The organism is Bacteroides sp. OF03-11BH (assembly GCF_003604005.1).
In the GTDB taxonomy this organism is placed as follows: domain Bacteria; phylum Bacteroidota; class Bacteroidia; order Bacteroidales; family Bacteroidaceae; genus Bacteroides; species Bacteroides ovatus.
In genome coordinates this window covers 1-115,343 of sequence record NZ_QTMW01000009.1, presented here as the reverse complement: position 1 = coordinate 115,343, position 115,343 = coordinate 1, and the positions used below count along the sequence as shown (strand labels likewise).

The window sequence follows — 115,343 nt, the reverse complement described above, 5'->3', positions numbered from 1 at the left end:
TTACCAGTCTGTGCCCAAGCAATAGCTCCGGCACACATTACGCAAGGTTCAACTGTGACATACAGGGTACATTCGTTCAAGTACTTGCCACCAAGCACATTGGCAGCAGCTGTAATAGCCTGCATCTCGGCATGAGCCGTTACATCATTCAATGTTTCTGTGAGATTATGGGCACGTGCGATAATCCGCTCCTTACAAACCACGACAGCTCCAACGGGAACTTCCCCCCGCTCGGCAGCCTTTCCTGCCTCTATCAAAGCTTGTTTCATGAAGTAAATATCGTCCAGCATTCCACCCTTTAATTTTGAATCTATTATTTTTATTATCCCCCTATCGTCTCATGTCGTGTTCACCAAAAAGGGTTGGATAATCTTCTTCCATATTCTTATGAATAAACATGAGAATCGTTTCACGAAGCCAACGTGACTTGTTCGTTATCTTATATTTCTCAAGATAACGATCTACAATCAGCTGTTCTTCGTCGCTCAATAAAATGCTCATCCGTCGTTCCCTTTTGGTACACTCGACATGCATTTTCAGGCACTTCTTACTCCTTTTTCTCATATCTTCTGCAAAATTACTTTTACTTCTGTAAATACAAAGAATAAAAGCAGTAAATTTGCAAAAAAAGATGGCTAAACATAATGATTTAGGAAAAGCCGGAGAAAATGCCGCCGTAGCTTATCTTGAACAGAAGGGGTATCTCATCCGTGACCGGAACTGGAGAAAAGGACATTTCGAACTGGACATTGTAGCAGCAAAGGATAATGAACTGATTGTAGTAGAAGTGAAAACTCGCAGTAATACCCTATTTGCAGAGCCGGAAGATGCTGTTGATTTACCTAAAATAAGACGTACGGTACGCGCAGCGGATACCTATATCAGATTGTTTCAGATTGACTCTCCTGTACGCTTTGATATCATTACTGTAGTAGGCAACGACGGGCATTTCAAGGTTGAACACATAGAGGAAGCGTTTTATCCTCCTTTATATTAAAGAATGCTTTGGCTTTACATATTCATCATTATAAGAGCCGTGAAATGCGTGCAATCTGCGCTTAAAATTATGATATAACCAATTATGAAAACATACTATAATTATTAATTCATTATGAATGTAGAAACTATCAGAGAATACTGCTTAAGCAAGAGAGGAGTCACCGAATCTTTCCCTTTCGATGATGTATCACTGGTTATAAAGGTAATGAACAAGATGTTTGCTCTCATTGACCTGGAAGAAGCTAATCACATCGCGCTAAAATGTGACCCGGAGAAAGCAATCGAACTGCGTGAACATTATTCGGGAATTGAAGGGGCTTATCATTTTAATAAAAAGTACTGGAATAGTGTCCGCTTTGATAGTGACATAGACGATAAATTGATGAAAGAGCTTATCGATCACTCTTATAATGAGGTAATCAAAAAATTTACTAAAAAGTTACGTGCAGAATATGATGCCCTTCCCTGATATATTCCCGGTTCCATTGATTCATATCAACGAGACTAATTCTACCAACAATTATCTGCAATCTCTCTGTTCTAAACAGAAAATGGAAGAACTAACTGTCGTTGTCGCCGATTTTCAAACTTCCGGTCGGGGACAACGTGGCAATTCTTGGGAATCAGATCCTGGCAAGAATCTTCTTTTCAGCACCGTTATCTTCCCTGAGTTTTTGGAAGCACGACGTCAGTTTCTCATTTCACAGGTCATCTCTTTAGCCATTAAAGAAGAATTAGATACTTATACCACCGATATCTCTATCAAATGGCCGAACGATATTTATTGGAAAGAAAAGAAAATATGCGGGATGTTGATAGAAAACGATCTGATGGGGCGGAACATCAGTCAAAGTATTGCAGGCATCGGAATTAATATTAATCAGGAGATATTTCACAGTTCTGCTCCTAACCCCGTTTCACTAGTACAAATCACAGGAAAAGAGCATGATCTATTCGAAATACTGAAAAATATCATGCTACGTATCCAATCTTATTATAGCTTGCTCAAAAAAGGCGATACGACATCAATAGCCTGTCAATATGAAAAGTCTCTTTTCAGAAGGGAAGGAATTCATCGATATAAAGATGCCAATGGAGAATTTCTTGCACGAATCGTTTGTGTAGAACCTGAAGGAAGATTAATTTTAGAAGACGAGATGCTGATGAAAAGAGACTATATGTTTAAGGAAGTAGAATATTTACTGAAATAAGCTATCCTATTCCAGATCAAAACATTATCTTTGGAACGTGCGTTTTTATATAAAACTCTTTCATTTATGAAAACAAAACTAATTTTCCTCCTTTCATTATTATGGATATTAATAGGATGCGATGATTCAGATTCTGCAACATTGAATATATCAGAATCGAAGTTTGATAACATCAGCGCAAGCGGTGAATCATTAACGATAGATATTACATGCAGTTCTTCATGGACTGTAACAAGTAATAAACAATGGTGTATTCCTAATACACAAAAAGGAGAGAACGATGGAAAGTTAATCTTATCTATTAATGCAAATCTGGAATCCAATTCCAGAACAGCAACTGTCACTATTATAAGTCATAAGGTTAACAAAACTGTTCAAATCATCCAAAATGGCTCTATCAATACAGCTGAAGAATATCATTATAAAATCCCTGTAATCTTTCATGTATTGTATAAAGAAGATAGAAATTCTCTACAGAAAGTAAATTCAAGCCGTTTATCCCATATACTAGACAAAGTGAACAGTCTGTATAAAAGCAAGAATAACAGTGTAGATATGAATCTCACTTTTACATTGGCAACAACAGATAAAAATGGAGAAACATTACCCAATCCTGGTGTAGAATATATCCAATGGCCAGAATCATACCCTATCGACTGTGAAGCTTTCATGGAGGATAATTCGGGAGAATATGTAAAATACTTATGGGATCCAAACTCATATATCAATATTATGGTTTATAATTTTGCAACCGAACCTAATTCAAATTCAGTAACATTAGGTATCTCCCATATTCCTTTTTCTACTAAAGGCAAGCATTATTTAGAAGGGCTTGGTGAAACAGACTACTCTCATCTAACATTAGCAAATTTACAATTCCCACTATGTGTCTCTATTAATAGCCTATATATTAATGAAGAATCTACTTCAACAAAATATAACACAGCAGACGTTACTGTCACGCTAGCTCATGAATTAGGACATTACCTGGGACTGCATCATGTCTTTGCCGAAACAAATAATGGTACGTGTGAAGATACAGATTATTGCAAAGATACTAAAAGCTATAATAAACAAGAGTATGATAGTAATTGTGATTACATATATGAAAATGAGAGAGCAAAATACACATTTGAAAATTTGGTAAAACGAACAGGATGTGATGGTATAGAGTTTATCTCTTATAATATCATGGATTATGCTATTAGCCACTCAAATCAATTCACTCAAAATCAACGTGAACGTATCAGACATGTCTTATCCTATAGTCCACTGATACCTGGACCGAAGAAAGGAGACATTGATACCCGAGCACTTAATGAAGGTCCCTTGGATTTACCAATACGAACTATAAAATAACAAATTGAATATAATAGAAAAAGAGGTGAACCACCTAGCGATTCACCTCTTTTTCTATTCTCAATATCTTATCCAATGTCTTTTGAGCTTCTGTCGATGGAAAACGTAGAACAACTTTCTGTAAAGAGTTACGCGCTTTCTCATACCGGGTAGTAAACAACTTCGATAATCCATCCCGATAGCGGGCATACTGCATTTTAGTGGGAGAAGGAAGTTTTTTGTAATCCGTTTCTAACTTTTTCTTCTCCTGCTCTGCCATCAAATAATAATAGTTTCCTAAAAAGATATTAGCAGCCAGATTATCCGCATCGAGTTGCAATATTTTTTCGTACATACGCAAAGCGTCTTTTTCTTGTCCGCGGCACACTTGCATTTCCGCACATGTTTCCAAACAATCTACATTATTTGGGTCCTTTTGCAGCAACTCTTTGTAGAACAAATAAGCTTTGTCGTAATTCCGTTTCTTTTTATAGGCGAGAGCTAATTCAGTAGCCAGTTTGGAGCTAATTTCACTATTCTTGTCCACATTCGTCCAATAATACATTTCCGTACGGTCTATATTCAGAGGAATAGTCTGTCGGAAATAGCTCACAGCCTGTCCATTCTGCCCAGCCTCAATGGCGGCAGATACTTTCTGCAACATCTCATCAACCGACTGTGCATTCAGCGCCAGCGGCAGTGAGAATAAAGAGATAAGAAAAATAGTTAAGGTCCTCATAATCCATCCGATTGCTATTTAGTTCGTGATTCACAAAGATACAACAAAAAAATAAAAAATGTACCTTTGTGGACGAAAAGAACAATCAATTTGATAAAAGTGTTTCTATAAAATGATAGATAAAAAACAATCCTCCGAAAACAGACGAATATTACGGATAGCCATACCATCGATTATATCAAATATTACCGTCCCGCTACTGGGACTTATCGATGTTACCATCGTAGGACACCTCGGTTCTCCGGCCTACATTGGAGCCATCGCTGTAGGGGGAATGTTGTTTAATATTATCTATTGGATTTTCGGATTCCTACGCATGGGGACGAGTGGCATGACCTCACAAGCGTATGGGCAGCATAATCTAAATGAAATCACCCGGTTACTGTTACGTTCCGTTGGCGTAGGATTGTTTATAGCTCTTTGCCTGTTGATACTCCAATACCCCATCCTGAAATTGGCATTCACTCTGATACAAACCACACCGGAAGTCGAGCAACTGGCAACTACTTATTTCTATATCTGTATCTGGGGAGCTCCCGCCACATTAGGACTTTATGGATTCGCCGGTTGGTTTATCGGAATGCAGAATTCACGCTTTCCCATGTATATCGCTATTACTCAAAACATTGTCAATATTGTAGCCAGCCTATCCTTTGTCTACTTGCTGGATATGAAAGTGGCAGGAGTGGCAACAGGAACTTTAATAGCCCAATATGCAGGTTTCTTCATGGCCATATTGCTATATATGCGCTATTATAGTGCACTAAGAAAGCGGATCGTATGGAAAGAAATTATACAGAAACAAGCCATGTACCGTTTCTTCCAAGTCAACCGGGACATCTTCTTCCGTACCCTTTGCCTGGTTGTAGTCACCATGTTTTTCACCTCTGCAGGAGCCGCCCAAGGAGAAATTGTATTAGCCGTAAACACCTTGCTCATGCAACTATTCACTCTGTTTTCTTACATCATGGACGGATTTGCTTATGCCGGTGAAGCACTGGCCGGCCGTTACATAGGTGCCAAGAATCAAACAGCCTTACGCAACACAGTACATCACCTTTTCTATTGGGGATTGGGTCTTTCATTGATATTCACCATCCTTTATGCAATCGGTGGAAAAGAATTTCTTGGCCTACTAACCAATGACACTTCAGTAATCAACGCTTCAGACACTTATTTTTACTGGGCACTTATCATTCCGCTAGCTGGCTTTTCTGCTTTCCTGTGGGATGGAGTATTTATTGGTGCCACCGCTACCCGTCAGATGCTTTACTCCATGTTAGTCGCTTCCGCCAGCTTCTTCGGAGTATATTACGCTTTCCATCCTCTCCTGGGAAATCACGCCCTGTGGCTGGCTTTTCTCATTTATCTTTCCCTGCGAGGAGTTGTACAAACCTTTTTGGGAAGGCAAATAATGAAAAAAGTAATCGCATCCCAGTGAGGCTATCCGATAAATTATCTCTATATTTGCGGCAAACAATAAAAAGCAAAAGGTATGGCAAAGTATAAAAGAATCTTACTAAAGCTCAGTGGAGAGAGCTTGATGGGCGAAAAGCAATACGGCATTGACGAAAAAAGACTGGCAGAATATGCTCAACAAATCAAAGAAATCCACGAACAAGGGGTACAGATTGGTATCGTCATCGGAGGAGGTAATATATTCCGCGGATTAAGCGGAGCCAATAAAGGTTTTGACCGTGTGAAAGGTGACCAAATGGGAATGTTGGCTACCGTTATCAATAGCCTCGCTCTAAGTTCTGCTCTTGTGGCTACCGGTGTAAAAGCACGTGTATTGACAGCAGTACGGATGGAACCTATCGGTGAATTCTACAGTAAATGGAAAGCCATCGAATGTATGGAAAACGGTGAAGTGGTCATCATGTCTGCAGGAACAGGAAATCCTTTCTTTACTACAGATACCGGTTCTTCACTTAGAGGAATAGAAATCGAAGCAGACGTTATGCTGAAAGGTACTCGCGTAGATGGCATTTACACAGCTGATCCTGAAAAAGATCCTACCGCAACCAAATTCGATGATATTACGTATGATGAAGTGTTGAAACGTGGTCTGAAAGTTATGGATTTAACTGCGACTTGTATGTGCAAAGAAAATAACCTGCCTATCGTCGTATTTGATATGGACACAGTAGGTAACTTAAAGAAAGTAATCAGCGGAGAAGAGATAGGTACGTTAGTACACAACTAATCAGAAAATAAAAAGTGCGAATTTTGCAATAGTAGTTTTTATCAAAGCTATACAGCGAAATTCGCACTTTGTCTTTCTTTTCAAATATTATATCGAAACGAATACCTATTTATCAAAATACTGGATCAAATCATACGCATTAAAATTCAATTCGCGGGCAAAGAAAGATAAATAAGGAAACAACTGATAAGAGTTATCATAAAGACCCTTATTGGCAGGTTTCGACGAATTATCCGTACCATCATCATCCTGATATTTAAACCAATGCCATCCGATACAATTCTTAGCCTCAAGCAATCCTAATGTAAAATGCTGATAAGCATAAGCCCTCTCATTTTGTGTAGGAACAGAATACCCGGCTCCCGACTGGTTATTCAGATCGGAATCCTCCACCCCTTTCGTATAAAACTCACTTACAAGAAACGGCTTATCCGCCCAACTTGCCCAGTCTGCAATCGCTGTTGTCAGTTCGGGACTCCAACGGCTATAATAGTTGATAGAAATGACATCACAATATTTTCCGGCAGCTCTCATCACTCCCTCCATATATTTAGGAGTTCCATGCAATCGAGTCCCCAGATAAAGCAGCTTATCATCTACTTTCATCACTGCCTCTTTCACTGCTTTATAATATTTCTCTGCTACGATACCTGCAAACTCATTATTCAAGGCATCCGTCACACTTTGCACGCCCTTGGAATCCATAAAGCCTTTTGCCGCAACATAAGCCGGATCATTCGAACTGTTGATAGCCAGGAAACGATCCAAAATCCGGGAACTGTTTGAAGAGAAGTTTATCTCATTATCCGAAAAGAACCCCAAGACATTAGGATCACGCAAATAATCTGCGAAAGCACTACCTGCCAAATATGAATCACACCATTCGGCCCATCCATTATAAAACACAAGACCTGCAGCATTATCATCGCTTCCTCCGGGATAATTATAAGACTTCGCACTCTTGAACTGGCTTAGAAAAGCAAATGAAGGTGCCAAAGTCAACGGACTGCTTGGATTGGAAGCATTATGAGTCTGAATCAACGAGTACGTTCCCGTACAGAATGCACCTGTACCATGAAAACCGATCTCACTCAATTCACGTTGAGTAGTGGACAGCCACTTCTCATCAGTTCCAAACCTATTATTCCAGGCTGTTTTATTACGACTGGAAGTTCCTTTGCGCAAAGAAGTTGCACTACGTTCAAGATGCAGGCAGCCTTCCGGATCAACCAACCACCAACGTCCATCTATCTTCTTCGTATAAAACCTGCCCGTAGCTGCTTGTTTCGGAAGCGTTGTCGAACTTCCATATTTATTCACCGACTCCTGATACGCTTTCAATGTCTTAATAGCCGGTTTATATCCATCCATATAAGCAATAATACGTGTATTCCCCGTTGTCCAACTGGATATGGGAGGATAAGCACTGGAATACTTGACACTGATAGGGCGATACATATTGGCATTTAATGACGGAGCATATACCACAGAGGCTCCAGGAACGGGTAAATCTTCCGGGTATTCCGACTCCACATCTTCCCCACCCATCACTATATCAGGAGGCATAAAATTAGGGTCCTTATCATCATCATCCGTACAAGAAACCATAGGAATAGAAGTTATAAACAGTAAAGCTCCCAGTATAAATATTTTTTTCATGGTGTGTATTTTATTGATTGTTATTTGATTGTTGATCGAACCAGTCGGCTAAACGATAGGCATTGATATTCAATTCTTTCATAGCATCGGCCAACGGTTTATAAAGATTGTATTCATTATCTATCAGTCCCTTGTTAGAGTCCAAATTCGAAGGATCTGCTCCTTTTGCCGTCGGGTCATTATCCTGATAACGGAACCAGTGCCATCCGACACAATTTCCACTTTCCAATAATCCTAAAACAAAATGCTGATAGGCATATCCACGTTCCTGTTGAGTTTGAACGGTAAAACCTGCTCCTGTCGTATTCGCCAGTCCGGAATCCATTCCTTTCGTATAAAATTCCGTAATGATGAAAGGTTTTTGAGCCCATTCTCCCCAATGTTTCATGGTCTTCTCACTCGGCGTCCACGCTCCATAGTAGTTAATTGCAACGACATCACAATACCTGCCTGCCGCTTCCACAATCTGGCGGATAAACTTCGGTTTTCCATGTAAACGACTACCCAGATAGAGATGATTGGGATCATACTTCCGAATCGCTTCCGATACCACTTTATAATATCGTTCAGCTACCACCCCTGCAAACTCCTCCCGGTGCTCATCGGTTATTTGTTGCGAAGTAATTCCCTGCTTTTTCAACCAGGATTCCGCATACACTCTTCCCGGATCACCAGGGTTCTGTAAAGTCAGATAGCCTTCCAGATTCTTGGGTCCGAACGGAAGTTCATTATCCGAGAAATAACCAATGATGTTTTTATCCATTTTATTCGCAACCAGTTTTTGTGCCATCTCATCGCAATAAGTTTCGAATTCCGGATCAAAAACGAAAATACACTGATTAGGGTATCCCGTGTTACCAGGCAACTGATAAGTTCCTCCCCGTTTCTTTCCGTATCCGCTCATCAGGTTAAGAATGATTGAGCGGGTCAAGACCTCCTTGTGGGATGCATTGTAAGAAGCAATCGCCTCTTCGTTACTCCAAGAGCCCGTACCGGAAAAGCCCAGTGAATGAATCATCTGTGCTGTTCTTTCGATCCATTTTTCTTCCGTACCAAATTTGTCCAGCATCGCTTGTTTATTGCGTTCGGAAGTCCCCAAACGTACTCCAACCACCACTTTCTGCAAATGCCGATATCCGTCGGGATCAATCATCCACCAACGATTTCCAATACGTTCTACTCTAAAAAATCCAGTAGCCCGGTGTTTCGGAGCATCCCAATCACTTCCATACTCATTTACATGCACTTTATCAGTAGCTTTAAAACCATCCAATTGAGCAATGGTACGGGTATCATACTCCTTCCATGGAAGATCTTTCTGTCCTTTCACCCACGGACGGGCAGTGACCTTAAATGTACGTCCCTGCCCATAACCCAACTGGGATAACAGCAGTAAAAACAATATAACTATACTATTTTTCATCTTCTAATATTCTTTTACGATTCGTATTGCATTTAAAATAGGCACAGACTCTACCGCTCCAAAACGAACGACAAGCCCTTTTCCCTGTGAAACCGGAACAATATACTTTTTAATGACCGCACGTTCGGAACCGTATTCTTCTGCAATATTCATTTGCCCGGCAACAGATACCCCATTTATATCCACAGAAAATACCCGGTTTGCATACTCCTCTTTCACCACATCATTTCCTAAATTATACACCAAAGCCTCTCTCTTATTTTCAGAAGTAAGTTCCGTCCAATACAAATATACAGCATAGACACCATCCGGCACATCCGCTTTAAAGGCCTCAATACCTACCCGTTGCGTCTGAAAGATAGGATCCTGATCCGTTCCCAGTATATCAGTGTCGCTGGCAGGCAAAGAACCGTAACGAGTCTTGTTCGGAGCCACTTCTCCGCCAATATATCCCCATGAGCCTTTTTCATAAGCCTGTTCCGGTATCCAACACAGTTCTGCTGTCCGATCCTCGAAATAACGTTGAGCACCCAGTAATACATTGACTTCCGTAAAGCCGTTCTTCACATTGACACATTGGAAATTGCAAACATACTGGTCACGATATTCGCGTCCCTCTTTTTCAATTACAGCATCTACCACATTTTCTCCGTTGACAAAAGGAATATCCACAGAAACGACCTTATCCGATACCGGATATACTCCCAAACTCTTTCCATTTAAAAAGACTTCCACCTTATCTGCATTGGTATACACCTTCAAAGGTTGCGTACAGCTCTTTCCATCCCGACTGGCTCCTGCCCTGTTCTTCCACGATTTAGAAGCAATGTGCAGGACAGGTGCCTCTTTCAGATAAGCCTGATAAAGATAATATCCATCTTTACGTTCTCTATCCATACTTACCAACCCTTTATTGTTCACATGAGGCATAGCGTTTCTTCTGGCTTCGGAATAAAAATCATTCAAGTTCCAAACCATAGCTCCCACGATATAATCCCTCTTTAGAATTTCAGGCAAGTAATGTTCGTGGTAGATGGAACCAAATTCACAACTAAAATCAAACCGCATCGGCGAAAAAGAGTGAATACGAGTATCCACATCCGCCCCATATTCGGTAATGAGCAACGGTTTGTGAGGAAACTCCCTGTGAAGTTCTTCCAGTTTCTCTTCAAATCCACTCAAGCTACCACCATACCATCCATTATAAAGATTAAAACCCAATAGCATCGGTAATTCTGCAATTCCTGCTTCCTGATAGATTTGAGAAGTAGAATGACAAGGCAACATGGTATAGCGTTCCGAATCCAGACTTCTGATCTGCGCCTCAATCGCCGAAGCTATTTGATGAAGGAATGTCATGTAGTCCGCCCGTTCCGTCCTATTTTCCGGATTAAAAGGAGGACGCAAAAGCACTTCATTCATATAAGCCCAAATAATAACAGATGGATAATTATAGTTCTGACAAACCATCTCTGTCACCTGTTCCACGCAATTATCCATAAATGCCTTACTTTGAGTGATGGCATTCACTACTGGAATTTCAACCGAAGTCAATAGTCCTAACTTATCACACATCTGCATCACAACCGGATCTTGCGGATAATGAGCCACTCGCAGGAAATTACTTCCCATATCCTTACTCAACTGTACATCCCGGATATGCATTTCATCCCGCAAAGCATTTCCCATTCCTTTGTAATCCTGATGCCGACTGGTACCAATCAATTTCCGATATTTCCCATTCAAGAAAAAACCTTTCTCCGCATCAAAACGATATTCACGAATTCCCAGCGGATTGACAACACAATCGAGCACCTCCTCTTTTTTATTCTTCAGACGGCTATATACCTTATACATATAAGGAGAGTCTACATCCCAACGTTTAGGCTGCGTAATAGCCATGAGCGATTCAAAAGCTACATTCTTTTCTTCTGCCTTCACATTTACTTTCTTTTGTGAAAGTGCTACTCTATTACCATCTGCATCCAAAATCTCCGTTTCAAGAATCAATGATTGATTACTCTTCAAAGCATTAGACAAGAATGTCTTTACTGAAATATCTGCTTGCAAATCCGTAATCTTCGATGCTTTGAGATACACCCCACTAGAAGCGTAATGAGTAGTAGACAGTTGCACAGGAGAAGTATACACCAGATAAACATCCCGATAGATTCCCCCGAAGAAAGTAAAGTCCGCTGAAAGAGGAGCAATATCCGGATTATGCGAGTTGTCAACGCTCACAGCTATCAGATTGCGTCCGGCATGAACATAATCAGTCACGTCAAACGTAAAAGCGGAATAACCACCTTTATGATTTCCAACAAACGTTCCATTCACAAACACATTCGTTTCCTGATTGGCTCCCTCAAAACTAAGATAGACTCTTTGTTCGGGGATCAGTTCCTCCACAGCCACCACTTTCCTGTACCAGCCTTTTCCCCGGAAATAACCGGGAATTTCATCATCTGCATCTTTTGCATTCCACGTATGAGGAATGGAAACGTCAGTCCAACCGGAAATATCAAAGTCAGCAGTAGAGGCATCTCCCTCAAAGAGGGAGAACTTCCAACCGTCATTAATCGTTTGCGTCACACGCTGACTATAAACCGTGCCGGTCATAACCAGTAACAAACAGGCTAAAATTATTTTTGGATATACCTTATACATACTTAATACCATTATTTCGAGATTGAACGGACTGCACGAACAAATCTTTTACCGTCTTTTTTAGCATTCGATTTATCCCAGGCAAGCGGTTTTCCAAAACGTACATAAAATGCGCTTGTACCGCTCGATGTTTCACGACTAGCCCAATAGGAATCTCCGGTAGCAGATGCTGCTGCCGTATTCATGATAGTTCCTCCCGCACCAGTAATCACTTGATCCCAAGCTGTACGGTTTGCTTTCTCAAAATCGGTAATCGCATCCGGGTTATTCTCCGTTGCATCTGCCACTGCAGTCCCATTATAAGTTTCAAACATCTGTTCCAAATCCGTTCTCGTAGGCCAATACCATCCGGAACCTTTATCCATACAATATTTAAGAGCGGGCATTTCTGCTGCATTCGGCAATGCTGCCAACGCAGTAGTATTTGCCAGGCCATTGTCATTGGATAAAGTTAAACCGGTAGAAGCCGGAGAGCTTGCCGTAGACCATGCCAGATTCTCTCTGTCCAACGACATAATCTTAGCCTTACCACGATTAGTGCCATCTACCCAGAACACAATGCCTCCTTTTAACGAACCATTATCCGCAATCACCTGTCCCACCGCAAACTCGGAACTTAAAAGCCCTCTTTGTGTAATAGTAACTTCCTGTTTAGGTGCATTCGCTCCGCTTCCGGCTATTACTGTAGCAGTCGTTACCCGGTTAGAACTATTCAAATTAGGCGATAATGTCCAGAAATAAAGAGTTTTACTTGTTATATCAACATACGCTTTCACCCAAGACTCATCAGTTATATTTACTGTAAATTCTGTTTCATCAGAAATCATCGTTATTCCTTCTGATTTCGTCACAGCATCAGGAGTAATAGTCACGGCATTTGTGCTTAACTCGAGAGAAGCGCCTCCTTCAGCCGCAACATTCTGATTCACCGTTACTTCCACCGACTTAGCGGCTGTGCCAGTACCGGCTGTAACCGTAGCAACAGTCGTACGAACATCGCCAGTGGTATTTTTAGATTTTGCTTTGAACGTAACTGTTGTGCCCGAAATAGTATACGAAAGCCAGGAATCATTTGCCAAAGCCACACTAAATACCGTTTTATTGGATGTCAATGTCACATTTGCTTCCGCTTCATTAGCTCCTTCCAATGTCACAGGATTTGGATTAACCGTCAATGTTGCCGGTTCTTCAGGATAAGTATAATCACCGATTGTACGCATACATCTTACAAAACGGTTGGTAGCTGTTTTATTTCCTGCATCAGCTCCCGATTTACCGAAACGTACCCAATAAGCCTGATTACCTGCTGCGTTTTCCGTACTCGACCAATAGCTTTCGCCATTACCTGAACCGGCAGCCTCGTTCATCACATCACCTTGTAAATCAGTCAACATCTTATCAAATGCAGCACGTGCCGCCTTCTCTACTTCCGTCAGTTTATCAGGTACGACTGAAACAAAATCCGGATCAGTATGTCCAACACCATTATAGGTATCAAACAATTCCCATAATTCATCGCGGGCAGGCAGATACCACCCGTCACCCAACGACTGGCAATATGCTACCGCATCATTTGCCGACGGAGAAGTGAACAAGGCAGAATTAGCATATCCGTTGACGGTGGAAAGTGCACTATGAGGCATCACAGAAGCCTCAAAAGGATTCCCCCCCTGACGTTTCACTGAAACCGCTTTTCCTACCATATTATCCGAAGGATCCACCCAGAAAATCATACCGATACCCTCATCCACACTTTGTCCTATCTTCAAAGAAAGATCCGGTTCTTTAGAATCCTGGGTAACCGTCACTTCTACTGTATATGAGCCGCAAGTCAGTTTCACGACAGCCGTTCTTGCATCTTCACCATCATTTTGTGTCAAGGCCGTGTAGACAACACTTTTTGAACTTACATCTACAGAAAGCCATTCTGCTTCGTACTGTGCAACAACCTGACCGACATTGGTATATAACAGCGACGTAACAGAAGAACCCGCCGCTTTCGCCAAATTTACTTTTGTATCTTTACAATTAAATTCAGGCATCACGCGTACCGATGCATCATCGACACAAGAAAGTAACCCCAGATTTAAAATCAATAAGAAGTATATTATTTTTTTCATATTCATTCATGTTTTACAGATAATCAATCGCTTAATACCAGTTCTCATTCTGTGGGAAATTCTCTTTCCCCATCAAGTCAATCTGTTCCTGTGGAATAGGCCAACATTCGTGCTTTCCAACCACAAAACTGGTACGGCATTCCGCATAATCTTTATCCAGATAAGGGTTTTCAGCCTTCGTCTCGCCATAATGCGCTTTCACTCTTTCGCCCAAGAGTCCCAAACGTTTCAACAAAGGCCAGCGAACGCCTTCAAAATTCAACTCACGGGCATATTCATCCAAAAGTATATCCTGCGTCAGAGGACCTGCAAATTTATCATTTCCCGCACGTTCCCATGTTTTATTGTAACAGCGCAAAGCATCCGTACTCATACCTCCGTCACGACGCATATATGCCTCTGCCGCCATTAAGTAAGTTTCTGCCAGTCGATAGACAATCAGATCCTTGAAACCCGTTGTCCGGTCCGGATTATCAGCCATCGTCCATTGGTCAAAGTATTTTTTCGACATAAAATGCAGTGTTTCACAATAGCTGGAACTCTGTGTAAGAGGAATCAATTCTCCATATTTAGGAGAAGTAGGGTCATTGTATTTGAAACGGTGAACAAACAACTCATTATATCGCGTATCTTTTGCCTGATCGTACAGACTCAACAGATAGGTATTCGGATAAATACGTCCCCAACCATATCCACCCTGATCGGCCGTATTGATACAACCTGAAATTTTATTGATTCGGGTAGTGGTTTGAATAGAGACACGATGTCCGGCAACCGGAGTTCCGGAACCACCTCCACCCAAGTTTTGTGAATATTGGAAACTCCATAACACTTCCGGAGATTTCAAATCTGCCCCATTAAATACATTCTCGGCTTTCTTTTCCATCGAGTAGATGCCTTCCTGCTTAAAGATATCCTCACATTCCTCAATGGCTGTATCCCAATCTGACTCCCACATGGCAACCTGTGCACGAACATGCTTGGCAGTAGCTTTTGTTACCCGTCCATACAATACATTTCCATTATTTTGAGGAAGCGACCAGTCCAGCCCTTTCATGGCATCGTCCAAGTCAGTTGTAATCAGCGTCATCAGTTCTTCATGAGAAGCAGGTTTGTATTCCCGTTTCAGATTGTCGACGGTGGTCGGGGTGATATTCAGATAAAGACGGTCAAAGCGTTTCCAGAGTTCAAAATAGCTCCGTCCTCTGAAGAATTTCGCTTCACTCCATGCATGGAGCACATCGCTGTCATCCAGTCCCAGGGCTTCTGCGGCTACAATAATTTCATTTGCTTTTCCAATAATACCATAGTGATGTTTCCAGAACTTATTGACATCCCCAGTACTTGGAGTAAAGCTCGTATTCAAACGTCCGATTGAAGTAGAAACACCTGCTCTAAGTATCGCAATATCCGTATTAAAGTCACACATAGTAACGATGTACAGATTGGATTCATTATTATCCGCTCCACCCGGCAATTCACGAGCCAGGGAGTACAGACCTGTAACAGCTGTATTCAACCCTTCGGGAGTAGTGAACAGGTAATTGTTCGTCACATCTGTCTTTGATTCCAGATTTAATAAATCCGAGCAGGAAGCGGTCAACATTCCGCAGATGACAAAGGCTGTATATATTAACTTTTTCATAAGGATTCTTTATTTTAGAATGAAACATTGACACCAAATACATATTGTCTGGACTCCGGATAAGACCCGGGAGTCAGTTCGGGACTATAAGACTTAAATTCCGTAAATGTCAGCAAGTTAGTAGCAGTTGCATACAGACGTAATTTATGAATCGGAGTATTCTTCAATAGTCTGGCCGGGAAAGTATATCCCAATTGTAAGGTGCGTAAACGGATATAAGATGCATCCTGAATAGCGATGGCACTCAAATAAGCAGGGTCTGCGCTATAAGAAGGACGCGGGAATTCGTTCGACGGATTGAACGGAGTCCAATAATCCACCTTCACTCCATTCAGTTTTCCACGCAAAGAACCTCCGGAATTATAGTCATACAAATAACTATTCTTTATCTTTCTGCCGGAAACTCCATACCAATCCATGAACAAGTCAAATCCTTTCCAGTTCCATGTGGAAGAAAGAGAGACGGTAAATTTCGGATCTTTCCGGATAGGCACTCTGTCATCTGCCGTGATCCTTCCATCTCCATTGTTATCACGCACCTTGACCATTCCCGGTTCAATAGCGCCACCGTAATCAATCGGGCTGTCGGCTACACCGTCACTGTTACTGTCGTAGGTATTTTTCAGCGTATATACCAGATTCCCTGTACCGTCACGAGTGATATCAAAATCATCATACTGAAAAATTCCGTCTACCAGATAATCATAATATACATTGATCGGTTCTCCGATAATCCATCCCTGTGCTACCTGACTGGCGGGTTTACCATTTTCATCGAGCGTATCGTCAATACGGACAATTTCATTCTTATACATACTGAAATTAGTTCCAAGCGACCAGGTAAACTCTTTCGTACGTATCACATCACCATTTAAAGAAAGATCGATACCACTGGATTTTGTCTTTCCCAGATTATCCAGCATAGTGGTATATCCAAGTGATGCATTCAAAGAGCGTTCCACCAATAAATCTTTCGTATGCGTATTGTAATATTCCACCGTACCATTCAGGCGACCATTGAAGAAACTAAAATCAACACCTAAATTAGCCGTTGCAGACTGTTCCCATTTCAGGTTCGGGTTAGAAAGCTCCTTACCCGGCAAATATCCCATCTGGAAAGTATCTCCAAACTCATATCCTTTATTATCTGCCAGCCCCAAAGTAGTGTAATTGCCGATACCGTTCTGATTACCAACAATACCATAACTGACACGTAGTTTCAGGTTATCAATCCACGACACATCTTTCAGGAAATTCTCCTGATTGACACGCCAGGCAAAAGCAGCTGACGGGAATGTACCCCATTTATTTTCTTTTCCGAAACGGCTGGAACCGTCGCGACGAACAGCCACATTCAACAGATAACGGTCTAAAAGCGAATACTGTGCACGAGCCATGAACGACACCAGATTATTTTCATTAAACTGACGACGGGGCTTGCCTGTAAACTCACCTTGAGAAATGAAATTCCAGTCTTTATCTACCGGAAGATTCTCTACTGAATAGCCGATAGACTTCGAGCCATTATGGTCGACAGACTGCACACCGGTCAACGTCAACTGATGTTTCTTATTGCGGATAGGCACTTTATAAGTCACAATATTCTCAACCAGCCAGTTCTGCGTGCGTGATTCGTCGAGCACAGCTGTTCCTCCGCCTCCCGGATATTGGGAATCTTTATAGGAACCGTCTTCAGATGTCTGATTATAAACGGAAGTATTCAGACGATAATTGAATCCCTTGAAAGGCTTCACATCCATAAAAAAGTTCAGGCGGTAATTATCACGGGATACTTCACGTCCGTAATGTTGAGCACGGTACAAAGGATTATAATTTCCTTCCGAGTTGATATACTTTGTATACTTACCATCCGCATCATATATTTCCGCCAATGGGGAACTGGTAATAAAATCATTAAAGTTACCATCCTCACGATCTTGTTTAGTCATCGCATAAGAAGAATTGATGCCAAAACTAATCCACTTTGATATTTCAAAGTCCAGATTCAACCTTAAAGAAAGCTTCTGGTATCCCGATCCGGTAACTACCATTCCCTGTTGGTCAAAATAGTTGGCACCTGCCGATACTTTGATTTTCTCTGTTCCTCCACGCACACTGACATCATGGTTATGGTAAATTGCATTTCTGAACATTTCTTTTTCCCAGTCGATAAACTTTCCGCTGGCCCATACCCGCTGCATAACCTCGTCTTCCAATGCCTCGGCTATCGAAATCTCACGTGCATCAACAATTCCCTTATCATGTGCTTTCGCTTCACGGCGAAGCTGCATATATTCTTCGGGAGAATAGAAATCAAAATTTCTCCAGAGAGACTGGATACCCAGATAACCATTATAACTGACTTCCACCTTTCCGGCTTTACCGCGCTTGGTAGTTACCAATACCACACCGTCACTGGCACGTGCCCCATAAATAGCCTGCGACGCAGCATCCTTCAGAATTTCAACCGACTCAATATCGTCCGCACTCAACGTGCTAAACTCCGTTGCACTGGAAGGAGAACCATCTATGATATATAAAGGAGCATTGTCCGCACTGATAGAACGGGAACCGCGAATAGTGATCGAAGGAGTCGATCCCGGACGTCCGGAACTACTCGTTACATTCACACCTGCGGCACGTCCACGCAGCATATCAGCCACATTGCCGGCAGGAAAGGTTTTCATTTCATCCGCTTTGACCGAGGCTACCGAAGTTGCCACGTCACTTTTACGCTGAACGCCATAGCCGACAACGACTAATTCATCGAGCATTTTCGACTCTTCTACCATATCCACATTCAGTACCGTTTTCGTACCGACACGTATCTTCTGTTCCTTATATCCTATACAAGAGAAAACAAGGGTAGATTTTGCAGATACACTGATTGAATATTTTCCATTTACATCCGTCACTGTACCGTTAGTAGTCCCCTCCTCCATAATATTAGCTCCGGGGATTGGTCCAAGTGCGTCTGTCACAACTCCAGAAACTCTGACGTTTTGAGCACTAACCTCTAAAGAGATAAGAAAGGCTGTCAGGAACACAGCCCATTTAATTACGATGTTTTTCATACTATGTAATAATTTGAATGATTACAGCGCAAAAATCCAAATAATTAGTGATTTCGAATAATAGAATCGTCCGTATAAAAGTTCAAATAGTACAATTCTCACCAGGAGACAAATACATAAGACGCTATATCTTAAGCGTTTGTGTATTTCCTCCGGTAAGCAGCCGGAGTAATATCATAAGCATTCTTAAAACATCGGATAAAATAACTTGGATTAGAAAAACCGTAATCAAATGCTATATCAGCAATCAGGGCATTGGGATCATTGATTAATTTTTCTGTTGCCTTTTTCAGTCTCAAAGATAAAATAAAGTCATTCGGGGTCTGTCCGGTCAATGCTTTCAGTTTGGTGAAAAGCAAAGTTCTGCTCATGCACATCTCACGTGCAAAAGTGGCTACGTCAAAGTCTGCGTTATCAATATAAGATTCCACAATCGCCGTAGCATCCATCAGCATCTTTTTATCGATCGGATTAAACGGAAGGTCTTCCACTTTAGGTTCATCATTCCGGGCAAACCGCTGCTGGAGCAGTTTACGAGTCTGGATGATATTGTTGCAACGGGCCACCAATATCTTGATATTGAAAGGTTTGGAGATATAATCATCCGCTCCCGTCTGCAAGCCCTCTAAGGTATGTTCTTCCCGGTTGCGGGCAGTCAGCAATACCACAGGAATATGGCTGGTCTGCAAATTGCTTTTCAACTTCTCGCACATCTCCAGGCCGGACATAACGGGCATCATAATATCACTCACAATCATCTGTGGTTGTAGTGAAGAAGCCTGCTCCAATCCTTCCTGCCCGTCGGCAGCCGTATATACATCATATATTTGTTCAAAAATCTGTGCCAACACCTTACGCATCTCCGGGTTATCCTCCACAATCAGTATTTTCACCGTTTTATCCGGCTTCACCATTTCCGAGATTTCTTGAGGCTCTATTACATAATGTCCGGCAACGCGTTCATCTGCAGAGGAAGATGCTTCCACATTCACATTTGCATCTCGGTGAAGAGTAACGATAAAAGACGTTATTCCATTCGGCTCACTTTCCACTCCGATAGTTCCCTGATGCAATTCCACAATTCCTTTCGCCATTGCCAACCCGATACCCGATCCTTTGACTGTCTGTGTAGTTGTTGCCGAGTCATCCTGCCAAAACCGTTCAAATACATGTTTGATCTTGGACTTTTCGATACCGACACCTAGATTATTGACTGAAATCACAATGTCATTCTCTCCTTCCGCTACCAATTCTACAGAAATCCAGTCACCGGGCTTCGTATATTTAAAAGCATTGGACAATAGATTATAGAATACTTTCTCTATCTGCGTCTTGTCAATATACAAATCCGCTTCTTTCAAAGTGGAAGAAAAGCGGAGATCGATCTTATTCAGCTGCGCATAACTATAGAAAGAACAACAAATCTCCTCTATCACCGCAACAATATTCTCTTTGGAAATTTTCAATTTCAGATATCCCTGATCCTGCTTACGGATATCAATCACTTCATCCACCAGATTATTCATCCGGCGGGAGTTCTTATAAATCTCCAAAATTTTATTATACACCTCGGGGAGCATGTCTTTATGCATCAGGAGCATCTCAAGCTGACTGGATATAAGCGTTAACGGAGTACGGAACTCATGCGATACATTGGTAAAGAAACGTAGTTTGGACTGATTCACATTTTCGATATACTCTTTTTCCCGTTTCTCGGCCAATAGAGAATGTTGCAAGGTTTTCCGTATCCAGAACATACGGATAATATAACCTGCAATAAGGATACCTGCCAATATCATCAGCAAAATAAACCATGCTCGTTGATAAACGGGAGCCTCCACTATCAGCTCAAAACTGGCAGAAGGTGCTTCCTGGTCGTGAATGCGCAACTGGTCGCCACGAACATGAAAAGTATAACGCCCCGGATGAAGATTGGTATAAGTAACCATCGTATTATCTCCCGCCTTCATATATTCGTTATCAAATCCTTCAAGTTTATATTCCAGACCGATATTGGAAATATTATTCAGGGTATTGCTCGCTATCTCAAAAGTGACGGAAGAATACCTGGGCGGCAATACTAATTGATGTTCATACAATACCGTTTCCTTGATAAGTCCCAACGAATCAAGTGGTTGTATTTCCGTATTATCCACAAGCACTCGTTTTACGAACACATTATAATCCACAGACTGCTTGTTCAGTTTCTCCTGGGCTATGGAAACGATACCTGCCAGTCCACAGACATAAATATCGTGGTCGGACGTAATGTACAGCCCTCCGTCATTCACGTTATTCAAGGGAAAATCACTCTGCCTGTTATAGTTCTCGAATGTGGTAGTGGCTAGATTGAATTTAGAGAAACCGCCATTCGTTGCCACATAAATGGAACCGTCCAGCGGACTCTCTACCAATCCGGTGATAAATCCATTCTCCAATCCCTGCTTCGCTCCGTATCCTACAAAGGTGTCTTTCTTCTTATCGAATAGATAAATTCCCGATCCCGTCGATCCCAGCCATATACGTCCTTTTCTATCACATAGAATATGATTAATGTGGTGCTGTGCCGTGCTCTGCGCTATTTGGGAGAAAGGATAACTACGGGAAGTACCCGCTTTCAAATTGACCCGTATCAAATCAAAAGAAGTGGTCAGCCATAAATCCCCTTCTTTATCAAACGTCATATCCCAAACCTGCGACAAATGTCTGGAAGCTAAAGAAGGATGTTCGAAATGATGTAACCGGAGATGTTTTTTATCCAATACAAGCAGCCCACCCTTGGCTGCTATCAATAAGGAATCATGACCGGCAAACTCTATCATTTTTACCAGATTATAGGCCCTGTCGACTGTTTTTCCTTCCGGAGTATCGATATTTTCCGTAATAGATTCTATATGTCCGGTCGACAGGTTAATCCGATTGATGCCCTGATAAAGCGAAGCTACCCAAAGATAATCCGGTTCTTTCTCATAATACAAAGACTTCACAATCTTAAAAGACAGCTCTTGAGCATATAAATGTTTAAGCGGAAAAAAGCGTTTGGCATATTTATCATAGTAGTTCAATCCACTTCCTTCACTTGCAAACCAGATCCGCCCGGAACAGTCTTCGGCAATGGAACTGATGATATAGGAATTCAAATGCCCGCCAACAGCCGTAGACGAACGGTAAAAGTGATAAGCATCATTCGCTACATTATAATATTGTATTCCCTGATAGAAAGTGCCCAGCCATAAAGTTCCCGAAGTGTCGTAATGCATCGAAATGATGGAACGTATATCGGCTGCCTCCACATTCAAGTCATATTCATAATCCGTAAACTCTCCGGTAGAGAGATTTAAAGTCTGCAAACCGGCGTAAGTTCCGATATACAGAAGACTATCATTGGCTTGTGTCACATGACGCACATTATCATGGTTGATTGTATTATCAGCCACTTTATTATATCTGTAATGAGTAAGCTCCCCATTTGCCTCCAACCGGGTAAGTCCCCGATTTCTGGTAGCTATCCAGATGCTCCCGTCTCTGTCTTCCGTAATCGAATTAACAGCCCCCACATCAATATGACGGGTGATATGAGCAGCCTGATCGATACAGTAAATACCCTTGGAAGAAGTACCCACCACCACGGTTTGATTCTGACGAACCATTAGACTGTTCATCAATATATCCTCTCCGTCCGAAGGGAATGAAAAGAATAACTCGGGCACTTGGTTGAGATCACGATAACGGTAGATTTCTTTTCCGGTAGCTATCCACAATGCGTCGTGCGCATAGCAGATTCCTGCAACTTCTCCTTCACGCAACACCTTAAAGCGGTTCAAACGCATGTCATAAAGAGTCACACTCTGCAAACTACGGATAAAAAGCAATCCTTCCTTGTTTCCGCAAACCTGCCGGATATTATTTATATTGATTGAATAGGGATTGGCGTTATCCGGTTTGAAGACTTCAAATTTACGACCGTCAAAGCGGTTCAGTCCGTCTTGAGTACCAATCCATAAAAATCCGAATTCATCCTGATAGAAACAATTGACCGTTTGATGCGAAAGTCCTTGCCTCACGTCTTTAAAACGCATATTGATATCCTTTGTCACATTTGCCATGCAACAAAGTCCCGATATAAACAGGCAATAAATAACAAGAAAGTTAGCTTTGGTCATCTGTGTTTTTCGATAATTCGGATACAATATTCGGGAAAATCCAAGATATATGCAAGTGTTTATGCAAAAACCTGATTGACTATTGCCTGTTAATTATTCCTCAGACTGCGTATAACTAATCTCCCGATCGAATAAAATTAGTCGTCTGACAGTTGATTCTTTTTCGTCTGACAGTTGTCAGACGAAAGTTCAACAGTAGTCAGACGCAAGTTTAACAACTGTCAGACGATTAATTTTATGCATAAACAAGATTAGTATCCTCTTCACTAAGAAATAGTTTTTAGCATACGAAAGATTAAATTATACTACCAACCGCCTAAACGCTTGTTTATCATTGGTGAACTGCGTACTTTTGCACGCCATTAAAAAAAGCAAAACAATGACTAACAAAACCAAAGGTTTTATCTATGGAGCGATTGCCGCTGCGAGCTACGGTATGAATCCTCTTTTTGCACTTCCGCTCTATGCAGCCGGAATGAGTGTCGATACCGTTTTATTCTACCGGTACTTCTTTGCGACAATCGTATTGGGTATTCTGATGAAAATGCAGCATCAGTCTTTTGCACTTCATAAGGCAGACGTTTTGCCCTTAGTCATTATGGGATTGTTATTCTCTTTTTCATCACTGCTTTTGTTTATGAGCTATAATTATATGGATGCCGGAATTGCTTCAACGATTCTGTTTGTTTATCCGGTGATGGTAGCTGTCATTATGGGAATATTCTTCAAGGAAAAGATTTCCGCCATTACCGTTTTCTCCATCCTGCTGGCACTTTCAGGCATTGCCTTGCTTTATCAGGGAGACGGCAACAAACCGCTATCGACTTTGGGAATTATCTTTGTTCTGTTGTCTTCTCTCTCTTATGCTATATATATAGTAGGTGTAAACCGTTCGACATTGAAAAACCTGCCGACCACGAAACTTACCTTCTATGCCATTTTGTTCGGACTATCGGTTTATATCGTCCGTTTAAATTTCTGTACGGAACTGCAAGTAATACCGTCTGCCTGGCTCTGGGCCGATGTATTATCACTCGCCATCCTGCCAACTGCCGTATCACTGGTCTGTACCGCACTGGCCATCCATTATATAGGCTCTACACCAACGGCAATATTGGGTGCTTTGGAACCGGTGACAGCTTTATTCTTCGGTGTTCTCCTGTTTCACGAAAAACTGACTCCCCGCTTAATGATGGGTATTTTAATGATTATCACCGCCGTTACCCTGATTATCATTGGCAAGTCACTCATAAAAAAGATGGGTATGCTGTTGCAGATGAACAAAAAATAATATACTTTTGCTACTTAATCAATCAAAATGCAATTTTAAATCTCAAAAAATATGGTAGACGTAAAGACTTGCCTTGACAATGCACAAGAAAAGATGGATATGGCCATCATGTATCTGGAAGAAGCACTGGCACATATCCGCGCCGGAAAAGCGAGTGCACGCTTATTAGATGGTATCCGCGTAGATTCTTACGGAAGTATGGTACCTATCAGCAATGTAGCAGCAATTACTACTCCGGACGCCCGCAGTATCGTAATCAAGCCTTGGGATAAAAGCATGTTCCGTGTCATCGAAAAAGCAATCATCGACTCTGACCTCGGTATCATGCCCGAAAACAATGGAGAAATGATCCGTATCGGCATCCCTCCCCTGACGGAAGAACGTCGTAAACAACTGGCAAAACAGTGTAAAGGAGAAGGCGAAACGGCTAAAGTAAGCGTACGCAACGCGCGTCGTGACGGCATCGACGCACTGAAAAAGGCCGTAAAAGACGGATTGGCAGAAGACGAGCAGAAGAATGCGGAAGCCAAACTGCAAAAAATCCATGATAAGTATATCAAACAAATCGATGATATGCTGGCTGAAAAGGATAAAGAAATTATGACCGTCTAAAAAATAATGAAGAATTAAGAATGAAGAATGAGGAATTATAATGCTGTATTATTCAGTTGAAACACAGCCTGAATTCTTCATTCTTCATTTTTAATTTATAATTTATATGAAAGGATTAGTAATCAAAAACACGGGTAGTTGGTATCAGGTGAAAACCGATGACGGACAATCTATTGAATGTAAAATCAAAGGGAATTTCCGGTTGAAGGGGATTCGCAGTACTAATCCTGTTGCAGTGGGTGATCGTGTCCGGATTATACTTAATCAGGAAGGCACTGCTTTTATCAGTGAAATAGAAGATAGAAAGAACTACATCATCCGCCGCTCGTCCAATCTTTCCAAACAATCTCATATCCTTGCTGCCAATCTCGACCAGTGTATGCTGGTGGTAACCATCAATTATCCGGAAACTTCCACTATTTTTATTGATCGCTTTCTTGCATCCGCAGAGGCCTATCGCGTCCCTGTAAAACTGGTATTTAATAAGGTAGATGCTTACGACGAAGATGAACTCCGCTATCTGGACGCACTTATCAACTTATACACACAAATCGGCTACCCTTGCTTCAAAGTTTCCGCAAAGAACGGCACTGGAGTGGCTGAAATCAAAAAAGCACTGGAAGGCAAGATTACTTTATTTTCCGGACATTCGGGAGTCGGCAAATCGACTCTTATCAATTCCATACTGCCGGGCATAGCAGCCAAGACCGGCGAAATTTCTTCTTACCACAACAAAGGAATGCATACTACTACTTTCTCCGAAATGTTCCCTGTGGAAGGAGATGGCTATATCATCGATACTCCGGGTATCAAGGGCTTCGGCACATTCGATATGGAAGAAGAAGAGATCGGACATTATTTTCCCGAAATATTCAAAACCTCCGCCGACTGCAAATATGGCAACTGTACACATCGTCATGAACCGGGATGTGCCGTACGCAAAGCAGTGGAAGAGCACCTCATCAGCGAATCCCGTTATACCTCTTATCTCAATATGTTGGAAGATAAAGAGGAAGGAAAATATCGGGCTGCTTATTAGAAAAAATGCGAGCAGCGTGCTTATAAAACCAATGCTGTTCACACTTATAGTTATAATAGTACACACAAAAAAACAATATGAAAAAAATCTTAGTTTTATTATGTTTCATTTTATACATAATTTCCGCACATGCACAATATTGCAGTATTAAAAAAGGAAGAACTGCTTACTATGTAACAACCGAAGTAAAGGAAGGAAAAACACTGAAAGATACTATGTGCATCGCAGACGTGGTTGATAAAGGTGATCGCTTAATCATAAGAGAAGATGCTTTCGGAGAGCACTATGATTCTCTAAGTATAAAAAGTGGTATCAACAGGTTATTCTATATTTATCATAAGAGTCAAGATATGACCGAAGTTATCCTTTTGGATGGTAAATCAGAATATGAATATCAGAAATATTCTAAGAACATATATGCAGAAGGACGAATTAGCATACCTTTAAAGGATCATGTTCAGAATGGAGATGATATACCACAGTGTAATTTCTTGCAAAAATCAGGACCAATGACTATGAAAGCTTCTCTAAAAGGAAAATATAAAGGACGTGAAACCATACATACTCCTGCGGGAGATTTTGATTGCATTAAAATCTACACGGAACAAAAAGGAAAAGTCATGTTCATTTCAGAAACCGAATATTCAATAGATTGGTATGCCAAAAATATTGGGCTGGTAAAATCAGAAACTATCACTAAAAAAGGGAAAGTCATATCAACCACCCTTCTATATGCCATAAAAGAATAGTTCCCTTAAGTGTATGAGCTTATTAAATTGAAAAAGATGCATTAACTTTTTTTCTATCATTTACAGATTAAACCTTTCCAGTCAGGGAAAGTCTAATCTTCAAAGATTATATTATAATTGCCATATACAATACTAAACCATGAATAAGAAGACTAAATGGGGCATCATTATTCTTGTTGGTGCCGGGATTATCGGTGGAGGAATCTACTCACAATTACCGAAAAAAAACGACGAACTAGCAGCCGCCGACAAAGTGATGGGCGGTAATAAAAAAAGAGGGAAACAAGTTTTAAATGTAAATGCCAAGGTCATAAAACCGCAATCTCTGACAGATGAATTCACCACTACCGGTGTACTTCTGCCCGATGAAGAAGTGGATTTGTCTTTCGAAACGTCGGGAAAGATTGTAGAAATCAACTTTGAAGAAGGAACAGCCGTAAAGAAAGGCCAATTACTAGCCAAAGTGAATGACAGACAGTTGCAGGCACAATTGCAAAGGTTGATTTCGCAATTGAAACTGGCAGAAGACCGTGTATTCCGCCAGGATGCTTTATTGAAACGGGATGCTGTCAGTAAAGAAGCCTACGAACAGGTGAAAACGGATTTAGCAACTCTGAATGCCGATATAGAAATAATCAAAGCTAATATTGAACTGACAGAGCTACGTGCTCCGTTTGACGGAGTGATCGGACTTCGCCAAGTCAGTATCGGAACGTATGCGTCTCCGACCACAGTCGTTGCCAAGCTGACAAAAATCGCTCCACTGAAGGTTGAATTTTCCGTTCCGGAACGCTATGCCAAGCAAATCAAAAAGGGAACCAATCTCAATTTCAGCGTTGAAGGAACATTGGATGCTTTCGGCGCACAGGTATACGCTGTAGAATCTGCCATCGATCCGAATCTGCATCAATTTACCGCCCGTGCATTATACCCGAATGTCAATCGCACCCTGCTTCCCGGCCGTTATGCCAGTGTACTGTTGAAAAAGGATGAAATACCTAATGCAATAGCCATCCCAACGGAAGCAATTGTGCCGGAAATGGGTAAAGATAAAGTCTATCTGTATAAATCAGGAAAGGCCGAACCGGTGGATATCATTACCGGTATCCGCACCGCATCTGAAGTGCAAGTGATTAGAGGATTGCACGTAGGAGACACAATCATCACTTCAGGAACATTGCAACTCCGTACCGGACTCGCCGTAACACTTGACAATATTGAAGAATGAGAATTTATGATTTATGAATTCTGATTTATGATTTATAAGCCAAATAATTTATGATTTATAAGTCAGCAGAATACAGCAAACATTCAGAAACCAGAAATCAGAATTCAACAATCAGAAATCTTCAATCCATAACTCAGAAATCATAATTCAGAAATCAGAAATCAGAAATCAGAAATCATAAATCATAAATCAATGAACATCTCCGAATTAAGTATACGTCGCCCGGTATTAGCCACAGTATTAACGATTATTATCCTCCTTTTCGGATTCATCGGATACAACTATTTGGGTGTCCGCGAATATCCGTCGGTAGATAATCCGATTATTTCTGTCAGCTGCTCTTATCCGGGAGCTAATGCCGACGTTATCGAAAACCAGATAACTGAACCGTTGGAACAGAATATCAACGGTATTCCCGGTATCCGTTCTTTGTCCAGTGTGAGCCAGCAGGGGCAAAGCCGTATCACAGTAGAATTTGAATTGTCCGTCGATCTGGAAACAGCGGCCAACGACGTACGTGATAAGGTTTCACGTGCCCAACGTTATCTGCCTCGCGACTGTGACCCACCAACAGTTTCAAAAGCAGATGCTGATGCCATGCCTATCTTGATGGTTGCCCTTCAAAGTGACAAACGTTCTTTGTTGGAGTTAAGTGAAATAGCGGATCTGACTGTGAAAGAACAATTACAGACTATTTCCGATGTAAGTAGTGTATCTATCTGGGGAGAAAAGCGTTACTCCATGCGCCTTTGGCTCGACCCGGTAAAGATGGCAGGTTACGGTATCACTCCCGTCGATGTTAAAAACGCTGTAGATAACGAAAATGTGGAACTTCCTTCAGGTAGTATCGAAGGAAATACCACCGAGTTGACGATCCGTACACTAGGATTGATGCATACCGCAGATGAATTCAATGACTTGATTGTCAAAGAAGAGAATAACCGTATTGTACGATTCAGTGATATCGGACGTGCTGAACTGGGGCCGGCTGATATTAAGAGTTATATGAAAATGAACGGCGTTCCTATGGTGGGTGTCGTAGTCATTCCACAGCCGGGAGCCAACCACATTGAGATTGCGGATGCTGTATACCAACGTATGGAGCAAATGAAAAAAGACTTGCCGGAAGATGTACACTATAATTATGGTTTTGATAATACCAAGTTTATCCGTGCGTCTATCAATGAGGTTAAGTCCACTGTATATGAAGCTTTTGTACTTGTAATCATCATTATCTTCCTCTTCCTGCGTGACTGGCGCGTCACGTTGGTGCCTTGTATCGTAATCCCCGTTTCCCTTATCGGCGCTTTCTTCGTTATGTATCTGGCAGGATTCTCCATCAATGTGCTTTCCATGCTCGCCATCGTACTATCGGTGGGACTGGTGGTAGATGACGCCATCGTTATGACAGAGAATATCTACATCCGTATTGAGAAAGGAATGGCCCCGAAAGAAGCGGGAATAGAAGGAGCCAAAGAAATTTTCTTTGCCGTTATTTCCACCACTATTACGCTGGTAGCGGTATTCTTCCCTATCGTCTTTATGGATGGAATGACGGGACGATTATTCCGTGAGTTCAGTATCGTTATTTCGGGTTCGGTGATTATATCCTCATTTGCCGCATTGACTTTCACTCCGATGTTGGCAACGAAGTTACTCATTAAACGAGAAAAACAAAGTTGGTTCTATGCAAAAACTGAACCGTTCTTTGAAGGAATGAACCGGCTATACAGCCGTTCGCTTGCCGCTTTTCTTTGCAAACGCTGGATCGCTCTTCCGTTTACTTTCATCACCATTTGCCTGATTGGCATTCTGTGGAATGCAGTTCCTGCGGAAATGGCCCCACTTGAAGACCGTTCGCAAATCAGTATCAATACACGAGGAGCGGAAGGCGTCACCTATGAATATATCAGGGATTACACAGAAGACATCAATCAACTGGTAGACTCCATTCTGCCTGATGCAGAGGCTGTAACTGCCCGTGTATCCAGCGGTAGCGGAAACGTGCGCATCACGCTGAAGGATATGAATGAACGTAATTATACCCAGATGGATGTGGCAGAGAAAATATCAAAAGCGGTACAGAAGAAAACAATGGCGCGTTCATTCGTACAGCAGCAGTCTTCTTTCGGCGGACGTCGCGGGAGTATGCCTGTACAATATGTACTTCAGGCTACCAATTTGGAAAAGCTGGAAGAAGTGTTGCCCAAGTTTATGGCTAAAGTATATGAGAATCCTGTTTTCCAGATGGCGGACGTTGATTTGAAGTTCAGTAAACCGGAAGCTCGTATTCAGATCAACCGTGACAAGGCCAGTATTATGGGGGTAAGTACCAAAAACATTGCTCAAACGCTGCAATATGGATTAAGTGGACAGCGTATGGGATATTTCTATATGAACGGTAAACAATACGAAATTCTTGGTGAAATCAACCGCCAGCAACGAAATAAACCGGCCGACCTGAAAGCTATTTACGTCCGTAGCAGTAGCGGGGATATGATTCAGCTGGACAACTTGATTGAATTGGAAAGCGGTATTGCACCTCCAAAGTTGTATCGTTATAATCGTTTTGTGTCAGCTACCATCTCTGCGGGATTGGCAGACGGCAAAACAATCGGGCAAGGCTTGGATGAAATGGATAAGATTGCCAAAGAAACATTGGATGACACTTTCCGTACTGCCCTGTCGGGAGACTCGAAGGAATATCGTGAAAGTTCTTCCAGTCTGATGTTCGCCTTTATCCTGGCTATCCTTTTGATTTACCTGATTCTGGCAGCCCAGTTTGAAAGTTTCAAAGATCCGTTGATTATCATGTTGACAGTGCCGCTGGCTATTGCCGGAGCTTTGGTCTTCATGTATTTCGGAGATATTACGATGAATATTTTCAGTCAGATCGGTATTATCATGCTGATCGGTCTGGTGGCGAAGAACGGTATTCTTATTGTAGAATTTGCCAATCAGAAACAGGAAGCCGGAGAGGATAAAATGAGTGCCATCAAAGATGCTGCCCTTCAACGCCTCCGTCCGATTCTGATGACAAGTGCCTCTACGGTTTTGGGACTTATCCCGCTGGCATTTGCCACCGGAGAAGGTTGTAACCAGCGTATTGCCATGGGTACGGCGGTAGTGGGTGGTATGGTCGTATCCACTCTGCTTACGATGTACATTGTACCGGCTATTTACAGTTACATTTCGACTAACCGAATCAAAAAACTACAAGAATGAAACAGAAAGGAATTTGCATGAAACGCATCATTTATATCACCATTGCATGTGCCTTCTTATCAGTCTCTTTTGCAAAGGCACAAGTTCTCACTCTCAAGGAGTGTCTGGAAGAAGGATTGCAAAACAATTACTCTTTACGTATCATCCATAACGAAGAGCAGATCAGCAAAAACAACGCAACGTTGGGAAATGCAGGTTACCTGCCTACACTGGACTTCTCTGCCGGATATACTGGAAACCTGAACAATATTGAGACCAAGGCGCGTGCTACCGGGGAAATAACAAAAAATAACGGAGTCTACGATCAGACGGTTAATGTCGGTCTTAACCTCAACTGGACTATTTTCGACGGATTCAATATCAGTACCACCTACAAACAGTTGAAAGAGCTGGAACGTCAGGGGGAAACCAACACGCGTATTGCCATTGAAGATTTTATTGCTGCCCTGACTTCCGAGTACTATAATTTTATCCAGCAGAAGATTCGTCTGAAAAACTTTCATTATGCAATGTCACTTTCCAAAGAGCGCTTGCGCATAGCCGAGGCTAGTCATCTGGTCGGTAAGTTTTCAGGGCTGGATTATCAGCAGGCAAAGGTGGATTTCAACGCAGACAGTGCCCAATACATCAAACAACAGGAATTGCTACATTCTTCACGTATCCAGTTGAATGAACTGATGGCTAACAACAATGTCAATCAAAACATTATTATCAAAGACTCCACCATCGACGTACACAGCGACTTGCAATTTGATGATTTGTGGAATTCTACGTTAGCAACCAATGCTTCTTTGCTCAAGGCCGATCAAAACACGGTACTTGCCCAATTGGACTACAAGAAAATAAACTCACGCAACTATCCATATCTCAAATTAAATACCGGATATGGATATACGTTCAACAAGTATGACATCAATGCAAACAGCAGAAGAGGTGAACTGGGCTTCAATGCCGGAATAACTGTCGGTTTTAATATATTCGACGGTAATCGCCGCCGCGAAAAGAGAAATGCAAGTCTGGCTTTCAAGAATCGTCGCCTGGAACGACAGGACTTGGAATTAGCACTTCGCTCTGATCTCAGTAACCTATGGCAAGCCTATCGCAACAATCTCCAACTGCTGAACCTGGAACGTCAAAACCTGATAACCGCCAAAGACAATCACGATATAGCCATGGACCGTTATATACAGGGGGACCTCTCCGGTTTTGAAGTGCGTGAAGCACAAAAAAGTTTGTTAGATGCAGAGGAACGCATCCTCTCTGCTGAATATAATACGAAACTTTGCGAAATATCCCTGTTGCAAATCAGCGGAAAGATTACGAAATATCTGGAATAAGGAAGTAGTTTCCATTTATTTTTTGATTGGGTTAATCTTCTTATCGGGAGGGTTAACCCAATTTTTACTGTATAAAAAACAGTTATTACATATCGATGTTTTTCTTTCTTCCTACATTTGCATACTATAAAAACATTAAATAATAAAAGCCATGAGAAAACTAAGTCTTTTCTTACTGCTACTTTTTATCCTGACAAACGCCTCAGCCCAAAAAGCAACAGATTACAGAAAACAACAGAACTACAAAGAATGGGTACACATCGCCCCAAAATTTGACGATGATTTCTTCAAGACGGAAGAAGCCCAACGCATCGGTGACAACGTGTTACTCTATCAACAAACGACCGGAGGCTGGCCCAAGAATATCTATATGCCGGCAGAACTGACGGAACAAGAATATAATGCAGCACTAAAAGCTAAAGAAGATACCAACCAAAGCACCATTGACAACAATGCCACCACGACAGAAATAGAATATTTGTCACGACTTTATCTAGCTACGCAAAAAGAGAAATATAAAGAAGGAGTGCTGAACGGTATTCAATATCTGCTCAAATCGCAGTATGAAAACGGTGGATGGCCTCAATTTTATCCGCGTCCCAAAGGTTATTACGTACAAATCACCTACAATGACAATGCAATGGTGAGAGTCATGAACCAACTTCGGAGCATATACGAAAAGAAAGCTCCCTACACTTTCCTTCCTGACAATATCTGTGAACAAGCACGTATTGCATTTAATAAAGGGATAGAGTGTATACTCAAAACGCAGGTGCGCCAAAATGGAGAGTTAACAGTGTGGTGCGCCCAACACGACCGTGTCACTTTGGAACCCTGCAAAGCACGTGCCTATGAACTCCCGTCACTAAGCGGACAAGAGTCTGACAACATTGTATTACTGTTGATGTCACTTCCCCATCCATCTGCAGACGTTGTAAAATCCATAGAAGGTGCTATCAAATGGTTCCAAAAGTCTGAAATAAAAGGAATACAGAAGGAATATTTCACTAACAGTGATGGCAAAAAAGACTATCGCATGGTTCCCTGTGAAGACTGTCCTACTCTTTGGGCACGTTTTTATGATCTGGAAACAAACCGGCCTTTTTTCTGCGACCGTGATGCCATTAAAAAATATGATATATCGGAAATCGGACACGAACGCCGAAATGGTTATAGTTGGTATAACAAAGATGGAAGCAAGGTGTTGAAGAGATATGAAAAATGGAAAAAAGAACAGAATAAGTAATCATAACTGATGAAAGGCTGATATTTACACTGAAAAAGTAAATATCCGGAAAGTCTTTAAGTCCTTAAAATAAGAAGAGGGGCTGTCTAACAATAAAATAGTCAAACAGCCCCTTTATTAATTCAAGGCATTTACAGCCTCTTCTTACAGTTTTATCCCAACAGGCATCAACCGGTTATTTTTTGCAATTCCACGGTTTCAACTGTTTGAAGAAGTCGTTACCCTTATCATCTACCAAGATAAATGCAGGGAAGTTTTCTACTTCAATCTTCCAGATAGCTTCCATACCCAATTCCGGATATTCCACACATTCGATGCTCTTGATATTGTTCTGTGCAAGGATAGCTGCCGGACCTCCGATAGAACCAAGATAGAAACCACCATATTTCTGACAAGCATCTGTCACCTGCTGGCTACGGTTACCTTTTGCCAACATCACCATGCTGCCGCCATGACTTTGGAACAGTTCTACATAAGAATCCATACGTCCTGCCGTAGTAGGACCCATAGAGCCACACGCCATGCCTTCCGGAGTTTTTGCCGGACCTGCATAATAAATAGGATGATCCTTAATATATTGTGGCAAGTCTTCACCGCGGTCCAAACGTTCTTTTAGTTTAGCATGAGCGATGTCACGACCTACGATAATCGTTCCGTTCAATGACAAACGGGTAGCAACCGGATATTTAGTCAGTTCTTTCAGGATTTCAGGCATCGGACGGTTCAGGTCGATCTTCACAACATCACCTTCACCTGCCTGACGCAGTTCAGCCGGAATCAGTTCACCCGGATTTGAATCCAGTTTCTCAATCCAGATACCTTCCTTATTGATTTTACATTTGATGTTTCGGTCGGCAGAGCAAGATACGCCCAAACCTACCGGGCAAGAAGCACCATGACGAGGCAGACGGATGATACGTACATCGTGAGCAAGATATTTACCTCCGAATTGTGCACCTAACCCAATCTTGTGAGCTTCTGCCAATACTTCTTTTTCCAGTTCGACATCGCGGAATGCACGACCATATTCGTTTCCGGTAGTCGGCAGGTTATCATAGAAATGAGTAGAAGCTAATTTCACTGTCAACAGGTTCTTTTCAGCAGAAGTACCACCGATTACGAAAGCGATATGATAAGGAGGACAAGCGGCTGTTCCCAATGTTTTCATCTTTTCAACCAGGAACGGAACCAATGTACCGGGATTCAGGATCGCTTTTGTTTCCTGATACAAATATGTCTTGTTGGCAGAGCCACCACCTTTTGTTACACAAAGGAATTCATATTCCATACCTTCGGTAGCTTCGATGTCAATCTGTGCAGGGAGGTTACATTTGGTATTTACCTCATCATACATATTCAGAGGCGCATTCTGTGAATAACGCAGGTTTTCTTCAGTGTATGTTTTATATACGCCCAGTGAAAGCGCTTCTTCATCAGAATATCCAGTCCATACCTGCTGTCCCTTTTCACCATGGATAATAGCAGTACCGGTGTCCTGGCAGAATGGAAGTACGCCTTTTGAAGCAACTTCTGCATTGCGCAAGAAAGTCAGCGCCACATACTTATCGTTTTCGCTTGCTTCCGGATCACTCAGAATCTTAGCAACTTGTTCGTTGTGCGAACGACGAAGCATGAATGATACATCACGAAAAGCTGCATTAGCCATCGCAGTCAAACCTTCTTTCTCAATTTTCAGGATAGGATTTCCTTCAAACTCGCTTACTGATACATAGTCTTTTGTAAGCAGATAATACTCAGTTGTATCTTTTCCCTTTTCAAACATGGGCTGATACTTAAACGGAGGTGTTGCCATAAGTTTCTTATTTTATTACGTAATGTTAGTTAGTGTGGCAAAGGTAGTAATTAAGAATGAAGAATGGCGAATGATGAATGAAGAATTAAGAATGAATAACGGAGAAAAGCAGGAACAGCAAAAGACAATCATAAACTATAAACAACGAGCGGTAAACAAGCTATGCCATTCATTGACATCTGCCGTTCACCGCTCACTATTTTATTTACAGTTTGCTATTTATCATATCCTGTTTATCATCCACAGTTCGCCATCTGCCACTCCTATTATGATCCGATTGCTTCAATCCGTTTGATTAACTCGTTTCCAAGAGCTGTTTTATCTTCAATATGTTTCAATACTGCTGTCACAAAGGTATTGCTTTCGAAATCACCGCGTACCTGCTCAAAATCCAGCTTCATTTCATCGTGAGAACCATCAGCACCGAATCCAGTCATGGAAGACAATGAGAATTCTTTCTTAGCGTCCTCATACACCATCTTATCCAATCCGACAACAGCTTGCTGCCATGCTTTCACAATACCGATGATATCTTGTGCCGTAATCGTTTCCGGATCTAAGCCATAGAATTCCTGAATCTTATGATAAGCCCATGTCCATTCATAGGTATAATAATTCTCGTGCATTTCCGCGAAACTTGCATTGATGGATTTCAAACGATTGACTGTTCCATTCTCAATACCATCCAACAATCGGTCGATTTCACTCTTGGGAGCAATCAGTCCGGAAACATCCACCCATTCGCCAAGTCCGATTTCCGTGTCAGGTTTCAGTCGCTGACGGATTTCTTCATTGGTCTGGAAATTAATACCCTCCAATCGTTTTATGATGGAGTTTCCCAAGAACTTGTGAATGGCGATTTCATAAAAACGGATTCCGTTATTCAGAGAAGAGTTCTTGATTTTAGCACTCTGGTAGGAGTAGATCTCTGAAGTTTCACCGGATACACGTTTCAATTCTTTCAAAATGGAACGTCCTTTAAACATCTTCTGAATGGTATAAGGACTCAGCAGGTTATAATTGATATAATCCAGCCGGTTCGGATCTTTTCGCTTATCACGCTTTGGCCATTTCTGTGCGTCACGGATAGTACCCACACTTCTCAAGTTAACTCCCGGAACTAGATAAGTGGTATTCCGCTGCTCTATCAGGTAAGAGAAAGGAAGATTGGAAGTATCGGCATGATTAACATGACGTCCCATTACCAAAGAGAAGGCCCCGACACGTGCCGGCCATAAGATATATGAATCGGAAGTAGTCTTCGCTCCTCTTTCCATCGTTCCCTGATGGATAGGACCTAACTTATACATGTGATTACTCTGGTTGGACCCCGAACCCGCATTCATAAACGAGAACATACCGGCAATCAATAAAGTAGATTTATGGTGTGTCACAGTGAAAGGACCTGCAAAAATAGCACATGCCTCACCGTTCTCTCCCTGACAATTACTGAAGAATAAAGAATCGGAAGCGGAATAATTGTGTCCCAGTTTACAGGATTGTCCGACGAAACAACGAGTCAGCATCGTACCGTCATCCACTTTAGAGCCGGAAGAAATAATAAAGTCATCACAGATTACACCATGTCCGATATGTACAGGTGCCGTCACATTACTATTGACGCTGCCATTGGATAAGCGGCAGGTCCCACAGATATGGCAGTAATCACCAATCCGGACATTCTTGATCGAGCCCGTATTGAGAATCATCACATGATTGCCAATACTGCCGACAGCAGAAGCATGTTTATTGGAATAATAATCCGCAATAGATTTCATACGGTTTATCAGCTCGGGACGATGGCGGTACAGTGCAAGAATATATGCCTGGTGCGCAGACAATTTATCGTTCATCAACACCTCACGGCCTCCTGTTTCATTCAAGACAGCCACTTCTACCCCATTACCAAAAGTGCTTAACCTATCCACTAAAATAATATCTACATTCTCAATGAAGGTGTCACTGCCAATCTCATAATTAGCAATATAGTTCTGTATATTCTCAATACAGCAGTTATCGCCCACCGACACATTGTGCAACGTCACATGACGTAATCCCGAATGTTTCTTGATTCCCCCCGGCAATGTAAATTCAGCTTCGAATACCCCCAGTTTTACTTCACCCGAGAAACGGGTATGATGGACGTACTCACAATTAAAACCCTCTGCCACTGATACATTTCCCCAATCATCGGCCAGACATGACTGGCTCTTCAACTGAAGTATCTCATCTTCAGTCAATCTACGATAGTCTTTCATCTTAATAATGTGTTAATGTGCCCATATGCCAATGTGCCAATTCTGATGCAGTACGCGCAACCAATTGGCACATCAGCATATTAGCATATTGATTATTCTTCCTCTTCTTCTTCGTAGGTCTGATAAAGAAAATCGTTATAGGGATATTTCTGAACGTGTAATTCTTTCACTCGCTGATAAACTACATTTTTCAGTTCGTCTATATTGATTCGTTCGCGGGCGGAAATAAAGAGGCAGTTATCCTCCATTTTTGCCATCCACGTCTTCATCAGTTCTTCGAGTGTTAAGTTTTCCTTTGTTCGGGGGGTAAGGTCGTCCGGCGCTTTCTCCACGTAGGTGTAAGCGTCTATTTTATTAAATACAAGTATCATAGGTTTGCCACTGCCTCCAATCTCTGCCAGGGTCTTGTTCACCACCTCAATCTGTTCCTCAAATCCGGGGTGGGAAATATCGACTACGTGCACAAGCAAATCTGCTTCACGTACCTCATCCAGGGTAGATTTAAAAGATTCTACCAAGTCGGTAGGTAACTTGCGAATAAACCCTACTGTATCTGACAACAGGAACGGTAGATTATCGATAATCACTTTGCGCACAGTAGTGTCTAAAGTAGCGAACAGTTTGTTTTCCGCAAACACTTCACTCTTGGAGAGAAGATTCATCATGGTTGATTTTCCCACATTGGTATAACCAACCAGTGCAACACGTATCATGCGTCCGCGATTCTTGCGTTGGGTAGCTTTCTGCTTGTCAATCTCCGCTAGACGTTCTTTCAGCAATGACATACGGTTCAGGATGATACGGCGGTCCATCTCAAGCTGTGTTTCACCCGGACCACGAAGTCCCACGGAACCTTTGCCACCACCGGCACCGGAACCTCCTCCCTGGCGTTCCAAGTGAGTCCAAAGCCGCTGCAAACGCGGCAACATATATTTATACTGTGCCAGTTCTACCTGTGTCTTCGCATTGGCTGTCTGCGCACGCATGGCAAATATATCAAGAATCAGTGAAGTACGGTCCAGTATCTTCACTTTCAGTTCAGCTTCAATATTACGAATCTGTTTCGCAGAAAGCTCATCATCAAAGATGACCATTCCTACTTCACGTTCTGCTTCCTCTTCGTCATGGATATATTGTCTGATTTCTTCCAACTTTCCTTTTCCAACATAAGTTACAGAGTTAGCCGTCGGCAACTTCTGTGTAAATCGTTTCACAACTTCCGCCCCAGCCGTCTCGGCAAGGAAAGCCAGTTCATCCAGATACTCGTTTGTTTTACGCTCATCCTGCGTCTGTGTGATGAGTCCTACAAGCACTGCTGTTTCTACTTTGGCTTCGGATATTACAAATTCTTTCATTCTTTACTTCTATTATATATAATAATGTGGGCGCAAATATAACAAAAAAAAAGAGGACAATGTTTTATTGTCCTCTTTTTCGTATCATTTATGGTAATTCAATTATAAATCAAACCATAGTTTTTCCCAGATTTTCGGAGATTCTTTCGGTGCATTAATATTAGCTGTCATTTCTTCAGGACTATATTCCCATCTTCTGATCAATTCTTTTGAAGTTGCATCTTCCGGGACTTGCAATGTCGGAACCTCGTTTCCGGCAGTACCAGATCGCCTCCATTGTACAAACTCCTCAAACGGACGATCCATCAAATCAATCCATTGCTGCATATGAATCTCATACAGAGCTTTTTCCTGGGTCATCGTTGTCAATTCCGGTAAACCTGTAACATATGTATCAATATCGGATTCCGCAACTCCATAAAAAGCACATGCTTCACGAATTCCTTTCAGGTACAGTTCATTAGCTTTCGACAGATTTTGAGCAACTCCTAATCCGCGCGCATAAGCTTCTGCTTCCAAAAGTAGCTGTTCTTGACAAGAATAAATCAATTCCGGAGCGTCTCTTCTGAAAAGGTAGTTGCTTACAACAGATGACAGTAGATTTTCTTCATCATCCGTCTTTGCAGCCTCTCTATTACCCAACCCCCGGTATACACCATCCGCACCCGGTTCAAAATAACAGGGAATACGGGGATCATCACGTTCTTGCATCGGTTTCAACATATAATTGCTAGCAAAGAACAATATTTGTGTCCCCCCAACCAATTCTATAAGTTCATATTTAGGGTTCTGGTTACCCGGATCTGTAGAGTAAGGAAATACCAAATTGTCCGCTGCTGATGCAACCATTCCTCCAGCCTGCAGCAACGTACCAATAGCAGCAGCCTTAGAAGGGTCTTTATCTACCATAACCATCAATGTTCTAAACTTTAAAGACTTTGCCAAAGTCATCCATTTGTTCATATCACCTTTGTAATAGATATCGTACTCATCAATTGCATTAGCATCATTCAGATCTATAAGCTGTAATGCCTCATCAAGTAATGACAAAACACCATTCAATACACTTTCCTGAGAATCAAATTTCGGATATTTAATTGTTCCGTTCCAGGATTCTGTGAAAGGAATATCTCCCCACAACATCGTTGCCTCATACATATGCTCAGCCAAAAGAATCTTACACTGCGCAATAGCATTGTGATTCACCGGTTCTGACTCTTCTGCATTTTTAATAGCTAACATCAAATTATTGCCACCTACAGAATAATAATGTTTCCAGACATTCCCTGTACTATAAGGAGAAATAGTATATACAGATTCATCCCAGCCACCGTAATCAAGTCCACCATCAACTTGACACTGCGAACTCATAGATAAAGGAATATAAAAGTCACCACCAGTGCGTGTTCCAGCCCAGTTTACAGCTACATAGTTAAACAAATACCCGGGATCAACTTTCTCGGCAGTATTGGGATCATGGTTAATATCGAGCCAATCGCTACATGAAGTTAAACATGCCAAAGCGCTCAATGCGTATGTTAATATTTTCTTTTTCATTATCATATTCGTTTAAATCTTACAATGTTAATCTGACATTAAATCCAAAACTTCTGGTAGAAGGTATGCTGTTAAACTCTACACCACCCCCAATCTGAGAAGGACCGAAGAAGTTAGCTTCCGGATCAATATGTGGCACATGATCTTTAATAATCCATAAGTTACGTGCCTCAAAACCTAAATCCAATGATTTAACAAAAAAGCTCTTGAACCATTTGCGCGGGAAGCTATAAGACAACTGTACCTCTCTGAGTTTTACAAATGATGCATTATAGATATTCCCTTCATTATTACTAGAATTGGATATATGCTGCCAATAATCCTGCATACTTTTCACAGGAACATCATTAGGTCTATATGTTCCATCATCCTGAAGGATTACACCCGGCTCAATAAAGGAAGCATCTTCACGGTGAGCTATTGTTTCAGCAGCCAAACCGCTACTTCTTAAATTAGCTACAGTCTCTGAATACAAAGAACCTCCATGACGGATATCAATCAAGAAACTCAAGGTAACTCCCTTATAAGTAAATGTATTGTTGATTCCCATCGTAAAATCAGGATATACATCTCCTAAACGCACGTTATTAACAGTTTCTCTCAAACCTGTTTTAGAATTAATCACATAATTTCCTTGGTCATCACGTTTCCAACCCGTGCCATACAAGCCAAACGAATCTCCTTTAGCAGCCTTAATTTGTAAACCGCTCAGTCCACTCGTTAACGTATATTCATCAAGTCCTTCAGCTAACTCCTCCACTGTCTGCTTATTTGAAGCAAATGTTGCATCCAGGTCCCATTTAAAATCACGTGTTTCCACAGGAGTCAACCCCAAAGTTACTTCAACACCTTTATTGGCAATCTTCCCGGCATTAATATTATTGGCAAAGTAGCCTGTTGACAATGGGACATCAATACTTACAATCTGATTCTTTGTAATATTGCTATAATAAGTCATATCTAACCTAATTTTTCCACCGAAGAAACGCAAATCAGCTCCAACTTCAAAAGAACTTTGATTTTGCGGCTTCAAATTCTCATTTGGTAAGACACGAGGTCCCGTAAAGCCAACTAATCCCATATGGGGGAAAGTGTTAACATCACCCAGATATTGCAAAAAGTAAGTACTAGCGGGAGTATATTTAAATGCCAAATTGTACGGATCTTCATCACTACCCACATTAGCATAACTCAAACGAACCTTACCAAAATTCAGAATATCTTTGTTTTCCATCAACTCCGTAAAAATAAAACTACCACTTATGGAAGGATAGAAATAGGAACGATTATTGATCGGTAGAGTAGACGACCAGTCATTACGTCCTGTTACATTTACGAAAAGCATATCTTTGTATCCCAAACTAATATCTCCATATAAACCAACAAGACGTTTCTTTTCATAATAATTTACCGGAGTAGTAGACTTCGCATTAGTATATGTGTATAGCCCATCAACAACCAGATTCTGCGCCTGCACATTTTCATTTTTCCATTCCTCCTGATAGAGATTATGCCCCATCATTACCTTAAAATGATAGTCATTTGCAAAAGTCTTCTCGTAAGAAACCATTAAGTCATTATTCATAATTCTTTTATACAAATTCCAAGTCTGGAACTTTCCGTTCAAGGCTCCTACAGTCCCCTTTGCATACACCTTACGCCTTCCTTCTGTGTAAAAATCTGTTCCGGCATTATTGGTGATAGTCAATCCTTCAATCGGTTTATAAGTCAATGTAATATTACCAATCATACGATCTAAATTATTGGTAAACTTATTCTTATTAATAATCCAATATGGATTATTACTTTTACCTTCCGGATCTAATGTTATCTGCTTTCCATTCTCATCAATCCAATTCTTTTGAATATCATGTATATCAATAGTTCTAGGCAATCCGTTGATCAATGGAATCAGTAGGTTGCTATCATTTGCACCTTGTGCCGGACGACCTTCAGAATCGGAACGTATATATTGAGCAGAAATACGACCAGTGAAGTTCTTAGTAAAATTCATACCCGCATTGACAGAAAAAGCGTATTTATTGTAGTCAGACCCAGGTACAACACCAGTCTGATTAGTAGAAGTAAAGCTCAAGCGGAAGTCGGCCTTTTCACCACCACCCGCAACTGATACATTATTAATATAACTCATTCCAGTTTCATAGAAATCCTTTACATTATCAGGATTTGCTTTCAAAGTCACTTTGTCACCTTTGTAATCTGTAAACTGTTGATCTTGTACCGATGAAATCTTCGGTCCCCAACCATTCAACATTTTCACATTATATACGCCATAACTACCTTGTGCATATTCATTTTGAAAATCAGGTAACTTCAGTACATTTTCAAATCGTGTAGAAGAGTTTACTGTTACAAATACCGGAGAGTTCTTTTTTCCCTTCTTTGTAGTAATAACAATAGCACCATCCTTTGCACGCGCTCCATACAATGCAGTTGCAGCTGCTCCTTTCAATACATTGATAGATTCAATATCGTCTGAATTGATATCCCCTGCACGGTTACCAACATCGACTATACCATTAGTTCTGTCAGGATTATAAGAACCATTGTCAATTGGAAGCCCGTCAATAATAAATAAAGGAGAAGAAACGGAACCAATAGAAGAGGCACCACGAATCTGTATACTTGAACTACCACCTACCGTACCAGATGATTGGGCTATTTGCAGTCCCGCAATCTTACCAGACAAAGAGTTAAGTACATTACTTTCACGTGCTTTAGTTATTTCATCTCCCTTCACACTAGATACGGCATAACCTAGGGATTTTTCCGATCGCTTAATCCCCATAGCTGTCACTACAACCTCATCTAGATTTTGGGAATCAGACTTTAGCACAACTTTTAAAGTTGGTTTGATCACCACTTCTTGTGTCTGCATACCAATATACGAAATCTGCAAAGTCTTTGCAGAACTTGGTACATTTGACAAATTAAAATTACCATTTACATCTGTGATTGTACCTTGAGTGGTACCTTTTACCAACACAGAAGCACCAACAACTGGTTGCCCGTCTTCTTCAGAAATCACAACGCCTGTGACCTTTTGAGTCTGGGCAGTTACTAGGCCTATGCCCACAAAAAGGCATGCCAATAACAGCATTAATTTTCTTTTCATAAATTCTCTCTTAAAGTTTAACTTTACATTATTTGTATCTTTACTCTAACAATTTGCAAATATATTAATAAAACTGAAACTAGCAATTATATTAATAAAAAAAGGTTGCAAATATAACATTTTGTTATTTTATAAGCTGTATTTATGCCGATAAGCATATTTTTTTCAACCAAAAGCTTTGATTGCTAAAACAGCAATTGACACTTTGCATAAGCAAAATGCCTCTTTTAATATTTCTTTTACTCGTTTTTAGTCATAAAACACCTTTGAAAGCCATTCTTTTTGCTTTTTTCGTGAAAAAGCGAATAAAAAAGTGGCATTTAATTTAAAGTTTTGTGAATACCAAGTGATTTGAAGATTTATTTTTTAGAGATATTAATGCTTATTCGCCTCTGATATAGCACAGAATTACGTCTAATTTGTTCTATTATTAATTAAAAAATGAAAGTATGGAAAAGATCAGTTACAACCTTGTGTTTAACAGAAAGAAGAGATTGAATAAAAGAGGAATGGCATTAGTTCAGGTAGAAGCCTATCTGAACAGGAAAAAGATGTATTTCTCCACCAAAATATATCTCAAACCGGAACAGTGGGATACCAAACGAAAAATGGTGAAGAATCATCCTAATGCGAATGTTTTGAATCGTATGTTATATGAAAATATAGCAGCTATTGAGCAAACAGAACTTGGACTATGGCAACAGGGAAAGTCCATATCGTTAGATTTATTAAAAAATTCGATTGATAAACCTCTAAGCAATGGAAGGTCGTTTTTGACTTTTTTTAAAGAGGAGATAGCCAATTCTTCTTTGAAAGAAAGTACCCGTCAAAATCACCTTTCCACGCTTGAATTACTTCAGGAATTCAAGAAAGAGGTATTATTTACCGATTTGACATTTGAGTTTGTGTCTTCATTTGATAATTACCTGCAATCTAAAGGTTATCACCTTAATACTATTGCCAAGCACATGAAGCATCTGAAACGATATATTAATGTTGCAATAAATAAGGAGTATATGGATATACAGAAGTATGCCTTTAGAAAATATAAAATTAAAAGTATAGAAGGAAGCCATACACACTTAGCTCCGGAAGAGTTACACAAATTTGAGAATTTGCAGCTGACTGGAAGATATACGAGACTGCAAAAAACAAAAGATGCTTTTTTATTTTGCTGTTATGCTGGATTACGATATTCTGATTTCACTAATCTGACCTCTGCAAATATTGTTGAGTTCCATCAGGAGACTTGGATAATATACAAATCTGTCAAAACAGGTATGGAGGTACGCCTTCCTTTATATTTATTATTTGAGGGTAAAGGAATCCAGATATTGCAACGCTATAAAGATGACCTCAATAGTTTTTTCAAGTTGAAAGACAATTCTAATATTAATAAGGAATTAAACATATTGGCAGGCTTGGCTAAAATTGATAAACGTGTATCGTTTCACACCGCCCGTCATACAAATGCTACCTTATTATTATATAATGGTGCCAATATAACTACTGTACAAAAACTGTTAGGACATAAAAGTGTAAAGACTACGCAGGTATATGCGAATATTATGGATATTACAGTGGTGCGTGATCTTGAGAAAACTGCCTCATCAAAAAAATAATAATAAGCACAAAAACTAAACGAAAGTGTTCTGTTTTTAAGATTTGGTTATAGAAATGGAAGGTATAATTTTCTCTAATAGAAGAAAGTGTGTATAATTAAATGAAAGAATATGCAATATAAGTTCCGAAAACGCATATATATAATCTAAAGATACATCATAATTACGAATATTATCACTCGTCCCATTTAAAGGAATAAAGCGTTCCTTTAAAAGGAACGAGTCATTGGTCGTAGAGAAGCCCTTGCTTTCTTTAAAAGGAAAGGATTAAAAGCTAATTTATAAACTTGACAGCCTCTAATAGCTATTAAAATCCGGTATTTGGGATTCTTTCATTTTAGCATCAGATAAATGATAAATACCTCTTTTTGCATAATTAGATGTAATTACACAATCTCTTTGATACAGAAAAAGCATATAACCATCCAATATAAATATTCATCAATCATATTCTCTGCGATTTTGGAGGATATTTGAATCCACCCCTGCATATTTTAAAATATACAGTAATAAAATATGCATTTTTTCATCTGGAGTTTTTCTTTTTCTTAGATTACCGTTTGCTAATGAATATATTATTATAGTCAATAATTATTGGATATAATTTAGAACAAGAAAACCATCTTCAACAGTTAAGATGGAAATAAGTTTTAGCTTATATCATATAAGATAAGAACTTAAATAATTAACTAATAGATGGTTATGCCCTATTTTTGATAGAAATCTGGTATCATAAATCAGTAAATTAATATGTTTGGTAGGTGCTTAATATATTGATAATCTGCATAATAACTACAACAAAAATTTATTTTCGAAGGAAAGCAAACATCATATATATTGTTAGTAATCAACATATTATAGTTGTATTTAGTTCTGCAAAGACTTTGCAGATTTCGTACATCGGTATGCAGACGCAGGAAGTGGCGATAAAGCCCAATTTGCGAGTGGTTCTCAAATCTGATGCACAGCTAATAGATGAGGTTGTGGTAACCGGATATGGGGTAACTAAAAAAGCGGCATTTACGGGATCTGCCCAAACGGTGGATAACAAGGACTTGATGAAAAAAACAGATGCAAACTTTATGAAGTCTTTGGAAGGATCAGTAGCTGGTTTACAAGTAAATAGCTTGACTGGACAACCTGGTGCATATGCTTCTACTACTATTCGTGGGGTTGGTTCAATGAACTCTGGAACTGAACCTTTATACGTAATTGATGGTATTGCCATTTACACAGACAAAATGGGGGCTTATAACAAAGCCGGAACAGGGGATATGGCGGCAAGTCCGATGGCTAATATCAATCCTAACGACATTGAGTCCATCACAGTTTTGAAAGATGCTACAGCTACAGCTATTTATGGAGCTCGTGCAGCGAATGGAGTAATTGTAGTTACTACTAAAAAAGGTAGTCTGGGAAAAGCGCGTTTTAATGTGAATGCAAAAGTCGGAACTAGTTTTGTAGGTAAGATAGATCATAATTATCGTACGACAAATCTGGATAAATACAAAGAGATCTGGACCGAAGGACTAACAAATGCAGGATATGACGGTGAGGATGGCATGACTTCTGCTGAATGGCTGAATGCCTATGTTATGGATTGGTATAATGTGGACTTGACGCAAAATATCAAGAGTGTGGATTGGCTGAAGGAGATTCTGCAAAATGGTTTTTCACAAGAATATGATATCAGTGCTCAAGGTGGGAATGAAAATTTGCGCTATTATATTAGTGGAGGATATTTTCAGAATACAGGTATCGTCATCGGAACTGGAATGAAACGCTATAGCGGACGTATTAGTTTAGATGGAAAAAGCGGGCGGATAGGATATGGACTTTCTGTGAATGGAGCACTCTCCGATATAAACAACACTATGACTGAAAGCCAATATACTAATCCTATTGTAGCAGTATATGACATCCGTCCGTTTGAACAGGTGCGCAATGAAGACGGAACATATAATACAAATGTTAATTATAATCCTGTAGCTATTAACGATAAAGAAAAAGGTGATAAACGCAATCAAAAGCAGATTACATTGGTTGTGAATCCATATTTTACTTATAATATTATTGATGGCTTAACATGGAAGACAAATGCAGGATTGAGCTTGATTGACTTGGACGAGTTCTTTTACAGTTCAATTTATAATCCTCAATATTCCGGTAGTGGTATGCTTGGTCAAAGAAACCAGGAAAGAGCAACAACCTTGACCATTACCAATACCGTAAACTTCAACCGCACTTTCAAAGACATGCATCATTTGAATGTGTTGTTGGGACAAGAAGCACAGAAAATATCTTATAGAACAATTTATGCAGCTGCCAGTGGATATCCTAGTGATGCTGTTTTTGAATTGGACAATGCTTCCAAGCCAACAGGGGCGGGATCTTCAACCAAAGCAAGCACTCTTTCTTCATTCTTTATGAATGCAGAATATAACTTGAATGATAAATATTATCTGTCAGGCAGTTTCCGTTATGACGGCTCGTCAAGATTTGGTGTAAACAACAAATGGGCTCCTTTTTGGTCTATAGGAGCAAAATACCGAATCTCTAACGAAAGCTTTATGGAAAATACCAAAAATTGGTTGACAGATTTGACTATCAGAGGTAGTTATGGAACTGTAGGTAACCAGGATATTGGTTATTATGCAGCAATGGGATTGTATAATTATGGATATTCTTATAATGGCAAACCTGGAGCTATTCCTTACCAAATAGCCAATCCGGATCTTAAATGGGAGACTGTTGCGAAAGCCGATATCGGTATCCATGCTGTTTTCTTCGAAAGACTGACACTCGAAGTGGACTATTATAACCAACGGACAAAAGATATGATATTTGATGTACCACTTTCTTACACAACTGGATTCGGATCTATCCTGAAAAATGTAGGTGAGATGGAAAACAAAGGTATAGAATTCTTAATTAACGCTAACGTACTTAGAAATAAAGATTTCAGTTGGGATGTTCGTTTCACTGGTACGGCAAATAAAAATAAAATCATAAAACTTGCCACGGAAAAACCAATTGAGAATACTCTAACTATCAGAAAAGTTGGTGAAGCGTATAATACGTTCTATATGCCGGAATATGCAGGAGTGGATCTTGAAACAGGAGAAGCAATGTGGTATAAAGGACAAGAAGGGGATGAGAAAACAAAAAATGTAAATGAGGCCGGTCAGCGAATTGTAGGTTCTGCCGATCCTAAATTTTATGGTGGCTTTGGAATGAATTTCAAATACAAAGGTTTTGACTTCTCTTTTGATACCAGTTTCACCTTGGGAAATAAAGTATATAACTCCGGATTTGCATTTGATATGCAGGTTGGACATTATTTCTTAGGCCCGGTATCTAACTACGTTTATGACAACCGCTGGCAAAAGCCGGGAGATATAACCGACGTACCCAAATTTGTAGCTGGAGACAACTCGGGAGCAGAAACTAATTCCAGCCGTTTCTTAATGAATGGTTCTTATTTAAGAATGAAATCCATGGTTTTAGGATATACTCTTCCGAAGAACCTTATGAATAAGGTGGCTATTGACAATTTAAGAGTTTATATCTCTGCTGACAATTTGTTCACTATCACTGCTAAAGATTTTATAGGATTTGATCCACAAACCAGATCTACCGGTATGCAGTCTTGGGCATATCCTGTACCTAGAAATATCATGTTCGGTCTTAATCTTAGCTTCTAAAAAAATAACTTTAGAAATTTATGACAATGAAGAAAATATTATTTGCTTTATTAACCGGTTGGATGGCAATTTCATTCACCGCATGCGATGACTTCTTGACAGAAACGCCATCAACTTCTGTTCCGACAGAAGAAGCCTTGGTTACTACCCAAGATTTTCAGAATGCTTTAAATGGTGTATATTACACATTAGGTTCATATCGTTTTCTGGGACGTGATGTATTAGCAATTGGAGATGCGCCAACGGATATCACTTCACATTCTGTTGCAACGTCTCATTTCTATGACATCTTCCGCTATCAGATACTGGATACTAATTCATACATAGAAGAAATATGGGCATACGGATATTGGGCTATCGACCGTTGTGCACGTATCATTAAAGAAGGTACTTCATTTAAAGAAGTAACAAAGGGGGATCTGGCAGAAGTGGAAGGATGCATCGCTCAAGCCTATGCTATTAAAGCCCTCTGCTCTTTCTATTTGACTAACATGTTTGGTTTGCCATATTCGGAAGCCAACAAAACGACATTAGGTATCGTAAACATTACTGAACCCGTCCCTGCCTATTCACAGGTGTCAAGAGTCAGTGTAGAACAAAATTATAGCCTGATTCTTGATGATATAACGAAAGCTAAAGAATATTATGCTAAAGAAGGTGTTGAAAATGTAGGTAAACAGTATATGAATACGGCTGCAGTTGCTGCACTTGAAGCTCGCGTAAAACTCTATATGAAAAATTACGAAGGGGCTATTACAGCGGCTCAAGAGGCAATAACCCTAAGTGGTGGTACAATTGTATCAACCAAAGAAGACTATAAGAATATGTACACGACATTGGCTGTTTCGACAGAAGACATTTTCTTTATAGCAAAAGCCGAAGATGATTATTTGTCCGCTAATGCTCTGAATACTTTATGGAATAAATACGGTTTGTCTATTAACAGCGCAACAGTAGCAGAATATTCACCTAATGATATTCGGCTGGCGCTTCTTGGCGGTACGTGGACTGGTGGAAAAATGCGTGGTATCACAACCAATAATCAGATTTCTAATTTACCAGTTTTCAGACTGCCTGAAATGTATTTAATACAGGCAGAAGCATATGCAAAACAGTCAACTCCTAATTATGGAAAAGCTAAAGAAAAGCTATTGGAAGTAGCTTCCAAAAGAAATCCGGATTTGGATGACAATGAAATAGCAGAGGATCAAACGGTTATTGATGCCATTGATAAAGAAAGAAAATTAGAACTGGTTCAAGAAGGACATCGCTTCTTTGATGCAAGAAGATTAGGTAAAATTATTAGTGTAGCAGATGGATCGTACACTAATTTCAACATCGCAAAATTTGTGTACCCAATACCTTCTTTTGAAGTCAATTCAGGTTTTGGAGTTATACAAACAGAGGGATGGAGTAATAATTTACCTCGATAAAACATTTTTTAATATTGCCTCCATATAAGGATAAGTTTTAAATAAATAGATGAGACCTGCAATTTCGATTAATTCTAAAATTGCAGGTCTTATTATTTATAAATATATACATAAGTAGTTTTACGTAAGAAACAATAATTCGCTTGCAAAATTTCAATGAATGTCATATTTACCTTGACTAATAATCAACATTTGAATATTAGTCAGAATTAGTTTGTTGCAATTTTCTTCATATAGTATTCCCTTACTAAACAAATATCACACTTATTATCAGATAATTACGTCCATTTTGGGTAGAGATTAAGTATTACATATATAGACTGGCAATAATAACGAATTTATTTAATTAGCTAATAATTAAGCATATATGTATCATTAATTAAGAAAAGAAAAAGCTCTCCACGCCTAAACATTAGATATTACATCATTGATAATCAATAATATACAAAACATTTAGTTCTGCAAAGACTTTGCAGATTTCGTATATCGGAATGCAAACACAAGAAGTCGTTATTAAGCCAAATTTGAGAGTTGTATTAAAGGCTGACGCCCAAAAGCTAGACGAAGTAGTAGTTACCGCTATGGGTATTTCACGTGAGAAGAAAGCATTGGGATATGCCGTACAAGACGTCAAATCGGATGCGTTGACACGTGCTGCTAATACAGATTTAGCGGGAGCCTTACAAGGAAAAGTATCAGGTATTGACATCACCCCATCATCAGGTATGCCGGGTGCTTCTTCAAAGATTACGATTCGCGGTTCTCGTTCTTTCACTGGAGACAATACTCCATTGTATGTAATCGATGGTATGCCTATCGCATCTACCGCAGACGTGAGTACTTCTCTTACCGATGGAGCGTATGGAACGGACTATGCTAACCGTGCTGTCGACATTGACCCTAATGATATAGAAAGTATCAATATATTAAAGGGACAAGCCGCTTCTGCTTTGTATGGTATGAGAGCTTCCAATGGCGTTATCGTTATCACCACCAAAAGTGGTAAAGGAGCAGATAAAGGAAAACCGACTATCACTTTCAGTACCAACCTTTCCTTTGATAAGATTTCAACTCTTCCGAAACTGCAACAAGAATATGCACAAGGTTCCAGTGGTACTTTCGATCCATCTTCTCCTTTCGCATGGGGTCCTAAGATTTCTGAATTAGCTAACGATCCTACCTACGGAGGAAACACAGACAACAGTTACACCAGTCAATATGGCAAACAGTCCGGAAAATATTATGTTCCCCAACTTGCAGCTGCAGGCATGAATCCGTGGGCTACCCCACAGGCATATAATAACATGAAGGACTTTTTTGATACAGGCGTATCATGGAGCAATAATGTCAATGTAGCTCAAAGATTCGATAAAGGTAACTACTCTTTTTCTTTGGGTAACACCACCAGTAATGGTATCGTTCCATCAACCGGTATGGATAGATATAACGTAAAAATGTCAGCCGAAGCACAACTACATCCTAACTGGACTACCGGATTTAATGGAAACTTCGTAACTTCAAAAATCTCCAAACAGTCTACAGCCAATACCAGTGTGGTTGCTACGATCTACAATGCCCCCGTCAGCTATAATATGGCCGGCATTCCTTCTCACATAGAAGGCGATCCTTACACACAAAATACCTATCGTGACAATTGGATTGACGATGCATATTGGGCAGTTGACAATAACCAGTTCTCTGAACGTTCACAACGTTTCTTCGGAAATGCTTTCGTGAAATACACCACTAAATTTGGAACTGACAACCACAAACTGGATATTAAATACCAGATTGGTGATGACGCTTATACTACCAATTATTCTGAAATCTACGGATATGGAAGTACTTGGGCGCCTACAGGTGAAGATTCAGAATACCATTACACTGTTAATGAGCTAAATTCACTGTTAACTGCTGCCTATACATGGAACATTAACGAAGAATGGACGTTGGACGCTTTGATTGGTAATGAGTTTGTTGATAAAAAGACAAAATATGAATATGCATATAGCATGAACTTCAATTTCCCGGGCTGGAATCATCTGAATAATGCTTCTGTATTCTCTAATGAGAGCCTATACAACAAGAAACGAACTGTTGGTAATTTCGCAAACTTGTCAGTAGCATGGAAAAACATGCTTTATCTAAGCGGAAGTATACGTAATGATATCGTTTCAAGTATGCCACGTGACAATCGTTCTTTCACTTATCCTTCGGTGTCATTGGGATTCATTTTCACAGAACTGGCTCCCCTGAAGAATAACATATTAACCTTCGGTAAGATACGTGCTTCTTATGCGGAAGTTGGTATGGCTGGTGATTACACTCAAAGCTATTACTATACTCCATCTTATGGTGGTGGTTTTTATATGGGAAATCCGATTGTTTATCCAATTAATGGAGCAATGGCTTATATTCCATATTATAAGGTGTATGACCCTAACTTAAAACCACAAAATACAAAATCTTACGAGTTGGGAGCTGATCTTACTTTCTTAAACGGACTGGTTACTTTGAATTACACCTATTCACGTCAGAATGTAAAAGATCAGATATTCGAAGTTCCTTTGGCAGGTTCGACTGGTGCCTCAAGTATGATTATGAACGGAGGTAAGATTCATACAAACACTCATGAATTGACATTGGGCATATCTCCGGTAGATACCAAAAACTTCAAGCTTGACTTTGCTTTCAACTTCTCCAAAATCGACAATTACGTAGACGAATTGGCTCCAGGAGTAGAAAGTATTATGCTAGGAGGATTTGTAACTCCACAGGTACGTGCCGGGATTGGTGACAAATTCCCTGTAATTTATGGAAAAAGCTACATGCGTAATGACGAAGGAAAGATTGTAGTAGACCAGAACGGACTTCCTATGCAGGGAGAAGATGCGGTGATTGGAACTGTATCTCCTGATTTCCGTTTAGGTTTCAATACAAACATTGAATTATACAAGTTCCGCATTTCCGCAGTATTCGACTGGAAACAAGGTGGACAAATGTATAGTGGTACCGCAGGTGAAATGAACTATTACGGTGTAAGCAAGCTATCAGGTGATATGCGTAAAAACGAATTCATTGTAGAAAACGCTGTTAAAGAAACAGGAAAAGATGCGGATGGTAATTCAATCTATGCCCCCAATGATATAAAAGTAACAGATGCTCAAGCATATTTCACCAGAAGAAGATCAATTGACGAATCTTACATTTATGATAATTCTTATATCAAATTGCGTGAATTATCTGTAAGTTATCCGGTTTTCTCAAAGAAATGGCTGAATGTGAACGTTAATGTTTTTGCCCGCAACATTTTGGTTTGGTCTGAAATGAAAGGTTTCGATCCGGAAGCTTCACAAGGTAATGACAACATGGGAGGTGCATTCGAACGTTTCTCTCTTCCGGGAACAGCCAGCTATGGTTTTGGATTTAATGTAAAATTCTAATTAGCTAAAAAGAAAGATGAAAACATATAATATAATTAAAGGTATTTTTGCCGCTACTGTTTTATCAGTTGTCTTTTCCGGATGTTCGGAAGATGCAATGGATAGAATCAATAAGGATCACGGACATACGCAAAGCGTGGCCGGAAGATTCATTCTGACAGATGTAATAACCTCTACCGCCTTCTCTAACGCAGGAGGTGATTTCAATACTTATCTATCTGCTTACATTGAATATGAAGTAGGTGTTGACAACCAGTTGTATTATGCAGAAACCAGAGAAAGCGAACCGACCTCATCTTCCACTTTCAATAATACATGGAATGGTCTGTATTCCACATTGAAATCCGCCCGTATCATTATCAATCAATGCAGTGAGGGAGGAATAGATTATGGAAATTTTGCAACCAAAGGTATGGCAGAGGTGTTGGCTGCTTATAATTGTGCATTGATAGCCGATATGTTCGGAGATGCTCCATGCAGCCAGGCAGCCTTAGTTGACGAAAATGGTTCTCCTGTTTACCTGACTCCTAAAATGGATAAACAAGAAGAGATCTATACACAAGCAATGCAATACCTGGACGATGCTATTGCAGACTTGCAGAAAGAGGATCTGATAGACCCGGGAGCTCAAGATTTGTTATATCAGGGCGATGCTGAAAAATGGCTAAAGTTGGCGTATGGTCTGAAAGCGCGTTACACAATGCACCTTCTTAAAAGATCTGCCAACAAAGACGCTGACATGGAGAAGGTGTTGGAATATGTGGATAACTCTTTCGAAAGTGCAGAAGAGCAAGCAGCATTCGACGTATATGACGCCAACAATATAAATCCGCTTTACGGTTTCTTTGTGGCACGTGCCGGATTAGGTGCAAGCGAAAGCATGAGAAGCAAACTGGCAGAATACAACGACCCACGCCTGTCCAGAGCTTTCATCACTAAACAAGGTGCATCTGGAAAAGAACAAGCCCCGGGAACTGCTGACAATGCCGTATATGCGCCTAACGGTTCTCCGGAACAAGGCACTTCCAAGTATGGGACTTCTTTATTTATGTATTCTATATCAGCACCCACACTGTTATTGAGCTATCATGAATTAAAGTTCCTGGAAGCAGAAGCTCTATGCAGATTGGGACGTGATGCAAAAAGTGCATTAAAAGACGCTGTAGTAGCCGGATTGTTAAATGCAGAAAATAGCTTTAGCGTTTCAAGAAAGGAATTGGGCAAAACGCTCATCAACCCGGCAAGTAGTATTACAGATACTGAAGCCGAAAGTTACTTTGACAATACAATAGAAGCCAAATATACAGCCGAACCGTTGAAAACAACAATGATTCAAAAATACTTCGCATTATGGGGAGCCTCAGGAGAAGCGACAGAATCTTACAATGATGTTCGCAGAATGAAAGGACTAGGCGAAAACTTTATTGAGCTAAAAAATCCAAACTCTTTCCCATTACGTTGTCCTTATGGCAATAGCGACACCACAACAAATGCCGAAGTGAAAGCAGCTTACGGAAATGGACAATATGTGTATAGTGAAAATGTTTGGTGGGCAGGCGGAAGCAGATAATCCATTGACTTGAATCATATAAATGAGACTGAATTCTCCAGGGGAAAGGTGGGAATTCAGTCTCATTTCTTTATATTATAATAATAAAAGCCTTTATTATTTATACAAAAATCCCACTCTCCCCCTTTCTTATTTCATGTAATTTCATAGAGCATACTCTTTTCATTCATCCTGCCGACCAACACATTTTCTCTATAAAAGTAATTCAAAATAAAAAATGTTCCTTATATTTGCCAATGGTTTACGGGTTTATTTACATATACTTTTTAAATATAAAGAGTATTTATTTTCGTCTATAAACAAAGTAGCTTTTGAATGATAACTCTTTAAACTTCCTCTGAAAAGGATTGAAGACACTAAATATATGGATCATTTTTTAGAGAAAATAGACACACACACTTTATCACTCCTACAACAAGGTGACGAAAAGGCTTTCGACACTATTTTCTGGAAATATAATCCCCGTGTATTTCATTTTATTCATTCCCTTCTATATGATAAAATACTAGCAGAGGACCTCACTCAAAATGTATTTCTGAAGATCTGGGAAAGACATCAGGATATCAAACCGGAAGAAGGCTTTGAAGCGTATCTTTTCACAATAGCACGCAACATGGTATATAAGGAAACAGAAAAACGGCTACTTTCGGAACGTTTTCTGGATTCAATCAAACAAACTGATGCCGACAAGCACTTTGAAATAGATGTTGACACCGACTCCCTACAAGAATATATAGACGAGCTGGTAGAACAGCTACCCTCTTCCCGGAAGAAAATCTACCTCATGAGCAAGAAACAACATCTGACAAATAAAGAAATAGCCGCCCAACTATCTTTGTCAGAAAAAACAGTTGAAACGCAATTATATCGTGCCCTTCATTTCTTACGTTCTAAATTAGCCAATGAAATTGTAGCTTTGGCTCTATTTTTTCTTTCTTCTAATTTTAAATAGTGTTAAATATAGAGTAAAATCTTTGCACCCTGTAAGGATTCTTGGCTCCATGGAGATATACATAATAAAAGCCCATGGAGAAGAATACGAATATATTATTATTAGAATGTTTTATGCGGGGAGAAACCTCTCCGGATGAAGAACAAATACTATCTGACTGGCTCCACAGTCAGGAAGCAAAAGAGCAGTTATCCAACTATTATCAGGAAACCTGGAAAGGCTCTAATAACAAGCTCATTGCCGAAGTACAAGGACGTATGTTTGAACGGGTCAAAAGTCAAATGCATAATGCCGTACAAGAGTTGAATAGACGAAAGCAGAAACGGACAATGCGAATCAGGCGTTTATTTCAGTATGCAGCAGTCATTCTTTTAATCATAACAGCAGGAATAGGAGGTCATTTATATACAGTTTCTCAAACAGAACCCACAGTAACGGATAAGAGCTATCTTGTCCAAACAGGAAAAGGACAACGGGCAAATATTACCTTACCGGACGGTACAGTCGTTTGGCTAAATTCATATACTCAACTGCATTACAATGCGAATTACGGAGCCACTCAACGAGTGGTGTCATTGACAGGCGAAGCATATTTCGAAGTAGCTAAGGATAAGGAGAAACCATTTATTGTAGAAACGGCAGGAATGAATGTAGAAGCTTTGGGAACTACTTTTAATGTAAAAGCCTACCGGGAAGATTCTCAAATCATCGCAACACTTTTCTCCGGTTCGGTCCGTGTTTCTTCCGATAGAGATAATGTTATTCTTTCTCCTGACGAAAATGCCACATTCGAACGAAGATCGGGCAAACTGGCAATACATAAACCGGACAATTCATCGTATGCCAAAATGTGGCGAAATAACGATCTTGTATTTAATGGAGAAACACTGGAAGAAATTGCCGTACTGCTTAACAGAATGTATAATGTGCAAATAGCATTTAAATCCGAACGTATCAAGCAATATTGCTTCTCGGGAGTGATCCGCAACAATAGCCTTGATAATGTAATCGAACTGATTAGCCTAACCTCTCCCATCACTTATGATACTCGTGGAGATACCATAATACTAGGCAATAGGTAACCCAATATATTCCTAATTATTAACCTTTAAAATTCAATGCGTATGAAATAGTTCCAGTAGAACATAAAAAAGATAGCCTGACAAGGTCAGGACTATCTCCTTTAAGCTTAAATCGGACCTTGGAAACTCACTCTGATACTGACAACTGGCGGAAGGCAGTGTCAGAGGGTATATACACCCGATTTTCAGCTTGTAAAGTTACATCTTTTTTATTGTTTAATGATTAATTTCCTATAAAATGAGTAACATCAAGCATCTCTTTTCTCGAATATTATATATTATTATATTTTTATCAAGTAGTCTAAGTGTCATGGGGCAGATCACTCTCACCATGAAAGACAAACCTCTGAAGAAGGTGATAAAACAGATAGAAAAAGTAAGTGAATATCGTTTCTTCTATAATGAAGAGTTGGCTAATCTCAATAAGCCAGTCTCTCTCGAAGCACAGAATAGCAGTATAGAAAAGGTTTTAAAGGACCTTTCTTCGCAGGCTCCATTCAGTTATCTGATTAAGCCTAATTTCCAGATTGTATTATCTGACGACCTGCCTTCACAACAGACAAAATTACAGAGCATAACAGGGCGTGTAGTAGACACTGCGGACAATCCTATAATTGGTGCAAACGTGTTAGTGAAAGGAACTACCAATGGGGGCATCACTGATATTGACGGTAACTTCTCCTTAGAAAAAGTTCCGGTACAATCACAACTGCAAGTATCTTATATCGGATATGAGACTAAGGAACTGGCCGTAGTTTCCGGAAAGACAAATGTCAAAATCATAATGGCAGAAAACACTAAATTATTAAATGAAGTCGTAGTGACTGGCTTTGGCCTTGCTCAAAAGAAGGCTACCCTGACAGGAGCTATTGCCTCCGTAGGAGCTGATGATATAAGCAGATCTTCAGCGGTAAACACTTCCGGAGCACTGGTCGGAAAGGTAGCCGGATTGAACTACAGATCTGCAGACAGTCGCCCGGGAAATGCCACTACCCTGCAAATCCGTAATATGGGAACACCTTTATTTGTGATTGACGGCGTGCAGTCCGATGAAGGTCAGTTCAACAACATTGATTTTAATGACATCGAATCCATTTCTATTTTGAAAGATGCCTCTGCTTCCATTTATGGTGTACGGGCTGCAAACGGGGTCATTGTTGTAACAACCAAGAAAGGAAAGAAAAACACCAAGAGCACTGTGACGTTAAATACTTATTATGGCTGGCAACATGTATCACGCTTACCGGAACCGGCAGACGCCGTAACGTATGTAGAGAATTACATACAGTCTGAAACAATTCAGGGAAAAACGTCCCGTTTATATAGTAAAGAAGATCTGGAGAAATGGCGTCAAGGTACAGAAAAAGGCTATGTGCCATTTAACTGGTATGATTACATCTGGGTGACTTCTCCGCAATATTATGTCAATGCCAATGTTTCCGGAGGTTCGGACAAGATCAATTATTATTTCAGTGTCGGACACATGAATCAGGAATCTGCCATTTGCAATTATGGCGGTATGAAACGATACAACGTACAAATGAATGTCGAAGCACAGGTCACTGATAAATTCAAAATCGGCATGAACATGAACGGACGTATCAAACAGCTGAAAAATCCGGGTGTACCGGGAACTGACGACTATTCAAACCCGACAGCAGCTACCTACCGCAATCTACCGACTGTCCGTCCGTTTGCCAATGACAATCCTAACTATCCGGCATCAGTAGGCTCTGACAATGGCTTAAACTTCGGATTATTGAATTTTGAGAAAAGCGGAACCTTTGAAGACACTTGGCGAATGGCCCAATTAAACCTGAACGCAGAGTATGAAATTATCAAAGGACTTAAAGCCAAAGCTTTGTTCGGATATTATTTTGCAAGCGAATTACTTAACAATCAAGAATATACCTATCGTGTCTATAGATATGACGAAGCAACGGACGAATATGTAGATGTAGGTGGGCGTGCCAGTGCCTGGAGGGAAAGGACGAATGCTTATGTGGAAGAGTTGACTTCAAACATTCAACTGGCTTATGAAAAAGCATTCGGAGCACATTCCATCAATGCGGTAATTGGTTTCGAAGCAATAAAAAGAGACACTCCAAAGTCTTGGCTCCATGCCATCCCGGCTTCCAACTCATTGCATCTGATCTATTATGATACGATTGACAAATACGAAGATACTGGCAACAATACGGAAGCACGTTTAGGCTGGCTGGGACGTTTCAACTACAACTACGCCAACAAATATCTGATAGACTTCTCCGCACGCTATGACGGTTCATGGAAATTCCCGCCCAATCATCGCTGGGGGTTCTTCCCTTCCGCCTCATTAGGCTGGAGAATATCAGAAGAAAACTTCTGGAAGGAATCAAAAATAGCTTCTATTTTCAGCGATTTAAAGATACGGGGATCTTATGGATTGGTAGGAGATGACAACGTTGACGGCTACAGTGCTTTCGACTACATGACAGGTTACGATTACAAACAGGGAGGAGGAGTAATCGACGGTTCCTATATCATTGGTACTACCCCGCGAAACCTGCCTGTTACCACGCTCTCATGGGCAAAGGCTAAAATTCTGGACATTGGTCTCGACGTTGCTTTCCTGAATAACCGTTTATCAGGAAGCGTAGATTTCTTCAGACGTATCAAAACCGGTATTCCGGCTTCCCGTGACGACGTATTACTTCCGGAAGAAGTGGGCTTTGAGCGTCCCAAGGAAAATCTCAATTCTAATGTTCATACCGGATATGATTTGCTTGCACGTTGGAGTGATAAGGTCAATGACTTTCACTATTCTATCAGTGCCAATTTCACCTATTCCCGTTTCTACAACTGGGAGCAGTATAATCCTAAGTTCAGTAATTCATGGGATGAATATCGTAATTCTACATGGCACCGTTTCGGGAATGTCAACTGGGCATACGAGGCAGACGGCCAGTTCCAAAGTTGGAAAGAGATTGCGTCGTGGCCGATTGACAATGACCAGAAAGGAAATACGACATTACGCCCGGGTGATATCAAGTACGTCGATCAGAATGGGGATGGCATAATCAACGATATGGACAAACGCCCCATCGGATACAAAGAAGACTCCACACCCGTTCTGAACTTCGGTTTTAACCTTGCATTCGCATGGAAAGGCTTCGATTTAGCATTGGATTTCTCCGGTGCGGGAATGTCTACCTGGAATCCGTCATTAATCCAAAAGATTCCATTTAACAATAATGGAAACAACCCGGCTTACTACATGGAAGACACATGGAGACTATCTGATATCTTTGATGCAAACAGTGAATTGATTCCTGGCAAATACCCGACATTATTAATCGGAAACAATGCCAATAACCATAGTAATTATTGGGATAGCTCTTTCTGGAAATACAATGTCCGTTATTTAAAACTGCGTAATCTGGAATTTGGTTACACCTTCCCCAAAGAGTGGCTGCAAAAATGCAGAATTAACAGTCTAAGGTTATATCTTGCCGGACAGAACCTGTTTACACTCACCAATGTACCTATCGATCCGGAAGTTTCAGCCGGTAACGGAACAGCTTACCCGAGTATGCGAATTATCAATCTGGGTTTAACACTTAAATTCTAAAAGCAATGAAATATATAAAAGGATACCTGTTATTGGGTTTAACTTTGATATTAGGATCTTGTTCTGATTTTTTAGATCGTGATCCCGATCAGATATTGACAAATGACCAGATCTTCAGCGATGCTAAAATGATAAACTCCGTATTGGCCGGTTTTTATGGAGATACAGAGAATTGGGGACAAAGTTTTGCCACTCCCGCCAGCTTTACTAAAGTGGACGACGGTTGCGTGACTGATGGTGGCCGTGATAACATGCAGGAATACAGTGACAATCAATGGCGAGTTTATCCATATAAATATATTCGTAATTTAAATCAGTTCCTGGCGGGATTAAGAGCTACAACCGTACTTGAATCTACAGAGAAATTGCGATATGAAGGCGAAATTCGCTTCTTACGCGCCTGGGCATATTTTAGTATGTGCAGAGGTTTAGGCGGTGTACCTATTGTGAATGATAACGTATACGAATATGAGGCAGGGATGGATGTTTCAGGTTTGGCTGTTCCCCGTTCCAAAGAATCAGAAGTCTACGATTATATCATCAATGAATGTGCCACTATCGCAGATTACCTGCCTACAAAGCCCACCACCAATGCCGCCCGTGCCACACGTTGGGCTGCCCTGATGTTAAAGGCACGTGCTGCCGTTTATGCAGGATCATTGGCCAACTACAATAATAAGATGGTTGCTCCTATACGCACAGAAGGAAATGAAGTCGGTATTCCGGCGGAAATGGCTACCCCATATTACGAAACAGCGTTGGAAGCAGCCAAAGAAGTGATAACTCAAGCTTCTGCCTATTATAACCTGGACATAACGGTTCGTAATGATCTGGGACAGAATTTTTATAATGCAGTCTGTGTCAAAGAGAATAATCATGAAGTGATCTGGGCCAAAGATTATGCATATCCAGGAGCCACCCATGGATTCACACAAAAGAATATTCCCGCTTCTCTAGCAGAAGATCAGGAACGTTGTTATTCCGGCGCAGTATTAAATCTGGTAGAAGCATTTGAATACAAAGACAACCGCGACGGCACAATCAAAGTTAAGGATGAATCCGGAAATTACATCATGTACAGTCGGCCGGAAGATGCCTTTGCCAATAAAGATGCCCGGTTGTGGGGAACCGTACTTTATCCGGGAGCCAAATTCAGAGGTAGTGAAGTAGTGTTGCAAGCCGGTCAGAAAGTGCCCGACGGAAACGGAAATTGGAAAGAAATCATAGGTAAAGCCGATTCTTACGATGACAATAACCGCCTGATAACTTCTATCAACGGACCAATGGAATCAAATGAAATCCGTATAAACAAAACAGGTTTCTTCTTCCGCAAATTCCTGGACGAAACCATCGGTGCTTCTACCAATTCGAAGATGAGTACCATGTGGTATCCTCGTTTCCGTATTTCAGAAGCATATATGATAGCTTGTGAGGCTGCTTATGAGCTCAATAAAACCGGAGAAGATGATCCGTTGAACTACATCAATCCTGTTCGTGCACGCGCCGGCATCAGCGAACTGGAATCAATCACATTTGAAGATATTGTCCACGAATACCGGGTGGAATTTGCATTGGAAGATCATCGTTACTGGGATCTGAAACGTTGGCGCCTGGCTCACGAAATCTGGGATGGTAATTCGGAAAATCCGGATGCGCAGCTCTACGAACTATTCCCTTATCAGGTTAATGATCCGGGCAGCGCCAATGACAAGATGTGGGTATTCGACAAAAAGAAAGCCTACATGGTTCCTTACCCCCGCTATTTCCAGATGAAGAACTATTATAACTTCTTCGATAACAGCTGGCTCAACAAGAACCCGTTATTAGTGAAAAATCCGTATCAGTAAAACATAAAACTGTAAAACAATGAAAAAAATAGGAACTATATTTTCTTTGCTTTCACTTTCCCTGCTTGCCGTAAGTTGCGGTTTAGACAATTACGACGAACCCGAATCATTTCTGGAAGGGAAAATCACGTATGAGGGAAAACAACTCGGTTTGAAAGGTACAAACGGAGGTATTCAACTACAATTGTATCAGGATGGTTATGCCAACCATGATCCTATCACCGTGTATGCCACACAGGACGGAACTTTCTCTGCAGTACTTTTCGATGGTCCGTACAAACTGGTAACTAAAGACAAAAACGGTCCCTGGGTGAATAACCGCGATACCATATATGTGGAAGTAAAAGGAAAAACACAATGTGAAGTAAAAGTCACCCCTTATTTTACAATATCAGACGAAAATATCACATTAGATAACAACATCGTATCCGGCACGTGCAATATACAGCAAATAGTACAGGATGCCAAGATAAGCCAGGCAATGCTACTCGTCAGCAAAACAACTTTTGTTGACGAGAACACGAATATAGCCCGGCAAAATTTATCCAATATAAATCCCGGAGTAACAAATATTTCGCTGGATATTACGAGTAACCAGAATGTACAGTCAGCCAAAGCCCTATTCGCCCGCATCGGTGTAAAAGCGAACGGAGCGGACCAAGCTGTCTATTCAGAAATTTTCAGACTGAAATAATTCATCTAAGAAATAATTTGTCAGTATATTTATTTAATAAATATACTGACAAAAAAAATAAAACAAAATTATATGACAAACAAAAACATGTTATTAATGGGAACTGCATCCTTACTGTCCCTACATGCAGCAGCTCAGAATGACCCAAAGCCCAACATTGTTTTAATCATGGTGGACGATATGGGATATTCCGATCTAGGGTGCTACGGAGGAGAAATTCCTACGCCCAATCTAGATAATCTGGCAAAAAAAGGAGTACGCTTTACCCATTTCTGCAACACAGGACGCTCCTGCCCTTCCCGTGCCAGTCTACTGACCGGACTTTATCCCCAACAGGCAGGTATCGGAATGATGTCCGAAGATCCTCATTCTGCCGAAGATCATGGAGTGCACGGATACATGGGATACTTGAACCGTAATTCGGTCACCATAGCAGAAGTGCTGAAAGAAGCCGGTTATCACACCTATATGTCGGGGAAATGGCATGTAGGCATGCACGGACAGGAAAAATGGCCGTTGCAACGTGGCTTTGATCATTTTTATGGTATCTTGTCAGGAGCTTGCAGTTATCTGCAACCTCATGGAGATCGCAATCTGACTTTAGACAATCAACAGTTGCCTCCACCGGAACAACCTTATTACACTACTGACGCATTTACTGATTATGCGATTAAATTTGTCGACGAACGCCCCAAAGATGACAATCCGTTCTTCCTTTACCTGGCATACAACGCTCCCCATTGGCCGTTACATGCTAAACAGGAGGATATAGACAAATTTGTAGGCAAGTACCGGAAAGGTTGGCAGAAAGTACGTGAAGCCCGTTTGAAACGTATGATTAAAATGGGATTGGTAGACAAAAATTGGGATCTTGCTCAATGGGAGGGTCGCCAATGGTCCGAACTGACCGAAGATGAACAAATAGAACTGGATAGAAGAATGTCAGTATATGCGGCACAAGTTCATTGCATGGATTATAATGTGGGACGGTTAATAAAGTACCTGGAAGAAAAAGGGGAGCTGAATAACACCTTACTTATTTTCTTGTCGGATAATGGTGCATGTGCCGAGCCTCATCGTGAGAAAGGTTTCGGAACCATCGATATGATTAACAATCCGGATGAATGGGTAAATCCATCCTATGGCCTGCCATGGGCACAGGTTAGCAATACTCCATACCGTAAGTATAAAGTAAGAGCGTATGAAGGCGGGACCTCCACTCCATTGATTATTTCCTGGCCCGACAAGTATGCAAAATACAATGGCGAGATAAGACACAATAGAGCTTTCCTGCCTGACATCATGGCAACCTTCATCGATGCAGCGGAAACGACCTATCCGAAGACTTATCATGGAGGAAATGAGATCATTCCTTTGGAAGGCGCAAGCATGCTACCGATACTAACCAATACAGACACCGAATTGCACGAATATATTTTTGGTGAACACTTTGACAACTGTGTAGTATGGTGGAAAAACTGGAAAGCCGTTAAAGACCAGAACTCTAAAGTATGGGAACTTTTCAACTTAGAGAAAGACCGTACAGAACGGGTTAATTTGTCCAGAGAAAACCCCAAGATTCTAAAACAACTGGTAGACGAATGGAACAAATGGGCAAATACACATTATGTATATCCCAAAGGAAAATAGCCACAGAAAGGTAACATAAAGACATGCAAAATGTCTAAAAACCGTATCTTAAAGCACTTGCCCCTGCTACAAATCTTTTTGTAACAGAGGCAAGTTTCATTATAGGAACTCTCCGTCCCTCATATTCTTATTCATCAAGGAATCATTCCTTCCCTCACAATATCTACCAGAATCGGCTTCAATCCGCTAACGAAACATTCCACTGCAATCACCATCAGAATCAGTCCCATAAGACGCATCATCACATTATTACCCGTTTCACCCAAGACTTTTACCAATTTCGTGGAAGCACGAAGAATAAAGAAAGTCAGCAGATAAATCAGGGCGATAGTACCTATCAATATCCCCTTCATTTCATAAGAATGCGCATCCTGCATCAAAACGATTGCATTGGCAATCGCTCCGGGACCGCATAACATAGGAATACCGAGAGGAGTAATAGAGATATCATCCGCATACGTTTTGATTTCTTCGTCCTTCAACTTCATCGGTGTATAGCGGGCTTGAAGCATATCAAAGCCTATCTTGAAGATAATCACCCCACCGGCAATACGGAAACCATTGGTAGAGATACCGAAGAACTTGAAAAGAAACTGCCCGGCAAAGACAAATACCATCAATGTAATAAACGACACAATAGTAGCACGACGTACGATAGACTGACGTTCTTTATCCGTCATACCATGAGTCATGGTAAGAAAGACAGGCATCGTTCCCAACGGGTTGGTCAACGTGAAGAATGAAGTGAAACAAAGTAAGGCGAAAGGCAGAAGCGTACTATCCATGATTATATCGTATTTTATGCAAAACTAAAACGCAACAAAAATACGACTTAATCCAGAAAACCTATAATAAATCCATTAATTCTTTCAAGGAATAGATGTGATAAGTAGGGAGGAAAGGGAAAGCTGTCCGTTCTGTCACATTGTAGAAAACCTGATGCATCCCTACTCCGTGCGCTCCGGTTATATCCGCTTCCCAACTATCACCAATCATTAAGGATTCGCGCAACTCGGATTGAGTAGCAGACAAAGCAAAATTGAATATCTCCGGCCAAGGCTTCAGCACTCCGAGATCTTCCGAGAGAATCACCTTTCTGAAATACCCGTCCACTCCTGCCGAACGCATCTTACGTGATTGCAATTCACGAAACCCATTGGAAAGGATATAGAGGTTATATTTGGGAGCAAGATACTCCAATACCTCCTTTGCATGAGGCATTAAAACACTTTTAGTAGGGATAATAGCGAAAAAATCTCTCGAAAACCGTTCAGCGAGCGCTTCATCTTTCACTCCCACGGCCTGTAAAGGATAAAAGAAACGTTGGCTGTTCAATTCATCCTTCGTTATCTTTCCTTCACCGTACTCAACCCAGAGTTCGGTATTTCTTTGTTGATAAAGAGTATAATAATGATTGAATGAATCAAAATAGCGGTCGAACGAATATTTCTGATATACTTCCTCAAAGGTGTTACGAGCATTTTGAGAAAAAGCCCAGATGGTATCATCAAGATCAAAAAAAAGATTTTTATATTTCATCAGTAGTTATATAATAAGAAACAAAAAAGCCAATGTGCTAATTTCTTGAATCCAGGAATCAGCACATTGGCAATTCAAAAGGGATATCTACCTTATTTTACCTGGATAACCAAGTATCTGGATACACTCCAGAATTCAGTAGGATTAGTAATCTTCAATGTCAACTGGCCTTTATCATCTTTTACCAATTCATAAGAACCGGTCGGATGAGTAGTCAGTAATTCAGCACGTTTAGAGTACAACTTGATTTCTTTGGTTGTACGGATATCGATCTGCGTGAAATAATCCTTATTGAAATCAGCGCTCTTCAACACGTCTCCGCTCTGAAGAATCTTTTGAGCTTTCAATTCAGATTTAGTACCAAATACGAACCAGGCAGCATTCAGGCTCTTTTCCTGTTCTGCAACGGTTTTAGCTTTCGCTTCGTTTTCTGCGGCCAGAGTTTCTTTTGCTACAGACAGATCGCTGACAGCAGCATCCAATTCCTGAATACGGATATTCTTGGAAGCCAGTTCTGTTTGAAGCTCTTCGATACGCTGTTGTTTAGCGTTCAATTCAGCAGTCAAAGCGGCAACAGCTTTTTTCATCTGTGCAGAATTGTAATTGCTATTCTTCAACTGTGCCTGTAACTTTGCAATCTGCGCTTTGTTTTCTTCCATTTGCTTGGAGATGAATTCGATGTCAGAAGCAATCTGTTGCTTGGCACTGGCAGAGTTTTCAGTGATGGTTCCACGCTGCAAGTCAACACGGCTTTCGGCAGCATTGATCTTACGGAAACCTTCCTGAACTTCATTGAAAGTCCCCATCATATCATCCAGTTCAGCGTTGCGCTGGTTCAGTTCCATCAAAAGAGAATCATTTTCAGCTTTCAGGTCTTTACTTCCACCTTTAAAGCCATCACACGAAGCCAACAAGGCTACGCATACAAATAAAACAGCTAACTTTTTCATACGTTTACGTTTTACGTTTTTTAATGAAGTTATTTAATCATCTATTCCTGCTAATACTATCACAATCTCGCCCCGGGGTTCGGTAGCGGTAAAGTGTTCTATCAATTCAGCCAAACTGCCCCGAACTGTTTCTTCATGGAGTTTGGATATTTCACGCGACACGGTTGCCTGACGTTCAGCACCGAAATATTCGGCAAACTGTGTTAACGTCTTCAACAGACGGTGGGGTGATTCATAAAACACCATCGTGCGGTGTTCTTCCGCCAATGTCTTCAGTCGTGTCTGCCGTCCTTTCTTCTGGGGGAGAAATCCCTCGAAGCAGAACTTCTCGTTCGGCAATCCCGATGCTACGAGTGCCGGAACAAAAGCGGTTGCTCCCGGCAAGCACTGCACTTCAATACCGTTGCGCACACATTCACGAACAACCAGAAATCCGGGATCGGAAATTCCAGGCGTTCCGGCATCCGAAATTAGTGCCACCGTTTCACCTGCCTTTATTCTATTAACAACACTTTCCACCGTTTTATGTTCATTAAATTTGTGGTGGGATTGCATTGCATTCTTTATTTCAAAGTGTTTCAGCAAAATTCCGGAAGTACGTGTATCCTCCGCCAAAATCAGATCGACCTCTTTCAGGACTTTGATAGCCCGAAAAGTCATGTCCTCCAGATTCCCTACCGGCGTAGGCACCACATATAGCTTTCCCATCTTGTTTTTGTTTTATGCTGATTGATTAAAATATTTCTTTAGTAGCTCCAGAAAGTCGTTCACCGCCTCCTTTTCTTCATTCAATTCGACTTTCGAGGACAGAAATGCGACTGCAGTCTTGTAGGAACTCATTACTGATATCTGTTCGATAACCCGATTCATCAAATCAATGTTGCCTCCGAACAGTTCACGAGAAAAACGGAAAGAATCATTCAAGCTGATAGCATGTCGCAAGCCGGCAGACAGTTTGAGACTTTCTCCCAACACAGCCGATTTAGGTTCTTCCTCTTTCACAACAGTTTCAACGACAGGTTCCTCAACAATTGCCGGTTCCTCTTTTTTCCCTTCTTCTTCTTCTTCTTCTTCTTCTGCTGCTGCTTCTGCTTCTTCTGCTGCTGCTGTCTCTGCAGCTGCCGCTATTACGACAGGTTTCTCTTCCGCAACAATGGCTTCTCCTTCCTCATCTTCTTTCACAACAACCGATTCGAGAGATTGTATAATCACGGGGGAATCCTCTTCAGACCCGGCAACTTCATCCTCCTCTTCCGCTGTCTCTTCCACAGCTGACGGAGAAATTACCTGAACAGCATCCACCTCCTGCTGCAGTTCGTCCAAACGTCCCTGCATCCGTGTAATGCTCCGCTTCAACAGTTCAGACAAAGTCGGAGTCGGCTCCTTGGTAAATGAATCCATGAGATACTTCAACTCATGAACATCCAACTCAATATCTGTTAATAGCTTCTGTTTCATGTCAGTCCATTGTTTATACGGTGCGAATGTAGGAATAATTTATGCAATAACTTAAAATAATGGATAATTTAACAGTTCTTGCACATTGAATTGCTTACCTTTGTCCACATATTTATTTAATCAAGAAAACACAAAATCTCATGGTATTATTTTCAGAAGACCACATACAGGAGACTAGAAGAAGAGGCCGGATCGAAGTAATCTGCGGTTCTATGTTCTCCGGAAAGACAGAGGAATTGATTCGCAGAATGAAGAGAGCGAAATTCGCGAAACAACGTGTCGAGATATTCAAACCTGCTATCGACACCCGTTATTCAGAAGAAGACGTAGTCTCTCACGACAGCCATTCTATCGCCTCCACTCCCATCGATTCGTCAGCCAGCATTTTACTGTTTACTTCTGAGATAGATGTAGTAGGTATTGATGAAGCACAGTTCTTCGACAGTGGTTTGATTGATGTATGCAACCAGCTTGCCAACAATGGAATCCGTGTTATCATTGCAGGATTGGATATGGACTTCAAAGGAAATCCATTTGGACCTATGCCACAATTGTGCGCCATTGCCGATGAAGTCTCCAAAGTTCATGCGATCTGTGTGAAATGTGGTCAGCTGGCCTCTTTCTCACATCGTACAGTCAAGAATGAGAAACAGGTTCTTTTAGGCGAAACAGCCGAATATGAGCCTCTGTGCAGGGAATGTTATCTCCGTGCACGAGGGGAAGATGAGCAGAAAGTATAAACTCTATAAAAGAAACAGATTATGGAAAGGAAAAAGATAACATTCGACAGTTTTATACGCGGTTCCATCGGATGTGTGTTAGTTGTAGGAATATTAATGCTCGTGGAACGTCTTAGCGGAGTGTTATTACCTTTCTTTATTGCGTGGCTGATAGCTTATATGGTCTATCCGTTAGTCAAATTCTTCCAGTATAAGCTACGATTAAAAAGCCGCATTATTTCCATCTTCTGTTCCTTATTCCTCATTACGGTTATCGGAGTCACTTTATTCTACCTATTAGTGCCGCCGATGATTTCGGAAATAGGCAGAATGAACGACTTGCTAGTGACTTACCTCACCAATGGAGCCGGTAACAATGTGCCTAAGAATCTTTCTGAATTTATCCACGAGAACATTGATCTTCAGGCGTTGAACCGTGTATTAAGTGAAGAGAATATCCTGGCGGCAATCAAGGATACCGTCCCCAGAGTGTGGACTTTGCTTGCAGAATCTCTCAACATTCTATTCAGCATCCTTGCCTCTTTCATTATATTATTATATGTAATCTTTATATTATTGGATTACGAAGCGATAGCTGAAGGATGGTTGCATCTGCTACCCAATAAATACCGTACGTTTGCCTCCAACCTGGTTCACGACGTACAGGATGGTATGAACAGATATTTCCGTGGACAGGCTTTGGTTGCTTTCTGCGTAGGTATTCTTTTCAGCATCGGTTTCCTGATTATCGATTTCCCCATGGCTATCGCTCTGGGACTTTTCATCGGAGCATTGAATATGGTTCCCTACTTGCAAATCATAGGTTTCCTTCCCACCATTTTATTGGCAATCCTCAAAGCTGCCGACACCGGACAGAACTTCTGGATTATCATTGCATGTGCATTAGCCGTCTTTGCAATCGTACAAATCATACAGGATACCTTCCTTGTCCCCAAAATCATGGGAAAGATTACCGGACTGAATCCTGCCATCATCCTTTTATCTCTTTCTATCTGGGGTTCATTAATGGGAATGCTCGGCATGATTATCGCCTTGCCACTAACAACTTTGATGCTCTCCTACTACCAACGCTTTATTATCAACAAAGAAAAAATAAAATATGATGAAGTAGAAACTACTGATAATCAAGAAACAAGCCACAACGAGGAAAAATAATTGAAACTTTTTTCTACGTAATGCTTGCAAATTAAATAAAAGTAACTACCTTTGCACCCGCAATCAGGAAATAACTGATTCGCAAATAAGGATTGATTCGCTAGCTCAGCAGGTAGAGCACAACACTTTTAATGTTGGGGTCCTGGGTTCGAGCCCCAGGCGGATCACCAAAAACAAGATTAAACCTCTGATTTTCAGGGGTTTTTCTTCTTATCCAAAGGCCTTATTTCCATTCTACTCCCCATTAAATATGAACAACAGAAAAAATTATATAGTCTACCTACAACAATCAGCCATGAAGCAGGAGGAATGTCAAGACCCGAAGTAGAGGTACAAAAAAATTATACAGACTTACTCGACAGACAGAAACAGATTACTAAAGATAACCATTCCGCAGCCAATAAAAAGAAAAGCAATACACGCCACAACTTATTTTGCACAACTTGTTTGGAAAATAAAATATTTTTTCCTTACCTTTGTATTAGGATTTATTTCAAATCTTAATAAAAATAGAGCGTTAAGGCATTATCCAAGTTCAGGAAATCCCCAATTTCAAGACAACAACTGGATAATACATTGGACGCTCCACGTACTATTTATATATTAAAGTGTTATATATATAGGCGTGGGGCTTTGTGTATTATATGTTGTTGAGTATGGGGATACTTCTGAACGGTAATACCAAAGTTCCCACGCTTAACTTTATATATAAACACAGCTCCAGGGAACAGAGTTGACTAGAAGATAAACATTATGAAAGCAACTTGTTCTAAAAGTAAGACGACTGTCTCGACCGGTTTCTGTTCTTCGTTTGTTACTGTCTTTAGTGAAATTCTTATTCTGTTTATTTCCATTCCTGTTTTTTTCAAGACACACAATCACTATCTTACAAATTACATGCCAACATATTTTTCTGAGACCTTCCTCCATGATAGCCAATAATAGCGGTTCCTCTCACCATACAGAAAAAGACCTTTGGTTACAAGTTCTCGCTTTGGCAAAGGAAATACAGGACTGTAAGTCTTATCTGTATCCTAAGACCTTGGAATCTATATATGATAATATTGTAAGAATAGAAAAATTGTTGGATATTTTATTGATTATCACTCGTGGAAGTGACAAATAGACATTATTATTCCGCCTTATGCGACAATTTGTCCAATGCAGTAAAAATGTCGCATCATTAAACTATCGTTAAAAGTTTCATTTTTATAGATTACCTCTATGAAATGGAATTTTTATATACCAAGAAACGTACGCAATCAGTTATGTAACCTTAATGTTCAGAATAATGATAGATAAACGAATAGAAAGTACCATGAATGAATTGATCAACGCAGAAATATGGTCAACCAACTTATACCTGTCTTTACAGGTTTATTTTGAAAGTGAACAACTCCCGATACTGAGCTCCTGGCTAAATACCCAGGCTCAGGATAATATGAACAAAGTCTATCAAATGATGAGCTGGATATATCATAATGGAGGATGCGTTGCAATTAATGAGATAAAACGGGATGTGCAAAAATGGCAAGCTCCAGTAAGTGCCTTAAACGAATTGATTGAACATGAACGATATATGTCCCGCCTAGTCTCCATACTCCTCATACTATGCCGAAACGTGGATGCGTCCTCTAATTCTTTCATCAACAGGCTGTATTCAGACCGAATATATCTAAGTACGGCCCTTTTGGAATTATTACGTATTCTTGCCCAAGAAAATGTGCGGAGACTACCTTATTTCTAACAGTATGTCCCTCCATTTAACATCTCATAATATTAAAGATTATATAACCTTGTATGGTCTACTTTTTGCAACATAATAAACAATAATAAAATAGATCATGAATATTTTATTAATAGGATAACCCGGTTTTATCGACATTTTGGGACAAGTTTATGCTTGTTTCAAGATAAGAGAGAATATTAAATTATTATTAACTCTAAAAATTTAAATCATTATGAGTGAGAAATTACAAAATGCTTTGAATGAACAAATCACAGCAGAATTATGGTCTGCCAACTTGTATCTGTCTATGTCTTTCTATCTAAAAAAAGAAGGTTTTTCAGGTATGGCCAACTGGATGCGGAAACAATCTGCAAAAGAAGTGGGACATGCGTGCACCATTGCCGAGTATATGGTTAAACGTGAGGCGACACCGAAAGTAGACAAAGTGGATGTAGTTCCACAAGGATGGGGAAATTCTTTGGAAGTTTTTGAACATGCCTTGGAACATGAAAAGCATATCTCCAAGTTGATTGACGAATTGGTATACTTAGCTTCAGAAGAAAAGGATAATGCCACACAGGATTTTCTGTGGAAATTTGTCCGGGAACAAGTAGAGGAAGAAGCCGGTGTACAGAATATTGTAAACCTGTTAAAGAAAGCCGGAGATAGTGGTATCCTTTTCATAGATGCTAAATTGGATGGATGCAAATAATAAACCTGAATAGTTAAAAGATAAATGATATGAGCAAAACAGTAGATATATTAGGTGGGCAGGCTGAATACTACCTAAACCATACATGCAAGACAATAGATAAACAACTGATTCATATTCCGGGTCCGGATATAGTAGATAAGGTATGGATAAATTCGGACAGAAACATTCGGACATTGGAGAGTTTGCAAACTTTATATGGACATGGACGTTTAGCGAATACCGGCTATGTATCCATCCTACCTGTAGACCAGGGTATAGAGCATTCTGCTGGGGCATCTTTCGCTCCCAATCCACTTTATTTTGATCCGGAGAACATCGTAAAATTGGCTATTGAAGGAGGATGTAATGCCGTAGCATCTACATTCGGCGTATTAGGCGCCGTAGCACGGAAATACGCCCATAAAATTCCATTCATCGTCAAATTGAATCATAACGAACTGCTTACTTATCCGAATAGCTATGACCAAGTAATGTTCGGTACAATAAAAGAAGCATGGAATATGGGCGCCATAGCAGTTGGAGCCACTATTTATTTCGGTTCGGAGCAAAGTCGCCGCCAAATAGTGGAAGTATCGCAAGCTTTTGAATATGCTCATGAACTGGGAATGGCTACCATTTTATGGTGTTATTTGAGAAACAGCGGTTTTAAGAAAGACGGAACCGACTATCACGCTGCAGCCGACCTGACAGGCCAAGCCAACCATATCGGAGTAACGATCAAGGCTGACATCGTAAAACAAAAACTTCCGTCCAATAATGGTGGCTTCAAAGCCATCGGCTTCGGAAAAACAAATGAGCGCATGTATACAGAGCTGACAACTGACCACCCGATAGACCTTTGCCGTTATCAGGTAGCTAACGGCTATATGGGACGCGTCGGACTAATCAACTCGGGTGGTGAATCTCATGGAGAATCCGACCTGCATGATGCTGTTGTTACAGCAGTAGTGAACAAACGTGCTGGCGGTATGGGGTTGATTAGTGGTCGGAAAGCCTTCCAAAAACCAATGAAAGATGGGGTCCAGCTATTGAGCACCATACAGAATGTATATTTGGATTCTTCAATAACCATTGCATAAAGACAGGTCGTCCATGAAAAGAATAGTATTATTACGTCATGGTGAGAGCCTATGGAACCAAGAAAACCGCTTCACCGGGTGGACAGATGTTGATTTAAGTGAAAAAGGCGTTGTAGAAGCCTGCAAAGCAGGCGATACATTACGAGAAGCCGGATTTTCTTTTGAGATTGCCTACACTTCTTACTTAAAACGTGCTATAAAAACGCTGGACTACGTTCTGGACCGCCTGAATGAGAGCTGGATTCCCGTCGAAAAGACATGGAGGTTGAATGAGAAACATTACGGCATACTTCAGGGACTTAACAAAAGTGAGACGGCTGCCCAATATGGTGAAGAACAAGTACACACCTGGCGGAGAAGTTATGATATAGCTCCTGCAGCATTGGGAGAGGACGATTCGCGCAATCCGGGTAAAGACATACGTTATGCAGATGTCCCGGATATGGAACTTCCACGTACGGAATCCTTGAAAGATGCCATTGAGCGTGTAATGCCTTATTGGAAATGCATCATCTTTCCCACATTGACATGTAAGGATAACCTGCTGGTAGTTGCCCATGGCAACAGCCTGCGTGGAATCATCAAGCATCTCAAGGAAATATCCGATACAGACATTTCCAACCTGAACCTGCCTACAGCAGTTCCTTACGTTTTTGAATTCGACAACCGGCTGGCTCTTGTCAAAGACTATTTTCTCGGTGATCCGGAAGAGATACGTAAACGGACGGAAGCTGTAGCAAAACAAGGAATGACTAAACAATAAAAGTTCTGTCAAGCAGCCAGACATATTTTCTAAACTTTAATTATTAACTAAAAAAGGAGGTAAAAATGGTACCTACAAAAATGAACCAGAATTGGTTACCAAGTATTTTTAATGATTTCTTTAACAATGAGTGGATGATGAAGGCAAATGCAACAGCCCCCGCTATTAATGTAATTGAAAATGAAAAGGACTATAAAATCCAATTGGCAGCTCCGGGAATGACAAAAAATGACTTCACCGTTAATGTGGATGAAAACAACAATCTAGTAATCTGCATGGAAAAGAAGGAAGAGAAGAATGAGGAGAAAAAAGACAAAAAATACCTACGCTGTGAATTCTCTTATTCCAAATTCCAACAAAGTATCATACTGCCGGACAATGTTGAAAAAGATAAGATTACAGCCAAGGTAGAACATGGGATTCTGTCTATAGATATTCCCAAAACAGTGGACAAAGAAGTTCAGAAGATAACCAGAACTATTGATATCAAATAAGATATCTTAGCTAAACTTTACCCAAGGCGTTCCTTATATTTAGGGGGATGCCTTGATATAAACCTTTGAACCTCAAATCACTATAATGAAAACATTCAATTTTGATGAAGCATTAATAGCTCTGCAAAGTGATCTGCTAGGTTTTGCATATAAATTGACAGCTGACAAACACGATGCTGAGGATTTATTGCAGGAAACAATGTTGAAAGCTCTGGATAATAAGGATAAATTTGATCCTGGAACAAATTTTAAAGGCTGGATGTATATCATTATGCGTAACGCTTTTATAAATAACTACCGGATAAAAAAAAGCCAGGGAGACTTATATATATTATCCGAACCCGACTATCATTTCCTGCTAAGAGATGACTCTTTTGCTTTCATAGACAATAGTCAAGATGCCAAGGAGATAAGGGCAGCCCTTAAAACACTACCTAAAGAACATTACAACGCTTTTATGTTGTATATATCCGGATTCAAATATCGGGAAATAGCTCAAGAAACAGGAGTGTCGCTAGGTACAATAAAAAGCCGTATCTTTCATAGTAGGAAAAAATTAAAGCAGTTACTTTCTGATTTTGTCTAATAATTGTATAAAAATGAATTATGAATAACAAGTATATTGGAATCCTGACTTCCGGAGGGGATGCGTCAGGAATGAATGCAGCGATCCGCGCCGTAACCCGTACCGCCATCTTCAACGGCTTTAAAATAAAGGGAATTTATAGGGGATACGAAGGACTGATTGCCGGTGAAGTAAAGGAACTCACAACAGAAGACGTGAGCAGTATTATTCAAAGGGGAGGTACTATACTGAAAACAGCGCGTTCCGAAGCTTTTACCACTCTGGAAGGACGTAAGAAAGCCTATGAAGTTATACAAAAAGAAAATATCAGTGCACTGATTATTATCGGTGGAGACGGTTCTCTGACGGGAGCCCGTATCTTTGCCGAAGAGTATAACGTGACATGTATAGGACTACCCGGTACGATTGACAATGATTTATATGGTACTGATTTCACCATAGGATACGACACGGCATTAAATACAATTGTTGAATGTGTAGATAAAATAAGAGACACCGCAACCTCACACGACCGCATTTTCTTTGTCGAGGTGATGGGACGTGATGCGGGCTTCCTGGCCCAGAACAGTGCGATTGCTTCAGGGGCTGAAGCTGCCATTATTCCGGAGGACAAAACGGATGTGGACCAGCTGGAGACATTTATCGGACGTGGATTCAGAAAAACAAAAAACAGCAGTATCGTCATTGTGACCGAAAGTCCCCAAAATAAAAATGGAGGTGCCATGTACTATGCCGACCGGGTAAAAAAGGAATATCCTGAATATGATGTAAGAGTTTCCATTCTGGGACATCTGCAACGCGGTGGGGCTCCAAGTGCCAACGACCGTATACTGGCAAGCCGATTAGGAGAAGCAGCCATCCAGGCTCTGATGGAAGACCAACAGAATGTGATGATAGGCATACGGAACAATGAAATTGTCTATGTTCCTTTTGCACAAGCAATCAAAAATGACAAGCCTATTGACAAAAGCCTGATTCGGGTACTTAACGAGCTGTCCATATAAAGTTATTAATTCACCACTGCTTGGAAAGACACTCCGGGAGGCAGACATACCGGACTGTATCATCATCGGGAAACTACAAAGTTTTATCCGGTATGGATAATGCCCTATTATAAAATAAACAAGGAAATATAAACTATTTAATGTACAATGTTATGGAATATCCAAGTTATAATGTAAACACTCCTCAATGGAGGGAAATTACAGTCGGTTCACATCTTCCCATGGAATTGGGAAAACTTGCGGAAATAGCACGTAATCTATGGTGGACATGGAATGATGACGCCAAAAGTATGTATTGCGACCTAGATCCGGAGCTTTGGGAAGAAACGGAGCAAAATCCGATATTGTTCCTGGAGCGGATGAATTATGAGAAGCTGGTAACACTGGCACATGATGAGTTTTTTATCCGCAAGATGAATACCGTCTATACTGCTTTCAAGGAATACATTAATGTAGTTCCAGATCATAAACGTCCGTCAGTAGCCTATTTCAGTATGGAATACGGCTTAGACAAGGTCCTCAAAATATATTCCGGTGGTCTTGGAATACTTGCGGGCGATTACCTGAAAGAGGCATCAGACAGCAACGTTGACCTTTGTGCCGTAGGACTGTTGTACCGTTATGGCTACTTTGACCAGTCTCTTTCCATGGACGGGCAGCAGATTGCCAATTATGAAGCACAGAATTTCGGACAGCTCCCAATCGAAAAAGTGATGCAACCAGATGGAAAACAGCTGGTAATCCACATTCCCTACGCCGACAGCTTTATTGTACATGCCAATGTCTGGAGAGTCAATGTAGGAAGAATCCCCCTTTATCTACTGGACACGGACAATGAACTCAATAGCGAGTTTGACCGTCCAATTACCCACCATCTGTATGGCGGTGACTGGGAGAACCGGCTGAAACAGGAGATTTTACTCGGTATAGGCGGCATGATGACACTGAAAGCTTTGGGTATAGAAAAAGACGTATATCACTGCAATGAAGGCCATGCCGCATTAATCAACATTCAGCGGTTATGTGATTATATAGCCGGTGGTCTGGATTTCGGCCAAGCGATGGAATTAGTACGCGCTTCTTCCCTTTATACCGTACATACACCTGTACCCGCCGGCCATGATTATTTTGACGAGGGACTTTTCAACAAATACATGAAAGGGTATCCCGACAAACTGGGCATAACCTGGAATAACCTGATGGATCTCGGACGCCATAATCCGGGAGACAAAGGAGAACGTTTCTGTATGTCTGTATTCGCCTGTAAAACCAGCCAGGAAGTAAACGGAGTCAGCCTGTTGCATAAAACTGTGTCACAGGAAATGTTCGCTCCTATCTGGAAAGGCTACTTCCCGGAAGAGAATCATGTGGGCTATGTGACTAATGGCGTACATTTTCCTACTTGGTGCGCCACCGAATGGGAAAAGCTTTTCAAAGACAATTTTGATGAGAGCTTTATTCATGACCAGTCCAATCAAAAAATCTGGGAAGCTGTCTACGACATTCCGGACGAAGAAATATGGAATACCCGCCTGAAACTAAAAACCAAACTGATAGATTATATCAAAAGAAAATGCAGCAAAGACTGGCTTAGAAGCCAGATCGATCCGTCATTAACCATTTCCATTTTTGAGAAGTTTAACCCGAATGCCCTTCTGATTGGTTTCGGACGACGTTTTGCTACATATAAAAGGGCGCATCTTTTGTTTACCGATATCGACCGCCTGGCTAAAATAGTGAACAATCCGAAATATCCGGTACAATTCATCTTTACAGGGAAGGCTCATCCCAGTGACGGCGCCGGCCAGGGACTAATCAGGCAGATTGTGGAAATATCCCGGCGTCCTGAATTCCTAGGTAAAATCATATTTCTTGAAAACTACGATATGGATCTGGCAAGACATCTTATCGCAGGGGTGGATATCTGGCTGAACACTCCCACACGTCTGGCCGAAGCCTCAGGCACATCAGGGGAAAAGGCACTGATGAACGGTGTACTTAATTTCTCAGTGTTGGATGGTTGGTGGTATGAAGGCTATTGTAAGGATGCAGGATGGGCGCTGACCGACAAAAGTATCTACCAGAATGAACAATATCAGAACCAGCTGGACGCCGAAGCAATTTACTATCTATTGGAGCATGACATTCTTCCTGCATATTATGAACATGGAGATAAGGAGTATTCGGAAAACTGGATTAAGTACATCAAGAATTCAATCGCACAAATAGCTCCCCGTTTTACCATGAAAAGGCAACTGGACGATTACTATGAGAAATTCTATATCAAACTGTCGGAGCATTTCCACATTCTCTCTGCTGACAATAATGCAAAAGCCAAAATGATATCTGACTGGAAAACCGCTGTCCGAAACAGGTGGGATTCCATTGAAATCAAATCCATAAAAGCCGGAAACGGGTTGGATGCGACAATCGAAGCCGGAAAGGAATATGAAGTAACAGTTGTTGTCGATGAGAAAGGTCTGGATGATGCAATTGGAATTGAATTGGTCATTATTCAGCATGAAAGTGGTCAAGATCATATCTATGAAGTCATACCTCTTCCACTAGTTTCCAAAGACGGGAATCTATATACCTTCAAGGGGACATCTCAAATTTTTAATGCCGGAAGTTTCAAACAGGCTTTCCGCATGTATCCCAAAAATAATCTATTACCACATAGACAAGATTTTTGTTACGTCCGATGGTTTTAAAAAAAAGGGAGGTGTGTCATAATGAATAATAAAACGCAAATTATCGCAGAAATAATTTCATAAATCGTTGATTAATATATAAATATAATTGAAATAATCTGCGATAATTTGCGTTAATCTGCGTTTTGACACACTCCGCTTTTATACATGACAAGTTTCAAAGGTTATTCAATAAAAGATAAAGAACAATGAAACCGAACATTATTCTTATGAATTTCACTCATGTCTATGAGCAGGAAAGATTTATAAACGACATCCATTTCCAGTGGATAGATTGTACCGACCTAAACGGAACCAACTGCTACTGTGATGCAGAAGCAGCCAAAGTCATTAGACAAAGAATGGCCCCCTACTTACCTGAAGGAATACATTTCATTGATTCCGGTAACTATCATTATATCAGTAAATTTTGGACGGATAAAATAAAGACCCCATTCTCACTAGTTGTCTTTGATCATCATCCAGATATGCAACCTTCCTTATTTGACAATCTAATGTCATGCGGATGTTGGGTGAAAAAAGTATTGGATACAAATCCTTATCTTCAAAAAGTATGTATCGTCGGTGCTGCTGAAAAGTTGATCAAAGCACTGCATCCCAATTATGGAGAAAAATTAAAGTTTTATAGCGAAACAGAACTTTCTCACGAAGAAGGATGGAACAGATTCTCTCATGAACATCTGAATGAGCCTGTCTATATATCAGTGGACAAAGATGTATTGGACATAAAATCAGCAGTAACCAATTGGGATCAGGGTTCCCTATCACTGACCGAATTGGAGAAACTCCTCTCCATCATTCTAAAAAAAGAAGAAATTATCGGAGTAGATATCTGCGGTGAATGTTCCAGTTCTTTGGATGTTTTCCAAAAAAACAGAGAACTTTCAATTAACAGTAAGGCCAATAAGGAACTATTAAATCTATTCCTGTCCAATCAAAACGAGATTCATCCCCTATAAGTAAATCATTAACATAGTCATGAATATTATGCTTAGCACAATAATTAGTGAATTGACCGTACATGATAATTCCACATCTCTTTACACTTTTCTAATTCTCCATCTCTTGATATTGCTATTTTCAATAGAAGGTTGTACTTTTGTCATCATTTTATCAGTCAATCTTTTATACAAATGGTCTTTATACACAATTTATTACTTATTCTGGGACGTGGAATAGGACAAGTGATGTTTCAGAATAATGCGTTATCCGGATTATTCATGCTAATTGGAATATTTCTAAACTCATGGCAAATGGGAATACTAGCAGTCTGCGGTAATATAATAAGTACACTGACAGCCCATTTTTCGGGATATAAGTATGATGATATTAAAAATGGATTATACGGATTTAATGGAACTTTAGTAGGTATAGCAGTTGGCGTATTTCTACAATTATCGGTAGGAAGTTTAATCATGTTGATTATCGCTTCGGCCCTTTCCACATGGATTGCCTATTTTTTTAATCAGCAACGTTTAATTCCTGGCTTTACTGCTCCTTTCATTCTTGCTGTATGGGGAATGTTGGGAGTTTGCAGCTGGCTTATACCAGATTTACTATCAGTTTCCTATACGGTTATTGATACCACACAGAATATTAATTATTTCCAAGCCTTCTGCTTAGGTATAGGGCAAGTCATGTTTCAGGGAAATACAATTCTATCCGGATTATGTTTCCTTATAGGCATTTTGATTAATTCTCGAAAGGCAAGTCTCTATACTATCTTGGGAGCACTTCTTCCTATTCCCCTAGCCATTTTACTTGAAGTGGATGCTACAGACTTAAATGCCGGATTAATGGGCTATAATGGGGTATTATGTGCAATAGCTTTAGGAGGAACGGGCTGGAAAAGTGGCGTATGGGCAGGATGCTCTGTCTTACTGTCCACCGTATTACAGATTCTAGGAATGAGTTTGGGTATCACTACCTTAACCGCTCCCTTTGTTATATCTGTATGGATCATACTAATGATACAAAAAGTAATAAGAACGCAGAATAACTAAATTAGTCTTCAAATAAAAGTTTGTGATATTTTTTTTCAAAGAAAAAGATAAAAGATATCATCTTGTCACCCGAAATATTTGCTTTTGTATTATGAATACTACACCATAATGCAGTAAACTTAAAAATAGCATCCAAACTCCTTGAATTAAAAAGAGTTTGGATACCTCAACATTTACAGTAAAAAATATTATTTATAAAGTTTCAATCAGATCTTAGTTATGCTTACAACATAAAGGTGATAACTACCCATATAAACAACAGACAGAAGTGTATCACATAATTATGATAACATCATCTCATATCTTTTCACCCACAATCAGCAGCAATTTTTCATTTTCCTTTCTTAAAAACTTAATTTCTTCTTTCAACCAATCTATTTCCTTGTTTTTTGAAGAAATCAATTCAGCTATCATTGCATTAGGAGTATAATTACGACTGATAAAATTCAATATCTTGGAGATATTTATTTCTTCTCTTTTTTTAAAGTTTCAAATTGCTCCTTCTGTTTATCCAACAGCTTTTCGAAAATCTCAATTACCTGTTCAACAGGAAAACTATTAAAGGTCTGATTATTACCTGTATTACTGACAGCACTTTTAACACCGCAATTCTCGTAGAAGTTATTCGTATTATACAGGATTGTCTCTTCATTAAAACTCTTCAGCCCATCTACAGTAACGCCTAGTGCTGAAGCAATCTCGCCTAACCGTTCATCGTCAAACTTCTCTGTTTGTTCTATTTTCGAAACAGCCTGTTTCGTTATACCTAACAAATCACCGAGTTCCGCTTGAGTCATTCCCCGAAGCCGACGCACCCGTTCAATTTTTCTTCCCAGATGAATTGTATTTGTGTACTTTTCCGTTTCCATATTCCAGTCTGTTGATTATTTTCCCTGCTTTATGCACTCTCTTAGAATCTCTATTTTCTCTTGTTCACTTTTCAACAAGCGTTCATACAGTTCAACCACCTTTTCAATAGGATTAATCTGTTGGTTATGAGCATAAACAGTAGCAATTGCTCCCGGAGAAATGGTAGCATCTTTATAATTATTAATATTACAAATGGCTTTTTCAACATCAAAATCCTTGATGACATCAGTAGATATTCCCAAGACTTCAGCTATTTTTGTCAACAGTCCGTCTTCTATTTCATCTTGTTTCTCTATTTTCGAGATCTCCTGCTGACTAACACCCAGATCAGAAGCCAACGCTTCCTGTTTCATACCCAGATACACACGGATTCTTTGCAGATTGCGACCGACATGCCTTTGATTCACCTTGTCTTTTACTTTAATATCCATATCATTGTTGCTTTAGTAAATACATTGAGACAAAGATAATGAAAATAAAATTCGCAACTACATATCGCCCTTTGAAAAAGACAGCTTTCTATCTGTTTCTCTTTTAAATATAACCTAATTAGATCTATTTTATCCCAGTCTTTATCATTTTATCTACTTCTAAAACTTTACTACCGTAAAGTTTACGACGGGTAAAGGTTTAATCAACAACAATATTACTTTATAAAATCAAATATACAACAGGTAGTAAGAAACAACTCAGTTCTGATAAAAGTCAACTCTATATTTTTCAATCCCCAGTTCTATATGCATAATTTTGCCCTGTCAGTTTTTAGCTGACATGAATCGTGGCGCCACATTTAAAACAGTGCAGAAGGATGTGCAATTGACATTCTGAACAATTATCATTTAACCAATAAAATCTAATAGCCTATGGGGTAAGTAAAGTCGTTACAATCGAGACATAGCTTTAAATTGTCCGGAAATTTAGCTATCCAAAAACAAATTAGTAAACATACAATTAAACAAAAAGCATGAAATCATTTTCTGATAAAACAAACATAGGGGAGAATAATCCCCTAAAGACTGTTTATAGAATGAATTTTTACCTATTATTCCTATTAATAGGTTCCTTATCGATACTTGGATCAACACGGGCTTATTGCCAACAGAGCAGAACGATCTCGGGTGTAGTGAAAAACTCTCAAGGAGAGACGATTATCGGAGCGAATATCGTTGAAAAAGGTACCAGTAACGGGACAATTACGAATGTAGACGGACTATTCACACTGCGCATATCGCCCAATGCAATATTAAAGGTATCTTATATGGGATACACGGAACAGGAAGTCAATACACGCAACAAGAACAAGCTGGAAATCATACTGACGGAAGATGCCAGACTGATTGATGAAGTAGTGGTGGTAGGATACGGATCGGTCAAAAAACGGGATTTGACGGGGGCGGTAACCTCCGTCAAAAGTGCGGAAGTACTGGCCGCTCCTACCAATAATGTGATGGAAGCCCTTCAAGGCAAGATACCCGGAATGGATATCACCAAAACTTCGGGACAGGTAGGAGGTGATGTCACTATCCTGTTACGTGGTTCACGATCTATCTATGGCAGCAACGAACCGTTGTTTATTATCGATGGAATCCCCGGCAGCTATAGCCAGGTCAGCCCGTCGGACATCGAGAGTGTAGATGTATTGAAAGATGCTTCTTCCACCGCCATTTATGGTTCTGCAGGAGCAAACGGTGTTGTCATCATCACCACAAAAAGAGGAAAAGAGGGAAAAGCGACCGTAAACTTCGATGCTTATTACGGATTCAGCGGTTCACCTAACTACAGGCATGGAATGACGCGGGATGAATGGGTCACCTACCAGCAAGAAGCCTATAAATATAAAAACGGTGACTATCCTACCGATATGTCCGCCCTACTGGGGAAACAGGATTTTATAGATGCATACAACGACGGCAAATGGATAGACTGGATAGATGAAGTGTCGGGCAACACGGCTACCACACAGAAATACAGTCTTTCGGTCAGCAGTGGCACTGAAAAGACAAAATTATTCGCTTCGACTTCCTACAATCGGGAAGAAGGTTTACTTAATAACGAAAATCTGAACAGATATTCGTTACGCCTCAACCTGGATCAACAGATATTTTCATGGGCAAAGGTGGGCTTTACCTCCAATTTAGTCTACCGGGACTTGAACTCCGGTGTGAAAAACACATTCACCAAATCTCTCTCCGCCATCCCGCTGGGTGATGCTTATACCGAAGAAGGGGAGATCAATCACGAATACATCACGGGACAATATTCCCCGATGAGTGATTTCATAGAGAATCAGTATGTAGACAACACACGTTCCACCTATCTGAACATGAGTGGCTATGTCGAACTAACTCCCATCAAAGACCTGACTTTTACCAGTCGTGTCAATGGTACTTTGAATCACTCACGCCACGGGCAATACTGGGGAGAGAAGTGCAATGCCAACCGTCCGTCTTATGCAGGTTCACCGCATGCTTCCATCACCAACAACAATGCCTGGAATTACACTTGGGAGAATATTCTCGCTTACAACACAACCATCGCAAAAGACCATAATCTGGGAGGTTCACTGATTACTTCCTGGAATAAGAACCAGTCGGAAAGTAGCATGGCTGCCGCCAGCGGTCAGATGGTAGATCAATGGTCTTTCTGGCGACTGACATCGGGCACTTCCCAACATGTGGAATCCGACTTCGCACAGACACAGAAAATGTCTTTTGCCTTCCGTCTGAACTATTCATACAAAGGCAAATACCTGTTTAATTTCTCTACCCGTTGGGACGGTGTTTCACAATTTTCTACCGGACATAAATGGGATGCTTTCCCCGCAGGTGCACTGGCGTGGAGAATATCAGACGAGGCATTTATGGAAAAGACACGTAGTTGGCTAGACAACCTGAAGTTGAGAGTGAGCTACGGTATCACGGGTAACTCGGGAGGAACCACCGCATACAGTACCACAACACAAGCATACGTATATGCCGCTTCGGGAATTTCCATTAATGGGAAGATTGTTCCTTTCACGCAATACTCCGGTACCTACGGTAGTTCCGATCTCGGCTGGGAGAAGTCATACAACTGGAATGTGGGGTTGGATTTCGGTATCCTAAACGGTCGCATTGACGGATCGGTAGAATGGTTCAAGACAACCACCAAAGGATTATTATTCAAACGTACATTGCCCATCACCAGCGGTCTGACCGGATGGGGATCGCCTCTGGCTATCTGGCAGAACATCGCCCAGACCAGTAACCAAGGCGTGGAAGCAACGATCACTTCGCACAACATACGGAATAAAGATTTCACCTGGAATACCACTTTATCCGTCACCTGGAACAAGGAACAAATAGACGATCTGCCTGACGGTGATCTGATCGCCGAAAACCTGTTTGTCGGTGAACCGATTAAAGCTATTTACGGATATAAATATACCGGAATTTGGGGAACCGATACTCCACAGGAAACATTGGATGCCTACGGCGTAAAACCCGGATTCATCAAGATAGAAACCTTAGACCAGAAAGGCGATGAAGGTGTGCATAAATACAGTACGGAAGACCGGCAAATTCTAGGACATTCCAATCCGGACTGGATCATCGGACTCAGCAACTCCTTCACCTACAAGAATTTTGATTTATCCGTCTTTGCCATGGCACGTTACGGACAGACAATCAACAGTGACCTGCTCGGTTATTATACCGCCGAACAGAGCATAACCAAGAATCAACTGGCAGGCGTAGACTACTGGACAGAGGATAATCAAGGAGCCTATTTCCCCCGTCCCGGAACGGGAGACGAACAAAAAACCGTATATCCTTCATTAAGAGTGCGCGACGGCTCCTTCATTAAGATTAAAAATATCACGCTGGGATATACACTACCCGTCAATATTTCCCGCAAAGTTTTAATGGAGAAATGCCGTATTTATGCCACAGCCTACAATCCGTTCATCTTTGTAAAAGATAAGCAGTTGAAAGATACTGATCCCGAAACCAACGGTTCGGATGCATTTCCTACCTACCGGCAATTTGTTTTTGGCGTTAATTTGACATTCTAACAAAAGATTATAATCATGAAAAGGATATATATAAAATTCATATTTTGCAGTGTGCTGTTCTCGGCCTTATCTCTACATTCCTGCACCTTGGAGGAATACAACCCGGGCGCATTTACCAAAGAGGCTTTGGCTACTTCCATCGATGGATATGAAACCCTGATTAACCAGTGTTATTTTGCTATGGAAAGGTTTTACTACGGTTCTGCGGACTGGATGTCACTGACTGAAGGCGACACCGATCTTTGGACGTATAAAGCCAACGAATCAACAAGTTACACACAGTGGTTCTGGTTTTTCGCAGGAACATCACCCAATACGACTTACACCAATAATTGGTGGAACGGGACATACGACGGTGTGGGAGCCTGTAACGAAGCTATCGCATTAGGAGACAAACCTCCCTACACCACGGAAGAGGAGCGGAATGCCAAGATTGCGGAAGCCCGTTTTCTTAGAGCTGTCTATTATTTCAATGCAGTGGAACAATTCGGAGCAGTGACGATGCTCACAGAACCGATAACAGCGGAAACACTGACTTACTCCCCCACCCGCACCGATCCGATGACTATCTATCAGGAAGTAATCCTGCCCGATTTAAGATTCGCATCCGAATGGTTGCCAACAGGTACGCATGCAACTACTACCACCCCGACGAAGAAAGCCGCTCTCGGTTTTCTGGCTAAAGCCTGCTTGCAGACGTACGAATATGGAAGCACCGAATATTTGCAGGAAGCTCTGGATACAGCCAAGAAATTGATTACCGATTGCGAAACCGGCGGTGGGAAATACAATACGTATATGTATCCATCGTATAGCGAAGTGTTTAAAGAGAGCAATAACTGGGAAAACAAGGATGCTCTCTGGAAACATCGCTGGTATGCAGGAGCAGACGGTCACGGATCAAGCAACGGAAATTACAAGCTAAATCGCAACGATGAGTATTTCTTATGCAATATCAATAAGTTCGGTGCTCGTGAAGATAATCAGGAAACACGTCTTACTTGGGAAGGCTCAATTACCGGTATCTTTATGCCCACACAGCATTTATTGAGTTTATATGTACAGAAAGACGGAACATTGGACCCCAGATTTCATGAATCGTTCACTACAGAGTGGAACGCGAACAAGAATTACACGTGGGATGAAAGTGCCGTCCACATGTATGACAAGGAAGAAACCGTCATTGGCAAAGCTCTGAATAAAGGTGATTTAGCCATTAAATTCATCATGCCGCAGGACATCGATTATGCGACAGAGAAACAAAAAGAACACATTTCTGATTATTTGCTAATTGATTATCATCATGTATATAGTGATGACAATAATAATGTGAACATGAATTATGCTTATACAAACGTCACTGGCAATTACAAAAATGACGGCACAAATGAGAACCAATTCCGCTACTATTATCCATCACTGAATAAGCATAACAGCAGCAATTATTATGTAGCCAATGCTTCCAAACAGAGAAACGGTAATCTGAATGCAACGTTTATCATGCGCATGGCAGAAGTTTATTTGATTGCGGCAGAAGCTGATATTTACCTGAATGGTGGTGCGAATGCAGCCGGTTATATCAACAAGGTTCGTGAACGTGCCGGAGCAAATCCGCTTACAGGGAGTATTACAGTACGAGATATCTTAGACGAAAGAGGCCGTGAACTTTGCGGAGAATATTGCCGCTTCTACGACTTGAAACGGACAGGAATGTTTAAGAACTCGGAGTATCTGGAGAATACTCATCCGGACTTAGCACAATTCTTTCACCCGAATTATGCATTACGTCCCATTTCAACTACATTTACTGCAACAATCACCAATGGCAGCGAGTATCAAAATCCGGGATATTAAGTAGGAATTTCAATATGTACAGGTATTATGGAATCAATCTTGGCACCTGTACATTAATTATATATTAAGAAATGCTCCCTATCTCGTTTTGAGATGGGGAACATACTTTTCAAATATGAGAAAAACAAGATATAGATTAATTATATCGAAAACTGTTTGCTAGTCAGAATAAAGTCTCTACCTTTACAAAGGATAACCATGTCACTTATTAGTGGCTATTTAAAACCGCTTATGCCTGTTGAAAATGAAAACAGCTATCATATATTATTCAAAACATGGAACTACCGAGCGAGTAACACACCTTATCGGAGAAAAGTTGACTAATAAAGTTGACTACATCTCATTAAAAGAGTGTCCGAGACCTGATATTCGAACTTACGATCGAATAATTCTCGGAACAGCCATTTATGCGGGCTCTCCAAACCGAAAAATTACTCAATTCTGTCACAATAATCAACTGTTATTAGAGCAAAAAGTAATAGGGTTATTCATCTGTTGTATGAACGAAGAGCAAGAAGCGGAAGAAATGAATAAGGCTTTCCCGGAGTTCTTGCAGAGATTATCGATTCCCAAAGCCATTTTAGGTGGCGAGTTTCAGTTTGACAAAATGAATTTCATCGAAAGATTTTTGACGAAGAAAATAGCGAAAGTAAATTCTTCCGTTTCGAAGCTGAGATATGATGCTATAAATGAGTTTACAAGTCAGATAAAAGATAATCATTTATGGTAACTTCTTGAGTTATCTATTGAGCAACTTTGTATTCAAATAATAAATAGAATGGCCGTATAAGAAAACTTCTTTCAAAAGAAGTTTTCTTATCTATTTAAGACAATACCTATAATCGCAATCTTTTACTTTTACGAATCCATTACTTAACAATGTTCTTATGGATAAAACATTAGCCTCATCAGGGTCAGCCAATATCTCTTTCCCTCCTATTTCGGCAATTTCCCCGATCAGCTTCTTTACAATAATCTTCCCGATGCCCTTACCCAAATATTCCTCTTCGCCTATGAGATAACCTATTTCAAAGACTGTCTCTTTCTCATCGACAGTTTTTCCGTAATGTTCCGGTATATATTCTTTTTCAAAATAACAATCCAAGTATAAACAAAAGCCAATGGCTTTATCATTATAATAAACAATGAAATGTTTCATATAATGATATTGGGTATTTCTATTATTTACCTCATCCAACCAAGCCATTTTATGTTCTTCTCCGTCAGGGCAGAACCATTTATAAATATATTCTTTAGCCAACCATTTACTGAAAATGTCTACATCCTTATCACGCAAAGGCTTTATTGTGATCTTATCATTCTTAATATCCATACTTTTTTGTGGTGAGACGCCAGCCTCTTTTATAAACTCCATAAATCCAACTATCTGAAATACAAAGATATAATTTTCAATACAATAAAGAAGAACTAAAGGATATTTATAAAGCAACTCATGTCCACAGATATCACAACAAGAAAACGAATGACCAAGTATAAAGAATCTAAAACAAACACAAATGTCGAAATCATACGTTGGGAATCGTACATGATTACTTATATTTGCGTTATCGAGCAACTTATTAAGAACCGGATGATATGTTAAAACGGATTAAATTTCAAATTCTGTAGAAGTGTACATCCCAATAAAATACTAAAAAGGCAAGAACATGAAACTTTGGAAATATAGTGGAACACTTTTAACAGCAACAGGAGTCATTCATACCATTTATGCGTTATTTCTTGGAAAAGAAGCTTTTACGGAAATGCTTAACAATGGATTAATAGACTCTATTGGAGAAAATCATAACCTGGGCTTTGCTTTCTGGTTCCTAATCTGCGGAATAATACTTATTCTTTGGGGAGAGACACTTCAATACTATATCAGAAAAGAACAAAAACCGGCACCTTTATTTTTAGGTTACTTCATTCTACTGTTCACCATAATCGGTTGCATAGTCGAACCAATATCCGGTTTCTGGCTTTTCTTACCGCAAGCACTTATTATTATTTATTCAAACATGAAAAAGCAGTGAGAAGCATCATCCATAGCGAACTCAAAACCGAGTGCAGTGCTTAAATGCAACTTATTAAAATCCCATAGCATCTTTCACTAAAACCATTTCTTTATGAGAGGTCAACTTCTCTAATAAAAGCAATGCAACCCCGTATGATGTTTGAGGACAATAAGAAGTTATGATATTATCATCCACCACGATGGGAGAATTTACGATAGTTGCTCCAAATCCCTGAAGCACTTTCTGTTTATGAGCACCTCTAAGATGATAAGTTGTTGCTTTCCGACCGTTCAACACTCCACTTTTCCCAACAGGCAAAGCTCCCACGCAGACTGTTGCGATCCATTTCTTTTGTGAGTCAAACAGTCGTATCAATTCCAGAAGTTGTTCATTATATGCCTCCTCATAGAATCCGAATTCTTCAAATCCGCCGGGTATCGCAAGCGCGTCATATTCATCTGCAGACACTTCATCCATGACTTTATCCACCAAAACAGGAACATTGAAAGAACTAATCACTTTTTGATTCAAGCCACAGGTCACAACATCTATTTTACAATCAAAATCCGTCTTTGCCCATCCCATAACATCTATAAAAGCACTAAACTCAATCGTTTCAAACCCTTTAGCAAGGAATACCAATAATTTCATAATCAAATTAGTTATATATTAATAATATAAGAAACAGCATTGCACTAAAAAGAATGTGAACTAAAATCACCTTCATTCTTTCCTATAATCCCCTCTTTACCTCACCTTTTGCAGCCTCCCAACCAATCATTGCAGTCTTGCGAATCTCTCCCCAATGGTAATTTCCCAACTCACCGGAAGCACGAATGACCCGATGACACGGAATAAGGAAAGCTACGGGATTCTCACCGACAGCCGTTCCAACAGCCCGGCAAGCTCTCGGATTATTGATTCCTACGGCTATATCTCCGTAAGTAGTCAAGCCACCGACAGGAATTTTCAGTAAGGTTTCCCATACCTTTAGTTGAAAGTCAGTACCTTTCAGATGCAATTTTATTTCTTTGAGTTTACTCCAGTCCTGCGTGAAGATAAATAAAGCATTTTGCTGCACTTCATCCACAATCGAGGTAAACTTTGCATTAGGAAACTTCTTCCGTAAAGAGTTAAAAGCCGCGTCATGTTCGTCTGCAAACTCCATACAACAAATACCTTTATCGGTAGACGCAATGAAGATTTCACCGAAAGGACTTTTGGCAAAACTGTAATTGATAGAAAGACTTTCACCTCCGTTTTTATATTCGCCCGGCGTCATCCCTTCTATATTTACAAACAAGTCATACAATCTGCCCGTACCGGAAAGCCCTGTTTCCTGTGCCGCATCGAATAAAGACGCATGAGTTTCATTCAAGATTCTCTTGGCATATTCAATACTAGTATATTGCAAGAACTTCTTAGGGCTAATTCCCGCCCACTCCGTAAACATACGTTGGAAATGCGCCGTACTCAACGCCACCTCCCCGGCAATCTCATCCAATCCCGGTTGCCTTTTAAAATTCTCCCTTATATACCCGATTGCCTGTGCAATGCGTGCATAGTCAAGCGTTTTTTGCTCATTCATAACAGAGGTTTGCCATTTAATTCCAAATCCAGCAACCGCTTTTTAGCAGGAAGCCCGCCACCATATCCCACAAGAGAGTGGTTGCTGCCGATGACACGATGGCACGGAGCAAAAATAGAAATAGCGTTCGCCCCGTTAGCGGCAGCAACAGCACGGACAGCTTTCGGCAAATCGAGTTGTTTTGCCAGCTCACCGTATGACACAGTCGAACCGTATGGAATCTCCAACAACTTATACCATACACTCTTCTGAAACTCCGTACCAACAAAAAGCAAAGGCACCTCAAACACAGTCCGCTCGCCATTGAAATATTCATCCAACTGGCTCATCGCCTCCAGTATCACATCTGATGTACTTTTCTCATAACCAGCTTTCAGCACTTTCCGCAATCTCCTGTCTACGATATCCCTATGACTTTCAGCCGCCCAGTCACAAAGACAAAGCTTATCCTCAAACGAGCCAAGCATCAAATCACCACAAGGAGAATGATAACGCTGTATCTTAATTACATTCGTTTTATCTTCCATACTTCCAAAGATACGTTTATTATATTTACAGTTGAAATAACAGCTAATAATATTTTCGTTTTTACACTCGCACTCTCATTTCCAATGCCGCAAAATTACTACACGCATCACTGATAAACGACCCGAAAATTGCTGTTTTTACGTAGAAAAGACAATCCCCCTCCCACTCCTCCATACAATCAATCGTTCTCAATATACTTTATCACCCGGCAAGGACTGCCGACCGCCACACAATTCTTTACCATCCGATTCAATATCCAATTATTTTTTATACATGATTTACTCTCACACCCTCACACTTTCCCTGCATCCCCCTATTCATCATCCTTTCAGTGATGAGGGTAAGAGTGAGGGTAGGTGAGGGTAACTTTTTGCCCTCACCCTGTCTCGTCCTGATTGGGTTGACAAAGCCCCCTTTCACACCACCTTTATCAATTACTTCACTTTCATCAAATGATAAAGCGTCCCTTTACGAGACTTACGACAAGGAATATTCAGTTTTTGAAGTGCACGCCCAAACTGTCCTACCTTATTAATAGCCAGTTTATCCCGTGTTTTCGTCTGTAAATAACTCAAAATCTGCATGGCAGTCAGCCATTCGCCTTCCATTTCCTCTTCTACGGGATTAAGATAGCAGTGGAACAGCTGTTCCAGCGGACTCGCCTGTTCAAACTCACGGTTAGTCTGTTTTAATATGTTTTCATCCTCATCATTCAGCCAATAACGTTCACCTTTATAAATAGCCTCCATCGCTTGAGCATAAAGCTGCTTGTAATTAATCGTAACATTTGTATTAATAGGAGCCGTCACCTCAATGCAAATAAAACGGCGGCTACCGCTAGGATCGGTAAGCAAATCTTTCTGATTGCTGGTACCGATAAAAGAAGCATAACGCCTCATTTCCCGAATCGTATTACCGTATGGTTTGCGCAGATTCGCCACAGGCTTCTGCAACAAATGCTTCAAGAACCCCTGCTGACTGACATTAATCTGATCGAACTCATCAATATTTATCAGAAAAAAACGTCCCAAATAGCGTTCCGCCTCCTGTTTACTTTTAAAATCAATACTGTCCGTATAGCCGAAACGCAACTCCGGCGGCAGAATAATGCGACAGAATGTAGACTTACGATACCCCTGCGAACCAACCAGCAAAGGCGAAGTATTATTACCATGCTGCCGATCGACTCCCCTCCAATGCGCCACCATACTAAGAAACCAGCGGTAAAATAATTCCTGCCAATGCGGATTATCACAAGGCACCAGACCAGCCAATGCACGGATACGATCCTTCCCGTCCCAGCGACCTGTCTCATAAAGATATTCCTCCACAGGATTATACAAAGGAACACATTCCGAATTCAGAAAACGATCCACATCACGGTCCCACGCACTGATGCCTTCCTTCAAAGCATTGATTGCAATACTGTTGCGCACCCGTTTATCCACCGGCTTAAAGCAAAAGTGAACAGAATCGCGCTGCCGATATTCCAAATCGTCCTGCACCGTATTGTAACGGAATTCATACCGACGTTTCATAAACTCTTCCAACAGAAAAGCCGTCTCCTGCTCTTTACTGATACTGCTTTTCTTGCCGAATCCCTTACATTCCTGATAAAGATTATGCAATATCGAACGGATCACCTGCTCTTCTTCTTCGCGATAATAATGAATCATCGTCTGCCGTATCGCTTCCTCTTCGGGAAGCCCCGCTTTGAAACAATGCTCGGCAAGGCGAACCAATAAAGGCTGCAAGTCGTCCCCACGTTTCCAATCCTCCATTTCCTGAAGTGCCCTGTTCAAGGCCGCTTCATAAATCTTCGTGAATGTTTGCGCCGACTCATATCCCGGCTGCAACCGTAATAACGGATTTTTCTCTCCCAGTTTCCGCTGACGGAAAGTCTCTTCTCCCGGCATCATAAGCGGTTGTTCCAAGCAGAACGGCACCGCATCCGGATTATAATAAGGAGATTCGTCCAGCGTCATACGGCATCTCTGTGCCAAAACCGGTTCTTTCAAGTCAATATCGAAAGGCAACATCGGCTGATAACATTTCACAGCCAGCCAATAAGCATGAACATGAAATAATTCCGCCTCCGCTTCCTTGGTCGGCAATCCTCCGTCATCCGGCAAAGCGAAACGCACCCATATTTTCACGCTACGCCCGCTGGAGCCACAAAAAGCGGCAAAAGTCTGTGGCAGAAGTGCCGCTTGCCGTTTCACAAACTCCGCTTCCGAGCCACCGGCCAACCGGCTCACTTCCAACTGTACCAAACCGTTGTACTGCTTCATTTTCCGTTCGCCCTCTTTGGTACGGGTATATTCCACAGCAGAATAAATGTATGGCAATTTATCAATATGTTCGTATCGGGCATACGTACCTTCCAGCAACGGTATAATCTCCCGCAAAGCCGTGATATGTCCCGCTTTAGTTTCCGTCTTCATTTTGTCGAATAGTGTGCCTGTCTCACAAATGCTAAGAGTTTCTTTTCCGCTCCCGTTGTCTTGTCTGATTAAAGTAACTTTCATCCTATTTTTGTCTATTTTTTCTACAATCACATCTACATATTTAATTCCTGTAAAGATACGCTTTTATCCTCCGGTAAACAAGCATTTTATCCGATAAATACCTGCATATTATTTGCATTTGCCTTATTATTTATGTATCTTTGCTTAGTAGTTGTCAAGGGCTCACCCGTGTGAACAAACAGGCTATCAATTGTAAATAAAAACGTCTACAGACGTAAACAGCCTTATTCACATGGGTGAGCCCTTGCAAATCATTAGAGTTTAACAAAAGAAACATTAAGCATTAATGTATTACTATCTAAGAGAATACATAACAAGAAGAGTTCATTTAAAACAAATATAGAGCTATGGCAATATTATTCGATTGGTATGAAGACCCGAAGCCTTCAAACAAACAGCAGGGAGAAAACGGAAACACCCTGCATCCGCGCATCAAATACAACGGTTCCACAGGGACCGACGTACTGCGCCGACGTATTCAAGAACGTTGTTCACTGACAGAAACAGACGTCACAGCCGTACTTGATGCGCTTTCACACATCATGGGACAGGAATTGGCGGAAGGACGCCAAGTTCATCTGGACGGCATCGGTTATTTCCATCCCTGCCTGACGACCACGGAACCTGTAACGGTAGACACAAAACGGAAAGTGACCAAAGTGAAGCTAAAGGCCATTCAGTTTCGTGCCGACCAGACATTGAAAAACGAATTCGGCGTTCTTAAAGTGAAAAACCTCAAAGGTGGACTGGATTTCACCCAACTGACGAACGAGGAAATTGACCTGCAACTGACTAAGTACTTCCGTACTCATCCATTTATGCGGAGACACGACTTCCAATATCTTTGCGGAATGGCAAGAAGTACAGCCATGCGACATATCCGACGTCTGCGCGACGAGGGTAAATTGAAAAATATGGGTGGAGCCATGCAGCCGATTTATGTGCCGGGAAGTGGATATTATGGTAATAATAAAGAAGTTAGTGTAAAAACGGAATAAGATTGGTCAACTCAAATCAGGACGAGACAGAGTGAGAGTAAAAAGTTACCCTCACCTACTCTCACCTTTACCCTCACGCCTGTAACCCCGATGAATAAATGGATTGAGCACAAAGGGTGAGGGTGTGAGGGTAAAACGTCACCAACATTTATTTGAGAGCATTCTTAATGCGAGCAACTATTATACAAGAGCACCTCCATACCGTTCCATATTTTACCGGGGAATCTTAACCATTTCAACCGGCTGCTCCTGTATCTTATCCAACGGTTGTGATTGATATTTTACCTTTGAGAAATCAATAGCTTTTAAGTCAATGCAACGTATCGAATTGTTATAAGCTGTTTTATAATAAACCTTCCGGTTCGTGAGGTCGATAGCTGAGGTCCATTGCGTAGCACTGGGAATATCCGGAATATCACCCTGTGAATGTTCTATACCAATAGGAATATCAAAATTATTAAGCAAGTGGAAACATTGCTGCACGGTATCAAAGCCTGTGGCACGTTGCGGAGCTGTCCCCCGGTAAAAGGCCGCACGCACAAACCGCGAAGGAGGCGTGGCATCACCCGGAATGCCGAGAAAACCGGAGTTGCCACCAGTAGGTTGCAACGTAATACCGCTCAATTTTTGCACGGAAGCGTCACCCGGATGAAGATTGACGTAATTGTTCAAATTTGTAAGTTGCCATTCAAAACCGGGGGCATTCGTCAATACTCCTACTTCATTCTCATAAAAATGCGGCACACCACCTACAATTTCCAACACAACCTGACGCCCCGACGGTTCACCGATACGCCAATGTACTACCGCTGTCTTTTCCAATCCTACAACACGTACAGAAGAAAGGGCTGCCTTCACCTCGTCGATAGTGGAAAACTGCGACAACAGCCACTCCGTCACTTGAAGGTCTGCCAGTGTCCGCTGGTTCTGTGCAGCATCATACGTTTTATATCCCCCATAATGAGGAAAGAAAAATAGTCCGGCCGAAAGTCCGGCCTCATTGATTCCTTCGGCAATAAATTCTTTTTGTACAACAGCCAGACCAACCACTCCATATTTTGCCGTAAACGTTAGTCCATTGACACCTGTAGGAGTGAATGACGTGAGCTGTTGGCCACGTGGAATAATCACATACTCGCTTTGCAACACACCGCGCGCCCATTCAATCGTACGGGCCTGCACATAACTGCCGTCACGGGATGTCAGCGAGATTCCCGTACAAGCTACAGCCTGAAAAGTGCTGCCACATACGGCAGCAATCCCTAGCAATAAGTTCTTTGTCATCTTCATCATTATTTATATATTTATTTGCTAAAAACTCAATACTGTATAAAGACAACAAAATATGGGTTATTTTAGTTTGCAGACACCTCTCTCAAGAAAACTATTGTTTTTTGTTCGTCCCGTACTTTGCGGAACAATATACGTAGTTTGCTTCAATATGCAATCTCTTTTTTTTGGTTAAGCACCGGGAACATACGGATGAGTGAACCAGAAGCACGACCCTTCCCCCTCACGGGATTCGACTCCAATCTTTCCGCCCATCCTATTGACCAGGCTTTGACAGATGGATAATCCCAATCCGGCACCTTGTACAAATGAGTCTAATTTTACAAAACGATTAAATATTTCATGTTTTTGTTCATCGGGAATCCCTTTGCCCGTATCCGTTACACAAAAACGCACCTGACTCTCATCTTCCAATGAATAGGAAAGTGTGATTGAGCCTTTAGTCGTAAACTTCAAGGCATTAGTCAGAAAATTAGAGAGTACTTGCATGATTCGGTTTTTATCAGCATCAATCACAATCTGCGGTGAATTTTCATCAAACCGCAGTTCGACCGCAGTGTCACGTTTTTTGTGTGAGAAGGTAGCAATCACTTCCCGGCAAAGTTGTGGTACATCCACCCGTCCCATAACAAGATCTATCATACCGGCTTCGATTTTGGAGATGTCCAGAATGTCGGAAATAAGGTTGAGCAACAGCTCATTGTTCTCCTGCACTAAAGACATATATACATGACGCAGCTCCGCCTCATCGGTTTCGGCAAGCAGACTGGAAAAACCGACGATGGCATTCAAAGGAGTACGTATTTCATGGCTCATATTGGCAAGGAATGCTGATTTGAGCCTGTCCGATTCTTCCGCTTTTTCTTTAGCTTGAATCAGCTCTAGTTCCACCTGTTTGCGGGTGGTGATATCGGTAGCCAGTTCCATGATTGCCCAACGTCCGTCGAGCCATTTTATTGCCATGCTCTGGATGGTATACCAACGTTTGGTGACCGGATTGTAGTCTTCCCAAAAATGAACGCCTGTAAACTTACGGTTGGCATCGAGCAACTTCGGCTTCGGGCAGTGTTTACACCCATTTTCCAGACCTGCATTCAACATTCTCCAACATTCCGCATTTTCCGGAACTTCTCCTGCTTCTTCCCTGAAAGGCTTATTGGCAAAAATCACTTTCAACGTATCGTAATCACTCACAAAAATATTGGCATTGATATTGTCCAATACCTTTTGCATGGTTCGCTGCGACTGTTGCAGCGATGTTTCAACTTGCCAGCGTTTAGTAGCAGTAGATACAATTTGCGATATCTGGCTCATCAGTTCCACATCTTTTTCATCCCATTGTTTGTTCCAGCAAAAGTTGAACGAAAGAAAGCCGAAATGTACTCCCAATTGTGACAGGGGAAAAACAGCAATGGCTTTTACGCCTTGCACTTCGAGCATTTGAGTAATAAAGGGATCAAGCGAATAAATATCGGACGTACAAATGATATGGTTTTCTTCCAGCATGTCGAACCAGGGTTTTCCCGCTTCAATGGTCATACTCCGCAAGTAATCGATAGCGGGTTCTATACCGTCGTTGCACCATTCGTTGGTGCAGCCATACGTAACTCCGTCGAGGTGGTTTTCCCATGTCGCCAAACGGTCGACACCAGTATAACGGCCAATTTCGGCCAGTGCCATATTCATAGCAGTAGGTATATCCGGTTCCAATTGCAAAATTTGCAGTACCTTGATAAATAATGCCTGCCGTCGGTTGGTTGCTTCGAGATTCTCCTGAATAGCGATCAAGTCTTTAGATTTCTCTTCAACCATCTGTTCGAGGCTGGTACGGTACTGTTCCAGTTCCATACCGCCCTCTTGAGGTTCAGAATCAGTGGATTTCATGTTTAATAGATAACAGTAAATAGAATTTTAGTTTAGTTTCGAATCCGGACGAGATGCGTCCCACATTCTGCAAATATATACATTTATTTTAGAAACCAAACTTTTTCCCATCAAAACGACTTCTTATAAATGCCTAATAATCGCAGAATTACGAAAGCATATATTACATAATCGACCTCGTCAATTCCAAACTTCCTCAATATTATACCGGATGGAATCTTTTCAACAATATATGACTTACACTGAAAAAGTCCTTATTACACTTTTCCATCTATTAAAACTAAATCCTATTCGTCTGATTATATCAGTTTCAACCCTACGATTGAAATAATCAGAGTCGTCATAAAAAACAAACGACCCAAAGTTGCCGGTTCATGAAAGAACAGGATACCGATCAAGACGGTTCCCACCGCTCCTATCCCCGTCCAAACAGGATATGCAGTGCCGATAGGCAATGTTTGCGCAGCCTTTGCCAGTAGGAACATGCTTAAGATTACAGAGATTACAAATCCCGCTCCCCACAAATAAAAATCGGTGCCTGTCGCTCCCTTAATCTTGCCTAGACAAAAGGTAAAACTAACCTCAAACAGTCCGGCAATAATCAATATAATCCAATTCATATCATTCTATTTTAATATTAGACTGCAAAATTAACAAGATGCCCGGAGCTTTCACTTTACATTTGATAAGAAACGACGGTGTAAGAGTATCATCAATTCTTCTTTTCCTAATATAACTTTTTGTATTTTTGCAGAATAATGATTCAATGCGATATGGATATACACGAGATTATAAACAGGATATATCGGATGCCGGAGGCTTCAGCAGATAAGGTGGTCAAACATCTGTCAAAAGTCACATATCCCAAAGGTTATCATATATTGGAGGCTGGCAAGACTGAAACGAATATCTTTTTCATCGAGAAAGGGATTGCCAGAGCTTACATTCCCGTAGACGGAAAAGAGGTAACGTTCTGGATTGGGAAAGAAGGGTCAACCATTGTCTCATTGAAAAGCTATGTAAATAATCAACAGGGGTATGAGTCAATGGAACTGATGGAAAACTCGGTGTTGTATCTATTAAAGCGCAAAGACTTACACGAATTATTCAAGGAAGATATCCATATTGCCAACTGGGGGCGCAAGTTTGCCGAATCAGAGTTCCTGCAAACAGAGGAAAGACTTATTTCTCTCTTATTCACCACCGCGTCCGAACGGTATATGAAGCTGATACAAAATAATCCGGAGCTATTACAGAGAATACCATTGGAGTGTCTTGCTTCTTATCTGGGAATAACTCCGGTAAGTTTAAGCCGGATAAGGGCGAAATTGAAACGGGTACTTTGAGATAGAAACATGTTTTTCAAAAGCAAACAGAAAGTAATATATTTGTGTTTTGAATGAATCAAAAGAGAGAAGTCATGAATATCGAAGATTATAGAGAATATTGCCTGTCAGTCAAAGGAGCAACAGAATGTATGCCGTTTGATGAACATACTTTGGTTTTCAAGGTTATGGATAAAATGTTCACTTTTGCTACATTACGTCCTAAAAACGGAAGATTCTGGGCGGATATGAAATGTAATCCTGATAAATCAGAAGAGCTCATAGAACAATACGAAGACATTTTTTGGGGACCTTTTTCGGATAAGAAACATTGGATAACCGTTTACTTGGAAGGAGATGTTCCCGATAAACTCATAAAGGAGTTGATTAGCCACTCGGTAGAAGAAGTTATAAAGAAGTTACCCAAGAAAAAACAAGAGGAATACAAGAACATGATTTAGGATTCGAAAAATAGACATATCCGGCACTACTATTATTGCTAAAAGTAGAGCCGGATAAAATCACTATACACCCCAAAACGCACACACGGATAAAATCATCGTATATTTAAAAACGTATGTCCCAGGAACACTTGCATTCTTCATTCCGGCAATCATGAATCTGGAGAAAAAATAAATGACTAATTTTATTAACTAATGCTTTTTTAGAAGCATTTTTTTAGGTTATTTTGCGGAACAAATATCACGAACTCGTCAAATTATGGATTGGATTGGCCTTGATTTAACATTCCCTATCACCGACCCTACATGGATATTTCTCCTTGTACTCTTGATTATATTGTTTGCTCCGATATTATTGAATAAACTGCGCATCCCTCATATTATCGGTATGATTCTGGCAGGACTGGCTATTGGCGAACATGGATTTAATATCCTGGCACGAGACAGCAGCTTTCAGTTATTCGGGAAAGTCGGACTCTATTACATCATGTTCCTGGCTGGTCTGGAAATGAATATGGGAGATTTCAAAGAGACGCGAAACAAAGCATTGGTACTGGGATTACTGGCTTTTATCGTTCCTATCGGGATTGGATTCATGGCAAATGTATCTTATCTGAAATATGGTGTAATCACCTCTGTATTATTAGCCAGCATGTATGCCTCCCATACGCTCGTGGCCTACCCCATCGTCACCCGCTTCGGCATATCACGCCATCGTAGCGTAAGTATTGCCGTAGGAGGAACGGCCGTAACGGATACACTCACGCTGCTGGTACTGGCTGTTATAGGCGGATTGTTCAAAGGAGAAACCGGAGGATTGTTTTGGATTTGGCTGGTGGTAAAAGTAATCTTTCTAGGGGCACTAATTATTTATTTCTTTCCGCGCATCGGTCGTTGGTTCTTTCACCGGTACAATGACAACGTGATGCAATTTATTTTCGTGCTTGCGATGGTCTTTTTAGGAGCAGGGTTGATGGAGCTTGTTGGTATGGAAGGTATCTTGGGAGCTTTCCTCGCAGGATTGGTACTTAACCGGCTCATCCCCCACGTCTCTCCATTGATGGATCATTTAGAGTTCGTTGGTAATGCACTTTTTATTCCTTATTTCCTTATCGGAGTGGGAATGTTAATCAACTTACGTGTTATTTTCGGAGAGGGGGATGCCTTAAAAGTTGCCGCCGTGATGATAACCATGGCGCTGACAGGCAAATGGATTGCTTGCTGGCTCACTCAAAAGATATATAAGATGTCTGTTCTTGAACGAAATCTAATGTATGGTTTGAGTAATGCACAGGCGGCAGCCACATTGGCGGCTGTATTAGTTGGATACAACATTATTCTGCCCACCGGCGAACGTTTATTGAATGATGATGTACTGAACGGAACAGTCTTGCTTATCCTGGTTACTTGCGTAGTGAGTTCACTGATTACCGAACGGGCAGCCAGAAAAATGGCGATGGATGATTCACAACCTGAAAATGAATCGTCGAAAGAAACAGAGAAGATTTTAATATCCATAGCCAACCCGGACACTATCGAGGACATGGTAAATCTTTCTCTAGTCATACGTGACCCCAAATTGAAAGACAATCTCCTGGCATTAAATGTTATCAACGACGATAATAACTCTGATAATCTACGAATTCGAAGCAAACATTATCTGGAAAAAGCCGAAATGACAGCAACGGAAGCAAATGTACCACTCAAAAAGGTCACCCGGTATGATTTGAATATAGCTTCCGGTATTATCCATTCAGTCAAGGAGAATGAGATTACGAGTATTATCACCGGCCTGCACCGCAAGAAAAACATCACAGATTCATACTTTGGAATACTTGCCGAACACTTATTGAACGGATTAAACTGTGAAATAATTATCTCTAAATTTCTGATACCGGTCCATACAATCAAACGGATTGTCGTTGCCGTCCCTCCTAAAGCCGAATATGAATCCGGCTTTCCGCATTGGATGGAACACTTCTGTCGCATGGGGAGCACTCTTGGATGCCGCGTACACTTCTTTGCCAATGAAAAGACTACCATCCGCCTACAAGCGTGGATAAAGAAAAGGCATAAACAGACGCTTACCGATTTCTCTCTCTTAGAAGACTGGAATGACCTGCTGGTATTGACAGGACAGGTAAGTTACGATCATTTATTGGTTATTATCAGTGCACGACCAGGAACTCTTTCGTATGACAGTTCTTTTGAGAAGTTACCGAGACAGCTCGGGAAATATTTCTCCAACAATAGCTTCATCGTGCTGTATCCTAACCAGTCGGGAGAGCCGTTGGATACGTCTTTCTTCTCCAAGCTATATACTGATACCGAAACCCGACATTATGAGAAGGTGGGCAAATGGTTTTACAGGTGGTTTAAGAAAGAGGGATAAAATTAGAATTGAAAAGTTCCGTTTAATTTATAAATATCGACACATTTATCTATATTTGTACCATTAGCAATTTTGCTATAAACACCTAAAGGAAAAGAATGGTATGTCAAACGTCGATTTTTCCAAAATAACAGAAGGAATCTATCATGTGATAGAAACTGAAGAGAAAATACTAACCGGGCTACAAAATGATACGATCACGTTGAAACGTAATAAACAAAATCGTACCATCAAACAGATTCTCGGACATTTGATTGATTCGGCATCAAACAATCACCAACGCATGGTCAGATTGCAATACAGTAAAGATTTGCTTTTCTTTCCCGATTACCGTCAGGATAATGATCTGTGGATAGCATTACAAGATTACCAAAATGAAGATTGGAACAACCTGATTCAACTATGGAAGTTTTTTAACCTGCATATCATTCAGGTTATAAAATCTGTAGACCAGACAAAACTGGATAGCTACTGGTGTGATTTTGAAGGAACAAAGGTTACGCTACAAGACATGATAGAAGGTTATCTAAGTCATTTGCACCTGCATATTCATGAAATCCATGAATTAATGAATGCCTAAAAAGGATAGCGGTTGCAGTTCTTTTATATTCTATAAATATTAAGATGTACCCACATGGCAACTTACACTCATTTCGCAAAACAACCCGATGTACTGAAACATCTGATACTCTGTGAAGTTCTTAGAAATGAAGCCCCACAAGTATATGTAGAAACCAATTCCGCATGTGCCATCTACTCCATGACGCAAACTCCGGAGCAGCAATATGGTATCTATCATTTCCTGGAGAAAGCAGATGATGACAAATCTCTAAAAGATTCCATTTATTACCAACTGGAAAACCCGGAAATGACAAAAGGAAATTATCTGGGTTCTCCTGCCCTGGCAATGAATGTATTAGAGAAGCAAGCAAAAAGGTTTGTATTCTTTGATTTAGAAAAGAGTGCGTTGGAAAATGTGGGTACCTATGCCAAACAAGTCGGATTAAGTGCATCTGTAGAGATGCATCATGCCGACTCTTCGAGAGGTACCATAGAGCTATTGCCTTCACTTCCTTCATCCTCTTTCATTCATATCGATCCTTACGAAATAGACAAGAAAGGAGATTCAGGAGTAACCTATCTCGATATCCTGATACAGGCTACTCAATTAGGAATGAAGTGTTTATTATGGTATGGATTCATGACCGAAGATGATAAAGAATCTTTGGACAACTATATTGTATCCAGTCTGGAAAAGGCAGGTATCAAGGATTACATAGGTGTAGAGCTTACTATGAATTCAATAAGAAAAGACAGTATATTATGTAATCCGGGCATTTTGGGAAGTGGTATTTTGGCTACAAATTTATCACAAATCTCCAAAGATACCATTCTTGATTACAGTAACAAACTGGTTGATATATACAAAGATGCTAAATACAAAGATTATGATGGAAGTTTATATATTCAGCATCTTTGATATCCACTTATTAATTTAATTACCTAGAACATTACTCTACAAACAGAGCGTCAGAAAGCCGGAGCTTTTAAAATCAGTTTCCGGCCTTTTGGCTATAAATTAACTTATTTCTTTGGCTGATTGTCCACAAACCATCTATTAGCCGTACATTTTTCGTATCGTCATCTTCCACGTTCCATGCATAACCTCCTGAAGGCAGGCCACGTCTCTCCAATATTTCATTGGGCTGATTATTGGAAAAGAAAAGTTCCAGTTGCGTAGAGTCAGGACTAAACACAATAAAGGCAGAAGCATTGCTATCGTCCACCGATTCCGTGCGGATTCCTTTCTCAAACAAGCGGATACAGTCTTTTTGCACTTCACACCATACATATCCGGCAGAACCGATACAGCCATGTTCATCCCGATCACCTCCCACAATCGGAGATTGCGGATACTGAACTAATTTAGAAGCCGGCATTCCCGGTGTATATTTTCCGGTATAGAACACTTCCAGCGTATCATTCAGAAGCAAACCGTTGACTTCATCTTTATTTGCATCTATCGTACTGAACGAAAGGGTATCATTCTTATCAGTAACAATCGTTACCGTATTCATGGTTGCATCACTAACGATTCCTTTTGAGCTTGCCACTTTTGACGAGCAACCTGCCATGAGGCAGAGCGTACCTACTGCTAATAATATTGTTTTCATTTTCTTTAATTGGGGCTTTGTTTTTAAATTAATGCAAAGATAAAGGTTATACTGCCAATATTTCGCTTTTACAAAATAAATTAATTTCCGGGCAGATTGTTCACCAGCTACACACAAAATGCCTATATTGGACAACGATCTATTAGAAAATCAGCCTACCTTTGTGATATGGATAATCAAAAGTAAATACAGAATACCATGAAAGAAACTTTGCAGATTCCCACTCCCGAAACACTGGAAGCCTTGATAGGTAAGGAACTTTATGATATATGGACTTCACTTTGCCAGCTTATCGAGCAAAAGTACAATATGGAACAACTATGGAACCATGGAGGGAAAAAATGGATATACGAATATAAATATCGCAAAGGCGGAAAAACGCTGTGTGCCCTATACGCCAAAGAACAAACGATTGGCTTCATGGTCATTTTAGGTAAAGATGAGCGTGCCAAATTTGAATCTCTGCGAGAAGTATTCTCCAATGAGACTCAAAAGATATACGATGAGACGACGACTTTCCACGATGGGAAGTGGCTTATGTTCGAATTGAAAGACACTTATTTATTTAATGATATGGAGCGACTGCTATCCATCAAACGAAAACCCAACCGATGATTGAATCAGATATAAATAAAAGGTATTGTCAAAGTTGCGGGATGCCTCTCCGCTTTGATATAGAGAAATATCTGGGTACTAACTCCGACGGTTCCCGAAGTGATGAATATTGCTACTACTGCCTGAAAGATGGAAAATATATCGTCGACATTCCGATGTCGGAAATGATTAATATCTGGATAAAATACACCGATAAGTACAATGAATATGCAGATACCGCTTATTCGCCGAAGGAACTTAGACGAATACTCAACGAACGGCTCCCCAAACTGAACCGATGGAAACAGAAGTTGGAAACCAGTAATATCCATCACCAAAAGATTCAGGATATAGTCGTTTACATCAACAATCATTTATTCGATAGTTTAGATGCAGATATACTTAGTACGATAAGCGGACTTTCCAAATATCACTTCAGAAGAGTGTTTCAAACCGTTGCCGGAGAAAATATTGGAAGCTACATACAACGTTTGCGCCTCGAACATATAGCACATCTGTTAGTATCCACCGACTTTACATTAAATCAGATTTCGGAGCAAACAAACTATCAGACTAAATTCAGTCTGGCAAAAGCCTTCAAAAAACATTTTGGAGTGTCAACCTCTCAATATAGGGAGAAGTATAAGCCGATGTATGACGAACAGCATGCGGTTATCACTCCTGAAATCCGGTCGATTCTGCCGATGAAAGTATTTTGTATCGAGGTGGGTGAAAAGTATAAGGATGAACTCCGATACAAATTAATATGGGACAGGCTCACCAACTATGCTAGACAGCGCAATGAAGAAAAGTCGAATGATAAGTTTGTCAGCCTTAGTATGGACGACCCGGCCATCACCCCAATAGATAAATGTCGCTTCTATCTCGGGGTCATAATCGATAACAAAGAAAATGATTCCCAGCCGGGAGTAATGGAAGTTCCCGGTGGTCGTTACGCTATATTCAGGCATATCGGCGACTACTCTTTATTGCATAAATTCTACCGGACTATTTATGAAGAGTGGTTCCCGGAAAGTAAATATCGTCCTCAAAGCACCTTTAGCTTTGAAATGTATATGAACCGCCCTGCCTCCACCCTTAGAACAGAACTAATTACCGACATCTATATTCCGGTCATCAAGAAATAATTAATTATCAACCCTCTAAAAACAATGTATTATGGGAAAAATTTCAGAAATCATGCTATTGAAGCAACCGAAACAGCCCGCTTTGGCTGTTGAAGTACAAACAGATATGAACGGAATGTCGGAAGCTATCGGGAAGAACTTTGTAAAAATAGACTCTTTATTTAAGGAACAGGGTGAAGTCACTACCGACATCCCCTACGTTGAATATCCCAACTTTGAAAGTCTGACGGAACACAATATCAAAATGATTATTGGTCTAAAGTCATCCAAAGAATTACAGGGTGAAGGGGATATACGCTCCATAACGATACCGGAAAGAAAAATAGTTTCCTGTCTGCATAGAGGAACTTACAGCGAACTGGCTGTCCTGTACAACGAGATGATGGAATGGATAAAAACCAACGGTTACAAACCTTCGAGAACATCCATTGAATATTATTACAGCAATCCCAACGTACCCGAAGAAGAACAGGTGACGAGAATAGAAATGCCACTATTATAAATGTTGATTTCATCTACTTCATCATGTAGATTCTTCCCAAGCTCCAATTATTGTTATTTGATTCAAAACGGTACGGAAAGGAATGAAACAGATTCTTTTATAAATGCCATATTTTAGTTCTAATGTAAATATTATTACAGTAATAGATGCAATAGAAATAAACGGTATTGCAAAAAAAATGTCAATAAAACTCCTATGTATTTCTGATAGATAACGTTATTTTGTAAAACACTGTTATCCAGGCGGTTACTATTCGGGCTTTTCCTTTAAAACCAATAACCCGTTTCTCACCGAGAAACAACCTTTTCGACACCGAGAAACGAAGTGTTTCTCACCGAGAAACGAATCGACTGTTGAAGTCCTAAACTTAAATTAAGAAAATTGTTCGTCTCTTTTATTTTTGACGCTTCTATCGTAGGAATGTATATGTTGAAATATATTTCAATGATAATCTTGTCATGTCTAAAATATAATGATATGGAATAAATTTATAACTGAATAGCAAGCAATTATAAAAAATGACTGAATGAATTATTTGCAATCAAACAACAACAGATACAGACATCATTTTTGTATCTTTGCCAAGTACAGAATAAACATGAAAAGAGAAATCCTATATCAAAAGATAGCCGGCACTATCGCCTGGCAAATAAAAACAGGTATATGGAAAGCAGGCGAGAAATTACCTTCTTTACGTACTATCAGCAATGAATATGGCGTAAGTTTAAATATACAGCCATTCAGGTATATTATGAACTGGAAAAGGAAGGATTCATCATTTCCCGCCCCAAATCAGGGTACATTGTCAATTATAAGCCACTAAATTTGTCTGCGCCGGCAACAACGCAGCCTTCCGCTCAATCTCCGGGAAAGGAAGAAGCAGACTTAATCATGGAAGTATATCATTCCATCGAAGATTCGTCTATCACCCGTTTTTCGCTGGGAATACCGGAAGATGTTTTATTGCCTATTGCCAAACTCAATAAAGAACTGACCAAGGCCATGTATTCACTTCCGGGGAACGGCACCAGGTATGAAGACCCTCAAGGAAACATTCGTTTGAGAAACTATATTGCCCGTTTTGCGTATAGCTGGAATGGAAATCTGACCGAAGATGATATTGTTACTACCACAGGAGTAACCAATTCCATCTCTTTGGCATTATCTGTTATTGCTCAAAGAGGAGACACGATAGCTGTTGAAAGTCCTGTTTATTTCGGGATATTACAGTTGGCCAACAGTATGGAGCTTCATGTGCTGGAACTGCCGACCAATCCTGTAACAGGCATCGAACCCGATGCTTTAAGAAAAGTATTGCCGCAGATCAATCTATGCCTGCTTATCAGTAATTTCAGTAATCCGCTTGGGAGTTGCATGCCCGATGAACATAAGAAAGAGATAGTACAGATGTTGGCGGAACACAATATTCCTCTGATTGAAGATGATTTATACGGCGATGTATTCTTCGGACATTCACGCCCTAAGCCATGCAAAGCTTTCGATGAAAAGGGACTTGTGTTATGGTGTGGTTCTGTATCAAAGACGTTAGCTCCCGGTTATCGGGTAGGCTGGATTGCCCCCGGTAAGTTTAAGGATGCTATTATTCGTCAGAAACATATTCATTTAATATCCACTCCTACCCTCAACCAAGAAGCCATTGCCAACTTCATGGAGAACGGCAGGTATGAGAATCATTTACGCAAGTTGCGCCATGAGCTACATTCCAATAGTCTTCATTTGGCACAAGCTATTACCGACTATTTTCCCGAAGACACTAAAATCATCACTCCACAAGGAGGTTTTATGCTTTGGGTGGAACTGAATAAAAAGATTGATACCACGGAGCTATATTACAAAGCGATGCAACATAAGATCAGCATTGCTCCCGGACGCATGTTTACTCTGCACGACCAGTACAGAAACTGTATGCGCTTGAGTTTCGGTCAGCAATGGAGTGCTTTCATTGAAGAACGCTTGCAGGTTTTGGGAAACATTATCAAAGAATCATTTTGATTGACTGATATACTCCTTTACCACTTCGCCGAGGGTTTTAAGTCCTTTCTCTATTTTGTCTTCGGGCATATTAGAGTAGTTGATCCGAAGCGTATTTTCCTTGTTTCCGTTCGGATAAAAGGAGCCTCCCGGAACAAAAGCAATCTTTTTCTCCAGGCTTCTGACTAAAACATCACGTGCCGAAATCCCTTCGGGAAGTTCTATCCATGTAAATAATCCGCCTTCGGGACGAGTAAACTTTATAGTATCAGGAAAATAACGTTCTATACTTTCAATCGCCACATTTCTGCGTTTTCTGTATACTTCTACTATTTTGGCAATATGTTTATCAATATCATAGCGCTTCAGGTATTCGGCGATGGTCATTTGGGCAATAGTGTTGCATTGTAAATCCGTACCTTGCTTGACCAATACGTATTTGCGGATAATCTCTTTATCCCCCGCAATCCAGCCAATCCGGAAACCGGGACAGAATATTTTCGAGAAACTACCTGTACACAGGATATTTCCAGCCTCATCAAAAGACTTTATAGATGGCAAAGACTCTCCTTCAAACCTTAACTCGCCGTACGGATTGTCTTCAATAACCGCAACACCATACTTTGCGGATAATTCAGCCAGCTTCCTGCGTCTTTCCAAACTCCACGTTTTTCCTGTAGGATTTTGAAAAGTAGGTATTGCATATATCAGCTTTATATGAGGAGTATTGCTCAAAATTTCTTCCAAAACATCCATCATCATACCGTCCTCATCCGTGGGAATTTCAATAAAGCTACATCCATACGCTTTGAACGCGCTGATTGCAGCCAAATATGTTGGGCTTTCGCAAAGTACGATATCTCCCTGGTCCAGAAAAACTTTTCCGGATAAGTCCAATCCCTGTTGTGAGCCGTGGGTAATCAGAATATTATCTTTATCGAAAGCCGTGCCCAAACGTTCGTTCATCCGGTTGGCAATCCATTCGCGCAAAGGAGCATAACCTTCTGTTGTAGTATATTGGAGCGCTTTCGTACCTGCCTCTTTCAATACGATCTGATTGATCTCATTGATTTCATCTATCGGAAAAAGTTCTGGAGCAGGCAGACCACCTGCAAACGAAATCACATCTTCCTGTTCGGTGACTTTTAATATCTCTCTTATTTCCGAAGCCTTTATATAAGACATTCTTTTAGCAAAATTCAACTTCATAACCTTTAAGTATATTAGGAGATTAAAACAACACTGCAAAGTAAATCAAAAAAGAAAGACGAGAACAGATACACTTTTTTATATATTAACAGGTACAGATGACTGACTTTTCAAAGGATAAGTATATGAAGTTAATCTCCCCGATTACTTATTTCGTCATGAGTAATCAGGGCATTCGTCGAATAATCCTATACAGAACCTTGTTTAAACCTACCTTTGCACTGAAAACAAAAGTAATTGATAGTAACTATGGAAGAGCAAATACTAATTTTTCGCACCTCGGTAAAGAATGTACGGGATATCAAACATATCGCAGCGCTTTTCACCCTATGTCCCCAAATCTACAAATGGAATGTAGATATGGAGGACTGGGAAAAAGTGTTGAGAATAGAATGTCAGGGGATCACCCCGACTGAAATATCAAAGGCATTACGCGCCATCAACATTTATGCACAGGAACTGGAATGAAGGGGCAATGCGCCCCTTAATAAATTCACCATCCACCTTTTTCATTTTCACTCTTCAATCATTAATTCCATCTGTATATCTCCTCTTTCATAAGTCGTATGATATTCGGGAAGTTCCTTGAAGCCTAACTTATGATAAATATGGATAGCCGGTTTCAGACGCGTATTGCTCTCTATAAAAAGCCTTTTGCCCCCAAACTCCTTCGCTTTATTTACAACTGCTTCGCAAAGCAGTACTCCGATACCTTTGCTCTGAACCTTAGGGCTGACAGCCAGCTTAGCCAACTCATAATCATAAAGCGGATGATCCATCTTGCACAAAGCACATACACCGACAGGTTCATCTTTATAAAGAGCCACTAAAATAGCTCCTCCCTTATCCAGAATATATTCCTGTGGATGGTCTAAAGCCTTGTAATCGGCCTCTTCCATCCGAAAGTAAGCAGTTATCCACTCTTCGTTAAGGATCCGGAAGGCAGATTGATAGCAAGGTTCATAAGGAACTATTTTGATGTCCTTACTCTCTCGTTCCTTTTTCGCTTCCCTCACCCGCTCCAACAGAGATTTATCCAACAAAAGATTCTCCCATTCTTCGATAGCTTTCCAAAGATCATTCCGGGTTTGCTGCGTGATTTGCTCAATAGCTGTCGTAACATCTATGCACTGTTCTGAAAAAGAGTCGGACATTCTTTTTCCTTTGGCAGATAACATGACCATGTTTCTTCTCCCGTCAGATTTATCCTTTGTCTCCTTCACTAATCCTTTAGCTACCATTTCTTTAATAATATTACTCACGGAAGGATGAGAATGACCAATCTCTTTGGCTATGGACGTAATGGTTTTTGCCTCCCCACGTGATAATACAAAAAATACTGGAAACCATTTCGGTTTGAGGTCTATTCCAAACATTTTATAGATGGCGGCCGCATCTACTGTTATTTTATCGGTCAACATGCGTAATCTGCTACCGATGGCTAATTTGCCTGTCTGATTAAAAAAGTCCATGTTTTTATTAGTTGCGTTATTAAATACGTAATTGATTACCCAAATATATTAGCTTTTTATAATATGAACAAATATTTTCCACAGAAATATGTAATCAGTTACGCAATCAGTTTCATTTATGGTTTAATAACAGGAAAATCAGTTCACCTGCAGAGTGCTCCCCTGGATTTTTCCCAAAATTTTAGGGAACTGCCAGAAGAACAACAAAGTGCAACAAATTGCCGCTGTTGCATCGGATATAGCTTCAGCCGCATATACACCGGCTACTCCCATAAAATGTGGCAATATTAATGCCAATGGGATTAATAGGATTGCTTTGCGCAACAAAGTTACTACAAAAAAGAGAAATGCGGAAAGATATAGTGATAGAATTGAGTTACAAGGGTTTCAGTCGTGCTTCCGATTATTCGTGAAGCCATCGCAATCACCGCTGAAGCCAAATCAGGACGCCGCTACGTTACTTGTCCGTAACCATGCACGGAATGGCGACAAACGGACACGGATAACGAAACAAGGCGTTAAGGATTAGTGAGTTACTGACAACTCACGCAACAAATCCGGTTACGGAAAAAGATTGCGCCGTTCCTCCCCGTTTTGCGTACCGGCGACGGACTCTTCACCAACTAATTTTGAACCTAAAAAAATAAGGACGATGAAGAGTACATTTTCAGTAATCTACTACCTCAAACGTCAGGTAGTGAAAAAGGACGGGACAGTACCCGTCATGGGACGCATTACGGTGGACGGCAGCCAAACGCAGTTCAGCTGCAAACTGACCGTCGATCCCAAGCTGTGGGACACCAAAGGGGGACGTGTCACGGGCAGAAGCTCGGCGGCACTCGAAACGAACCGCATGCTCGACAAGATGCGTGTGCGCATCAACAAACACTATCAGGAAATCATGGAGCGTGACAACTTCGTCACGGCGGAGAAGGTCAAGAACGCCTTTCTCGGACTGGAACATCGCTATCACACGCTGATGCAGGTGTTCCGGCAGCACAACGAAGACTACGAGAAACAGGTGGATGCTGGCATGAAAGCCAAAGGCACGCTCCTGAAGTACAGGACCGTTTACAAGCACCTGCAAGAGTTCCTCACCATCCGCTACCGCGTGAAGGACATCGCGCTGAAAGAGCTTACGCCCGCCTTCATCTCCGACTTCGAGATGTTCCTGCGCACGGACAAGCACTGCTGCACCAACACCGTGTGGCTGTATGTCTGCCCCTTGCGGACGATGGTGTTCATCGCCATCAACAACGAGTGGCTCACACGCGACCCATTCCGGGAGTATGAAATCAAGAAGGAGGAAACGACACGCAGTTTCCTGACGAAAGAGGAAATCCGGCTGCTGATGGAGGGCAGGCTGAAAAACGCCAAGCAGGAGCTTTACCGCGACCTCTACCTGTTCTGCGCCTTCACGGGCCTGTCGTTCGCCGACATGCGCAACCTGACGGAAGAGAACATCCATACCTACTTCGACGAACACGAGTGGATAAACATCAACCGCCAGAAGACGGGCGTGGTGTCCAATATCCGCCTGCTCGACATCGCAAAGCGCATCATCGACAAATACCGGGGTCTGTGCGGGAACGGCAGGATTTTCCCCGTTCCCCACTACAACACGTGCCTTGCCGGAATCCGTTCCGTCGCCAAGCGTTGCGGCATCACCAAGCACATCACGTGGCATCAGAGCCGACACACGGCAGCCACGACGGTGTTCCTCTCCAACGGCGTACCCATCGAAACGGTCAGTTCCATGCTGGGACACAAGAGCATAAAAACGACGCAGATATACGCGAGTGCGCCCAGAATGGTCGCTTAATAAATACTTCTTTAGCAAGAAGT

At 40.8% G+C, this 115,343-nt stretch carries 87 protein-coding genes, 1 tRNA gene and 2 pseudogenes (1 of these 90 running past the window's edge); 56 read left to right on the top strand and 34 right to left on the bottom strand.

Translation table 11 applies throughout. From position 1 onward, the window contains the following. Both DXA54_RS09095 and DXA54_RS09090 read right to left on the bottom strand, forming a co-directional pair. Window positions 1–290, bottom strand: the 5' portion of a protein-coding gene (locus DXA54_RS09095; RefSeq protein ID WP_004299216.1) for a nucleoside deaminase. It extends 148 nt beyond the left edge of the window; 290 of the gene's 438 nt are visible here — the first part of the coding sequence; its start codon is at window positions 288–290; the stop codon falls past the left edge of the window. A 40-nt stretch (window positions 291–330) separates the two neighbouring features. Then, window positions 331–564 (bottom strand): hypothetical protein, encoded by a 234-nt coding sequence (locus DXA54_RS09090; protein ID WP_004299215.1) that lies wholly within the window; start codon window positions 562–564, stop codon window positions 331–333. 67 nt (window positions 565–631) lie between these two features. On the opposite strand from DXA54_RS09090, the gene DXA54_RS09085 reads away from it, so the two are divergent. From DXA54_RS09085 to DXA54_RS09070, 4 genes are all read left to right on the top strand, one after another. Continuing rightward, the gene (locus DXA54_RS09085) at window positions 632–997 is read left to right on the top strand and encodes a YraN family protein (RefSeq protein ID WP_004299213.1); all 366 of its coding nucleotides are present in this window, start codon (window positions 632–634) and stop codon (window positions 995–997) included. A 114-nt stretch (window positions 998–1,111) separates the two neighbouring features. Beyond that, window positions 1,112–1,468 carry an MmcQ/YjbR family DNA-binding protein gene (locus tag DXA54_RS09080; RefSeq protein WP_004306560.1) on the top strand — a complete coding sequence of 119 codons (357 nt, stop codon included), beginning with the start codon at window positions 1,112–1,114 and terminating at the stop codon, window positions 1,466–1,468. Further along, window positions 1,452–2,210: a biotin--[acetyl-CoA-carboxylase] ligase gene (locus tag DXA54_RS09075; RefSeq protein ID WP_004306558.1), complete on the top strand. Its 759-nt coding sequence runs from the start codon at window positions 1,452–1,454 to the stop codon at window positions 2,208–2,210. Before DXA54_RS09080 ends, DXA54_RS09075 begins: the two co-directional genes overlap by 17 nt. Window positions 2,211–2,276: 66 nt before the next feature. After that, window positions 2,277–3,569, top strand: coding sequence for a zinc-dependent metalloproteinase lipoprotein (locus DXA54_RS09070; protein WP_008650082.1), 1,293 nt, complete (start codon window positions 2,277–2,279; stop codon window positions 3,567–3,569). A 34-nt stretch (window positions 3,570–3,603) separates the two neighbouring features. On the opposite strand, the gene DXA54_RS09065 is transcribed toward DXA54_RS09070, so the two are convergent. Continuing rightward, window positions 3,604–4,287 carry a tetratricopeptide repeat protein gene (locus tag DXA54_RS09065; RefSeq protein ID WP_004306554.1) on the bottom strand — a complete coding sequence of 228 codons (684 nt, stop codon included), beginning with the start codon at window positions 4,285–4,287 and terminating at the stop codon, window positions 3,604–3,606. A 112-nt stretch (window positions 4,288–4,399) separates the two neighbouring features. Between DXA54_RS09065 and DXA54_RS09060 the strand changes: the two genes are divergently transcribed. Both DXA54_RS09060 and pyrH read left to right on the top strand, forming a co-directional pair. Continuing rightward, complete coding sequence (locus tag DXA54_RS09060; RefSeq protein WP_008650081.1) at window positions 4,400–5,728, top strand: MATE family efflux transporter; 1,329 nt, start codon at window positions 4,400–4,402, stop codon at window positions 5,726–5,728. A gap of 54 nt (window positions 5,729–5,782) precedes the next feature. After that, complete coding sequence (pyrH, locus tag DXA54_RS09055; protein ID WP_004306551.1) at window positions 5,783–6,493, top strand: UMP kinase; 711 nt, start codon at window positions 5,783–5,785, stop codon at window positions 6,491–6,493. 105 nt (window positions 6,494–6,598) lie between these two features. On the opposite strand, the gene DXA54_RS09050 is transcribed toward pyrH, so the two are convergent. From DXA54_RS09050 to DXA54_RS09020, 7 genes are all read right to left on the bottom strand, one after another. Then, complete coding sequence (locus DXA54_RS09050; RefSeq protein WP_032852827.1) at window positions 6,599–8,152, bottom strand: hypothetical protein; 1,554 nt, start codon at window positions 8,150–8,152, stop codon at window positions 6,599–6,601. A gap of 10 nt (window positions 8,153–8,162) precedes the next feature. After that, entirely contained in the window at window positions 8,163–9,575 is a 1,413-nt protein-coding gene (locus DXA54_RS09045; RefSeq protein ID WP_004307919.1) for a hypothetical protein, read from the bottom strand. A gap of 3 nt (window positions 9,576–9,578) precedes the next feature. Then, window positions 9,579–12,242: a glycoside hydrolase family 2 TIM barrel-domain containing protein gene (locus DXA54_RS09040; protein ID WP_004306546.1), complete on the bottom strand. Its 2,664-nt coding sequence runs from the start codon at window positions 12,240–12,242 to the stop codon at window positions 9,579–9,581. A gap of 11 nt (window positions 12,243–12,253) precedes the next feature. Beyond that, window positions 12,254–14,368, bottom strand: a complete 2,115-nt coding sequence (locus DXA54_RS09035; RefSeq protein ID WP_008650075.1) for a BACON domain-containing protein — start codon at window positions 14,366–14,368, stop codon at window positions 12,254–12,256. Between the two features lie 25 nt (window positions 14,369–14,393). Continuing rightward, window positions 14,394–16,007 (bottom strand): RagB/SusD family nutrient uptake outer membrane protein, encoded by a 1,614-nt coding sequence (locus DXA54_RS09030; RefSeq protein ID WP_004306542.1) that lies wholly within the window; start codon window positions 16,005–16,007, stop codon window positions 14,394–14,396. A gap of 14 nt (window positions 16,008–16,021) precedes the next feature. Next, window positions 16,022–19,081 carry a SusC/RagA family TonB-linked outer membrane protein gene (locus tag DXA54_RS09025; protein WP_120079275.1) on the bottom strand — a complete coding sequence of 1,020 codons (3,060 nt, stop codon included), beginning with the start codon at window positions 19,079–19,081 and terminating at the stop codon, window positions 16,022–16,024. A gap of 131 nt (window positions 19,082–19,212) precedes the next feature. Beyond that, window positions 19,213–23,244, bottom strand: coding sequence for a hybrid sensor histidine kinase/response regulator transcription factor (locus tag DXA54_RS09020; protein WP_120079273.1), 4,032 nt, complete (start codon window positions 23,242–23,244; stop codon window positions 19,213–19,215). Between the two features lie 379 nt (window positions 23,245–23,623). On the opposite strand from DXA54_RS09020, the gene DXA54_RS09015 reads away from it, so the two are divergent. From DXA54_RS09015 to pelA, 8 genes are all read left to right on the top strand, one after another. Next, window positions 23,624–24,535 carry an EamA family transporter gene (locus tag DXA54_RS09015; protein WP_004299199.1) on the top strand — a complete coding sequence of 304 codons (912 nt, stop codon included), beginning with the start codon at window positions 23,624–23,626 and terminating at the stop codon, window positions 24,533–24,535. Between the two features lie 51 nt (window positions 24,536–24,586). Then, window positions 24,587–25,147, top strand: a complete 561-nt coding sequence (gene frr, locus DXA54_RS09010) for a ribosome recycling factor (RefSeq protein WP_004299198.1) — start codon at window positions 24,587–24,589, stop codon at window positions 25,145–25,147. 106 nt (window positions 25,148–25,253) lie between these two features. Continuing rightward, window positions 25,254–26,186 (top strand): ribosome small subunit-dependent GTPase A, encoded by a 933-nt coding sequence (rsgA, locus tag DXA54_RS09005; RefSeq protein ID WP_008650069.1) that lies wholly within the window; start codon window positions 25,254–25,256, stop codon window positions 26,184–26,186. 77 nt (window positions 26,187–26,263) lie between these two features. Then, window positions 26,264–26,935 carry a hypothetical protein gene (locus DXA54_RS09000; RefSeq protein ID WP_004299196.1) on the top strand — a complete coding sequence of 224 codons (672 nt, stop codon included), beginning with the start codon at window positions 26,264–26,266 and terminating at the stop codon, window positions 26,933–26,935. 139 nt (window positions 26,936–27,074) lie between these two features. Then, a complete protein-coding gene (locus DXA54_RS08995) occupies window positions 27,075–28,163 on the top strand; it encodes an efflux RND transporter periplasmic adaptor subunit (protein ID WP_004299195.1) in 1,089 nt (362 codons plus the stop codon). Between the two features lie 192 nt (window positions 28,164–28,355). Next, the gene (locus DXA54_RS08990) at window positions 28,356–31,388 is read left to right on the top strand and encodes an efflux RND transporter permease subunit (protein WP_008650067.1); all 3,033 of its coding nucleotides are present in this window, start codon (window positions 28,356–28,358) and stop codon (window positions 31,386–31,388) included. Next, window positions 31,385–32,725, top strand: coding sequence for a TolC family protein (locus DXA54_RS08985; protein ID WP_120079271.1), 1,341 nt, complete (start codon window positions 31,385–31,387; stop codon window positions 32,723–32,725). The genes DXA54_RS08990 and DXA54_RS08985 overlap by 4 nt, the downstream gene beginning before the upstream one ends. Window positions 32,726–32,876: 151 nt before the next feature. Continuing rightward, complete coding sequence (gene pelA, locus DXA54_RS08980) at window positions 32,877–33,971, top strand: pectate lyase (RefSeq protein WP_008650065.1); 1,095 nt, start codon at window positions 32,877–32,879, stop codon at window positions 33,969–33,971. 175 nt (window positions 33,972–34,146) lie between these two features. On the opposite strand, the gene DXA54_RS08975 is transcribed toward pelA, so the two are convergent. Beyond that, on the bottom strand, window positions 34,147–35,784 hold the full coding sequence (locus DXA54_RS08975; protein ID WP_004306525.1) for a fumarate hydratase: 1,638 nt from the start codon (window positions 35,782–35,784) through the stop codon (window positions 34,147–34,149). Between the two features lie 34 nt (window positions 35,785–35,818). On the opposite strand from DXA54_RS08975, the gene DXA54_RS08970 reads away from it, so the two are divergent. Further along, window positions 35,819–36,079, top strand: a complete 261-nt coding sequence (locus DXA54_RS08970) for a hypothetical protein (protein ID WP_229097412.1) — start codon at window positions 35,819–35,821, stop codon at window positions 36,077–36,079. Here the strand turns inward: DXA54_RS08970 and DXA54_RS08965 are convergent. From DXA54_RS08965 to DXA54_RS08950, 4 genes are all read right to left on the bottom strand, one after another. After that, the gene (locus DXA54_RS08965) at window positions 36,051–38,042 is read right to left on the bottom strand and encodes a DUF4954 family protein (RefSeq protein ID WP_008650063.1); all 1,992 of its coding nucleotides are present in this window, start codon (window positions 38,040–38,042) and stop codon (window positions 36,051–36,053) included. The two genes, DXA54_RS08970 and DXA54_RS08965, sit on opposite strands and share 29 nt — an antisense overlap. 92 nt (window positions 38,043–38,134) lie before the next feature. Next, a complete protein-coding gene (gene hflX, locus DXA54_RS08960) occupies window positions 38,135–39,397 on the bottom strand; it encodes a GTPase HflX (protein WP_004326261.1) in 1,263 nt (420 codons plus the stop codon). Between the two features lie 102 nt (window positions 39,398–39,499). Beyond that, on the bottom strand, window positions 39,500–40,960 hold the full coding sequence (locus DXA54_RS08955) for a SusD/RagB family nutrient-binding outer membrane lipoprotein (protein ID WP_032848933.1): 1,461 nt from the start codon (window positions 40,958–40,960) through the stop codon (window positions 39,500–39,502). 13 nt (window positions 40,961–40,973) lie between these two features. Next, window positions 40,974–44,090 (bottom strand): SusC/RagA family TonB-linked outer membrane protein, encoded by a 3,117-nt coding sequence (locus tag DXA54_RS08950; protein WP_243647645.1) that lies wholly within the window; start codon window positions 44,088–44,090, stop codon window positions 40,974–40,976. 449 nt (window positions 44,091–44,539) lie between these two features. Between DXA54_RS08950 and DXA54_RS08945 the strand changes: the two genes are divergently transcribed. From DXA54_RS08945 to DXA54_RS08895, 11 genes are all read left to right on the top strand, one after another. Further along, window positions 44,540–45,712, top strand: coding sequence for a site-specific integrase (locus tag DXA54_RS08945; protein ID WP_008650053.1), 1,173 nt, complete (start codon window positions 44,540–44,542; stop codon window positions 45,710–45,712). 905 nt (window positions 45,713–46,617) lie between these two features. Then, on the top strand, window positions 46,618–49,416 hold the full coding sequence (locus tag DXA54_RS08940) for a SusC/RagA family TonB-linked outer membrane protein (protein ID WP_371682939.1): 2,799 nt from the start codon (window positions 46,618–46,620) through the stop codon (window positions 49,414–49,416). A 20-nt stretch (window positions 49,417–49,436) separates the two neighbouring features. After that, window positions 49,437–50,849, top strand: a complete 1,413-nt coding sequence (locus DXA54_RS08935; protein ID WP_004326264.1) for a RagB/SusD family nutrient uptake outer membrane protein — start codon at window positions 49,437–49,439, stop codon at window positions 50,847–50,849. A 470-nt stretch (window positions 50,850–51,319) separates the two neighbouring features. After that, window positions 51,320–54,292: a SusC/RagA family TonB-linked outer membrane protein gene (locus DXA54_RS08930; RefSeq protein ID WP_120079265.1), complete on the top strand. Its 2,973-nt coding sequence runs from the start codon at window positions 51,320–51,322 to the stop codon at window positions 54,290–54,292. A 16-nt stretch (window positions 54,293–54,308) separates the two neighbouring features. After that, on the top strand, window positions 54,309–55,862 hold the full coding sequence (locus DXA54_RS08925; protein ID WP_008650046.1) for a SusD/RagB family nutrient-binding outer membrane lipoprotein: 1,554 nt from the start codon (window positions 54,309–54,311) through the stop codon (window positions 55,860–55,862). 364 nt (window positions 55,863–56,226) lie between these two features. Continuing rightward, window positions 56,227–56,814, top strand: coding sequence for an RNA polymerase sigma-70 factor (locus DXA54_RS08920; RefSeq protein ID WP_004326269.1), 588 nt, complete (start codon window positions 56,227–56,229; stop codon window positions 56,812–56,814). 74 nt (window positions 56,815–56,888) lie between these two features. Further along, window positions 56,889–57,896: a FecR family protein gene (locus tag DXA54_RS08915; RefSeq protein ID WP_120079263.1), complete on the top strand. Its 1,008-nt coding sequence runs from the start codon at window positions 56,889–56,891 to the stop codon at window positions 57,894–57,896. 238 nt (window positions 57,897–58,134) lie between these two features. Further along, a complete protein-coding gene (locus DXA54_RS08910) occupies window positions 58,135–61,506 on the top strand; it encodes a TonB-dependent receptor (RefSeq protein ID WP_120079261.1) in 3,372 nt (1,123 codons plus the stop codon). Window positions 61,507–61,511: 5 nt separating this feature from the next. Continuing rightward, window positions 61,512–63,353, top strand: a complete 1,842-nt coding sequence (locus tag DXA54_RS08905; RefSeq protein WP_004306504.1) for a RagB/SusD family nutrient uptake outer membrane protein — start codon at window positions 61,512–61,514, stop codon at window positions 63,351–63,353. Between the two features lie 19 nt (window positions 63,354–63,372). Then, window positions 63,373–64,047 carry a DUF3823 domain-containing protein gene (locus DXA54_RS08900; RefSeq protein WP_004326276.1) on the top strand — a complete coding sequence of 225 codons (675 nt, stop codon included), beginning with the start codon at window positions 63,373–63,375 and terminating at the stop codon, window positions 64,045–64,047. Window positions 64,048–64,119: 72 nt separating this feature from the next. After that, entirely contained in the window at window positions 64,120–65,697 is a 1,578-nt protein-coding gene (locus DXA54_RS08895; RefSeq protein WP_032852824.1) for an arylsulfatase, read from the top strand. Window positions 65,698–65,831: 134 nt separating this feature from the next. On the opposite strand, the gene DXA54_RS08890 is transcribed toward DXA54_RS08895, so the two are convergent. The 5 genes from DXA54_RS08890 to DXA54_RS08870 form a co-directional block, all read right to left on the bottom strand. Further along, window positions 65,832–66,482 carry a MarC family protein gene (locus DXA54_RS08890; protein ID WP_004306500.1) on the bottom strand — a complete coding sequence of 217 codons (651 nt, stop codon included), beginning with the start codon at window positions 66,480–66,482 and terminating at the stop codon, window positions 65,832–65,834. A gap of 61 nt (window positions 66,483–66,543) precedes the next feature. Further along, window positions 66,544–67,236: a YjjG family noncanonical pyrimidine nucleotidase gene (locus DXA54_RS08885; RefSeq protein WP_008650037.1), complete on the bottom strand. Its 693-nt coding sequence runs from the start codon at window positions 67,234–67,236 to the stop codon at window positions 66,544–66,546. A gap of 92 nt (window positions 67,237–67,328) precedes the next feature. Further along, window positions 67,329–68,186: a hypothetical protein gene (locus DXA54_RS08880; protein WP_004326281.1), complete on the bottom strand. Its 858-nt coding sequence runs from the start codon at window positions 68,184–68,186 to the stop codon at window positions 67,329–67,331. 33 nt (window positions 68,187–68,219) lie between these two features. Beyond that, window positions 68,220–68,894 carry a 16S rRNA (cytidine(1402)-2'-O)-methyltransferase gene (gene rsmI / locus DXA54_RS08875; protein ID WP_004299177.1) on the bottom strand — a complete coding sequence of 225 codons (675 nt, stop codon included), beginning with the start codon at window positions 68,892–68,894 and terminating at the stop codon, window positions 68,220–68,222. Between the two features lie 12 nt (window positions 68,895–68,906). Beyond that, on the bottom strand, window positions 68,907–69,644 hold the full coding sequence (locus DXA54_RS08870; RefSeq protein ID WP_120079259.1) for a hypothetical protein: 738 nt from the start codon (window positions 69,642–69,644) through the stop codon (window positions 68,907–68,909). A gap of 140 nt (window positions 69,645–69,784) precedes the next feature. Here DXA54_RS08870 and DXA54_RS08865 point away from each other — a divergent pair, with 140 nt between their 5' ends. The 14 genes from DXA54_RS08865 (at window position 69,785) to DXA54_RS08795 (ending at window position 82,623) form a co-directional block, all read left to right on the top strand. Continuing rightward, a complete protein-coding gene (locus DXA54_RS08865; RefSeq protein WP_004299175.1) occupies window positions 69,785–70,384 on the top strand; it encodes a thymidine kinase in 600 nt (199 codons plus the stop codon). A 21-nt stretch (window positions 70,385–70,405) separates the two neighbouring features. Further along, window positions 70,406–71,539 (top strand): AI-2E family transporter, encoded by a 1,134-nt coding sequence (locus DXA54_RS08860; protein WP_004306487.1) that lies wholly within the window; start codon window positions 70,406–70,408, stop codon window positions 71,537–71,539. 94 nt (window positions 71,540–71,633) lie between these two features. Continuing rightward, window positions 71,634–71,709 (top strand) — tRNA-Lys (locus DXA54_RS08855). Window positions 71,710–72,467: 758 nt separating this feature from the next. After that, the gene (locus DXA54_RS08845) at window positions 72,468–72,665 is read left to right on the top strand and encodes a hypothetical protein (protein WP_004306485.1); all 198 of its coding nucleotides are present in this window, start codon (window positions 72,468–72,470) and stop codon (window positions 72,663–72,665) included. 192 nt (window positions 72,666–72,857) lie between these two features. Next, window positions 72,858–73,286 (top strand): ferritin-like domain-containing protein, encoded by a 429-nt coding sequence (locus DXA54_RS08840; RefSeq protein ID WP_032851559.1) that lies wholly within the window; start codon window positions 72,858–72,860, stop codon window positions 73,284–73,286. A gap of 214 nt (window positions 73,287–73,500) precedes the next feature. After that, the gene (locus DXA54_RS08835) at window positions 73,501–73,980 is read left to right on the top strand and encodes a ferritin (protein WP_004309108.1); all 480 of its coding nucleotides are present in this window, start codon (window positions 73,501–73,503) and stop codon (window positions 73,978–73,980) included. Window positions 73,981–74,009: 29 nt separating this feature from the next. Further along, on the top strand, window positions 74,010–75,062 hold the full coding sequence (locus tag DXA54_RS08830) for a class I fructose-bisphosphate aldolase (RefSeq protein WP_120079257.1): 1,053 nt from the start codon (window positions 74,010–74,012) through the stop codon (window positions 75,060–75,062). Window positions 75,063–75,075: 13 nt separating this feature from the next. Further along, complete coding sequence (gpmA, locus tag DXA54_RS08825) at window positions 75,076–75,825, top strand: 2,3-diphosphoglycerate-dependent phosphoglycerate mutase (RefSeq protein ID WP_004306474.1); 750 nt, start codon at window positions 75,076–75,078, stop codon at window positions 75,823–75,825. Between the two features lie 65 nt (window positions 75,826–75,890). After that, entirely contained in the window at window positions 75,891–76,319 is a 429-nt protein-coding gene (locus DXA54_RS08820; protein ID WP_004306472.1) for an Hsp20/alpha crystallin family protein, read from the top strand. A gap of 85 nt (window positions 76,320–76,404) precedes the next feature. Beyond that, entirely contained in the window at window positions 76,405–76,905 is a 501-nt protein-coding gene (locus DXA54_RS08815) for an RNA polymerase sigma factor (protein ID WP_008650022.1), read from the top strand. A 20-nt stretch (window positions 76,906–76,925) separates the two neighbouring features. Then, window positions 76,926–77,909: a 6-phosphofructokinase gene (gene pfkA / locus DXA54_RS08810; protein WP_008650020.1), complete on the top strand. Its 984-nt coding sequence runs from the start codon at window positions 76,926–76,928 to the stop codon at window positions 77,907–77,909. 152 nt (window positions 77,910–78,061) lie between these two features. After that, a complete protein-coding gene (gene glgP, locus DXA54_RS08805) occupies window positions 78,062–80,620 on the top strand; it encodes an alpha-glucan family phosphorylase (protein WP_004326384.1) in 2,559 nt (852 codons plus the stop codon). Window positions 80,621–80,808: 188 nt separating this feature from the next. Then, complete coding sequence (locus DXA54_RS08800) at window positions 80,809–81,579, top strand: arginase family protein (protein ID WP_004306464.1); 771 nt, start codon at window positions 80,809–80,811, stop codon at window positions 81,577–81,579. Window positions 81,580–81,753: 174 nt separating this feature from the next. Beyond that, window positions 81,754–82,623: an urea transporter gene (locus DXA54_RS08795; RefSeq protein WP_008650018.1), complete on the top strand. Its 870-nt coding sequence runs from the start codon at window positions 81,754–81,756 to the stop codon at window positions 82,621–82,623. A gap of 464 nt (window positions 82,624–83,087) precedes the next feature. On the opposite strand, the gene DXA54_RS08790 is transcribed toward DXA54_RS08795, so the two are convergent. Together DXA54_RS08790 and DXA54_RS08785 are read right to left on the bottom strand one after the other, a co-directional pair. After that, window positions 83,088–83,492 (bottom strand): helix-turn-helix domain-containing protein, encoded by a 405-nt coding sequence (locus DXA54_RS08790; RefSeq protein ID WP_004309090.1) that lies wholly within the window; start codon window positions 83,490–83,492, stop codon window positions 83,088–83,090. A gap of 15 nt (window positions 83,493–83,507) precedes the next feature. Then, on the bottom strand, window positions 83,508–83,924 hold the full coding sequence (locus tag DXA54_RS08785; RefSeq protein ID WP_004306458.1) for a helix-turn-helix domain-containing protein: 417 nt from the start codon (window positions 83,922–83,924) through the stop codon (window positions 83,508–83,510). Between the two features lie 533 nt (window positions 83,925–84,457). Between DXA54_RS08785 and DXA54_RS08780 the strand changes: the two genes are divergently transcribed. The 3 genes from DXA54_RS08780 to DXA54_RS08770 all read left to right on the top strand — a co-directional run bounded on the left by DXA54_RS08780 (window position 84,458) and on the right by DXA54_RS08770 (window position 90,128). Next, window positions 84,458–87,544, top strand: coding sequence for a SusC/RagA family TonB-linked outer membrane protein (locus DXA54_RS08780; RefSeq protein WP_120079255.1), 3,087 nt, complete (start codon window positions 84,458–84,460; stop codon window positions 87,542–87,544). A gap of 15 nt (window positions 87,545–87,559) precedes the next feature. Further along, the gene (locus tag DXA54_RS08775; RefSeq protein WP_120079253.1) at window positions 87,560–89,398 is read left to right on the top strand and encodes a RagB/SusD family nutrient uptake outer membrane protein; all 1,839 of its coding nucleotides are present in this window, start codon (window positions 87,560–87,562) and stop codon (window positions 89,396–89,398) included. A 244-nt stretch (window positions 89,399–89,642) separates the two neighbouring features. After that, the gene (locus DXA54_RS08770; RefSeq protein WP_004306452.1) at window positions 89,643–90,128 is read left to right on the top strand and encodes a flavodoxin domain-containing protein; all 486 of its coding nucleotides are present in this window, start codon (window positions 89,643–89,645) and stop codon (window positions 90,126–90,128) included. Between the two features lie 90 nt (window positions 90,129–90,218). On the opposite strand, the gene DXA54_RS08765 is transcribed toward DXA54_RS08770, so the two are convergent. Next, window positions 90,219–90,731 carry a GNAT family N-acetyltransferase gene (locus DXA54_RS08765; protein WP_004309086.1) on the bottom strand — a complete coding sequence of 171 codons (513 nt, stop codon included), beginning with the start codon at window positions 90,729–90,731 and terminating at the stop codon, window positions 90,219–90,221. 334 nt (window positions 90,732–91,065) lie between these two features. Here DXA54_RS08765 and DXA54_RS08760 point away from each other — a divergent pair, with 334 nt between their 5' ends. Beyond that, the gene (locus DXA54_RS08760) at window positions 91,066–91,431 is read left to right on the top strand and encodes a DUF6463 family protein (RefSeq protein WP_004309084.1); all 366 of its coding nucleotides are present in this window, start codon (window positions 91,066–91,068) and stop codon (window positions 91,429–91,431) included. Between the two features lie 54 nt (window positions 91,432–91,485). On the opposite strand, the gene DXA54_RS08755 is transcribed toward DXA54_RS08760, so the two are convergent. The 4 genes from DXA54_RS08755 to DXA54_RS08740 form a co-directional block, all read right to left on the bottom strand. Further along, on the bottom strand, window positions 91,486–92,064 hold the full coding sequence (locus DXA54_RS08755; RefSeq protein ID WP_004306443.1) for a DJ-1/PfpI family protein: 579 nt from the start codon (window positions 92,062–92,064) through the stop codon (window positions 91,486–91,488). An 82-nt stretch (window positions 92,065–92,146) separates the two neighbouring features. Further along, the gene (locus DXA54_RS08750; RefSeq protein ID WP_004306442.1) at window positions 92,147–93,001 is read right to left on the bottom strand and encodes a bifunctional helix-turn-helix domain-containing protein/methylated-DNA--[protein]-cysteine S-methyltransferase; all 855 of its coding nucleotides are present in this window, start codon (window positions 92,999–93,001) and stop codon (window positions 92,147–92,149) included. Next, window positions 92,998–93,528, bottom strand: a complete 531-nt coding sequence (locus DXA54_RS08745) for a methylated-DNA--[protein]-cysteine S-methyltransferase (protein WP_004306441.1) — start codon at window positions 93,526–93,528, stop codon at window positions 92,998–93,000. Before DXA54_RS08745 ends, DXA54_RS08750 begins: the two co-directional genes overlap by 4 nt. A 435-nt stretch (window positions 93,529–93,963) precedes the next feature. Continuing rightward, entirely contained in the window at window positions 93,964–96,057 is a 2,094-nt protein-coding gene (locus DXA54_RS08740) for a BT4734/BF3469 family protein (protein WP_120079251.1), read from the bottom strand. 347 nt (window positions 96,058–96,404) lie between these two features. Between DXA54_RS08740 and DXA54_RS08735 the strand changes: the two genes are divergently transcribed. Continuing rightward, window positions 96,405–97,055 (top strand): HU family DNA-binding protein, encoded by a 651-nt coding sequence (locus DXA54_RS08735; RefSeq protein WP_004306439.1) that lies wholly within the window; start codon window positions 96,405–96,407, stop codon window positions 97,053–97,055. 213 nt (window positions 97,056–97,268) lie between these two features. Here the strand turns inward: DXA54_RS08735 and DXA54_RS08730 are convergent, their stop codons facing one another. The 3 genes from DXA54_RS08730 to DXA54_RS08720 all read right to left on the bottom strand — a co-directional run bounded on the left by DXA54_RS08730 (window position 97,269) and on the right by DXA54_RS08720 (window position 100,849). After that, the gene (locus DXA54_RS08730) at window positions 97,269–98,348 is read right to left on the bottom strand and encodes a linear amide C-N hydrolase (protein ID WP_004299162.1); all 1,080 of its coding nucleotides are present in this window, start codon (window positions 98,346–98,348) and stop codon (window positions 97,269–97,271) included. Window positions 98,349–98,516: 168 nt separating this feature from the next. Beyond that, window positions 98,517–100,229 carry a GAF domain-containing sensor histidine kinase gene (locus DXA54_RS08725; RefSeq protein ID WP_008650006.1) on the bottom strand — a complete coding sequence of 571 codons (1,713 nt, stop codon included), beginning with the start codon at window positions 100,227–100,229 and terminating at the stop codon, window positions 98,517–98,519. A gap of 299 nt (window positions 100,230–100,528) precedes the next feature. Beyond that, the gene (locus DXA54_RS08720; RefSeq protein WP_004309079.1) at window positions 100,529–100,849 is read right to left on the bottom strand and encodes a DMT family transporter; all 321 of its coding nucleotides are present in this window, start codon (window positions 100,847–100,849) and stop codon (window positions 100,529–100,531) included. A 153-nt stretch (window positions 100,850–101,002) separates the two neighbouring features. On the opposite strand from DXA54_RS08720, the gene DXA54_RS08715 reads away from it, so the two are divergent. The 5 genes from DXA54_RS08715 to DXA54_RS08695 all read left to right on the top strand — a co-directional run bounded on the left by DXA54_RS08715 (window position 101,003) and on the right by DXA54_RS08695 (window position 105,887). Continuing rightward, entirely contained in the window at window positions 101,003–101,575 is a 573-nt protein-coding gene (locus DXA54_RS08715) for a Crp/Fnr family transcriptional regulator (protein WP_032852847.1), read from the top strand. Window positions 101,576–101,649: 74 nt separating this feature from the next. Then, a complete protein-coding gene (locus tag DXA54_RS08710; protein ID WP_004306433.1) occupies window positions 101,650–102,015 on the top strand; it encodes an MmcQ/YjbR family DNA-binding protein in 366 nt (121 codons plus the stop codon). A 259-nt stretch (window positions 102,016–102,274) separates the two neighbouring features. After that, a complete protein-coding gene (locus DXA54_RS08705; RefSeq protein WP_004306431.1) occupies window positions 102,275–104,407 on the top strand; it encodes a cation:proton antiporter in 2,133 nt (710 codons plus the stop codon). Between the two features lie 103 nt (window positions 104,408–104,510). Then, the gene (locus DXA54_RS08700; RefSeq protein WP_004299152.1) at window positions 104,511–104,987 is read left to right on the top strand and encodes a DinB family protein; all 477 of its coding nucleotides are present in this window, start codon (window positions 104,511–104,513) and stop codon (window positions 104,985–104,987) included. Window positions 104,988–105,041: 54 nt separating this feature from the next. After that, complete coding sequence (locus DXA54_RS08695) at window positions 105,042–105,887, top strand: 23S rRNA (adenine(2030)-N(6))-methyltransferase RlmJ (RefSeq protein WP_004299151.1); 846 nt, start codon at window positions 105,042–105,044, stop codon at window positions 105,885–105,887. A 73-nt stretch (window positions 105,888–105,960) separates the two neighbouring features. On the opposite strand, the gene DXA54_RS08690 is transcribed toward DXA54_RS08695, so the two are convergent. Further along, on the bottom strand, window positions 105,961–106,581 hold the full coding sequence (locus tag DXA54_RS08690) for a hypothetical protein (RefSeq protein ID WP_004306429.1): 621 nt from the start codon (window positions 106,579–106,581) through the stop codon (window positions 105,961–105,963). Between the two features lie 198 nt (window positions 106,582–106,779). On the opposite strand from DXA54_RS08690, the gene DXA54_RS08685 reads away from it, so the two are divergent. The 4 genes and pseudogenes from DXA54_RS08685 (at window position 106,780) to DXA54_RS08670 (ending at window position 110,838) form a co-directional block, all read left to right on the top strand. After that, window positions 106,780–107,196 (top strand): DUF3788 domain-containing protein, encoded by a 417-nt coding sequence (locus DXA54_RS08685; RefSeq protein WP_004306427.1) that lies wholly within the window; start codon window positions 106,780–106,782, stop codon window positions 107,194–107,196. Then, a complete protein-coding gene (locus DXA54_RS08680; RefSeq protein ID WP_120079249.1) occupies window positions 107,193–108,323 on the top strand; it encodes a GyrI-like domain-containing protein in 1,131 nt (376 codons plus the stop codon). The genes DXA54_RS08685 and DXA54_RS08680 overlap by 4 nt, the downstream gene beginning before the upstream one ends. A 31-nt stretch (window positions 108,324–108,354) precedes the next feature. Then, window positions 108,355–108,825: a GyrI-like domain-containing protein gene (locus tag DXA54_RS08675; RefSeq protein ID WP_008650002.1), complete on the top strand. Its 471-nt coding sequence runs from the start codon at window positions 108,355–108,357 to the stop codon at window positions 108,823–108,825. 598 nt (window positions 108,826–109,423) lie between these two features. After that, a pseudogene (locus tag DXA54_RS08670) lies at window positions 109,424–110,838 on the top strand (PLP-dependent aminotransferase family protein). Here DXA54_RS08670 and DXA54_RS08665 read toward each other — a convergent pair. Further along, on the bottom strand, window positions 110,830–112,026 hold the full coding sequence (locus tag DXA54_RS08665) for a PLP-dependent aminotransferase family protein (protein ID WP_004299142.1): 1,197 nt from the start codon (window positions 112,024–112,026) through the stop codon (window positions 110,830–110,832). The pseudogene DXA54_RS08670 and the gene DXA54_RS08665 sit on opposite strands and share 9 nt — an antisense overlap. 249 nt (window positions 112,027–112,275) lie before the next feature. On the opposite strand from DXA54_RS08665, the gene DXA54_RS08655 reads away from it, so the two are divergent. Then, window positions 112,276–112,494 carry a hypothetical protein gene (locus DXA54_RS08655; RefSeq protein WP_008999031.1) on the top strand — a complete coding sequence of 73 codons (219 nt, stop codon included), beginning with the start codon at window positions 112,276–112,278 and terminating at the stop codon, window positions 112,492–112,494. 47 nt (window positions 112,495–112,541) lie between these two features. Here DXA54_RS08655 and DXA54_RS08650 read toward each other — a convergent pair whose 3' ends face one another. Both DXA54_RS08650 and DXA54_RS08645 read right to left on the bottom strand, forming a co-directional pair. Beyond that, entirely contained in the window at window positions 112,542–113,498 is a 957-nt protein-coding gene (locus tag DXA54_RS08650; protein WP_120079247.1) for a bifunctional helix-turn-helix transcriptional regulator/GNAT family N-acetyltransferase, read from the bottom strand. A 138-nt stretch (window positions 113,499–113,636) separates the two neighbouring features. Continuing rightward, window positions 113,637–113,828: pseudogene (locus DXA54_RS08645) on the bottom strand (MATE family efflux transporter); the annotation flags it as partial. A 322-nt stretch (window positions 113,829–114,150) separates the two neighbouring features. Between DXA54_RS08645 and DXA54_RS08640 the strand changes: the two are divergent. Continuing rightward, the gene (locus tag DXA54_RS08640) at window positions 114,151–115,320 is read left to right on the top strand and encodes a site-specific integrase (RefSeq protein ID WP_117681394.1); all 1,170 of its coding nucleotides are present in this window, start codon (window positions 114,151–114,153) and stop codon (window positions 115,318–115,320) included. Window positions 115,321–115,343 lie beyond the last annotated feature (23 nt).

Excerpts from the sequence above, each read along its gene's own strand:
- DXA54_RS09090 (WP_004299215.1), bottom strand. The coding sequence starts at position 564 with ATGAGAAAAAGGAGTAAGAAGTGCCTGAAAATGCATGTCGAGTGTACC.
- DXA54_RS09085 (WP_004299213.1), top strand. The coding sequence starts at position 632 with ATGGCTAAACATAATGATTTAGGAAAAGCCGGAGAAAATGCCGCCGTA.
- DXA54_RS09080 (WP_004306560.1), top strand. The coding sequence starts at position 1,112 with ATGAATGTAGAAACTATCAGAGAATACTGCTTAAGCAAGAGAGGAGTC.
- DXA54_RS09075 (WP_004306558.1), top strand. The coding sequence starts at position 1,452 with ATGATGCCCTTCCCTGATATATTCCCGGTTCCATTGATTCATATCAAC.
- DXA54_RS09070 (WP_008650082.1), top strand. The coding sequence starts at position 2,277 with ATGAAAACAAAACTAATTTTCCTCCTTTCATTATTATGGATATTAATA.
- DXA54_RS09065 (WP_004306554.1), bottom strand. The coding sequence starts at position 4,287 with ATGAGGACCTTAACTATTTTTCTTATCTCTTTATTCTCACTGCCGCTG.
- DXA54_RS09060 (WP_008650081.1), top strand. The coding sequence starts at position 4,400 with ATGATAGATAAAAAACAATCCTCCGAAAACAGACGAATATTACGGATA.
- pyrH (WP_004306551.1), top strand. The coding sequence starts at position 5,783 with ATGGCAAAGTATAAAAGAATCTTACTAAAGCTCAGTGGAGAGAGCTTG.
- DXA54_RS09050 (WP_032852827.1), bottom strand. The coding sequence starts at position 8,152 with ATGAAAAAAATATTTATACTGGGAGCTTTACTGTTTATAACTTCTATT.
- DXA54_RS09045 (WP_004307919.1), bottom strand. The coding sequence starts at position 9,575 with ATGAAAAATAGTATAGTTATATTGTTTTTACTGCTGTTATCCCAGTTG.
- DXA54_RS09040 (WP_004306546.1), bottom strand. The coding sequence starts at position 12,242 with ATGTATAAGGTATATCCAAAAATAATTTTAGCCTGTTTGTTACTGGTT.
- DXA54_RS09035 (WP_008650075.1), bottom strand. The coding sequence starts at position 14,368 with ATGAATATGAAAAAAATAATATACTTCTTATTGATTTTAAATCTGGGG.
- DXA54_RS09030 (WP_004306542.1), bottom strand. The coding sequence starts at position 16,007 with ATGAAAAAGTTAATATATACAGCCTTTGTCATCTGCGGAATGTTGACC.
- DXA54_RS09025 (WP_120079275.1), bottom strand. The coding sequence starts at position 19,081 with ATGAAAAACATCGTAATTAAATGGGCTGTGTTCCTGACAGCCTTTCTT.
- DXA54_RS09020 (WP_120079273.1), bottom strand. The coding sequence starts at position 23,244 with ATGACCAAAGCTAACTTTCTTGTTATTTATTGCCTGTTTATATCGGGA.
- DXA54_RS09015 (WP_004299199.1), top strand. The coding sequence starts at position 23,624 with ATGACTAACAAAACCAAAGGTTTTATCTATGGAGCGATTGCCGCTGCG.
- frr (WP_004299198.1), top strand. The coding sequence starts at position 24,587 with ATGGTAGACGTAAAGACTTGCCTTGACAATGCACAAGAAAAGATGGAT.
- rsgA (WP_008650069.1), top strand. The coding sequence starts at position 25,254 with ATGAAAGGATTAGTAATCAAAAACACGGGTAGTTGGTATCAGGTGAAA.
- DXA54_RS09000 (WP_004299196.1), top strand. The coding sequence starts at position 26,264 with ATGAAAAAAATCTTAGTTTTATTATGTTTCATTTTATACATAATTTCC.
- DXA54_RS08995 (WP_004299195.1), top strand. The coding sequence starts at position 27,075 with ATGAATAAGAAGACTAAATGGGGCATCATTATTCTTGTTGGTGCCGGG.
- DXA54_RS08990 (WP_008650067.1), top strand. The coding sequence starts at position 28,356 with ATGAACATCTCCGAATTAAGTATACGTCGCCCGGTATTAGCCACAGTA.
- DXA54_RS08985 (WP_120079271.1), top strand. The coding sequence starts at position 31,385 with ATGAAACAGAAAGGAATTTGCATGAAACGCATCATTTATATCACCATT.
- pelA (WP_008650065.1), top strand. The coding sequence starts at position 32,877 with ATGAGAAAACTAAGTCTTTTCTTACTGCTACTTTTTATCCTGACAAAC.
- DXA54_RS08975 (WP_004306525.1), bottom strand. The coding sequence starts at position 35,784 with ATGGCAACACCTCCGTTTAAGTATCAGCCCATGTTTGAAAAGGGAAAA.
- DXA54_RS08965 (WP_008650063.1), bottom strand. The coding sequence starts at position 38,042 with ATGAAAGACTATCGTAGATTGACTGAAGATGAGATACTTCAGTTGAAG.
- hflX (WP_004326261.1), bottom strand. The coding sequence starts at position 39,397 with ATGAAAGAATTTGTAATATCCGAAGCCAAAGTAGAAACAGCAGTGCTT.
- DXA54_RS08955 (WP_032848933.1), bottom strand. The coding sequence starts at position 40,960 with ATGATAATGAAAAAGAAAATATTAACATACGCATTGAGCGCTTTGGCA.
- DXA54_RS08950 (WP_243647645.1), bottom strand. The coding sequence starts at position 44,090 with ATGAAAAGAAAATTAATGCTGTTATTGGCATGCCTTTTTGTGGGCATA.
- DXA54_RS08945 (WP_008650053.1), top strand. The coding sequence starts at position 44,540 with ATGGAAAAGATCAGTTACAACCTTGTGTTTAACAGAAAGAAGAGATTG.
- DXA54_RS08940 (WP_371682939.1), top strand. The coding sequence starts at position 46,618 with ATGCAGACGCAGGAAGTGGCGATAAAGCCCAATTTGCGAGTGGTTCTC.
- DXA54_RS08935 (WP_004326264.1), top strand. The coding sequence starts at position 49,437 with ATGACAATGAAGAAAATATTATTTGCTTTATTAACCGGTTGGATGGCA.
- DXA54_RS08925 (WP_008650046.1), top strand. The coding sequence starts at position 54,309 with ATGAAAACATATAATATAATTAAAGGTATTTTTGCCGCTACTGTTTTA.
- DXA54_RS08920 (WP_004326269.1), top strand. The coding sequence starts at position 56,227 with ATGGATCATTTTTTAGAGAAAATAGACACACACACTTTATCACTCCTA.
- DXA54_RS08915 (WP_120079263.1), top strand. The coding sequence starts at position 56,889 with ATGGAGAAGAATACGAATATATTATTATTAGAATGTTTTATGCGGGGA.
- DXA54_RS08910 (WP_120079261.1), top strand. The coding sequence starts at position 58,135 with ATGAGTAACATCAAGCATCTCTTTTCTCGAATATTATATATTATTATA.
- DXA54_RS08905 (WP_004306504.1), top strand. The coding sequence starts at position 61,512 with ATGAAATATATAAAAGGATACCTGTTATTGGGTTTAACTTTGATATTA.
- DXA54_RS08900 (WP_004326276.1), top strand. The coding sequence starts at position 63,373 with ATGAAAAAAATAGGAACTATATTTTCTTTGCTTTCACTTTCCCTGCTT.
- DXA54_RS08895 (WP_032852824.1), top strand. The coding sequence starts at position 64,120 with ATGACAAACAAAAACATGTTATTAATGGGAACTGCATCCTTACTGTCC.
- DXA54_RS08890 (WP_004306500.1), bottom strand. The coding sequence starts at position 66,482 with ATGGATAGTACGCTTCTGCCTTTCGCCTTACTTTGTTTCACTTCATTC.
- DXA54_RS08885 (WP_008650037.1), bottom strand. The coding sequence starts at position 67,236 with ATGAAATATAAAAATCTTTTTTTTGATCTTGATGATACCATCTGGGCT.
- DXA54_RS08880 (WP_004326281.1), bottom strand. The coding sequence starts at position 68,186 with ATGAAAAAGTTAGCTGTTTTATTTGTATGCGTAGCCTTGTTGGCTTCG.
- rsmI (WP_004299177.1), bottom strand. The coding sequence starts at position 68,894 with ATGGGAAAGCTATATGTGGTGCCTACGCCGGTAGGGAATCTGGAGGAC.
- DXA54_RS08870 (WP_120079259.1), bottom strand. The coding sequence starts at position 69,644 with ATGAAACAGAAGCTATTAACAGATATTGAGTTGGATGTTCATGAGTTG.
- DXA54_RS08865 (WP_004299175.1), top strand. The coding sequence starts at position 69,785 with ATGGTATTATTTTCAGAAGACCACATACAGGAGACTAGAAGAAGAGGC.
- DXA54_RS08860 (WP_004306487.1), top strand. The coding sequence starts at position 70,406 with ATGGAAAGGAAAAAGATAACATTCGACAGTTTTATACGCGGTTCCATC.
- DXA54_RS08845 (WP_004306485.1), top strand. The coding sequence starts at position 72,468 with ATGATAGCCAATAATAGCGGTTCCTCTCACCATACAGAAAAAGACCTT.
- DXA54_RS08840 (WP_032851559.1), top strand. The coding sequence starts at position 72,858 with ATGAATGAATTGATCAACGCAGAAATATGGTCAACCAACTTATACCTG.
- DXA54_RS08835 (WP_004309108.1), top strand. The coding sequence starts at position 73,501 with ATGAGTGAGAAATTACAAAATGCTTTGAATGAACAAATCACAGCAGAA.
- DXA54_RS08830 (WP_120079257.1), top strand. The coding sequence starts at position 74,010 with ATGAGCAAAACAGTAGATATATTAGGTGGGCAGGCTGAATACTACCTA.
- gpmA (WP_004306474.1), top strand. The coding sequence starts at position 75,076 with ATGAAAAGAATAGTATTATTACGTCATGGTGAGAGCCTATGGAACCAA.
- DXA54_RS08820 (WP_004306472.1), top strand. The coding sequence starts at position 75,891 with ATGGTACCTACAAAAATGAACCAGAATTGGTTACCAAGTATTTTTAAT.
- DXA54_RS08815 (WP_008650022.1), top strand. The coding sequence starts at position 76,405 with ATGAAAACATTCAATTTTGATGAAGCATTAATAGCTCTGCAAAGTGAT.
- pfkA (WP_008650020.1), top strand. The coding sequence starts at position 76,926 with ATGAATAACAAGTATATTGGAATCCTGACTTCCGGAGGGGATGCGTCA.
- glgP (WP_004326384.1), top strand. The coding sequence starts at position 78,062 with ATGGAATATCCAAGTTATAATGTAAACACTCCTCAATGGAGGGAAATT.
- DXA54_RS08800 (WP_004306464.1), top strand. The coding sequence starts at position 80,809 with ATGAAACCGAACATTATTCTTATGAATTTCACTCATGTCTATGAGCAG.
- DXA54_RS08795 (WP_008650018.1), top strand. The coding sequence starts at position 81,754 with ATGGTCTTTATACACAATTTATTACTTATTCTGGGACGTGGAATAGGA.
- DXA54_RS08790 (WP_004309090.1), bottom strand. The coding sequence starts at position 83,492 with ATGGAAACGGAAAAGTACACAAATACAATTCATCTGGGAAGAAAAATT.
- DXA54_RS08785 (WP_004306458.1), bottom strand. The coding sequence starts at position 83,924 with ATGGATATTAAAGTAAAAGACAAGGTGAATCAAAGGCATGTCGGTCGC.
- DXA54_RS08780 (WP_120079255.1), top strand. The coding sequence starts at position 84,458 with ATGAAATCATTTTCTGATAAAACAAACATAGGGGAGAATAATCCCCTA.
- DXA54_RS08775 (WP_120079253.1), top strand. The coding sequence starts at position 87,560 with ATGAAAAGGATATATATAAAATTCATATTTTGCAGTGTGCTGTTCTCG.
- DXA54_RS08770 (WP_004306452.1), top strand. The coding sequence starts at position 89,643 with ATGAAAACAGCTATCATATATTATTCAAAACATGGAACTACCGAGCGA.
- DXA54_RS08765 (WP_004309086.1), bottom strand. The coding sequence starts at position 90,731 with ATGGATATTAAGAATGATAAGATCACAATAAAGCCTTTGCGTGATAAG.
- DXA54_RS08760 (WP_004309084.1), top strand. The coding sequence starts at position 91,066 with ATGAAACTTTGGAAATATAGTGGAACACTTTTAACAGCAACAGGAGTC.
- DXA54_RS08755 (WP_004306443.1), bottom strand. The coding sequence starts at position 92,064 with ATGAAATTATTGGTATTCCTTGCTAAAGGGTTTGAAACGATTGAGTTT.
- DXA54_RS08750 (WP_004306442.1), bottom strand. The coding sequence starts at position 93,001 with ATGAATGAGCAAAAAACGCTTGACTATGCACGCATTGCACAGGCAATC.
- DXA54_RS08745 (WP_004306441.1), bottom strand. The coding sequence starts at position 93,528 with ATGGAAGATAAAACGAATGTAATTAAGATACAGCGTTATCATTCTCCT.
- DXA54_RS08740 (WP_120079251.1), bottom strand. The coding sequence starts at position 96,057 with ATGAAAGTTACTTTAATCAGACAAGACAACGGGAGCGGAAAAGAAACT.
- DXA54_RS08735 (WP_004306439.1), top strand. The coding sequence starts at position 96,405 with ATGGCAATATTATTCGATTGGTATGAAGACCCGAAGCCTTCAAACAAA.
- DXA54_RS08730 (WP_004299162.1), bottom strand. The coding sequence starts at position 98,348 with ATGATGAAGATGACAAAGAACTTATTGCTAGGGATTGCTGCCGTATGT.
- DXA54_RS08725 (WP_008650006.1), bottom strand. The coding sequence starts at position 100,229 with ATGAAATCCACTGATTCTGAACCTCAAGAGGGCGGTATGGAACTGGAA.
- DXA54_RS08720 (WP_004309079.1), bottom strand. The coding sequence starts at position 100,849 with ATGAATTGGATTATATTGATTATTGCCGGACTGTTTGAGGTTAGTTTT.
- DXA54_RS08715 (WP_032852847.1), top strand. The coding sequence starts at position 101,003 with ATGGATATACACGAGATTATAAACAGGATATATCGGATGCCGGAGGCT.
- DXA54_RS08710 (WP_004306433.1), top strand. The coding sequence starts at position 101,650 with ATGAATATCGAAGATTATAGAGAATATTGCCTGTCAGTCAAAGGAGCA.
- DXA54_RS08705 (WP_004306431.1), top strand. The coding sequence starts at position 102,275 with ATGGATTGGATTGGCCTTGATTTAACATTCCCTATCACCGACCCTACA.
- DXA54_RS08700 (WP_004299152.1), top strand. The coding sequence starts at position 104,511 with ATGTCAAACGTCGATTTTTCCAAAATAACAGAAGGAATCTATCATGTG.
- DXA54_RS08695 (WP_004299151.1), top strand. The coding sequence starts at position 105,042 with ATGGCAACTTACACTCATTTCGCAAAACAACCCGATGTACTGAAACAT.
- DXA54_RS08690 (WP_004306429.1), bottom strand. The coding sequence starts at position 106,581 with ATGAAAACAATATTATTAGCAGTAGGTACGCTCTGCCTCATGGCAGGT.
- DXA54_RS08685 (WP_004306427.1), top strand. The coding sequence starts at position 106,780 with ATGAAAGAAACTTTGCAGATTCCCACTCCCGAAACACTGGAAGCCTTG.
- DXA54_RS08680 (WP_120079249.1), top strand. The coding sequence starts at position 107,193 with ATGATTGAATCAGATATAAATAAAAGGTATTGTCAAAGTTGCGGGATG.
- DXA54_RS08675 (WP_008650002.1), top strand. The coding sequence starts at position 108,355 with ATGGGAAAAATTTCAGAAATCATGCTATTGAAGCAACCGAAACAGCCC.
- DXA54_RS08665 (WP_004299142.1), bottom strand. The coding sequence starts at position 112,026 with ATGAAGTTGAATTTTGCTAAAAGAATGTCTTATATAAAGGCTTCGGAA.
- DXA54_RS08655 (WP_008999031.1), top strand. The coding sequence starts at position 112,276 with ATGGAAGAGCAAATACTAATTTTTCGCACCTCGGTAAAGAATGTACGG.
- DXA54_RS08650 (WP_120079247.1), bottom strand. The coding sequence starts at position 113,498 with ATGGACTTTTTTAATCAGACAGGCAAATTAGCCATCGGTAGCAGATTA.
- DXA54_RS08640 (WP_117681394.1), top strand. The coding sequence starts at position 114,151 with ATGAAGAGTACATTTTCAGTAATCTACTACCTCAAACGTCAGGTAGTG.